Source organism: Muricoccus roseus (assembly GCF_900141905.1).
Classification (GTDB): domain Bacteria; phylum Pseudomonadota; class Alphaproteobacteria; order Acetobacterales; family Acetobacteraceae; genus Roseomonas; species Roseomonas rosea.
In genome coordinates this window covers 1-113,218 of record NZ_FQZF01000012.1, presented here as the reverse complement: position 1 = coordinate 113,218, position 113,218 = coordinate 1, and the positions used below count along the sequence as shown (strand labels likewise).

Below are 113,218 nucleotides of genomic sequence, written 5' to 3'. Positions count from 1 at the left end.
TGGTGCCGCTCGACATCCACTTCAACGACCGGGGCGTCGCAAAGCTCACCCTGGGCCTGGCCGAGGGCAAGACCAAGGGCGACAAGCGCCAGGCGATCGCGGAACGCGACTGGCAGCGCGACAAGGCGCGGGTGATGCGCGACCGGGGCTGATCCTCGGGCGCTTTGGGTTCTGATCTGCTGGTTTGTCCCGGGGAGAGGAAGAACGAATTCTTCCTCCAAAGGCAGGAAGAGCACCGGCCACCAGAGATCCCGCTGGGCAACGGTATCTACGGCAGTCAGACGGGGTTCCAAGGGCCTCAGGCCCTTGGCGGGTGGAGGGCGGAGCCCTCCGGACCGACCCTATCAGACCCCCGTTAGACCTGCGCGATAGTCAGCGCCAGCGGCGGCAGTCCCTCGATCTCACCCAGGTAGTGGGCGCCCTCCTGAGGGATGGCGGGCATGCCGCTTAGGCTGCCGAAGGTGAGCACCTCCCCCGCCGCGATGCCGCGTCGCTCGCGGGCGAGGCGGGCGATCCAGGCCTCGATCAGGGGGCGGATGGGTGTGGCGACATGGGGCCCCTCGCGGGTCGCAATCACGCCGCCGTTCTGGGTGAGGCGCACGGGGGGCGGCGCGTCCAGCAGGGCGAGGGTCCAGGGGGTCGCGGCCGTGCGGATGGCGGCGCCGTGGCTTGCGAGGCACTCGGCGATGCGGTCGAGCGGGCCGATCTGGGCGGACGCCGTGAAGCGCGGCTGCACCAGTTCGAACAGCGTTCCGATATGGGCCAGGGCGGGTAGGTCCTCCGGTCGCAGCCCCGCCACTGCCTCGGGCGCGACGGGCTGATGGAAGCGAATCGCCAGTTCCAGCTCGATGAAGCGCGCGGCGGGCATGGGGATGGCGCCCTCGACGGGGTCGAGGAGGATCCGCGAGGCCGGGATGGGCGCCGCGAAGATCACCTCGCCCTGCCGCCCGAGCTTCCATCCGCCGCAGGTCTCCCCCAGGGCGGCGAGGGTGGCGTTCTGCATCGCCTCGGCCTCGGCAAGGGAGGCGGGGCGGAGCGCCTCGGGCAGGCCGTCGAGCGCGGCGCCCGTGCGGGCCCCGGTGAGAAGCGCGGCGGCGGCCTCGATCTTGTCCAATGCAGTGCTCCAGGAAGGACGGAGGCGCAGGAGGCCCTCGATCCGTCCTGCCGGCAAGCCCCCGCCTACTCGGCCGGGGCCGGGGCGGGAACCGGCCGGTCGCGCCAGCGCAGCCGGTCGAGGGCGAGGTACACGACCGGCGTGGTATAGAGCGTGAGCACCTGCGAGACGACCAGCCCGCCGATGATGGCAATGCCGAGCGGCGCGCGCAGCTCCGACCCCGTGCCGCTTCCAAGGGCCAGCGGCACGGCGCCGAGCAGGGCGGCGAGGGTGGTCATCAGGATGGGGCGGAAGCGCTCGCGGCAGGCGGCGAGGATGGCTTCCTCGCTGCTGCTCCCCTCGGTGCGCTCATGCTCGAGGGCGAAATCCACCATCATGATCGCGTTCTTCTTCACGATGCCGAGCAGCAGGATGACGCCGATCAGCGCCACCACGGTCAGCGGCGTGTTCGTCGCGAGCAGCGCGAGCAGCGCGCCCAGGCCGGCGGTCGGGAGCGTGGAGATGATGGTGATGGGATGGATGAAGCTCTCATAGAGCACGCCGAGCGTGACATAGATGGCGAGGAAGGCCCCAAGGATGAGCAGCGGCATGTCCCGCGTGAAGGACTGCGCCGCTGCCGCGTTGCCGCCGAACTGGGCGCGGATGGTGGTGGGGAGGCGGACCTCCCGCTGCACCTGCTCGATACGCTCCTGGATTTCGGCGACTACCAGCCCCTCATCGGGGTTGAAGGAGATGGCGGCGGCGGGGAAGCCGCCCTGATGGGTGACGGCCAGCGGGGCGGAGGCCGGAAGGACGCGCGCAACAGCGGAGAGCGGCACCTGCACGTCGCCGGCGCCCGGCAGGAAGATGCGCGACAGGTCCGGCGGGCCCTGCTGAAGGGCGGGGTCCACCTCCAGCACCACCCGGTACTGGTTGCGGGAGCGGTAGATGGTGGAGACCTGGCGCTGGGAGAAGGCGTTGTTCAGCGTCGCGTTGATCTCGCTCTGCTGCACGCCGAGCCGTGCCGCGGCGGCCCGGTCCACCTCCACCCGCGTGACGAGGCCGGCGCGGTCCTGGTCGCTGGTGACGTCGTTGATGCCGGGCACGGCGCGCAGCGCCTGGACCATGGTCTGGGTCCATTCCCGCAGCTCTTCAATGTCGTTGCCGAGCAGCACGTAGGAGAAGCGCCCGCTGTCCTGCCGGCCGCCGATGCGGATGTCCTCGTTGCCCCACAGATTGACAGACGCGCCGGGGATGCGGCCCAGCGGAGCCCGCAACCGGGCGACCACCTGTTCGGCCGTCATGCCGCGTTCCTCGCGCGGCTTGAGAGTCACGAAGATGCTGCCGCGGTTGGAGGAGCCCTGGCCGCCATTGCTGCCGACTGTGGCGGCCACGGTCTCCACCGCCGGGTCCGCGGCGATGATCTCGACCGCGCGGCGCTGGAGCGCCTCCATGGTAGCGAAGGAGGTATCCGGCGCCGCCTGGGTGACGCCTTGCAGGAGGCCGGTATCCTGCGTCGGCAGGAAGCCCTTGGGGACGATGACGTAGAGCCAGACGGTGAGCGCCATCAGCCCGAAGGTCGCCAGCAGCATCAGCCAGCGGAAGCGCAGCAGGATGGCGAGGCTGCGGACATAGCCGCGCGAGGTGGCCGAGAGCGCGCCCTCGAAGCCACGCGCCAGCCGGCCGGGCGGCTTCTCCGGGCCGCCGCGTTCCATCCAGCCGGCCATCATCGGGGTGAGGGTGAGGGACACCACACCGGAGATGCCGACCGCGACCGCCAGGGTGACGGAGAACTCCCGGAAAATCCGGCCGATGATGCCGCCCATGGCGAGGAGCGGGATGAAGACCGCGATGAGGGAAATTGTGATGGAGAGGACGGTGAAGCCGATCTCCCTGGCGCCCACCAGCGCCGCTTCGATGGGCGGCAGCCCACGCTCCCTGTGGCGCGCCATGTTCTCGATCATCACGATGGCATCGTCCACGACGAAGCCGACGCAGATCGTCAGCGCCATGAGGGAGAGGTTGTTGAAGGAGTAGCCGATCCACCACATCACCGCGACGGTGCCGAGCAAGGAGAGCGGCACGGCCGCGCTGGCCGCGAGGATCGGCGCCCAGCGCCGGAGGAAGACGGCCACCACGGCCACGACGAGCGCGATGGTGATGATGAGGGTGAAGCGCACCTCCTCGACCGAGGCGCGGATGGTGACGGAGCGGTCGCTCACCACCTCCAGCTTCACGCCGGCGGGCACCCAGGCCTCCACCTGCGGGATCATTGCGCGGATGCCGTCCAGCACGTCGATGACATTCGCATCGGCCTGCTTGCGGACCATCAGCAGGATGGCGGGCTTGCCGTTGAAGCGGCCGGCCTGGCGGCGGCTGCGGGTCCCGTCCTCGACCTTGGCGATATCGGCGAGCCGGACGATGGCACCGCCCTGCGCCTTCACCACGATCTCGCGATACGCATCCGCACGGTCGATCCGGTCGTTGGTGCGGATTGCGGCGGATTGCTGGGCCCCCTCGATATAGCCAGTGGCCTGGGTGACGTTCGACCGGGTGATGGCGAGCCGGACGTCCTCCATGGAGATGCCGGCGGCGGCCGCGGCGGAGGGGTCGACCGCGACGCGGACGGCGGGCTGGTCGCCGCCGCTCACCTCCACCTGGGCGACGCCCGGCACCTGCGCCAGGCGCTGCGCCACCAGGCTGTCCGCGGCGTCATAGACGGCGGGCCCTGACAGGGTGTCGGAGGTCATGGCCAGGATCATGATCGGCGCGTCGGCCGGGTTGATCTTGCGGATGGTGGGCGGGTTAGGCAGGCCGGAGGGCAGGTCCTGCCGCGCGCCGTTCACCGCCGCCTGCACGTCCTGCGCCGCCTCGCGCTGCGTGCGGGCGAGGTCGAACTGGATGATGATCCGCGTGCTGCCGAGGGAGGAGAAGGAGGTCATCTCCGTCACCCCGGGGATGGTGCCGAGGCGGCGTTCCAGCGGGGCGGCCACGGTGCTCGCCATGGTCTCCGGGCTCGCCCCGGGCTGGCTGGCCGAGACCACGATCGTGGGGATGTCCACCCGCGGCATGGAGGCGACGGGCAGGCGGAACAGGGCCACCAGCCCGACCAGTGCGATGCCGACCGCAAGGAGGGCGGTGGCGATGGGACGCGCGATGAAAGGCGCCGAGATGTTCACGGGCGCCCCGTCATTCGGCGGGCGCGGCCACGGCCCGCCGGGGCTGCAGCTTCGCCCGCACCCATTCGAGGGCGAGATAGACCGAGGGCGTGGTGAAGAGGGTGACGAATTGCGAGAGGATCAGCCCGCCGACGATGGAGACGCCGAGCGGCAGGCGAAGCTCCGAGCCGGCGCCCTGGCCGAGCACCAGGGGCAGGGCGCCGAGGAGTGCCGCGAGGGTGGTCATGGTGATGGGGCGGAAGCGCAGGATTGCGGCTTCCACGATCGCCTCATGGGGCGGCATTCCACGCTCGCGCTGCGCCTCCAGGGCGAAGTCGATCATCATGATCGCGTTCTTCTTCACGATGCCCATGAGCAGCAGGATGCCGATGATGCCGACGACCGAGAGGTCGAGGCCGAACAGCTCCAGCGCGAGCAGCGCGCCGATCCCGGCGGAGGGCAGGGTGGAGAGGATGGTCAGGGGATGGACCAGGCTCTCATAGAGAACGCCGAGGGTGATGTAGATGACGACCACCGCCGCGAGGATCAGCCAGGGCTGGCTGCGGAGCGAGGCGCTGAACTCCGCAGCATCGCCGGCGAAGCGGCCGGTGATGGTGGAGGGAACGCCCAGGCGCTGCATCACGCCCTGAATGGCCTCCACCGCATGGCCGAGGGAGACACCCTCCGGCAGGTTGAAGGAATAGGTGACCGCCGGAAACTGGTTCTCCCGCGTCACCTGCAGGGGGCCGCTGCCGCGGCCGATCCGCGCGATCTCAGAAAGGGGCACCACCGCGGCCGTGCCGTCCGTGCTGCCGGCGACGCGCAGGAGGCCGAGCTTGGTCGGGTCCGCCAGGAAGTCCTCGCTCGCCTCCAGAATCACGCGGTACTGGTTGTTCTGGGCATAGATGGTCGAGATCTGGCGCTGGCCGAAGGCGTCGTAGAGCGCGTCGTCGATGGCCTGCATGGTCACGCCCAGGCGGCCGGCGCGGGCGCGGTCCACCTCCACCGTGATCCGCAGCCCTTCCTGCTGCTGGTCGCTGGAGAGGTCGATCAGCTCCGGCAGACTCCGGAGCGCCTCCAGGATGCGCGGTGACCAGGCCGCCAGCTCCGCGGCATCGGCGTTGACGATGGTGTACTGGTACTGGGTGGTGCTGGCGCGCGCGCCGATCTGGATGTCCTGCACGGCCTGGGGGTAGGAGACGATGCCCGCGATGCCGGCGAGGCGGGGCGTGAGGCGGGCGATCACCTCCTGCGCCGTCTCCGAACGGTCCTCGCGCGGGCGCAGCACCGCCGTCACCCGCCCGCCATTCAGCGTGGCGTTCACCGTGCCGGCGCCGACGACGGAGGTGACGGCCTCCACGGCCGGGTCGGCGCGCACCAGCTCGGCCACCTGCCGCTGCAGTTCGGACATGCGGGCGAAGGAGACGTCGCCCGGCGCCTCGGTGGCGATCTGGATGAGGCCGGTGTCCTGGGCGGGTAGGAAGCCCTTGGGGATGACGACATAGAGCCAGGCCGTCAGCGCCACCGTGCCGAGGGCCACCAGGAGGGTGAGTGCCTGGACGCGCAGCGTCACCTCCAGCGCGCGGCGGTAGCCCCGGAGAAGGGCATCGAACACCCGGTCCGAGGCGCGGGCGATGCGGCCCTTGGTGGCCGGAGCCGGGCGCAGCAGCAGGGCGCACATCATGGGGGTGAGGGTGAGCGAGACCACCATGGAGACGAGCACGGTGGCCGTGAGCGTCTGGGCGAATTCCCGGAACAGCCGCCCGACCACGCCCTCCATGAAGAGGAGGGGGATGAAGACCGCGATGAGGGAGACCGTGAGGGAGACGATGGTGAAGGCGATGCCCCGCGCGCCCTCATAGGCCGCGGCGAGCGGCTCCATCCCGTCCTCGATAAGCCGGACGATGTTCTCGATCATGACGATGGCATCGTCCACGACGAAGCCGGTCGCGATCACCAGCGCCATGAGCGAGAGGTTGTCGAGCGAGAAGCCCATCCAGTCCATCACGGCAAAGGTTCCGATGATGGAGAGGGGCAGCGAGACGGCGGGGACGATGGTCGCCCGGCCGGAATGGAGGAAGAGCCAGATCACCGCCACCACCAGCACGGTGGAGAGGACCAGGGTGAGCTCCACCTCATGCACCGAGGCGCGGATCGTCTCGGTCCGGTCCGAGACCACGGACATCTGGATGCCCGCCGGCAGCCCGCGTTCGAGGTTCGGCAGCTGGGCGCGGATGCGGGTGACGGTGTCCACGATATTGGCGCCGGGCTGGCGCTGCACGTCGAGCACGACGGCGGGGCGGCCGTTCAGCCAGGCGGCGTTCAGGTCGTTCTCCAGCCCCTCGGTCGCCTGTCCGAGGTCGCGCAGCCGGATGGGTGCCTCATTGCGATAGGCCACGATGATCTCGGCGAATTCGGCGGGAGCGCCGATCTGGTCATTGGCCATGATGGTGGAGGCCTGGCGCGCGCCGTCCAGCGAGCCTTTGGGCGTATTTGCGTTGGCGGCCGTCACGGCCGTGCGCACATCGGCCATGGAGAGGCCATAAGCCGCGAGCCGCGCGGGATCGATGCGGATGCGCACGGCCGGGCGCATGTTGCCCTGCACGGTCACGCGCCCGACGCCCGCGGATTGCGCCAGCTTCTGCGCCAGGAGCGTATCCGCCGTGTCCGAGAGTCGTGCGATGGGTAGGGTGTCGGAGGTGAGGGCCAGGGTGATGATCGGCGGGTCCGCCGGGTTCACCTTCGCATAGGTGGGCGGGTAGGGGAGGGTCGAGGGGAGGGTGCCACGCGCCGCGTCCAGCGCCGACTGCACATCCTGTGCCGCCTCGTCGATGTTCTTATCGAGCGCGAATTGCAGCGCGATCCGGCTGGTTCCCGGGCCGGAGCTGGAGGTCATCACGCTGATGCCCGCGATTTGGCCGAGCTGCCGCTCCAGCGGCGCCGTAACCAGCAGGGCCACCGTGTCCGGAGAGGCGCCGGGGAGCTGGGTGGAGACCTCGATCGTCGGGAACTCGACCTCCGGAAGGGAGGAGACGGGCAGCTTCCAATAGCCCCAGAGCCCCAGCAGCAGCACGGCAATGGAGAGCAGCGTGGTCGCCACCGGCCGCGAGATGAAGGGGGCGGAGATGTTCAATTCGGCGTCTCCCGCGCATCGGCGGTGCGTCGCGGCCCGGCCCCCTGTGGCCGCGCCGGCGCATTCTCATCGGCCACGGCCACCCGCGTTCCGGCGCTCAGGCGCAGGCCGCCGGAGGTGACCACGCGTTCACCCGGCTGGATCCCGGCCTGCACGACGGCATCGGTCAGCGTCATCTGGCCGATGGTGACGGGGCGCTGCTCCACCGTGCGGTCCTCGCGCACCACGAAGGCGTAGCTCCCCTCGGGGCCGCGCTGGATGGAGACCAGCGGCACGACCGTCGCCTGGGGCAGCACCTCGATCCGCAGGCGGAGGTTCACGAAGGCGCCGGGCCAGAGCACGCGGTCCTCGTTCGCGAAGGTGGCCTTGGCCTTGATGGTGCCGGTGGTGGGGTCCACCGCATTGTCCACCGTCAGCAGCGTGCCGCGCGCCACGGGCGCGTTCCCCGGGCCCGGCAGCGTCTCCACCGGTACCGGGCCGCCGGCGAGGGCCCGCATCAGCCGGGGTAGCTCCTGCTGCGGCAGGGTGAAGGTGACGCCGATGGGGGCCATCTGCGTCACAGTGACGATGCCGTTCGTGTCGGAGCTGCGGACAATGTTGCCCGGGTCCACCTGGCGGATGCCGACGCGCCCGGCGAGAGGCGAGCGGATGGTGGCGAAGCCAAGCTGCGTGCGCGCCTGCTCGATGGCCGCCTCGTCCTGCCGCACCTGGGCTTCCAGCATGGCCACCTGGGCGCGCTGCGTGTCCACCTGCTGCTGCGTCACGCCCGCGCCGCGGGCGAGGCTCTGGTAGCGCTGCAGGTCCACCCGGGCATTGGCGAGCTGCGCCTGGTCATAGGCCCGCTTCGCCTCGGCCTGCTGGAGCGCGGCACGGGTGTTGCGGTCATCGACTCGCGCCAGCACGTCGCCTTCCGCCACCTCCTGGCCCTCGCGGAAGTTCACCTCCATGAGCTGCCCGTCCAGCTGTGTGCGGACGACCACGCTTTCGAGCGGCACTACCGTGCCGAGCGCGTCCACGGTCAGGGCCAGGTCGCGCCGCACGGCTTCCGCCACCGTGACCGGGACGGGAACGCCGCCGGCCCCTCCGGGCCGGCGGGGACGGGCGCCACCCGGCGCACCCTGGCGCGGTGCGCCCGGTCCCTGGGGCGCTGCCTGCCCCTGAGGGCCCTGGGCCTGCATCTGGTCGCGGGCCGTCGTGGGATCCTGCACCCCCTGCCGCTGCTGCCACCACCACCAGCCCGCGCCGCCGGCGCCGGCCAGCAGCACCAGGGTGAGCAGCCAAGCCGAACCTCGCCTCATCGGGCGACCTCCGAAACGACCGTCGGGGCCCCGGCGCCCCAGCCGCCGCCCAGCGCCCTGAACAGCCCTACCGAGGCCTGGAAGCGGCTCAGCCGGGCGTTGGAGAGATTGCGCCGGGCGCTGAACAGCGTCGTCTGGGTGTTGAGCAAGGTAATCAGGTTGATGATCCCGCCACGCAGCTGTGCCTCGGCGATATTGTAGGCGCGGGCGGCGCGGCTTTCGGCTTCCCGCAGCAGCCTTTCCTGCTCGGTGGTTTCGCGCAGCGCCGCCAGGGCGCTCTCCACATCCGAAAGAGCGGAGAGAATAGCCTGGCGGTAGGCCACCAGCAGTTCCTCCTGCTGGGCGCGGGCGAGTTCCACCTGGCCGCGCAGGGCGCCCCCGTCGAAGACTGTTTGCGCGAGGCTGGCGACGAGCGAGTAGAACTGCGCCTCCGGCCGCAGCAGCGTGCCGAGGAGGAGGGACTGGAACCCGCCCTGGGCCGAGAGGTTAAGCGAGGGAAACAGCGCCGCGCGGGCGGCGACGACATTCGCCCGGGCCGCGGCGAGGTCGGCCTCGGCCGAAAGCACGTCCGGCCGCCGCGCCAGCAACTCCGAGGGGAGGCCGGGCGCGGGGGAGGGGACATCCAGCCCCTCGAAGCCCTCGGCCACGACCTCGAGTTGCGAGGGCGCGAGGCCGACGAGGACCGCGAGGGCGGCGAGGTTCTCGGACACGGTCTGCCGCAGGGGCGGCACGGCCGCCTGCTGCTGGGCCACCACCGTCTCCTGCTGTGCCAGGTCCAGGCCGGTCGCCGTCCCGGCCGCCACCTGCTGGCGGATGACGGTCAGCACCCGCTCCGCAGCCTGGAGGTTCTGCTGCTGGATCCGCAGTGCCTCCCGCGCCTCCAGGATGGTGAAATAAGTGTTGGCGACCGAGGCCTCAGCGGTGATGAGCGCCGTACCGAGGTCGAACCGGCGCGCGACCGCGGTCAGCCGGGCCGATTCGGCCGTGCTGCGGTTGCGGCCCCAGAAATCGACCTCGTAGGAGGCGGCGAGGTCCGCCGAATACTGGGTGACCGCCCGGTTGCCCGCGCCGCTGCGGCTGCGCTGGGCGCTGCCCCCGGCGGTCACCAGCGGCAGCAGGGCGGAGCCGGCGATCCGCGTGGAGGCATCGGCCTGGCGCACGCGCGCGGCGGCGGCGGCAAGGTCGAGGTTCTCGCTCGCCATGCGACGCATCAGCCGCTCCAGCTCCACCGAGCCATAGCCGCGCCACCAATTCGGGTCGGGCCAGCGGACCGGAGTGCCAGACTCGGTCTCCCGGAACCGGTTCGGCCCGGCCTCGACCGCCGGGAGGGCATCGGGCAGCAGGGAGCAGCCCGGAAGGCTTCCGATCAGGGCGGCCAGCATGAGCCTGTTCGTGCCCCGGCGCGTGGTGACGGCGGGGTTGGTCATCGAAGTCGCATCTCGCACCCTGGTCATCTTAGGTGGCTTCGCATCCGCGCCCCATGGGCTGTTACCCTTCGCCACCTGCTGTTCCCGGACCGCCATAGGGCCCCTCCACGGCGAGAAGATGGCCCCTCCGCCCGGCCAGACCAGGGCGGCGCGGCCGAACCGCGCCCCGCAACAAGCCGGGCGGAAGGAAGCCGTTGCATCCGGCGCGGCTTGCGCGCACCTCTGCGGCATGACCGACCCGACGAACCCCGGCCCCCAGGGCATGAAGGAGAAGCTTGTCCGGACGAAGGAGCGCTGGGCGGAGGAGGGGCGCCTCCTCACCGGCAACTCGGCGGACCCGCAGCGCGACCGCCTTCCCCCCGGCCAGCGCCTTGTGACGGATTGGCCCGTGCTCGACCTCGGCATCCAGCCCGCCGTCTCCGAGACGGCCGCGCGGCTGGACATCGACGGCCTGGTCGAGGCCCCGGTCTCCCTCTCCTGGGCGGAGCTGATGGCGCTGCCGCAGGAGGAGCGCCGGAACGACATCCACTGCGTCACCCAGTGGTCCCGCTACGACAATGACTGGCGCGGCCTTTCCGTCACCGACCTCCTGGCCCGCGCCCGGCCCCGGCCCGAGGCGCGCTTCGTGACCATGGAATCGCATGACGGCTACACGACCAACCTCCCGCTGGCGGATCTGGACCGTCCCGAGAACCTGCTGGCCACCCATTGGGAGGGGAAGCCGCTGACGCGGCAGCATGGCGGCCCACTGCGGCTGGTCGTGCCGCATCTCTACTTCTGGAAGAGCCCGAAATGGATCCGGCGCATCACCCTGATCGCCCAGGACCGTCCGGGCTTCTGGGAGGTGCGCGGCTACCATGACCGCGGCGATCCCTGGATGGAGGAGCGCTACTCGGCTTGAGGCCATGGGCGACATCCTGGTCGCGATCGGCGCCAACCTGCCGGGGGCGGATGGCACGGCGCCCCTGGCCAGCTGCCGGGCCGCGGCGGCGGCGCTGGACGGGCTATGCGGCCTTTCGCTGGTTGCCACCTCCTCCTGGTGGGAGACGGCTCCGGACCCTCCGCAGCCGAGCAGCCCCTGGTATGTGAACGGGGTGGCGCGGCTGCGAGGAGAGGCCGACCCGGCCGCGCTCCTCGCCGCGCTCCAGTCCATCGAGAATGCCGCCGGGCGGGTGCGGCCCTATCCGAATGCGCCGCGGACCCTGGATCTCGACATCATCGCCATGGGCGGCTTGGTCCGGGCGGCGCCGGACCCCATCCTGCCTCACCCCAGGGCCCATCTGCGCCGTTTCGTGCTGGAACCCCTGCGGGAGGTCTGGCCGGGCTGGACCCATCCGGCGAGCGGGCTTACCGTCGAGGCATTGCTGGGTCGCCTTCCGCCCGCCCCCATGCGGGCGGCCGGGACGGCTTGACCCCACGGGATGGCCTGGCGGGCTTGTGTTTCCGGTCATCCCTCTCTATCTGACCCGTTCGCCCGCACACAATTTCGGAGTCCGGTATGGCCCGCGTCACGGTCGAGGACTGCATCCTCCAGGTTCCCAACCGCTTCGACCTCGTCCTGCTCGCAGCGCAGCGCGCCCGCGCGATCTCGCGCGGGGATGAGCTGACGGTGGATCGGGACAACGACAAGAACCCCGTCATCGCGCTGCGCGAGATCGCCGAGCAGACCGTCGAGCTGGAGGGGCTGAAGGAGGACATCGTGAAGTCCCTCCTGCGCGCTCCGGAGCCGGAGCCGGTCGAGGAGGAGGTGATCGACCTGATCGCCACCGACGAGAACATCTTCGGCGTGATGGACGTGAACGAGGAGACCGCGGCCGAGGCCGGCATGCAGGTCGAGGACATGTCCGGCGACGACCTCGAGGCCGCGATCGCGGCCGAACTCGGCGGCCGCCGCTGACCGCGAAACGCATCATTCGATGACCGACGGCACCGGGAACCCACGAACCCCCGGTGCCGTGCCGGGTGCCCCCCGGGCACCTGAGGGCGTCGCCACGGGCGCGCCCGACACCCTGGATTCTCCGCTGGCCGCGGCCCCGACCGCCGAAGGCTCGGGCGGCGACCTCGTGGGCGATGCCGGCCTTGGCTCGGATCCCGGCAAGGCGCTGGCCGAACTGGTCACGGGTTACGACCCCCGCGCCGATGGCGCGATGATCGAGCGGGCCTACCGAACCGCCGAGCACGCCCATCGCAACCAGCGCCGCGACAACGGCGACCCCTATATCGGCCACCCCGTCGCGGTGGCGCAGATCCTGGCCGGCTACCGGCTGGATGCCGCCACCATCGCCACGGCCCTGCTGCACGACACGGTGGAGGATACCGGCCTTACCCTGGCCGATCTCTCCCGCGACTTCGGCCCCGACATCGCCCGGCTGGTGGATGGCGTCACGAAGCTGACGCGGCTGGAAATCCAGTCCGAACGGACAAAGCAGGCCGAGAACTTCCGCAAGCTGGTGCTGGCCATGAGCGAGGACATCCGTGTCCTTCTCGTGAAGCTGGCGGACCGCACCCACAACATGCGGACCCTCCATTTCGTGCCCCAGCAGGCCCGGCGCATGCGCACGGCCCGGGAGACGATGGAGATCTATGCGCCGCTCGCCGAGCGCATCGGCATGCAGGCGGTGAAGGATGAGCTGGAGGATCGCGCCTTCCGCGAGCTCCAGCCCGATGCCTCCCAGACCATCAATGCCCGCCTCGCCTTCCTCCGGGGCCAGGGCGCGGACCTGATCGCCGAGATCGCCGAGGACCTGCGCCGCCGCCTGCGCGATTCCGAAGTGCCCGTGATCGAGATCCAGGGGCGCGAGAAATCCGCCTATGGCATCTGGCTGAAGATGCATTCGAAGAAGGTGGAGTTCGAGCAGCTCTCGGACATCATGGCCTTCCGCGTCATCACCGACGACAAGGCGAACTGCTACGCGGCGCTCGGCGCCATCCACTCGGCCTATCGGGTCGTTCCCGGGCGCTTCAAGGACTACATCTCTACCCCCAAGCCGAATGGCTACCAGTCCCTCCACACGGGGGTGACGGTGCCGGAGCGGCGCAACGCCAAGATCGAGGTGCAGATCCGGACGCCGGAGATGCATGAGGTGGCTGAGTTCGGCGTCGCCGCGCACTGGATCTACAAGCAGGGGCCGGATGGCGTCGTGAACGCTTCCCGGGACCGCAAGCGCTACCCCTGGGTCAAGGACCTGCTGGAAATCCTGGAGAATGCCGGGGAGGCGCAGGACTTCCTGGAGAACACGAAGCTCGCCCTGCACCAGGACCAGGTCTTCTGCTTCACCCCCAAGGGCGACCTGATCGCGCTGCCGCGCGGCGCGACGCCGGTGGACTTCGCCTATCACGTCCATTCCCAGATCGGCGACAGCTGCGTCGGCGCGAAGATCAACGGCCGTATCGTGCCGTTGCGCCACCAGCTGGAGAATGGCGACCAGGTCGAGATCATCACCGCCCGCGGCGGCACGCCCAACCCGGCCTGGGAACGCTTCGTCGTCACCGGCAAGGCGCGGGCCCGCATCCGTCGCACGGTGCTGGCCCGCCAGCGCGAGGAGAGCCGCGAGAACGGCCGCCAGGCCATCGCCCGCGCCTTCCGCCAGGAAGGGCTCGACTTCTCGGAGAAGATCGCGGAGCCCGCGGTCAAGGCGCTCAAGCAGCCGGGCTTCGAGGAACTCTGCATCGCCGTCGGCTCGGGCAACATCACGGCACGGGACGTTCTGCATGCGGCCGTGCCGGAGCTGCGCGGGCCGCCGCGTCCGGCTGTCAGCCCGCTGGAGGCCCTGGCGCTCACCCGCGCCCGCGGGAAGCCCGGCGCGACCGTGCCCCACCGGGTCACCAAGGGCCGGGAGGTCGCGCATGGCATCACCGGCCTCGTCTCCGGCATGGAGGTGAACTTCGCCGGCTGCTGCCACCCCGTACCGGGCGACCGGATCGTCGGCATCGTCTCCACCGGCCGCGGCGTGACCATCCACAAGCAGGGCTGCCACACGCTGGATGCCTTCGCGGGCACGCCCGAGCGCTTCATCGACGTGGACTGGGACTCGGCGCCCGGCGCGGCGGGCGAGCATGTGGCGCGGCTCGCCGTCGTCACCTCCAACGAGAGCACGGCCATCGCCGGCATGACCACGGCGATCGCCAAGCAGGAGGCGCGCATCCAGTCGCTGCGCTTCCTGCATCGTGCGCCGGACTTCGCGGAGTTGAACGTGGATCTTGAGGTGAAGGACCTGCGCCACCTGTCCAGCGTCATCGCGGCGCTTCGGGCGCTGCCGGGCATCGAGCAGGTGGAGCGGGCCAAGTCGTGATTCTCGGTCTCGGCAATGACATGGTGGATATCCGCCGGATCGAGCGGACCATCGCCCGCCATGGGGACCGCTTCCTCTCGCGCATCTTCACCGAGGCGGAGCGCGCGAAGGCGGAGCGCCGGGGCGAGCGCACGCGCGTCGCCACCTATGCCAAGCGCTTCGCGGCGAAGGAGGCGGCCTCGAAGGCGCTCGGCACGGGGTTCCGTGCCGGCGTGTTCTGGAGGGATCTGGGCGTGGTGAACCTCCCCTCCGGCCAGCCCACCCTGCGGATGACCGGCGGCGCGGCCGAGCGGCTTGCCGCCATACTGCCGCCGGGCCATGCCGCCCAGGTCAGCCTGACGATGACCGACGAGTATCCCTATGCCGAGGCGGTGGTGATCATCTCGGCCGTGCCCTTGCATGGCCACGCCGTGCCCCTGCATGGCCAGGTCGTGCCGACCGGCGGCCCGCCCTCGGAGTCACCGCCGGGCCGCCTTCCTTGACAGCCCGTCCCATCTGGCGCACCCAGCGCCAAGCGGCGGCCCGACCCGTGCCCCCTCGTCGGGCTTCCGGGGGCGTTCGGCCGGCCGGGTGAAGGCCGCGAGCAAGCACACGATGAGCAAGAAGACCTCCGGCGGCTGGCTGGAGAGCCTGAAGACGATCCTTTACGCGGGCCTGATTGCCGTCGGCATCCGCACTGTCGCCTTCGAGCCCTTCAACATCCCTTCGGGCAGCATGATCCCCACCCTGCTGGTGGGCGATTACCTGTTCGTCTCGAAGTATTCCTACGGCTATTCCAGGGCCTCGCTGCCCTTCAGCCCCAACCTGTTCAGCGGCCGTATCCTGGGCAGCCTGCCGGCGCGCGGCGACGTTGCGGTGTTCAAGCTGCCGCGGGACGGCACCACCGACTACATCAAGCGCATCATCGGCCTGCCGGGCGACCGTATCCAGGTCCGCCAGGGCATCCTGCGCGTGAACGGCCAGTCTGTGACCCGCACGGCGGCCGGGCCCTATACGGTGGAGGGCGACGGGCCGCGCATGACGGTCCGCCTCTACCGCGAGACCTTGCCGCCCAGCGCCAACGCCCCCGCACGGACGCATGACATCTTGGAGGCCTCGGATGACGGCCCCTATGACAACACCCAGGAATTCGTCGTGCCGGCCGACCATGTCTTCGCCATGGGCGACAACCGCGACAACTCGCTCGACAGCCGCGCCACCAGCTATGTCGGCTTCATCCCGGTGGAGAACCTCGTCGGCCGCGCCGAATTCCTCTTCTTCTCCTGGGATGGCTCGGCGCGCTGGTGGGAGGTCTGGGCCTGGCCCTTCGCCGTCCGCTGGTCCCGCATCTTCTCGGCGGTCCGGTGATGAAGGGGCGCCGCCCGTGAAGCCGCCCGTCGCTGCCCTGGCCGGACGACTGGGTCACAGCTTCCGTGACCCGGCCCTGCTTGAGCAGGCGCTCACCCACCGCTCCGCCGCAGACCCCAAGCGTCGCCAGCTCGATTCCAACGAGCGGCTGGAATTCCTGGGTGACCGCGTGCTGGCGCTCTGCATGGCCGAGTGGCTCGCCGAGCGGTTCCCGCAGGAGCGGGAAGGCGAGCTGGGCAAGCGCCTAGCCGTGCTGGTGGCCGCGGACACGCTGGCGAAGGTGGGCGATTCCATCGGCCTGCCCGCCGCCCTGCGCATCCCCCCCGCCGAGGGCCGCACGGGTTTGCGCCAGCGCGCCAATGTCGTCGCGGATGCGACGGAGGCGCTGATCGGCGCCCTCTACCTCGATGCCGGGCTAGAGGCGGCGCGCGACTTCGTCCGCCGCGAATGGACCCAGGCGCTGGAGGCCGATGCCACGCCGCCGATGTCGGCCAAGAGCCGGCTGCAGGAATACCTGCTCGGCCGCGGCCAGGGCCTTCCCGAATACGTGCTGGTGAGCACCGAGGGCCCGTCCCACGCGCCGCTCTTCACCGTTTCGGCCCGCGCCTGCGGCCGTGCCGCCGAGGCGAGCGGCGACAACAAGCGCGCGGCCGAGCAACTGGCAGCCGAAGCCCTGCTGACGGAACTCTCACGTGGCTGAGGACACCGACGACATGCCGCCGGCCTCGCCCGAGCTGCCGCCGGAGCCGGAGGGCCCGACGCGCGCCGGCCTCGCCGCCGTGCTGGGCGCCCCGAATGCGGGCAAGTCCACCCTGGTGAACCGGCTCGCCGGGGCGAAGGTCTCCATCGTCTCGAACAAGCCGCAGACCACGCGCTTCCGCATCCGCGCCATCATCACCGAGGGCCGGTCGCAGGTGGTGCTGACCGACACGCCCGGGATTTTCGCGCCCCGGCGGCGGCTGGACCGCGCCATGGTCGCGGCCGCCTGGGGCGGGGCGCAGGATGCGGACCTGGCCATGCTGGTGGTCGATGCCCGCGCCGGCATCACCGACCCGCTGCGCGCCATCATCCGCAAGCTGGCCAAGGGCGCGCCGCCGCTCTGGCTGGTGCTGAACAAGACCGACCTGTTCGACACCAAGCGCCTGCTGCCGCTGACCGCGGAGCTGACCGCGCTGCTGGATTTCGCCGAGACCTTCATGATCTCGGCCGAGACGGGCGACGGGGTGGACCGGCTCCGCACCCGGCTCTGCGAGGCCATGCCGGAAGGCCCCTGGCTCTTCCCGGAGGACGAGCTGTCGGACGTGACGGACCGGATGCTGGCCGCCGAGATCGTGCGCGAGCAGATCCTGCGCCAGACCCATGAGGAGGTGCCCCACCACGCGACGGTGGAGACCGAATCCTGGCAGGAGCGGAAGGATGGCTCCGTTCGCATCGACTGCACCATCTATGTCGGCCGCGCCTCGCAGAAGGCGATCCTGATCGGCGACAAGGGGTCCCGTATCCGCGAGATCGGCCAGCGGGCCCGGGCGGAGCTGACGAAGCTGCTGGAGCGGCCGGTGCACCTCTTCCTCAACGTGAAGGACCGGCCCGGCTGGGATGAGGAGCGCGGACGCCTGCGCGCGCTCGGCCTGGAAGACCTGGAGTAGGCGTCGGGAATAGCCTCGGGGAGTAGCCGTCGGCCCGGGGGCGCCCCATCATCGCGGCATGGAATGGACCGCCCCCGCCATCGTGCTGGAGTCGCGCCCCCTGGGTGAGGGGGGTGCCATCGTCACCCTGCTCACCGAGGAGCATGGGCGCCATGCCGGGCTGGTGAAGGGAGGAGCCTCCCGCAGCCAAGCCGCGACCTGGCTGCCCGGCAACCTCGTGGAAGTGCGCTGGATGGCGCGGCTGGCGGACCAGCTCGGCGCACTGAGCGGAGAACTGGTCCATCCGGCCGCCGCCCTTGCGATGGAGGACCCCATGGCGCTGGCGCTGCTCTCCTCAGCCTGCGCCGTCGCGGCGGAGGCGCTGCCGGAGCGGGAGGCCCATCCGGCCGTCTTTCGCGGGCTGCTGCCCGTGATCGCGCATCTCCAGCGCGGCGCGGAGGAGGTGATCCCGGACTACATCCATTGGGAGCTGCTGCTGCTGGCCGAGCTGGGCTACGGGCTCGATCTCTCGCGTTGCGCGATGACCGGCGACACCGCCGATCTCACCCATGTGTCGCCGAAATCCGGCCGCGCGGTCCGTGCGGACATCGCGGCGCCCTATGGGGACCGCATGCTGCGCCTGCCGCCATTCCTGCGAAAGCCGAGCCTGCCCAGCGGCCCGCGTGACTGGTCCGATGCGCTGCGCCTGACCGGCCACTTCCTGTCGCGGGACGCCTTCGGCGCCCGGCACCGCCCCTTGCCCGCCGCGCGGGAGGCCCTGGCGGACCGGGTGGCCGCCCTCCTGCCGCTGACTGGCTCCGGAGCGGGCGGGAACGGCGAGCCGCCCCCGCCCGCCTGATCAGGGCGCCGGCCGGACGAGAACCAGGTTGAACGCGCCCGCGCCGCTCAGCAGCTTCGCCCGCAGGAAGGCCGGGCGTGGCGAGGCAGGGATATTGAGGCGGGAGGCAAAGCCCTCCGCATCGTCATTCTCCGCCAGCACCTCGCCGGACTCGTCGAGGAGCGCGATCTCCGTATCCGTATCCCGGCCGAGGGCGAAGGTCATGGCCAGGGACTCCCGGCCATCATGCGGCAGGGCGAAATAGGCCTCCTGTCCCGCCGAGAGCTGGACGCGGACGGCTTCCCCGAGGATCAGCGAGGGGCGGCGTCTGGCCTCCTCCAGATCGGCGGCGGGCGCGCCGCCCTGGGCGGGGGCGGCGCTGCCCTGCACGACGAGATCGAACTCGCCCCGGGCCCCGTTCAGCAGGGTTGCCCGCACAAAGGCGGCGGGGCGCCCCCCATCGGCCGTGCGGATGCGGGAGGCGAGGCCGCCGCCGCCGTCATCGTCCTCGGTGATCATCTCGCCCTGCGCATCCAGCAGGGCGAGCACCGTATCAGCCTCGTCCTGGAGGTTGCGGGTGGCGATGGTGAGGGGCTGGCCCTCCGGAAGGGCGAAGATCGCCTGCCGGCCACGTCCCAGCGCGATATGCACGTTCTGCCCCGGCGCGAGCGGGCCGCGCGCGCGCGCCTCTTCGAGGTTGGTGGGGTAGTCCGGCGTGGGGGCGGGGGCCTCGCGCTCCAGCATCACCTCGAAGCTGCCGGTGCCGCCGCTGATGAGGCTGGCGCGCAGCGTCACCGGCCCGGTGGTCCCGGCGATGGAGAGGATGGAGGCGAGGCCCTGCCCGCCATCGTCATTCTCCGCCAGCACACGCCCCTCGGCATCCAGCAGCGCCAGGACCGTGTCCGTGCTCTGGGAGAGGTCCCGGGTAAGCGCGATCACGTCCGTGCGGTCCTCCGGCAGGGCGAAGAAGGCCTGCTGGCTCCGCCGCAGCCGCACGCGGACGGGCTGGCCGAGGGCGAGTGGCGGGCGCTGGGCGGCTTCCGCCTGAGTGGTGGCGAAATCCGGCGGCGGCATCGGCTGCTCGCGGGTGAGCACCAGCTCGAAGCGCCCGGGCGAACTGTCCAGCGTCCCGGCGCGCACCACCCGGACGCCGTCGCCCGGCTGAACCTCGATGCGGGAGGCGAGGTTCTCGCTGCCTCCGTCGTCATCCTCCGTCACCACCGCGCCGGCCTCGTCCAGCGCGGCGAGGACGGTGTCCGTGTTCCGGCCCAGGCGGCGCGTGACGACCGACCAGGCCTCGCCCGCCTCGGGCGCCACGCGGAAGAAGGCCTGCTGCCCCCGGCGGAGCGTCACCTGCACCGGGCGATCGGGCTGCAGCGGCGGGGTGCGGGCCGCGTCGGCCGCGCTGAGCGCGAAGGCCGGGGCGGGGGGCTGGGGAGGGCGCGGCGCGCTTCCGCCGCCACCGCCGCTGGGCGGGGCCGGGCTCTTCGCCTGGCCGCCCTGCACGGGAAGCAGGAGCTGCTGGGGCGCCTCGACAGGGGTGAGCGCCAGGGCGGGGAGCGCAGCCGCCATGGCCATGCCCAGGACCAGCGCTGGCCGGGCCGCGAGGATGCGGCGGTGGGGCGTCCCTCCAGGTTGCGACATGCGGCGTCCTCCTCTTGAGCGGGCTCCCCCCTAGACCCGGGGGACGCGGGCCGTCCATCAACAGAGCCGTGCCCTGGCGCCGGGGCGTCCGGCCTGCTAGAACGGAAAGACCTGAACGAACGCAGAACACGGGTCCGCCCAACATGCCCGACGACGTGAAGACATTGCCGAACCCGGGCCCCGAAGGCGGCCGGATCCACGAGACGCCGCTGGCCGGTGCCCTGTCGGAGCGGTACCTGGCCTATGCCATGTCCACCATCATGGCGCGCTCGCTGCCGGATGTGCGGGACGGGCTGAAGCCGGTGCATCGCCGGCTGCTCTGGGCCATGCAGCAGCTCAAGCTGGACCCGGCCGGCGGCTTCAAGAAATGCGCGCGCGTCGTCGGCGACGTGATCGGCAAGTATCACCCGCATGGCGATGCCAGCGTCTATGAGGCGCTGGTGCGGCTCGCCCAGGACTTCGCGGCGCGCTACCCGCTGGTCGAGGGCCAGGGCAATTTCGGCAATATCGACGGCGATAACGCCGCGGCCATGCGCTACACCGAGGCGAAGCTCACGGAGGTCGCCAAGGCGCTGCTGGAGGGCATCGACGAGGATGCCGTCGATTTCCGCCCGACCTATGACGGCGAGGAGCAGGAGCCGGTCGTCCTGCCGGCCGCCTTCCCGAACCTTCTGGCCAATGGCGCGAACGGCATCGCGGTGGGCATGGCCACCTCCATCCCGCCGCATAACGCGGGCGAGGTGTGCGGCGCCGCGCTGGAGCTGATCCGCAACCCCGAGGCGACCACCGCGCAGCTCCTCCTGCACATGCCGGGCCCGGACTTCCCGACCGGCGGCGTGATGGTGGAGCCCGCCGACAGCATCCTCCAGGCCTATGAGACCGGGCGCGGCGGCTTCCGCCTGCGCGCGCGCTGGGACATGGAGAAGCTGAAGAACGGCACCTGGCAGGTGGTGGTCACCGAAATCCCTTACCAGGTCCAGAAGTCCCGCCTGATCGAGCAGATCGCGGAGCTGCTGGAGGCGAAGAAGCTGCCGCTGCTGGCGGATGTGCGCGACGAGAGCACGGACAAGGTGCGGATGGTGCTGGAGCCGAAGACCCGCACCATCGAGCCCGCCATGCTGATGGAGAGCCTCTTCCGCGCGACGCCGCTGGAGAGCCGCATCCCGCTGAACATGAACGTGCTGGATGCCGAGCGCACCCCGCGCGTGATGGGTCTGCGCGAGGTGCTGCGCGCCTGGCTGGACCACCGGCAGGTCGTGCTGGTGCGCCGGTCCTCCCATCGGCTGGCTGCCATCGAGCGGCGGCTGGAGATCCTGGACGGCTATCTCATCGTCTACCTCAACCTCGATGAGGTGATCCGCATCGTGCGGGAGGAGGACCATCCGAAGGAGGTCCTGATGCGGACCTTCGAGCTGACGGATATCCAGGCCGAGGCCGTCCTCAACATGCGCCTGCGCGCCCTGCGCAAGCTGGAGGAGATGGAGATCCGGCGTGAGCACACGAAGCTCACCAAGGAACTGAAGGGGCTGCAGAAGCTGCTCTCCAGCGACAAGGCCCAGTGGGCCAAGATCGCCGAGGAGATCGAGGCGGCACGCGACAAGTTCGGCTCGGGCGCGCTGGGCGACCGGCGGACGGTGCAGAGGGAGGCCGTGGCGGTCGCCTTCGACGAGGCGCAGTTCGTCGAGCGCGAGCCGATCACCGTCATCCTCTCCGAGAAGGGATGGCTGCGCGCGCAGAAGGGCCATATCGAGGACACGGCCGGCCTCCGCTTCAAGGAGGGCGACAGCCTGGCCCTGCTGCTGCACGCGGAGACGACCGACCGGATCGGCTTCCTTGCCTCGAACGGGCGCGCCTACACGATCAAGGCCGATGTCATCCCGCGCGGCCGCGGCGATGGGCAGCCAGTGCGGCTGATGGTCGAGCTGGGGAATGAGGACAACATCCTCTCCGCCTTCGTCTGGAAGGAAGGGATGCGGTTCCTGCTCGCCTCCCGCAGCGGGCGTGGCTTCGTCGCGAAGAGCGAGGACCTGCTGGCCGAGAAGCGCACGGGAAAGCAGGTTCTGGTGGTGGACGCGCCGGACATGCTCGCCGTCTGCGCCCCGGTCGAGGGAGACACGGTCGCGGTCGTCGGGGAGAACCGCAAGCTCCTCGTCTTCCCGCTGGAGCAGGTGCCGGAGATGACGCGCGGCCGCGGCGTGGCGCTCCAGGGATACCGCGATGGCGGGCTTTCGGACGTGAAGGTCTTCGATGCGCGTCGGGACGGCCTGACCTGGCGCATCGGCGACCGCACGCGGACCGAGACCGCGCTTGCCCCCTGGCGCGGCAACCGTGGCGGGGCAGGGAAGATGCCGCCGAACGGCTTCCCCAAGTCCAACCGCTTCGACGGCTGAGGGCGGAGCCGGCCCAACCCTGGGAGCCCCGGCCCCTTGGAGCCGTGGGCCGGCTTCTAGCCCACGCTCTCCGGCACGATGGCCGTCATCGGCGGCACGGCGTCGCGCAGGGGGTGCCAGGCGCCGTTCGTCAGGATCTCGCTGGGCTTGAAGCCGGCCTTGTAGGCCATCTTGGCGCTCTGCGGGACCCAGTAGCCGAGATAAACATAGGGCAGGCCCAGCGCCCGCGCCCGTTCCACCAGATGCAGGATGGCGAGCGTGCCGAGCGAGCGGCCCGCATGCTCCGGCTCGAAGAAGGAATAGACGGCGGAGAGGCCGTCCTTCAGCCAATCCGTCAGGCAGGCGCCGACCAGCCGGTCCGGCGCCTCGCGGAACTCGATCAGCATGGTGGTGATCGGCGTGTCCTCGACCATGGCGCGGTAGTCGTAGAAGCCCATGGCGGCCATGTCGCCGTCCCGGTGGCGGGCGCGCTGGTAGCGCTGGAACAGCGCGAACTGCTCGGCGGTGGCGCGTGCCGGCACCTCCTGCGCCACCACCCCGGCATTGGCGCGCTGGACGCGGCGATGGGTCCGCCCGGGGGCGAAGTCGTCCACCACGATCCGGATGGGAATGCAGGACTGGCAGCCCGGGCAGACCGGCGCATAGGCGATGTTGTGGCTGCGGCGGAAGCCGGCGCGGGAGAGGCGGTCATGCAGCGCTTCGCCTTCCGGGCCGGACAGCTCGGTCACCACCTTCCGCTCCGTCCGCCCGGCCAGGTAGGGGCAGGGCAGGGGGGCGGTGGTGTAGAAGAACTGCGGTCGGCGTTGGGCACGGTGCAGCATGAGGGCTCCAGTTTCGGCTGAACGGGCCCCGCCGTCCATGCCTGTATCGCCGCATCGACGCGATCGGCTCCCCCGGGTGGCAGAATGCCTCACGGATCGAGCCGCAGTCTGGCCCGCGCGGGCGCGATGGCGGGCAACGCTTCGGCCTGGCCGGCGGCCCAGCCGGCAGTCCTGTCCCCCCAATGGCGGGAGAAGGGATTGCCCGACTGTCCCGTGGCGATCGCGGCCAGCACGCCGTCCGGCGAGGACAGATCCATCACGATCCGCAGCCCGGGGCCGTGGATATGGGTGAAGTCCCGGCCCATTCCACCCCGGTTCACCGTCTGTCCGTCACCGGGCGTCGGGGCCTCGATGCGGATCAGGTCGCGCAGCAGGGGCACGAAACGGAGCAGCGGGTGCTCCAGCCGCACGCGATGGGCATCCCCCCAACGCCAGCGATGGGGATCCGGGCCGAAGCGCGGCGAGAGCGACGCGACGGCCGCCTCTAGCGCCCGCATGGACATCGCCTCGCAGCCATCGGCCCCGCACCACGCGGCGCCCTCAGGCCGGGTGAGGAGGGCCAGGAATTCGGGGCCGGCCGTCCATGAGCCCTCGGGCACCCCTCCCGCCGCCATGGCGAGCCGTCCCAGTTCGCGCATCCAGGCGTTGAAGACGAGGGGCTGCGGCAGCTCGGGGCCCATCCGCCCGTCCCAGCCTGGCAGCAGGTCGCGCGCGGCCCCGGCCATTCCCTCCGGCCGTGGAGGGGCGAGCAGCAGCGGCAGCATCTCGCGCGCCAGCAGGCTCACCGCATCCGCCTGCATGGCGGCGAAGTCGCCGGGCGCGTGCCGCGGGCGCTGGCGCAGCAGGTCCCCGATCCTTCGAAAGCGCCAGTCGCCGAACCAGTCGCGGCCGAGGAACACGTTGCTGCCCGCCGGCTGCACGCGGTTGTTGGCATTGGCGATCACCCCGCCCGGCGGCGCGACCACATGCGGCATCTCCTCGAAGGGCACCCAGCCCGTCCAGTCATGCGAGCCGTCCCAGCCGGGGGCGGGCAGGGTGCCGTCGCCGGCGGCGCGGCGCGGCGTGCGGCCGGTCAGGAACATGGCGATCCCGCCCGCCGCATCGGCCACCATGAGGTTCTGCGCGGGGCTCGCGATCAGCGCGGCCGCCGCGCGGGCCTCGGCGACGGACCGGGCGCGGTTCAGCGCGAGCAGGCCGGCGGCCTGCGTATCGGCCGGGGCGAGGCTCGCCATGGCGACGGCCAGCACCTGCTCGCCCGGCGGCTCCTCGTCGAGGTCGGAGATCACCGGGCCGTGCCGCGTCTCCCGCACCCGCAGCACCTCCTCCGGGCGGCCGCGCACCGCGATACGCTCCTCCCGCGTGGTGAAGGGGCGGGGGCCGTCCGGCGTCTGGTAGGCATCCGGCCCGGCGAGGCGTTCGACGAAGACGTCCTGCGTATCCGAATGAGTGGTGGTGAAGCCCCAGCCCAGGCTTTCGTTCCGCCCGATGACGATCATCGGAACACCCGGCGCCGTGGCCCCGGCGAGGAAGCGCCCGCCGGGCAGCTCGACCCGGGCGAGATACCAGAGCACGGGGGCCTGCAGCCCGAGATGCGGATCGGAGGCGAGGAGAGCCCCGCCGGTCACTGAGCGCGGGGGCGCCACGGCCCAGGCGTTGGAGGCGGAATTCGGCAGCGGTGCGTCCTCGCCCCAGCGCGGCACCGCCTTCAGCAGGGAAGCCAGCCTCGCCGGCTGCGGCAGGGCAGCGAGGTCGGCGCGGCCGAGGCTCTCATCGGCGGGCCAGAGCTGCTCCATGCGCTCGGCCGAGAGAATCCCCGCCAGCCGTGCCCGCTCCGTCTCCGTCCGCCAGTTGCCCGAGAGCCAGAGCCCCATCACCTTGCCCCAGAGCAGGCTGTCGGCTGGGCGCCAGGGCTCCGGCTCGCCCAGCGCGATGAATTCCGGCGCGACGAAGCGGCCGCGCGCGCGGGCCCAGGCATTCACCCCGTCGGCATAGGCCTGGAGCATGTCCCGCGCCTCGGCGGGCAGCGCGGCGAGGTCGGCTTCGGCCCGCTGGCGCAGCCCGAGGGTGCGCATGAAACGGTCCAGCCGCAGGGTGGAGGCGCCGGCGATCTCGCTCAGCCGCCCGGCGCCGCCCCGCCGTGTCATCTCCATCTGGAACATCCGGTCCCGGGCATGCAGCACGCCCAGGGCCATGGCGGCGTCCCGCTCGCTGGCCGCGCGGATGCGTGGGATGCCGCGGTCGTCGAAGCCGATCTCGACCGGGCCCGAGACGCCGGAGAGGCGCAGCGCCTCCGCCTCGCCCGGGAGGGTCCACCAGATGGCGCCAGCCGCGGCGGCAAGGAGAAGGAGCGGCAGCGCGACGAGGATCAGGAGCGTGCGGCGGAGCCAGCGCCCGAGGTGACGCCCCGGGTGACGCCCCTGATGGCGAATGACGGGGCGGACGCGCCGGGGAGGGGAGGCCATGGGCCCCATATGAACCCGACCCGCCGCGCCCGTCCAAGCGCTGCTCCGTGAAGTCTCACGCGCCGCGCGCCACGCGCCCCCGGCCCGCCGGTGGACCCGGCGCGCGAAGCGCCCAGCGGTGGTTCAGGCTGGCGCGGCGGCCGCCAGCGCGTCCCCTAGGGCCGCCATGGAATAGGGCTTCCGCAGCAGCGGCAGCCCCGCCTCCGCCACCCGGGCGGGGGCGCCGCCATAGCCGCTGGTCAGCAGCACCGGCAGGTCGGGATGCGCCTGGCGCAGCGCATGGGCCAGGTCCAGCCCGTCCATCCCGCCGGGCATCAGCACGTCGGTGAAAACCAGATCGATCTCGATTCCGGACTCCAGCTTCGCCAGCGCGTCGGTCGGGCCTGTTGCTCGGAAAGCCGCGTGGCCGAGATGGCGCATCATGTCGAGGACCAGCCCGGCCACCGCCTCGTCGTCCTCCACCACCAGCACCCGGAGGGGGCGCGCTTCGGCCGGCGCCGCATGAGGCGGGGGCTGGGCCTCGGCGGCCGGCGCGGTGGCGGCGCGCGGCAGGAGCAGTGTGACGCAGGTGCCGTGGCCCGTCCGGCTCGCCAGGCGCGCCGCTCCGCCGCTCTGCCGGGCAAAGCCATAGACCTGTGCGAGGCCGAGCCCCGTGCCGCTGCCGGGCTTGGTGGAGAAGAAGGGTTCGAAGGCGCGGGCCAGCACATCCTCCGGCATGCCCATGCCGGTATCCCGCACCTCGATCCGGAGGAAGTCGCCGCGCAGCGCGTCCGGGTCTTCCGGATCATCCAGCCGGGCGTTCCGCACGGCGATGCGCAGCTCGCCCCCTCGCGGCATGGCATCCTGCGCGTTCAGCCCGAGATTGGTGAGCGCGAGCTCCATCTCCGAAGGGTCGGCGAGCACCGGCCAGACATCCTCCGGCGCGTCCACCGTCACCGCGATGTCGGCCCTGAGGGAGCGGGAGAGGAGGGCGCCGAGATCGGCCAGCCAGGGGCCGGTGGCGATCGGCTCGGGCCGAAGCGCCTGGCGGCGGGCGAAGGTCAGCAGCCGCCGCGTCAGGTCCGCCCCGCGGCTCGCCGCCTGGGTGATGCTGCCGATCAGCTTCTCCCGCCGCGCCGGGTCCTCGGTGCGGGCGAGGAGAGAGGTGCCGGCGGTGACGACGGCGAGAAGGTTGTTGAAGTCATGCGCGACGCCGCCGGTCAGCTGCCCCAGCGCCTCCAGCTTCAGGGTCTGCGTCACGCGCGCCTGCGTGGCCTCGCGCGCCGCCACCTCGCGCTCGACCTCCCGCCGCAAGTTCTCGTTCGCATCCCGCAGGGCCTGCTCGGCCCGCTTGCGCGCGGTGATGTCGATGCAGAGGCCGGTCAGCCGCCAGGGACGGCCTTCCGGGTCGCGCTGCATCCGGCCGCGGCAGGAGAGCCAAAGGGTGCCGCGCTGCGGATGGCGCACGCGGTACTCCACGTCGAACTCGGGCCGGTGCAGATCCAGCACTGCGCGGATCGCGCGCTCCGCCGCCGACCGGTCGTCCGGCAGGACCGAGGCGAGCCAGGCCTCGTAGGAAGCCGGCGCGTCCGGACAGATGCCCAGCAGCTCGCGATACTCGTCCGACCAGACCACGGCATGGCGCGCGATCTCCCAGTCCCAGGAGCCGGCGCCGGCATAGCGATGGGCGAGGCGCACCCGTTCCTCGCTGTCGCGCAGCGCGGCGTCGATCGCGGCCAGCTCGGCGCGCCGCTCCGCCATCTCGCGCCCAAGCGCCGCATTGGCCTCCTCCAGCTCGGTGGTGAGGGACCAGAGATCCTCGAAGGCGGCGCCGAGGACAGGGTCATCCTCGTCGAGAGCTGTCCGGCGCGCCGAGACGAGGGCGCGCCAGGCCATGAGCTGCCGCTCGGAGGCTTGCAGCCGATCGGCGAGACGACCCGATTCCGCGCGCGCCTCGGCGAGGGCCGTGCGGAGGGATTCCACCTCCGCGCCGCTTTTCGCCACAGGCCTCACGCGGAGACGTCCCACTGGTGCGCGCCCCTCCACTGCCTCTCCCGACCGGTTGACCTATGTTACAACGATCCAGGAAGGGGCGGGTTCGGTCGCGCGCTTCACAGAAGCTGCTGCGACAAGGATGACGCTTCCGTCAGCAGAAGGGGCAGGAAGCGCGCGGCCATCTCGCCAGAGGCGTGCAGAGCCACCGGCGCGCCCAGGTTGAGCGCGGCGACGACGCGGCCGTCATAGCGGCGCAGCGGCACGGCCAGGGAGCGGAAACCCAGTTCCATCTCCTCCTCCACAAGGGCGTGCCCTTCCGCGCGGGCCAGGAGGATCGCCTCGCGAAGCCGGGCCGGATCGGTTTCCGTGCGCGGCGTGACGGCTTTCGCGTCGAGCGTGGCGAGAAGCGAGTACAGGGCTGGGTCGGGCAGGGCGGCAAGCAGGACGCGCCCCAGCGCCGTGCAATACGCGGGCAGGCGCGCGCCGATCATGGTGTTCACCGGCACGAGCCGGGAGGGCTGGCCATAGGCGACGAAGACAGCCTCCGCGCCGTCCAGCATCGCGACCGAGCAGTTTGCCCCGGTGGCCGCGGCGATCCGCTCGCAGCAGGGTTGCAGCAGGGCCGAGACGCCATTCGCGCCCAGATAGCCCGACGCCAGGCGAAGCACCCGGGGGGTGAGGCGGAACAGCCGCCCATCGGCTTCGACCAGTCCGAGATGCGCGAGGGTGAGGAGGGCCCTGCGGGCGGTCGCGCGCGGAAGGTCCACCGCCCGTGCCGCCTCGGCCAAGGTCATCTGCCGCCGCTCAGGCCCGAAGGCCGAGAGAATCGCGATGCCGCGTGCCAGGGCCTCGGAATGATCTGGGCCGAGTGCCGCCTCCTCGCGCCGTCGCGCGGCATCCGCACGAAGTCTCGGCATCCTTGCTCCTCTCTTCCGGCGCGCCGTGATGCATCGTTGCGCCGCTCGGAAAGAGGGTTCTACAATCGCACTAACGTTCGGTCATTGAACATTCGCGGGAGTCATCGGCCATGATGAGTGCGGAACAGAACCGGCGGCTCACACAGGTCGGGCCGGGAACACCGGGCGGCGCGCTGCTGCGCCGCTACTGGCAGCCGGTGGCATTGCTGGACGAGCTGGACAGCGCCCGCCCCGTGCGCCCGGTGCGCGCGCTGGGGCAGGATTTCGTCCTGTTCCGCGACGAGGCCGGCACGATCGGCCTGATCGACCGGGACTGCCCGCATCGCGGCGTCGATCTCGCCTATGGCCGGCTGGAGGATGGCGGGCTGCGCTGCCCTTTCCATGGCTGGCTCTTCGCGGCCGATGGGCGCTGCCTGGAAACCCCGGCGGAGCCCGAGGGCAGCACCCTGTGCCAGCGCATCCGCACGCGCTCCTACCCCGTGCAGGTCCGCTCGGGCATCGTCTTCGCCTATCTGGGGGAGGGCGAGGCGCCCGCGCTGCCGGCCTTCGACTGCTTCGTCGCTCCTGGGACGCACACCTTCGCCTTCAAGGGGCTGATCGAGTGCAACTGGCTGCAGGCACTGGAGGTGGGGATCGACCCGGCGCATGCCTCCTTCCTGCACCGGTTCTTCGAGGATGGCGATTCGAAGGAGGCCTATGGCAAGCAGTTCCGGGGTGCTTCCGACGGCTCCGACCTGCCGATGACCTATGTTCTGCGCGAGTTCCCGCGCCCGCAGATCGAGGTGGAGAACACCGATTACGGCCTGCGCCTGACCGCGCTGCGCCGGATCAGCGACCAGACGACGCATGTGCGCGTGACCAACCTGTATTTCCCGCAGGCCTTCGTCATCCCGATGAGCGCGGAGATGACCATCACGCAGTGGCACATGCCGGTGGATGACGAGCGCTGCTACTGGATCGCGGTCTTCACCAGCTTCGCGGGCCCGGTGGACCACGCGACCATGCGCGCCCAGCGGCTGGAGACCTACGCGCTTCCGGACTATCTGCCGCGCCGCAACGCCCGCAACGAATACGGCTACGACCCCGCCGAGCAGGCGAGCCAGACCTATACGGGCATGGGCCACGACATCAACACGCATGACCAATGGGCGGTGGAGAGTCAGGGCCGGATCCAGGACCGCACCCGCGAGCACCTGGCTTCCACGGACAAGGCGATCGCCGCCAACCGGCGCCTGCTGATGCGCGCCATGGCCGCCGTGGAGGAGGGACGACCGCCGCTCATGGCGCTGGATGCCTCTCAGGCCGCTTCCATGACCGGCCCGGCCACGATCGACGGCATGGCGCCGACCGAGGGTTGGGAGGCGCATTGGAAGGCGGCCGTCGCCCGGCGCCGCGCCGCCGCGCCCTGGTCCGCCCCCGCTCTCGCCGCCGAGTGATCGCCGCGGGATGAGCTTCGTCGAACGGCACGGGCTGCGGGACGCCGCGGCCCGGGAACGCGCGGCCGAGGTGCTGCGCCGGATCGAGGCGGAGGGGATCGGCGTCCTCCGGCTGTCCTATCCCGACCAGCACGGCATCCTGCGCGGCAAGACGGTGGTCGCGGCCGATGCCGCGCGCGCGCTGCGCGACGGCATCGCCATGACCACGACGATGCTGCTGAAGGACAGCGCCCATCGCACGGCCTGGCCGGTCTTCACGGCCGGGGCGGGGATGGGCATGAAGGAGATGCAGGGGGCCGCGGACTTCCTCCTTCTGCCGGATCCCGACAGCTTCCGCGTGCTGCCCTGGGCGCCGCATACGGGCTGGCTGCTCTGCGAGGCCTATTTCGCGGATGGGCGGCCTGTGCCGCTCTCCCCCCGCCAGCAGTTGCGGCGGGCGCTGGACCGGGCCGCCGGCATGGGCTTCGGCTACACCACCGGCATCGAGCTGGAATTCCACCTCTTCCGCCTGCTGGACCCGAAGCTGGCGCCGGAGGATGCGGGCCAGCCCGGCACGCCGCCCGAGGTCGCGCTGCTGACCCAGGGCTACAACTACCTCACGGAAAGCCGCTACGACGCGCTCGACCCCGTGCTCGAGATCCTGCGCAATGCGGTCGAGGCATTGGACCTGCCGCTGCGCTCCATGGAGGTGGAGTACGGGCCGAGCCAGGTCGAGTTCACCTTCGATGCGCAGGACGCGATGGCCTCGGCCGATACGGCGATCCTGTTCCGCTCGGCGGTGAAGCAGGTGGCGCGGCGGCATGGCTATCACGCCACCTTCATGTGCCGCCCGCGCATCCCGAACGTGATGTCCTCGGGCTGGCACCTGCACCAGTCGCTGACCGAGGCAGGGACGGGGCGCAACGTCTTCATGGGGGAGAGGGGCGCGCTGCTCTCGGGGACGGCGCTGCACTTCCTCGGCGGGCTGCTGCACCATGCGCGCGCCGCCGCCGCCTTCTCCACCCCCACCATCAACGGCTACCGCCGCTACCGGCCGCTCTCCCTGGCGCCGGACCGGGCGGTCTGGGGCATCGACAACCGGGGCGTGATGGTCCGCGCCCTCGGCCAGCCGGGCGACCGCGCGACGCGGCTGGAGAACCGGGTCGGCGAGCCCGCCGCCAATCCGTATCTCTACATGGCCTCCCAACTGCATTTCGGCCTGGACGGCATCGCGCGGGAACTGGACCCCGGCCCGCCAGCCGACACGCCCTATGAGACCGAGGCCGCGCCGCTGCCGCGCAGCCTGGCTGAGGCGCTGGACGCGCTGGACAGGAACGGCACGGCGCGCGAGGCTTTCGGGGAAGGCTTCATCGACTGGCTCCTGCGAATCAAGCGCGCCGAGATCGCCCGCTTCGAGGCGGAGGTCTCGGAATGGGAGCAGCGGGAGTATTTCGAGCTCTTCTGATGCGCGGCTGACGCGCCGGGGAAGCGGAACAAGGGGGCGGGGATGGCGATCCTGGAACTGGAGGCGGTGGAGAAGTCCTTCCCCGCGCGGGGTGGCCCGCCCACCCTGGCGATGGACCGCCTCTCCCTCTCCGTCCGGGATGGGGAGTTCCTTTCCATCCTCGGGCCCTCCGGCTGCGGGAAGTCGACCCTGCTTCAGATCGCGGCCGGGCTCATGGCGCCCTCGGCCGGACAGGTGCGCGTCGCCGGCCGCCCCGTTACTGGGCCACCGCCGGAAGCGGTCTATGTGTTCCAGCAATATGGCCGATCGCTGTTGCCCTGGCGCAGCGTGCGCGACAACGTGGCCTTCGCCGTGGAGCATCGCCCGGGCATGTCGCGCGGCCGTGCGAGAGAGGCCGCGGATGTGCAGCTCGCCTCGGTCGGGCTGACGGGCTTCGGGGACCATTTCCCCTGGCAGCTTTCGGGCGGGATGCAGCAGCGCGTGGCGCTGGCCCGCGCATTGGCCGCGGAGCCGAAGATCCTGCTGATGGACGAGCCCTTCAGCGCGGTGGATGCGCTGACGCGCCTCGACCTGCACCGGCTGATGCTGGAGCTGTGGGAGAAGCGCGGCCTGACGGTGGTTCTGGTGACGCATGACGTGGAGGAGGCGGTGGCGCTTTCCGACCGCGTCGCGTTGCTCACGAAGCGTCCCTCCACCATCGCCCGCGTGGTCGAGACGGGGCTGCCCCGCCCGCGCGACGCCGTGGAGGTGCGCGAGACGGCGCGCTTCCTCGAATTGCGGCATGAATTGTTGGACGCCCTACTGACCCGTGGCGGCCATGCGGCCTGAGAGGCTCCTGGGCCTGCTTCCCGGCCTCGGCTTCCTGGCGGTGCTGCTGGCCGCGCTGGAATGGGCGGTGAATGAGGGGCTGATCCGGCGCGCCCTGATGCCGCCGCCCTCTGCCATCTGGGAGGTGCTGTCGGACCTGATCGCCTCCGGCGAGGTGCTCGGGCCGCTGCTGGCCACGCTGCGCCTCGTCTTCATCGGCTTCGCCATCGGCTCGGCGCTGGGGATCGCGCTCGGCATCGCCATGGGCTGGTGGGGCGCGGCCTACCGGCTGCTGGAGCCGCTGGTGGAACTGCTGCGCCCCATTCCCAAGGCCGCCCTGGTGCCGCCGCTGATGCTGTTCCTCGGCATCGGCGACACGATGAAGATCACCTCCGTCTCGCTCGCCGTCACCTTTCCCGTGCTGGTGAACACGCTGCAGGGCGTACGCGGGGTGGACCGGGTCCTGCTGGATTCCGCGCGCACCCATGGCTGGGGCACGGCGCGCGTGCTGCGCCTCGTGGTGCTGCCCGCCGCGCTGCCCTTCATCCTGGCGGGGATGAAGACGAGCCTCGGCCTCGCGCTCATCATCACCGTGCTGTCGGAGATGCTGACGGGGCAGGGGGGGCTGGGCTTCCTCATCCTGGACATGCAGCGCAGCTTCCTGATCCGCCAGATGTATGCCTGGCTCGTGATCCTCGCCCTGGTGGGGCTGGGGCTGAACGCGTTTTTCGCCTGGGCGGAGGCCAGGGCCCTGCACTGGCAGAACCGAAGCTGACCAAGCAAGAAAGAGAGGAAACAACCATGACCGAGATTTCCCGGCGCGCCGCCATTGGCGCCACGCTCGCCCTTCCGCTCGCGGCGCCGTCGCTGCGGGCCCAGGCGCTGACCAAGCTGCGGGTCAGCGTCATCCCGGTGCTCGACGTCGCGCCGCTACATGCCGCCATCCGGCATGGCTACTTCGCCGCGGAGGGCATCGAGATCGACACCTCCACCACGGCCGGCGGCGCGACCGGCCTGCCCGGCGTGGTGGCGGGGCAGTTCCGCATGGCCTTCACCAACACGGTTTCCGCTCTGCTGGGCGTTCGCGAGGGGCTCGATTTCCGCTTTGTCGCCCCCGCCGTCCGCTCACAGCCGAACCCGCCGGACAGCATGGCCATTCTCGTCCGCAAGGGCTCGGGCATCACCAACGGCAAGCAGCTGGAGGGCAAGCGCGTGGCTTCCAACACGCGCAACAACATCGTCTGGCTGCGCGGCATGGCCTGGATCGACAAGACCGGCGGCGAATGGCGCAAGGTGAACGCGGTGGAGGTGCCCTTCCCGCAGATGGCCGATGCGCTGGCGGGCGGGCAGATCGATGCCGGCTTGTTCAGCGAACCCTTCGTGACCGCCGCCCTGCAGGCCCATGGCGACAAGCTGGAGCGCATCGGCTGGTTCATCCATGAGACCGCGCCGGCTTCCTCCGTCGCGCAATACGTCGCCATGAAGGAGGATGCGGAGCGCAACGCCGAGGTGTTCGAGCGCTTCGCCCGCGGCCTGGCCAAGGGCACGGATTGGGTGAACGAGCGGCTGGGCAAGCCGGAGCTGCTGGAGCTGATCTCTGGATTCTCCCGCGTTCCCGTGGAGCGGCTGCGCGATTGCGCCTTCACCGTCTATGTGAAGGAGGTCACCGAGGCGGAGATCGCGGAGGTGATCGCCACCATGACGAAGTTCGGCCTGGGCGGGCGCTTCCCCGAGCCGTCCCAGCTGATCTTCCGCACGGCGAAGGCCTGAGGTGATCGGGCGCTCGCGGTTTCCGCGCGTCCTGCGAGGCCCGGCGATTGCATGCGCCGCCTCGCCAGGACCGACCTGCTGAAGGAGACCGCGAGCATGATCCGCCTCACCCGCCGCACCGCGATCGTCGCCACCCTCACCGCGCCTCTCGCCGCGCCTGCCTTGCGGGCCCAGTCGCTGACGAGGATGCGGGTCAGCGTCATCCCCGTGCTCGACGTGGCGCCGCTGCACGCCGCGATCGCGCAGGGCTATTTCCGCGCGGAGGGCATCGAGATCGACACCTCCACCACCGCCGGCGGCGCGACCGGCCTGCCGGGGCTGGTGGCCGGGCAGTTCCGCGCGGTGTTCTCGAACGGCGTCTCGACCATGCTCGGCATCCGGGAAGGGCTGGAATTCCGCTTCATCTCCGGCGCCTCCCGCGGCACGCAGCAGGCGCCGGACATCCTGGCGGTGCTGACGCGCAAGGGCAGCGGCATCCGCACGGGCAAGGAGCTGGAGGGCAAGCGCCTGGCCAGCAACACGCGCAACAACATCGTCTGGCTGCGCGGCATGGCCTGGGTGGAGAAGACCGGCGGCGACTGGAGAAAGGTGACCACGGTGGAGGTTCCCTTTCCCCAGATGGCGGATGCGCTGGCCGGCGGGCAGGTGGATGCCTGCATCTCCTCCGAGCCCTTCGTGACCGCCGCGCTGGAAAGCCATGGCGACCGCATCGAGCGCATCGGCTGGCCGATCAGCGAGACGGCGCCCGGCGGGACCAACGCCCATTACGTCGGCATCGCGCCCGACCTGGAGCGCAACGGCGAGGTGTTCGACCGCTTCGCGCGCGGCCTGCACAAGGGCGTGGACTGGGTGAACGAGCGCCTGGGCAGGCCGGAGCTGCTGGAACTCATCTCCGGATTCTCCCGCGTGCCGCTGGAGCGGATGCGCAGCGTCGCGCTTCCCGCCTATCCCAAGGGCGTGACCCCCGCCGAGATCGACGACCTCGTCGCCACCATGCAGCGCTACGGGCTCACCGGCCGCTATCCGGCGAGCGCGGGGCTGATCCATCGAACAGCGCAGGTGTGATGCGTCGCTTCACCTCCGGCTTCTGGCTCATCCTGGCCCTGCTCGCGCTGTGGGAGGTTTCCGCGCGGGCGGGTTGGGTGGACAGCCCGAACTGGCCGCCCCTGACGCATGTGCTCGCCGCGCTGCTGCGCGACACGGCCTCCGGCGAGATCCCCATGCTCGTCGGTTCGACGCTGGCGCGGATGTTCGCCGGCCTCGCGGGGGGGACGGTCGCGGGGGTGGCGATGGGGCTGCTCTTCGGGGCCAGCCCCCTGGCCGCGCGGGTGCTCGGCCCGACGGTGGAGCTGGTTCGCCCGATCCCCATCCCCGCCATCATCCCGCCGCTCGTCCTGTTCCTCGGCCTCGACAATGGGATGAAGATCAGCATCGCCGCCATCACGGCCTTCTTCCCCGTGCTCACCAACACGGCCCAGGGGCTGCGCGCGGTAGAGGCGGACCAGCTGGCGATGGCCCGCACCTTCGGCGTGCCGGCCTGGCGGCGGCTGTTCCTCGTCACCCTGCCGGCCATCCTGCCCTATGTGCTGGCGGGGCTGCGCGTCGCCCTCGCGCTGGCACTCGTGACGACGGTCGTCGCGGAGATGATCGCGGGCGAGCAGGGCGTCGGGCATTACCTCGTGCTGATGCAGTTCGCCGGGCGCGCCGAGGAGATGTACGCCGCCGTGCTGGTGCTGGCCGCGCTGGGCTACGCGCTGAACCGCGGCTTCCTCTGGCTGGAGCGCCGGCTGATCGGCTGGTTCTTCGCCACGGGCCGCGATGGCTGAGCAGCCCGCGCGGGCTGCCCCGGGCGATTCGGCCAAGGCTGTGACCCGCTGGGCAGAGGTCGCGGTGCTGGTCGGCGCGGGCGTCACCGCTTCCCTGCAGCTCGGCAAGGTGGCGCCGGCGCTCCTCGCCATCGCGGCAGATCTCCAGGTCGGGCTGTCCGGGGCCGCCGGGTTGCTCTCGGTCTTCGCCCTGATGGGGGCGGTGTTCGGCCTCGCGGCCGGGCTCGTGGCGGCGCGGCTGGGGATGCGGCGGGCCTTGCTGGCGGGCCTCTGGGCGCTCGGGGCCGCTGGGCTGGCGGCCGCCTTCGCGCCGGGGCCGGCCTTGCTCTATGCCTGCCGCGTGGTCGAGGGAGCGGGATTCCTCGCCGTCGTCGTCTCCGCCCCGACCCTGGTGGCGGCCCGCGCCGCCCCGGCGGACCGCGCTCTGGCCATGAGCTGGTGGAGCATCTTCATGCCCAGCGGCATCGCCCTGGGCATGCTGGCCGCGCCTGTGGTCGAGGGGTTTGGCTGGCGCATGGCCTGGGCGGTCATGTCGCTGCTGCCGCCCTTTGCCGCCCTCCTGGCCGGGGCGCTGCTGCCGCGCTCGGCGGGCCAGCCCGTGGGCGCGCAGGACGGGCTGCGGCGACGACTCGCCGCGCTGTGGCGGGCGCGCCTGCCCGTGCTGCTGGCGGGCGCCTTCTCCTGCTACGCCGTCATCTACTTCGGCATCGCGGGCTTCCTGCCGGCGCGGCTGGTGGAGGGATTCGCCCTGGCACTGCCCCTCGCGGGCCTCGCCGGGGCAGCGGCGGCCATCGTCAATATCGGCGGCAACCTGCTGGCGGGCCGGCTGATCCGGCGGGGATGGCGGGCTTCCCTGCTCGTGCTTTCCGCGGGGATGGCGATGGCCCTGCTCTCGGCCGGCACCTTCGCGCTGCCCTTCTCGCTCGGCCTAACCCTGGCGGCGGCGCTGCTGGCCTCGGGGATCGGCGGAATGATCCCGGCCTCGCTCTTCACCCTGGTGCCCCGCAGCGTGCCGGAGCCGTCCCTGACCGGACCGGCGCTCGGCCTGGTGGTCCAGTGCAACAATATCGGCTCGCTCCTGGCGCCGATGGCGGTGGCGGCAGCGGCGCGGCAGGGCTGGGGCTTCGCGGCGCTGCCCCTGCTTGCCGCCGGGCTGGCGCTGGTGCTGCTGGCCCGGCCTCTCCGGCGGCTGGGCTAGCTGCCGCCCCCGCTCAGCGGCCGGTGAAGTGGGACGGACGCTTCTCGAGCCAGGCGGCGCGCCCCTCCCGCAGATCCTCGGAGTCCCGGACGCGGCGCGCCGTGGCCGCGATCGCCTCCAGATCGGCATCGCCCCGGGCAATGTCGTTCAGGGCCCGCTTCATGCCCTGCACGGCGAGCGGGGCATTGGACGCCAGGGTCGCGGCCAGCTCGGCCACGCGCCCCTCAAGCGCCTCGGGCGCGACCAGCTCGGTCAGGAAGCCGATCCGCAGCATCTCCTCCGCGTCCAGCTTCCCGGCCGTCAGGAACAGCCGCTTGGCCGAGTTCAGGCCAAGCCGACTGACATAGCGCTGCATCCCGCTGGGATAGTAGTGCAGTCCCAGCCGCGCGGCGGGCATGAACATGGCCATGCCCGTGACGCCGATCCGGAAATCGCAGGCGAGCGCCAGGTCGGTGGAGCCGCCATAGACGCCCCCATTCATCGCGCAGATCGTCGGCACGGCGAGACGCTCCAGCCGGTCCGCCAGCCGGCCGAAGGAGGATTCATCCTGCGGCCCGCCGGAGCCGATCTCGCCGATATGGAAGCCCGAGCTGAAGGAGCGCCCGCCCGCGGTCAGCACGGCGACCCGCACCGACGGCTCGGCCGCGATGCTGTCGAGCAGCCCGTCGAGCGCGACCAGATCGGCTGGTTCGATCCGGTTGTGCACGGCCGGGCGGTTGAGGCGGATGGTGGCGACCGCGCCCTCGATCGCGAGGGTCGGGATCCCGGGCGCGGCCTGCATCACCTCCGCTCCTTCAGGCCATGTTCACCATGATGGTCTTCTTATGGGTGAAGTGCTCCAGCATCGCCTCCAGCGAAGCCTCCTTGCCCAGGCCGGAGGACTTCACGCCGCCATAGGAGAGGTTCGCCTGCACGACGAGGTTCTGGTTGATCTGCACCAGCCCGGCCTCGAGCTTATGCGCCAGCGTCAGGCCAACCTTCAGGTTGTTGGTCCACAGGCTCGCGGCCAGCCCGTATTCGCTGTCATTCGCCTCTTCCAGCACCGCCTCGGCGTCGTCGAAGGGGAAGATGCAGGTCACGGGGCCGAAGATCTCCTCGCGCACCAGCCGGCTCTCCTTGCCGAGGCCGGTGAAGATATGCGGCTGGATGAACAGCCCCTTCTTCAGCGCGGGGTCGGAGGGCATGGCGGAGCAGGCGCGCCCGGTTGCGCCGGCGGTCGCCTTGCCCTCGTCGATGAAGGTCTTCACCTTCTCGAACTGCCCGTCCGAGATGATGGTGCCGATATCGGTCTTCTCGTCCAGCGGGTCGCCCATGACCATCTTGTCGACCTTCTCCGCCATGGCATCGACGAAGCGCTGGAAGATCGGCCGCTCGACATAGATGCGGCTGGCTGCCGTGCAGCTCTGCCCCTGGCGGGTGAAGCGCATGGAGGTGAGGGCGCCGGCGAGCGTCTTGTCGAAGTCGCAATCGGCGAAGACGATCATGGGCGACTTGCCGCCGAGTTCCAGCGTCACCGGGATCAGCTTCTCGGCCGCCGTCCGGTAGACGATCTTCCCGGTCTCGACGGAGCCGGTGAAGGTCACCTTCCGCACCTTCGGATGCGAGACCAGCGGCGCCCCGCATTCCGGGCCGAAGCCCGAGACCATGTTGAAGACGCCGGCCGGCAGCACGCGGTTCATCAACTCGCAGATGCGGAGCACCGCGAGCGGCGCCTCCTCCGCGCTCTTCACCACCACGGAATTGCCGGCCACCAGGGCGGGGGCGACCTTCAGCGCCATCAGCAGCATGGGCACGTTCCAGGGGATGATGGCGCCCACCACCCCCAACGGCTCGCGCACCGTCACGGACAGGACATCGGGGGCGAAGGGGACGGTCTCGCCCTTCAGCTCGCCGCCGAGCCCACCGAAGAATTCGAGGATGTCGGCGACGGTGTTCGCCTCCACCCGGCTCTCGGTGCGCAGCGCCTTGCCGGTCTCGAGCGCGATCAGCCGCCCGAGCTCCTCCACATGGGTGCGCATCAGGGCGGCGCATTGCGCCACCAGCGCGCCGCGCTTGCGGGCCGGGGTCTTGGCCCATTCCTTCTGGGCGCGGGCCGCGTCCTCGACGGCCGCCTCGACATCGGCGGCGTCACCCTCGGCGGCGCGGGCCACCTCCTCGCCCGTCGCGGGGTTCACCACGGCGAAGCTCTTGCCGGACCGCGCCGGAACGTAGCGGCCGCCGATGAAGTGATGCCCCGACAGCGCCTTGGCCAGGACGAAGGGATCGGTGGTCGGCGCCTCGGGGGTGGGGTGGGGGCGGTCGAGCATGGGCGTTTCCTCATCCGTGCCGGCAAGGGGCGGGGGCAGGGGGCGGGGAGGGTGCCTCCGCTGGCCGGGAGCCGCAAGCATCTGGCCCCCGCTTCCTGTCGGAAGCGTGCCTTGCCCGGACGGGGCGGGGGAGCCAATCTGCCCATCCCGGCGCCCGAATGGGCGTCAGAGCCATCCCGGCGCGCATTGGCGCCGGAACCCACCTGGCGCCCGGCAGCGCCCAACGGAGGACCGGATGTCCGAGGCTGCGACGACGATTGAGCGCGTTCCTGGCGAGCAGGAGCCGCGGGAGCCCGCCCCCGCCGCCGCCCGTTCCTGGATCGAACGCCTTTGGTCCTCCATCGCCGATCGCGGGCGCCTCTTCGCCTCGGTTCCCAACGACTCCGTCCCGCCGCTGGAACGCGCCAAGAGCCTCACCGAGGCCCTGCTCACCGAACGCGGCGAGGCCTCCGGTGCGGCCGTGGCGCGGGAGGTCATGGGTGCCCTGCGGGACCTGGCGCCCGCCGACCGGGCGGCCTTTCACCTGTTCCTCGCCACGGGGTTCGATGCGAATCCCGAGCCGCTGCGCGAGGCCGCCGAGGCCTATCTGGCCGATCCCTCGCCGAAGAACGCCACCCGCCTCGCCCGCTGCGCGGAGCCGCCCCGCCAGGAGCTGCTGCGGCGCATGAACATGTCCCCGGGCGGCACCGCCGCGCTGGTCGAGCTGCGGCGGCAGCTGCTGCACGAGCTGCGCGAGGAGCCGGCGCTGAAGCCGCTGGAATCCGACCTCCACCACCTCTTCGTCTCCTGGTTCAATCGCGGCTTCCTGCAGCTCCGTCGCATCGACTGGCAGACCCCGGCGGCCGTGCTCGAGAAGATCATCCGCTACGAGGCGGTGCATGAGATCGCGGGCTGGCACGACCTGCGCCGGCGCCTCGCCGCCGACCGGCGCTGCTACGGCTTCTTCCACCCGGCCCTGCCGAACGAGCCGCTGATCTTCGTCGAGGTCGCGCTGGTGCAGGGCCTCGCGGAGTCGATCCAGCCGCTGCTGGACACGGAGCACGAGGCGGGCGCCGAGACCCGCGCGGCGGAGGCCGACACGGCGATCTTCTACTCCATCTCCAACTGCCAGGACGGGCTGCGCGGCATCTCCTTCGGCAACTTCCTCATCAAGCAGGTGGTGGAGGACCTGAAGGCGGAGCTGCCGCAGCTCACCCGCTTCTCCACCCTCTCCCCCATCCCGGGCTTCCGGCGCTGGCTGGAGAAGCGGATGGCGGAGGGCGGTGCCGATGCCGAGCTGGCCATTCCCGTCTCCGAGGAAGGGTGGTGGCAGGACCCGGCCCGGGCGGAGGCGCTGCGCGCCCCCCTGCTGCGGCTCTGCGCCGAGTATCTCACCAGCCCCGGGGACCGGATGGACCCGGTGGCGCGATTCCATCTTGGCAACGGTGCCCGGCTGGAACGGATCAACTGGCTGGGCAATACCGCGCCCCGCGGCATGCAGGAATCCTACGGACTGATGGTGAACTACCTCTACGACCGCGACGAGATCGAGCGGAACCACGAGGCCTTCGCCCGTGGTGGCACGGTGGTGCGCTCCGGCGCGGTGGACGCGCTGCTGGCTCCGGCCAAGGCTGCCCCGGCGAAGAAGGCGCGCAGCAGCGCGAAGGCCTCCTGAGCATGCAGGGATCCTTCGCCCCGGGGGCGCTGAACGGCCTGAAGGTGCTGGACCTCACCCGCGTCCTCGCTGGCCCCACCTGCACGCAGATGCTCGGCGACCTCGGCGCCGAGGTGATCAAGATCGAGCGGCCCGGCGCGGGCGACGACACGCGCGGCTTCGCCCCGCCCTATGTGCCGAAGACGACGGAGAGCGCTTATTTCGTCGGCGTGAACCGGAACAAGAAGTCGGTCACGCTGGACATCGCCAAGCCCGAGGGACAGGCGATCGTCCACCGGCTGCTGGCCGAATGCGACATCCTCGTCGAGAATTTCAAGGTCGGCGCCCTCGCCAAATACGGGCTGGGCTGGGACGAGCTGAAGGACAAGTACCCCCGGCTGATCTACTGCTCCATCACCGGCTTCGGGCAGACCGGCCCCTACGCGCCGCGCCCCGGTTATGACGCGCTGATCCAGGCGATGGGCGGCGTCATGTCGCTGACAGGCGAGATCGACGGCGAGCCGCAGAAGGTTGGCGTTCCCGTCGCGGACCTGTTCGCGGGCCTGTACGGCTGCATCGGCGTGCTGGCGGCGGTGAACCATCGCAACGCGACGGGGCAGGGGCAGCGCATCGATATCGGCATGCTCGACACGCATGTCGCCTGGCTGGCGAACCAGGGCATGAACTACCTCGCAACCGGCGAAAATCCGCCGCGCCTGGGCAACCAGCATCCGAACATCGTCCCCTATCAGGTCTTCCCGAGCCAGGACGGCTACATCGTCCTCTCCGTCGGCAACGACCCGACCTTCGAGCGCTTCTGCAGGCTGGTCGGCCGCGAGGAGCTGCTGCGGGACGAGCGTTTCGCGACGAATGCGAAGCGGGTGGAGAACCGCCAACTCGTCACCGACACGCTCACCCCGGTCATGCGCACGCGCAGCACGAAGGAATGGGTTGCGGCACTCGAGGCGGCGAAGATCGGCTGCGGGCCGATCAACACGCTGAAGGACGTGTTCGAGGACCCGCATGTGAGGGCGCGCGAGGTGATCGTGGAGATGGAGCATGCGAGCGGCGAGACCGTGCAGGTCATCGCCAATCCCGTGCGCCTTTCGGCGACGCCGCCGAGTTATCGCAGCGCGGCCCCTGTCCTCGGCCAGCATACCGAGGAAGTGCTGGGACGCCTCGGCCTGAGCGCCGAGGAAGTGGCCAGGCTGCGCGAGAGCGGCATTGCCTGAGCGTTCGTTAGTCGAGCGTCCCCGGCCCGGTGCCTTCCGTTGCCGTGTCGGCCCCTTCCAGGCCAGCCTTCGCTGGGTGGAATGGGGGCCGGCGGATGGCATGCCGGTGGTCTGCGTCCATGGGCTGACGCGCAACGGCCGGGATTTCGACGCCCTGGCCCTGCGCCTCGCCGCGCGGGGCCGGCGCGTCATCTGCCCGGATGTCTTCGGGCGCGGCTTCAGCGACTGGCTGCCGGACGGCAAGCTCTATGCCGTCCCCACCTATGCACTCGCCTTCCAGCAGTTCGTGGCGCAGCTCCCCAAGCCGTATGACTGGGTCGGCACCTCCATGGGCGGGCTCATCGGCATGGGGGTGGGCGCCATGCCGGGTGTCGCACCGCGACGCATGGTGCTGAACGATATCGGCCCCTTCCTGCCCGGCCGTGCCCTGCAGCGCATCGCCGCCTATCTTTCCCTCCGGCATGATTTCGCGACGACCGAAGAGGTGGAGACGCATCTCCGCCTGGTTCACGCGGGCTTTGGCGACCTGCCGGACGCGGCCTGGCGCCACATGGCCGAAACCAGCGCGCGGCGCACCCCGGAAGGCCGCCTGACCCTGCACTACGATCCGGCGATCGCCGAACCGATGATGAGCACCGCCATCACCGACATCGACCTCTGGCCGGTCTGGGAGACGCTGCGCCAGCCCATTCTCGTGCTGCGCGGTGCGGAAAGCGATCTGTTGGACGAAACGACCGCGGCGGCCATGGCGGCCCGCCCCGGGACGCGGCTCGTCACCATTACCGGCTGCGGCCATGCGCCGGGCCTGATCGACCCCGCCCAGACTGCCGCCCTCGCGGATTTCCTCGGGCCCGAGCATCCGGCAACCGCCACGGGGGCGTGACGTTCCAGCCGGCAGCGCCCGACCGGCGCGGTTGGAGATGCCCGTCATGACCCCCGTTTCGCGCCGCAGCGCGCTCATGCTACCCCTCGGCCTCGCCGCCCTGACCACGGCCTGCGCGCAGCAGGACCCCCGCATGGCAATGCCCGCCGATCCGTCGGGTCGCGCCGATCCGGAGCAGCGCGCGCTTCTCGAGACCCTGGCCCGCCTGAACCCGCGCCCGATCGAGGCGCTTAGCGCCGCCGAGGCGCGCCGCCAGCCCTCCTATTCCGATGCGGTGAAGGCGCGCGCGCTGGAACTGGCGAACACCAACCCGGGCCGCGTGATCGGCAGCCAGGAAGACATCACCATCAGCACGCTGCCGACGCCGCTGCGTGCGCGGCTGTACCGCCCCATTCCCGCGCATAACCGTCCGCTGCCGCTGATCGTCTACTTCCATGGCGGCGGCTGGGTGATCTCGGATATCGACACCTACGACGCGTCGGCGCGCGCCATCTGCCGGCTCAGCGAGGCGATGGTCCTTTCCGTGCACTACCGCCAGGGCCCGGAGTTCCGCTTCCCCACCGCGCATGACGACGCCAACGTTGCCTATGCCTGGGCCGTGCGGAACGCCGCCTCCCTCGGCGCCGACGCCACCCGCGTCGCCCTGGCCGGCGAGAGCGCGGGCGGCAACCTCGCCCTCAACGCCGCCACCTACGCGCGCGACAACCGCGTGCCGGCGCCGATCGCCATCGCGGCCATCTATCCCGTGGCGGGCGTCGATCTCGACACACCGTCCTATCGCGAGTTCGCGAACGCGAAGCCGCTGAACAGGCCGATGATCGAGTGGTTCGTGCGGAACTACACCCGCGGCCCGCAGGACCTGCAGGACCCCCGGCTGGACCTGATCGGCAAGGCCAACCTGGCGGGGCTGCCGCCCGTGGTGCTGGTGAATGCCGAGATCGACCCGCTGGCCAGCGACGGCACGCGGCTGGCCGACAAGCTGCGCGCCAATGGCGTGGTGGTGCAGCACACCGTCTATCCCGGCGTCACCCACGAGTTCTTCGGCGCGGATGCGGTGCTCTCCAAGGCGCGCCAGGCGCAGGAATTCGTGGGCGCCGAGATGCGCCGGTTCTTCGAGGCGCCCGTGCCGGTTCCGCCTTCCGCCCCGCGCGGCCGCGTTCCGATGCGCCGCCCGGCCATGTGAGACGGCGGTTCCGAGTGGCCGCTTCCGGCATGTTGCCGGGGAGCTCTCGTTCTCGTCTGCCGGTCTATCCCGGGGAGAGGAAGAAGGAATTCTTCCTTTCCCGGACCCCTCACCATCATCTTCTTTTCCGAGTTTGGAATCGCTCGACTGACGGTGCGCCTGAGGTCTGCGACCTCAAGCGACTGCAAACGCAGGAAGGGCACCCTCAACAGGAGACCCCTTCGATCATCGTATCCACGGCAGTCAGACGGGGTTCCAAGGGCCTCAGGCCCTTGGCGGGCGAGGGCGGAGCCCTCCGCCTGCATTCCTTCGTTCAGCCAGCGCGCATCCGGCGCGCCGCGTCCACAGCGAAATAGGTCAGCACGCCATCCGCGCCCGCGCGGCGGAAGGCCATGAGGCTTTCCAGCATCGCGCGCTCGCGGTCGATCCAGCCGTTCCGCGCCGCGGCCTCGATCATCGCGTATTCGCCGCTCACCTGATAGGCGAAGGTGGGCACGCGGAATTCGTCCTTCACGCGCCGGATGATGTCGAGATAGGGCATCCCCGGCTTGACCATCACCATGTCGGCGCCCTCGGCCAGGTCCGCCGCCACCTCGCGGATCGCCTCGTCGGAATTGGCGGGGTTCATCTGATAGGTCTTCTTGTCGCCCTTCAGTGCGCTGCCCGAGCCCACAGCGTCGCGGAACGGGCCGTAGAAGGCGGAGGCGTATTTGGCGGAGTAGGACATGATCCGCGTGTGGATCAGCCCCTTCGCATCCAGCGCCGCGCGGATGGCGCCCACGCGCCCATCCATCATGTCCGAGGGGGCGATGATGCCGATGCCGGCCTCGGCCTGCACCACGGCCTGCGCGACCAGCACCTCCAGCGATTCGTCGTTGTGCACGTAGCCGTCGCGGATCACGCCGTCATGGCCGTGGTCGGTATAGGGGTCGAGCGCGACATCGCCGACGAGCGCGAGCTGGGGGAAGTCGCGCGTCAGCTGCCGTGCCGCGCGGCACATCAGGTTCTCGGGGTTCTTCGCCTCGGTGCCCTCGGCGTTCTTCTTCTCCGCCGGCGTCGCGGGGAAAAGGGCGATGGCCGGGATGCCCAGCTCCGCCGCGGGGCCGACATGCTCGGAAAGGCGGTCGAGCGAGACCCGCCGGACGCCCGGCATGGAGGCCACCTCCTGGTTCTGCCCTTCGCCCTCCACCAGGAAGATCGGCCAGATCAGGTCGTCCACCGAAAGCCGGTTCTCGGCGACCAGGCGGCGGGTGGCGTCGTCCAGGCGGTTGCGGCGGGGGCGGGAGATCGGGAAGGGCGGGTGGCTCATGCGGGGGTTTTCGCGCCAATGCGTGGGCCCGCCAAGCCGAAACCGGGGCGGGGGAGGGACGCTGCACCGGAATGAAGCGCCTTGCCCCGCTCGCCCTGCTCGCCGCCGCCCCCGTCATGACGGCCGAGCCTGTCAGCATCCCTGGGCCCGGCGGGCAGCCCTTGCGGGGGCTTCTGGTTCGCCCGGCATCCGGGCTTCCCGGCATTCCCGTGGTGGCCCTGCATGGTTGCGGCGGGCTGGGCGGGCCGGGGATGCCGCTATCGCTGCCTGCGCGGGAGGCCGATTGGGCAGCGAGGCTCGCGGCCCTGGGCCATCCCGTCCTCTTCCCCGACAGCTTCGGCAGCCGCGGCGTCACCCAGGTCTGCTCCGGCGGGGAGAAGGGGATCCTGCCGGAGACGGTCAGGCGCGCCGATGCCCATGCCGCCGCGGCATGGGCATCGGGCCAGGGCTGGGCGGCACCCGGCGGCGCCTTTCTCATTGGTTGGTCCCATGGCGGCAGCACGGCCCTGGCGGCGGCCGGCGCGCCCGTGCCGCCCGGCGTCCTGCGCGGGGCGATCGCCCTCTATCCCGGCTGCGCTCGTCCGGGCCGGGAGCCACCGCCCTGGCGGCCGGCGACGCCGGTGCTGATGCTGCTGGGCGGCGCCGATGACTGGACCCCGCCGGGTCCCTGCCGCCTCGCCGCCGAGCGCACCCGGCCGGCGCCGGTCGAGCTGGTGGAGTATCCGGGCGCGGTGCATGGCTTTGACCAGCCAGGCATGCCGGTTCGCGTGCTTTCCGGCCTGGACATGACGGCGCGCGGCGATGGCACGGCCCGGATGGGCACCGACCCCGCCGCCCGCGTCGACGCGCTGCGGCGGGTGCCAGCCTTCCTCGCTGCCCGCGGAGCGGCGCATGGCGGACCCGCCCCCAAGGAGTAGCGGCGCCGTTCCAACCCAGGCCCCACCCGTGGTAGACGGCCGCGATGACCGCCCCGCTTACCATTGCCGTCGGCGCTGACCATGCCGGTCTCGCCCTCAAGGCCACCCTCCGCCAGGCGCTGGAGGAAGCCGGCCATTCCGTCCTCGACATGGGCACGCATGGCCCGGAGAGCGTCGACTATCCCGATTTCGGCCATGCGGTGGCCGAGGCCGTGAACGCCGGCCGCGCACGCTTCGGCCTGCTCGTCTGCGGCACGGGAATCGGCATCTCCATCGCGGCCAACCGCCTTCCGGGCATCCGTTGCGCCCTGGTGCATGACGTGACAGGCGCGCGCCTTTCGCGCGAGCACAATGATGCCAATGTGATCGCCTTCGGCGCCCGCATGACGGGGCCGGAGCCGGCGCTCGAGGCCCTCGAGGCCTTCCTCGCCACCCCCTATGCCGGCGGCCGCCATGACCGCCGGGTCCTGAAGCTCTCTCCGGACTGGACCCGCACGCCGTGAACGAAAGCTCCCCCGCCGCCAGCGCCGACCGCTTCTTTAACGCCCCGCTCTCGGAGATCGACCCCGAGATCGCCGAGGTCCTCTCCCGCGAGCTGGTGCGACAGCAGGACGGGATCGAGCTGATCGCCTCGGAGAACATCGTCTCCCGCGCCGTGCTGGAGGCCCAGGGCTCCGTCCTGACGAACAAGTACGCCGAGGGCCTGCCGGGCAAGCGCTACTATGGCGGCTGCGAGGTGGTGGACATCGCCGAGAACCTGGCGATCGAGCGCGCCAAGAAGCTTTTCGGCTGCGGCTTCGCGAATGTTCAGCCCCATTCCGGCGCCCAGGCGAATGCGGCGGTTTTCTTCGCCCTGCTACAGCCCGGCGACACCTTCATGGGCCTGGATCTCGCGGCCGGCGGGCACCTCTCCCACGGCTCGCCCGTGAACCTGTCGGGCAAGTGGTTCAAGGTCGCCCCCTACACGGTCCGGCGCGAGGACCAGCGGATCGACATGGACGAGGTCGCGCGCATCGCCCGCGAGTCCCGCCCCAAGCTCATCCTGGCCGGCGGCTCCGCCTATGCCCGCGAGTGGGACTTCCCGCGCTTCCGCGAGATTGCGGACGAGGTGGGCGCCATCTTCATGGTGGATATCGCCCATTTCGCCGGGCTCGTGGCCGGCGGCGCCCATGCCTCGCCCTTCCCCCATGCCCATGTGGTGACCACCACCACCCACAAGACCCTGCGCGGCCCCCGTGGCGGCATGATCCTCACGGATGACGAGGCGCTGGCGAAGAAGCTGAACTCGGCCGTCTTCCCGGGCACCCAGGGCGGGCCGCTCATGCATGTCATCGCCGCCAAGGCCGTGGCCTTCGCCGAGGCGCTGCGCCCCGAGTTCCGCGCCTATGCCCGCGCCGTGGTGGACAACGCCAAGGCCCTGGCCGCCGAGCTGAAGTCCCAGGGGTTCGGCCTCGTCACCGGTGGCACGGACAACCACCTCGTGCTGGTGGACCTGCGCCCGAAGAACCTGACGGGCAAGGCGGCCGAGGCCGCGCTGGGCCGGGCGCATCTGACGGCGAACAAGAACGCCATCCCCTTCGACCCCGAGAAGCCCTTCGTCACCTCCGGCGTCCGCCTGGGCTCCCCCGCCGCCACCTCCCGCGGCTTCGGGACGGCGGAGTTCACCGAGGTCGGGCGGCTGATCGGCCAGGTGCTGGACGGGCTGTCCCGCTCGAACTCGCCCGAGGGCAACGCGGCGGCCGAGAAGGCGGCGGGCGAGGCGGTTCACGCCCTCTGCGCCCGCTTCCCCATCTACCGAAGCTAGGATAGCCCCGCCGGATGCGCTGCCCCTTCTGCCAGTCCGAGGACACGCAGGTGAAGGACAGTCGTCCGGCCGAGGACGGCGCGGCCATCCGCCGCCGCCGCTCCTGCAATGCCTGCGGCGCCCGCTTCACCACCTTCGAGCGGGTGCAGTTGCGCGAGCTGACGGTGGTGAAGAGCGACGGCCGCCGTGTCGCCTTTGACCGTGAGAAGCTGGCCCGCTCCATCCGCGTCGCGCTGCGCAAGCGGCCCGTGGACGAGGAGAAGGTGGAGCGCATCGTCACCGGCATCCAGCGCCGGCTGGAGTCGGAGGGGGCGGAGGAGCTGACCTCCAAGGCCATCGGCCAGCGCGTGATGGAGGTGCTGCGGGAACTGGACCCCGTGGCCTATGTGCGCTTCGCCAGCGTCTACCAGAACTTCCGCGATGCGAAGGACTTCAACGCCTTCCTCGGCTCGCTGGACAACGGCTGACACCGCGAGCAAACCCCCTCCCGTGTCGGATCAAGAGCATATGCGCGCGGCTCTCGCGCTCGCCGCGCGGGGCCTGGGGAGCACCTGGCCGAACCCTTCCGTGGGCTGCGTCATCGTCCGGGACGGGCGGGTGGTCGGGCGCGGGCATACCCGCCCGGGCGGCCGCCCCCATGCGGAAACCGAGGCCCTGCGCGCCGCCGCCGGCCAGACCCGCGGCGCCACGGCCTATGTCACCCTCGAGCCCTGCTGCCATTGGGGCCGCACGCCGCCCTGCACGGATGCGCTGATCGCGGCCGGCGTCGCCCGCGTGGTGGTCGCGCTGCGCGATCCCGATCCGCGCGTCGATGGCGTCGGCCTGCAGCGCCTGCGCGATGCCGGGATCGCGGTGGAGGTCGGGCTGCTCGAGGAGGAGGCGCGGCGGGTGAATGCCGGCTTCGTCAAGCGCCTGGCGCGTGGCCTCCCCATGGTGACGCTCAAGCTCGCCACCACCCTGGACGGCCGCATCGCCACCCGGACCGGCGAAAGCCAGTGGATCACCGGCCCCGAGGCCCGGCGCATGGCGCATGCCCTGCGCGGCTGCCACGACGCGGTGATGGCCGGCAGCGGGACCCTCCTGGCCGATGACCCGGAGCTGACCTGCCGCCTTCCCGGCTATGCCGCCCTTCCCACTGTCCGGGTGATCGCCGATGCGCGGCTCCGCACCCCGCCGGGGGGCCGCCTGTTCAGCAGCGAGGCCCCGGCGTGGATCGCCACCCGGCCCGGCCACGATCCGGCGGCCCGGGCCGCGCTGGAGGGGCGCGGCGCGTCCTTCATCGAGGTGCCGCCCGCGCAGGGCGGCGGCCTGGAGCCCGAGGCGCTGCTGCGGGCCCTGGCGGCGCGGGGGATCACCCGGCTGATGGTGGAGGGCGGGGCCGTGCTCGCGGCCTCGCTGCTCCGGGCCGGGCTGGTGGACCGGCTGGCCTGGTTCGTCGCCCCCTCGCTGATCGGCGGGGACGGGCGTTCCGGCCTGGAATCCCTTGGAGTGGGCGGGCTGGACAGCATGCTCCGGCTGCGGATCACGGGCCGCCGCCTGGCCGGCGAATGCTGGCTGGTGGAGGCCGACCTTCTTCCTGGGCCCACTCCGTCGTCCCGCGCGCCGGGCTGATCCGCGCCGTTTCCCCCTTGTCACAGGGCGCCCCGCGCGCCATCCCCTGCACCGCAACGCCCACCAGACGGAACCATCTCCCGTGTTCACCGGCATCGTCACCGCGATCGGCACGATCCGCCGCCTGACCCCCATCGGGGCCGGGCAGGACATGCGCGTGGCCATCGCCACCCCGCCGGGCTGGTTGGAAGGGGTCGCCATCGGCGCCTCCATCTGCTGCTCCGGCTGCTGCCTGACCGTGGTGGCGCAGGAGGGCGATGTCTTCGAAGTGGAGATCTCCGCCGAAACCCTGTCCCGCACCACGCTGGGCCAGTGGCGGGAGGGGAGCCGGATCAACCTGGAACGCTCGCTCCGGATGGGCGACGAGATGGGCGGCCATGTGGTTTCCGGCCATGTGGACGGGGTGGCCGAGGTGCTCTCGATCACCCCCGAGAACGGTTCCCACCGCTGGGCCTTCCAGCTGCCACCGGGCCTCGCCCGCTTCGTGGCGGAGAAGGGCAGCATCACCATCGACGGTGTTTCCCTCACCGTGAACGCGGTGGAGGGCGCCACCTTCGGGGTGAACCTGATCCCCCACACCACCGAGGTGACCGCGCTGGGTGGCCTGGCCCCCGGGGCGCGGGTGAATATCGAGATCGACATGCTGGCGCGCTACGTCGCCCGCCTTCGGGAGTTCAACGCGTGAGCACCGAAACCCGCATCACCAGCTACGCGGACTTCATCAGCCCGACGGAGGAGCTGCTGGAGGAGGCCCGGCGCGGCCGCATGTTCATCCTGGTGGATGACGAGGACCGGGAGAACGAGGGCGACCTCGTCATCCCCGCCCAGTTCGCGACACCGGACGCCGTGAACTTCATGGCCCGCCATGCCCGCGGCCTGATCTGCCTCGCCATGACGCGCCAGCGGGTGGAGCAGCTTGGCCTGCCGCTGATGGCGCAGAGCAACGGAACACGGCACCAGACCGCCTTCACCGTCTCCATCGAGGCACGGGACGGCGTGACCACCGGCATCTCCGCCGCCGACCGCGCCCGCACCGTGGCGGTCGCCATCAACCCCGAGATGGGGCGCGAGCATATCGTCACCCCAGGTCATGTCTTCCCGCTGGTGGCGCGGGAGGGCGGCACCCTGGTGCGGGCCGGCCACACCGAGGCGGCGGTGGACTTCGCGCGGCTTGCGGGCCTCAACCCCTCCGGCGTGATCTGCGAGATCATGAACGAGGACGGCTCCATGGCCCGGATGCCGGACCTGGTCTCCTTCGCCCAGCATCACGGCCTCAAGCTCGGCACCATCGCCGACCTGATCGCCCATCGCCGCCGGACGGAGCGGCTGGTGCGCCGGGTCGAGGAAGGCATGCTGGAGGACGCGCCGGGCGGCCCCTGGCGCGTGGTGATCTATGCCAACACGCTGGAATACGGGGAGCATGTGGCGCTGGTGAAGGGCGACCTCTCCCGCCCCGGGCCCATCCCCGTGCGCGTGCATGCCGTGAACCTGCTCTCCGACATCACCGGCCGCCATGGTCCGAAGGACCTGCACCAGGCGATGGAGGAAATCGAGCGCCAGGGCCGCGGCGTTGTGGTCCTGATTCGCGACGTGAAGCCGAGCGCCCTGTCCGAGCGCGTCCGCGCCGGGCGCGAGAAGATGGCGCCGGAGCTGCGCGACTACGGCATCGGCGCCCAGATCCTATCCGACCTCGGCGTGCGGGAGATGATCCTGCTGTCCAACCATCCCCGCCCCGTGGTCGGCCTCGAAGGCTACGGCCTGACCATCACCGATATCCGCCCGATCGGAGACGCCCCTTGAGCACTGCCGACGCCCCCCTCCGCGCCGCCCCGGAGCTGACCGGCCCGCCGCCTCGCGTCCTGGTCATCCAGGCGCCCTATTACGCGGATGTGGTGGGCGGCATGGTGGATGGCGCGCTCGCGGTCCTCGCCGGGATCGGCGGGGAGTCGGAGGTGGTGGACGTTGCCGGCGCCTTCGAGCTTCCGGCCGCGCTGCGCATGGCGATCCGCACGCAGAAGTATGACGGCTATCTCGTCTTCGGCTGCGTTGTGAAGGGCGAAACGGACCACTACGACCACATCTGCCGGGAGGCCTGCCGGGGCGTGATGGACATCTCCGTCGAGACCGCCGCGCCCATCGGCTTCGGCCTTCTCACCGTCCACAGTATCCAGCAGGCCATCGCCCGCTCCTCGCCCGACCGCCACAACAAGGGCGTCGAGGCGGCCAATGCCATGATCGGCCAGATTGCTCTGGCCCGACGCTTCGCGGAGACCACCGGATGAGCCAGGCCCCGAAGCGCAACCCGCGTCCGAATGCCGGGCGCCCCCGGACCGGCGCCCGCGTGGCCGCCGTCCAGGCGCTGTTCCAGTCCGAGGCGGGCGGGGAGAGCGCGGAAACGGTGATCGACCAGTTCGTGCGCCACCGGATCGGGACGCTGGGGAGCGATGCGGGCTTCGAGGATGGTCGCGTTCCCCAGGCCGACGTGCCCCTGTTCAGCAAGATCGTGCGTGCCGCCGCCAAGGATGCGGAGACGATCGACGCGGCGATTTCCGGACATCTTTCGGGCACCTGGACGCTGGACCGGCTGGACCCCGTGCTGCGGGCCCTGCTGCGCGCCGCCGCCACCGAGTTCTGGGGCAGCGCGGATACCCCGGCCCGGGTGGTGATCAACGAGTACATGGACATCGCCCATGGCTTCTTCGACGGCGAGGAGCCGCGCTTCGCCAATGGCGTTCTCGACGCCCTGGCGCGGCAGATGCGCGGGGACGAGTTCCAGCCCAAGCCCTGAACCCGGGAGCCGCGCCGGTGAGCCTGCCCCCGGAATTTGCCCTCGTCGCCCGCCATTTCCGCGGGCTGGCGGGGGAGGGGGCGCTTGGCCTCTCCGATGATGCGGCCCTACTGTCGCCGCCCGCCGGGCGGGAACTGGTCCTGGCCGCCGATGCTATGGTCGAGGGCGTCCACTACCTGCCGGATGACCCGCCGGAGACGATCGGCCGCAAGCTGCTGCGGGTGAACTTGTCCGACCTCGCCGCCATGGGGGCGGAGCCGCTCGCCTATCTCATGACCACGGCCCTGCCGCGCGGCACCCCGCCGGCCTGGCTGGAGGGCTTCGCCGCCGGCCTCGCCGCCGACCAGCGCGAATTCGGCCTGCATGTGCTGGGCGGCGACACGGTCTCCACCCCGGGCCCGGCCTGCCTTTCCCTGACCATCATCGGCACGGTGCCGCCCGGCACGGCGCTGCGCCGTGGGGGCGCCCGTCCGGGCGACGATCTCTGGGTATCCGGCACCATCGGGGACGGGGCGCTGGGGCTTGCCGTGCTGCAGGGCCGGGTCCCGGCCGATGCCGACGGGCACCTGGCCCGCCGCTACCGCCTCCCCGAGCCGCGGCTGGGGCTGGGGCGCGCCCTGCGGGGCCTCGCCCATGCCGCCATGGATGTCTCGGACGGGCTGGCCCAGGACCTCGGCCATCTGTGCCGCGCCGCTGGCCTCGGCGCCGTGCTGGAACTCGCCCGCGTCCCGCTTTCCCCGGCCGCCGCCGCACGGGTGGCAGAGGAGCCGGGCTGGCTGCCTCGCCTCGCCACCGGGGGAGATGATTACGAGCTGCTTTTCGCGGCCAGCTCCGCCGATTCCGCCCGCATCGAGGCCGCCGCCCGCGCGGCGGGCACATCGGCCACGCGGATCGGGCAGTTCACGGAGGGCCCGCCAGAGGTCAGGGTGCTCGGGCCGGACGAGGGGGCGATGACCCTCCCGCAGGGGGGATGGAGTCACTTCTGATGTCAGCGACCACGGCGGATCTGGCCACCGATACCGCGATGCGCCGCAACGTCCGGCTGCTCTTCTTCTGCCAGGCGCTGATGAACTCGGCCGTGGTCGGGCAGGCCACCATGGGGGCGCTGATCGGCTACAGCCTGGCCGAGAACAAGTCCCTCGCCACCCTGCCGATGGCGCTGCAGATGCTCGCCACCATGGGGGCCTCCATCCCAGCGGGCTTCGTCTTCGCCCGGCTGGGGCGCCGGCCGGGCTTCCTTCTCGGGGCCATGGGCAGCTTCCTCGGCAGCCTTACCTTCGCCTATGGCGTCTGGCAGGGCAGCTTCCTCATCTACTGCCTCGGCGCCATCCCGGCCGGGCTCGGCTTCGGGATTGCCCAGCACTACCGCTTCGCGGCCGCCGAGCTGGCCACCCCGGCCTATCGGCCCCGTGCCATCGCGCTGGTGATGGCCGGCGGCGTGATGGCCGCGGCACTCGGGCCGGAATTGGTGAAGCACAGCAAGGACCTGCTGCCGCCCTTCCTCTTCCTCGGCACCTATCTGTTCCTGGCGCTGATGCCGCTGATCTGCATGGCGCTGCTCTCGATCGCCGTGCTGCCGCCGGCGCCGCCCCGGGCCGCGGTGAACACGCCGGTGATGGAGATCGTCGCCCGTCCGGCCTTCCTGACCGCCGCGCTGACGGCCGCCGTGGCCTATGGCGTGATGAACCTGCTGATGACCTCGACGCCGCTGGAGATGATGCTCTGCGGCTTCGGCGTCTCGGCCAGCGCCACGGTCATCCAGGCCCATGCGGTGTCCATGTTCGCCCCGGGCTTCTTCACCGGGCGGCTGATCGCCCGCTTCGGGGCGCGGCCCGTGATCCTGGCCGGGGTCCTGCTGAACGCCGCCTGCGTGGGGCTGGCCCTTCTGGGGAAGGAGTTCATGCACTTCACCGTCGCGCTGGTGGCGCTGGGGCTGGGCTGGAACTTCATGTTCACTGGCGCGACGACGCTGCTGGCCGAGGCGCATAGCGCCGCCGAGCGGGTGCGCGCCCAAACGGCCAACGACTTCATCGTCTTCGGCACGGTGGCCTGCACCGCCTTCGGCTCTGGCCTGCTGCATGCCACCAGTGGATGGTACATGCTGAACCTCATGGTCCTGCCAGCCCTGGTCTTCGCGCTCTGGCGGGTGACCCGGCCGCCCGCGCCGGCGGCCTGAGGAGGGGAGCGCAACAAAAAGGCCCGGGACTCTGTCCCGGGCCTTTTTGTTGAGATCCGCGCAGGGATCAGGGGGAGGGCGCGGCGACGCCCGGGGTGGCTGCCTGCGTCGGGGTGGGGCCGAAGCGGCCAATATTGCCGAACAGGGCCTGGAGGACCGAGCGCTCGTTGCCCGGCACGGGCGTGGTGCGGTCCACCATGGCCACGTTCCGCATGTCGGCCTCGCCCTTCTGCTCAATGCCCTCCACCACGCCCCGGTCGTTGAAGCGGACCACCACGACGCGCTGGTTGTCCACGCCCGGCAGCTGGCCCGGGCGCGTATGGGTGGTGGCGCTGATATAGTACCACTCGCGCTGGTCGAAGGTGGCGGTGGCGCTGGGCGAGCCGAGCAGCGCGGAGACATCCGCGCGGCTGGATACGCCGGGGGTGAGCTCCTTTAAGAGCTCGGGGTCGGCCCGGTTCCCACGCGGTTCCTCGGGCGCGCCGAACAGGGCGCAGCCTCCGAGGGGTACGGAGAGCAGGGTCACGGCCACCAGCGCGGCGCGCCAGCGGGCCGCCGGGCGGGAAGCGAGTGGATTGACGGGTGCGGTCATGGGGGCCATCTCGCGAGTTCGATTGCCACCGCCCCGCCGCCCGGTCAACAGAGTGCCGCGGCCGGATGGAGCCACGCCCGCCAGCCTTGCCCCTGGCGTGAAATGGAACAGGGAGCCCATGGCCCTTTTCGGCCTTCTCCGCCGCCGCACGCATGAGCGGGCCGGCTTTGCCCTCTACACCGCCGCGGTGCAGGCGGCCCGCGACCCCGGCCTGTTCGGGGAGGACGGCGTGCCGGACACGCTGGAGGGCCGTTTCGACCTGATCGCCCTCCATGCGGCGCTGCTGGTGCGCCGCCTGCACCGGGACCCGGACCCGCGGGGCCCCGCCCTGGCCCAGGCCGTGTTCGACGCCATGTTCGCCGACATGGACATCAACCTGCGCGAGATGGGCGTGGGCGACATGTCCATCGGCAAGCGCGTGCGGGTCATGTGGGAGGCCTTCCACGGCCGGGCGCTGGCCTATGAGGCGGCGCTGGAGGCCGGGGACGAGGCGGCGCTCGAGGCGGCGCTGGCGCGCAACGTGTGGGGCGGCGAGCCGCCAGCGGGGGCGGCCCGCCGCCTGGCCGGCCATGCCATGGCGCTGAACGCCGCCCTGGCGGGCCAGCCCTTCGAGGGCTTCGTCGCCGGGCAGGCCGATTTCCGTGCAACCCCTGTCGGAGCCGGCGCATGAAGCGTGAGTTCAGCCGCAGCATCCGCCCGGCCATCATCGGGACGGAAGGGCGGAAGGAGTATCTCGAGGCCAGGCCGGAGGAGCGTGCCGCCCTGGCCGCCCGGCTGGGCCTGCTGGGCCTGGACGCGCTCTCGGCCGAGCTGGAGCTCGCTCCGGCGCCTGGGGGCGCTCTGCGCGCCCGGGGGCGCCTGCGGGCGAAGCTGGTGCAGCCCTGCGTCGTCACCCTGGATCCCGTGCCCCAGGAGGTGGACGAGCCTCTGGACTGGCGGATCCTTCCCCCGGGGGAGGAACCCGGCGAGGAAATGGACGAGGGGCCTGACGAGATCGAGTCCGAGCCCGACGGCACGGTGGATCTGGGGGAGGCTCTGGCCCAGAGCCTTTCCCTCGCGCTCGACCCTTATCCCCGGGCGCCTGACGCCCAACTTCCCGAGGAAGCGAAGGACGAGGCGTCCTCGCCCTTCGCCGCCCTGCGCGTGCTGAAGGGCAGCCCCCCGGCCTAGCCAGGCGCCGTAACCCTTGCTCCGCCCGGTCACGGGTGGTAAGGCGCGCGCCTCCCGAGAATCCCGTCCGTTCGCGTGACGCGTTGCATATAGAAAGGCCCGGCACCGATGGCCGTTCCGAAGAAGAAGGTTTCGCCCTCCCGCCGCGGCATGCGCCGTAGCCATGAGGCGCTGTCGCGCGAGGCGCATGCCGAGTGCCCGAACTGCGGCGAGCTGCGCCGCCCGCACAACATCTGCGTCTCCTGCGGCTTCTATGACGGCCGCGAGGTCGTGGCGGCCGGCAAGCCGCTGAAGGCCGCCGTTCGCGCCTGATCGCGCTGTCCTCGCCCGTCCATAGCTGAGGAGCGCCGGAATTGGCCGCATCCGGGGCCGCCGGGTCTATGTCTGCTGGGCCGGCGGAGCGCTTCGCGCTCGCGGTGGATGCCATGGGGGGCGACCACGCCCCCGATGCCGTTCTGGACGGGCTGGAGCAGGCCGCGGAGCGTCACAAGGGCGCCCGCTTCCTGCTGGTGGGGGATGAGGCGCGCCTAAAGGCGGGCCTCGCCACCCGCCCGCGCGCGGCCGCGCTCTGCACCATCCGCCACACGCCCGACTACATCCCCGGTGACATGAAGCCGACGGCCGCGCTGCGCGTCCGCCGCGCGTCCATGCGGCTGGCGATCGATGCGGTGGCGGCCGGCGAGGCCGAGGGCGTGGTTTCGGCCGGGAATACGGGCGCGCTGATGGCGCTCGCCAAGATCGTGCTCCGCACCATGCCCGAGATCGACCGCCCGGCCCTGGCTGCCATCGGTCCCTCGGCGCGGGGCGATGTGGTGCTGCTCGATCTCGGCGCGAACATCTCCTACGAGGCGCGCAACCTCGTGGAATTCGCGGTGATGGGCGATGCCTTCGCCCGCGCCGTGCTCGGCCTGACCGCGCCCACCATCGGGCTGCTCAATGTCGGCTCCGAGGAGCTGAAGGGCGACGAGCGCATCCGCCAAGCGGCCGAGATCCTGCGCGACAGCCATGTGGGCGCGCATTTCCATGGCTTCGTGGAAGGGCACGACATCACCGCCGGAACGGTGGACGTGGTCGTGACCGACGGCTTCACGGGCAATGTCGCGCTGAAGACGGGGGAGGGGGCGCTGAAACTCGTCGGCAGCCTTCTGCGCCAAGTCTTCAACTCCTCCATCCCCGCGCGGCTCGGCTATCTTCTCGCGCGGCCCGCGCTGGACCGACTGCGGCAATGGATGGACCCGCGGCGCTACAACGGCGCCGTGCTGATCGGATTGAACGGTGTGGTGGTGAAGAGCCATGGCGGGACCGACGCCCTTGGCTTCGCCCATGCCGTTGACGTGGCGATGGACATGGTGACGCACGGCTTCAACGATCGCATCCGCACCGGCGTCGCCCTGCTGGGCCAGAGGTCGGCCCCGCAGCAGGCCGTGGCCGGCTGATGGTCCGCTCCGTCATCGCCGGCACGGGCGGCTACCTGCCCGCGCGCAGCCTCACCAATGATGAGCTCGCCGCCGAGTTCAACCTGGACACATCCGACGCCTGGATCAGCGAGCGGACGGGCATCCGCCGCCGCCACATTGCGGCGCCCGGCGAATCGACCGCCGACATGGCCGCCGCCGCCGCGCGTGAGGCGCTGGCCCAGGCCGGGGCAGATGCTTCCGAGGTGGATGCCATCATCCTGGCCACGGCGACGCCCGATTCGGCCTTCCCCTCCACCGCCACCCGCGTGCAGGAGAAGCTGGGGATCCATAAGGGCTTCTCCTTCGACATCTCCGCCGCCTGCACCGGCTTCGTCTATGCGCTCGGCGTGGCCGACGCGATGATCCGCGCCGGGCAGTGCCGCAGCGCGCTGGTCATCGGCGCCGAGGCCTTCACCCGAATCCTGGACTGGACCGATCGCGGCACCTGCGTGCTGTTCGGGGACGGCGCCGGCGCCGTGCTCCTGCGCGCGACCGAGGAGGAAGGGCCAGCCTCCCGCGCGATCCTCTCCACGCACCTGCACTCCGATGGCCGCCACGGCGACATCCTTCAGGTCGAGGGCGGGCTCGTCCGCATGGCGGGGCGGGAGGTCTTCCGGCACGCCGTCTCGAAGCTCGCCTCGGCCGTGGACGAGGCGCTGGCCGCCAACGGGCTCGACAAGTCCGATGTGCAATGGCTGGTTCCGCACCAGGCGAATCTGCGGATCATCGACGCCATGGGCCGAAAGCTCGGCCTTCCGTCGGAGCGCGTGGTGGTGACGGTGGACCGTCACGCCAACACCTCCGCCGCTTCCATCCCGCTGGCCCTGGCGGAGGCGCGGCGCGACGGCCGCATCCAGCCCGGCGACCTGGTGCTGATGGAAGCCATCGGTGGTGGCCTGACCTGGGGCGCGGCGCTCGCGCGCTTCTAGGGCCACTCCAGCCCGCCTGAGGACCTGCCACTAGGCGGGTGGACGCGGCCCGGCTTGTGCCCGGAGCCGCGCGTGCGTGTTCCGCCCGCTGCGACTCACCACGACATTTCGGCAACACTGCGTGCGGGAGTCCACACTCGGCCCGCCGAGTCGATTGACGCCACCCCGTCCCCGGCGGTCCAATCCCCCCATCGGCGAGAGGGGGCATGGCCGCGTGAACACCATCACCCGCGCTCAGTTGGCTGAGGCGATCTACATGCAGGTCGGCCTCTCCCGGAACGAGAGTGCGGCCCTGCTGGAGGATGTGCTGAACCGCATCTCCTCCACGCTCGAAAGCGGGGAGGCGGTGAAGCTCTCGGCCTTCGGCACCTTCTCCGTGCGGCAGAAGGCCCAGCGGATCGGGCGCAACCCCAAGACGGGCGTGGAGGTGCCGATCACCCCGCGCCGCGTCCTCTCCTTCCGCGCCAGCCAGGTGCTGAAGGCCCGGATCAACGGCGAGACGCCGCCCCGGTCCGAGGACTAGCGAGGACTGAGCAGGAGCGCGATGACCGGCATGAGCGTGCTTGGCGACATCACACCCACTCCGCCCGAGGCCCTGTCCGAGGGCGGTGGCCCGGAGGCGGCGACTCGCCGCAAGTCCCCGAACGCCTTCCGCACCATCAGCGAGGTGGCTGAGGACCTGCACATCCCGCAGCACGTGCTGCGCTTCTGGGAGACGAAGTTCCCCCAGCTGAAGCCGCTGAAGCGGGGTGGTGGGCGCCGCTACTACCGGCCGGAGGACATCACCCTCCTCCGCCGCATCGGCGACCTGCTCTACACCCAGGGCTACACCATCAAGGGCGTCCAGCGCCTGCTGCGCGAGGGCGGGCTGGAAGGTGTGGAGGCCGCGAGCGAGGCCGACGAGGCGCCGATGCCCGAGCTGCCGCCCGAGGGCTCCGAACTCCGGGCCTGCCTGGACGAGCTGGACCTGATCGCCGCGGCCCTCAAGGCTCTCTCGGCGCCGCGCTGAAGGGAAGGGCGGAAAAGCCGCCCTTGCGGGGTTGAGGCCCCGGCAGGCCGGTGCTAGACCCCGCCGCGTCGGAGCGTAGCGCAGCCTGGTAGCGCATCAGTCTGGGGGACTGGGGGTCGTGGGTTCGAATCCCGCCGCTCCGACCATTCATCTCACGATGCCTGTCCTGCCCCGTGTCTCCCGGTTTGAAGGGTGGATCGGTGGCCGCATCGTCGCAGTCCGGTAAGGTCGGGCTTGGTATCATCGGCTTCGGCATCATGGGGGAGCGGCTGCTCCGTGCGGCGCTCGACGCGCCGGAACCCGCTGTCCAGCTGATAGGCGTCTGGGATCCCGCACCCGAAGCCGCTGCGCGGCTGGCGTCCGTCGCGCCGGGGCTGCCCATGCTTCCCAGCGCCGATGCGGTGATCGAGGGTTGCGATTGCCTCTACGTGGCCACCCCGCCCGCTGCCCATCTCTCCCTGGCTGATGCGGCGCTGGCCAGCCGCCGGGCCCTGCTGCTGGAAAAGCCCCTTTCCCATGACGTGGAGGCCGCGCGGCGCTTCGTGGCCCGTGCCGAGGCGGAGGGCGCGCGGGCTGGGGTGAACTTCCCGATGGCCTCCTCGCCGGCCGTCGCCCAGCTTCGGGCCTGGATGGAGGGCGGGGCGGTCGGCCAGCCAGAGGCACTCGAGATCAAGGTCGCCTTCGCCACCTGGCCGCGCTCCTGGCAGCGCGATGCCGCGCCCTGGCTCTCCCGCCGGGCGGAGGGAGGCTTCACCCGCGAGGTGGTGTCGCACTTCCTCTTCCTGACCCGCCGGCTGCTCGGCCCCCTCGCGCTGAAGGGCGCGCAGGCCAGCTTCCCGCCGGGGGACGGATCGGAAACGGCCATCGAAGCCCGGCTGACCGCGGGCGGCGTGCCGGTGACGCTGCACGGCGGGGTGGGCACCACGGAGCGCGACGACACCAATGGCTGGACGCTGCGCGGCACGGCGGGGGCGATCCGCCTGCGCGACTGGTCCATCGCCGAGCGCCAGGGCGAGGCGGGCTGGGCGACCGCGCCGGACGCGCTGCCGAACGAGCGCATGCGGCCCCTGGTCCTCCGTGGCCAGCTGGAGAAGGTGGCCGCGATGACGCGGGGCGAGCCCCACGGCCTAGCGACGCTGCGCGAGGCGCTGGAGGTGCAGGAGGTGGTCGAGGCGATCCTCGCCGCGGGCTGATCCGCGCCGGGGAGAAGGACGGGCCGATTCTCCCGCAGGACCGCCCCGGCCCCGAAGATCCTTCCTTGCAAGCCGCTCGTTCCGCAATCCGCTTGCGCGGCCCCGGTCATCCCGGCATGGTTCCCTGACAGCCGCGAAGACGGCGTTCAGGGAAATGGGGCGGTCCGGGTGCAGGAATTCATCCTGGAGACAGAAGGTCTGACCAAGGAGTTCCGCGGCTTCGTCGCGGTCTCGGGTGTGGACCTGCGAATCAGGCGCGGCACGATCCACGGGCTGATCGGCCCGAACGGGGCGGGCAAGACGACCTGCTTCAACCTGCTGACGAAGTTCATGCAGCCCTCTCGCGGGACGATCCGCTATGACGGGCGCGACATCACCGCCATGAAGCCGGCCGAGGTCGCCCGGCTCGGGCTGGTGCGGTCCTTCCAGATCTCGGCGGTGTTCCCCCATCTCTCCGTGCTGGAGAACGTGCGGGTGGCGTTGCAGCGGCAGCGCGGCGGCAGCTACGACTTCTGGCGGAGCGACACGGTGCTGCGCCGCTACGACGAGCGGGCGATGGAGCTGCTCGCCGATGTGGGACTGACCGCCTATGCGGGCGCCCCGGCCGGCACGCTCCCCTATGGCCGTAAGCGCGCGCTGGAGATCGCGACCACCCTGGCCCTCGAGCCGACTCTCATGCTGCTCGACGAGCCCACGGCCGGCATGACGCATGAGGATGTGGACCGGATCGTCGCCCTGGTGCGCCGCGTAGCGCAGGGGCGCACGGTGTTGATGGTCGAGCACAACCTGAAGGTGGTTGAGGGGCTCTGCGATGCCATCACCGTGCTGACCCGCGGCAAGGTGCTGGCCGAGGGGCCCTATGCCGAGGTGTCGCGCAACCCGGCGGTGGTGGCCGCCTATCTCGGCAGCGATCCCGGGGTTTCCGGCGCGGCGGAGGTGGCCCATGCCTGACGCGTTGCCGCCGGTGCTGCCCGACGCCATCACGGATGTGATGCTCGCCATCCGGGACCTCCATGCCTGGTATGGCGAGAGCCATGTGCTGCATGGCGTGAACCTGGATATCCGCCGGGGCGAGGTGGTCACGCTGCTCGGCCGCAACGGTGCGGGCAAGACGAGCACGCTGCGCGCCATCATGGGGCTGACGGGCCGGCGCACGGGGTCGGTGGTTTTCGAGGGGCGCGAGACGATCCGGATGAGCCCGGATGCGATCGGGCGCGCGGGCATCGGTTACTGTCCGGAGGAGCGCGGGATCTTCGCGAGCCTCGACGTGACCGAGAACCTGATGCTGCCGCCGAAGGTGCGCGAAGGTGGGCTGGATATCCCGACGATCCATGCCCTCTTCCCCAATCTGAAGGAGCGGGCGCGCAGCCAGGGCACGAAGCTCTCGGGCGGGGAGCAGCAGATGCTGGCCATCGCCCGCATCCTGCGCACCGGCGCGCCGTTGCTGCTGCTGGACGAGCCGACCGAGGGGCTGGCCCCCGTCATCGTGCAGCAGATCGGCGCCATGATCCGCGAGATCAAGCAGCGCGGCTACACCGTGCTGCTGGTGGAGCAGAACTTCCGCTTCGCCCAGACCGTGGCCGACCGCCATTACGTGATGGAGCATGGCCGCGTAGTGGACAGCGTGATGAATCACGAGATGGCCGGCAGCATGGAACGGCTGCACGCCTATCTCGGTGTCTAGCGGCGGGCGGGGAACCCGCCGCGCCGGATGAAGAACGAAGAACTGGGAGACAAACAGGAATGACCATCGACCGCCGCAGCTTGCTCGGGGGCGCCGCAGCCCTTCCGGCCCTGGGCATGATGCCCTGGGGCAGCGCCCGCGCGCAGGCGAACAACGTGCTGAAGCTCGGTGTGCTCACCGACATGTCCGGCACCTATCGTGACGGCTGCGGCCCGGGTTCCGTCGCCGCCGTGCGCCAGGCCGTGCAGGACAGCGGCGTGGCCGGCCGCAACATCCAGGTGGAGGTGCTGCAGGGCGACCACCAGAACAAGCCCGACGTCGCCTCCACCATCGCGCGCCAGTGGATCGACCGCGACGGCGTCGATGTCATTATCGATGTCGCGACCTCCTCCTGCGCCCTAGCCGTGCATGGCGTGGTGAAGGAGAAGAACAAGATCATGCTGAATTCCACGGGCGCCACGGCCGACCTCACCGGCCCGGCCTGCCACGGGAACACGATCCACTGGACCTACGACACCTGGATGCTCGCCAATTCCACGGGCGGCGCCATGGTGAAGGCGGGCGGCGACACCTGGTTCTTCATCACCGCGGATTATGCCTTCGGCCATGCGCTCGAGCGCGACACCGGGGATCTGGTGCGGAAGCAGGGCGGGCGGGTACTCGGCTCCGTGCGCCATCCGTTCCCGGGCACGACCGACTTCTCCTCCTTCCTGCTGCAGGCGCAGCAATCGCGCGCCAAGGTGGTCGGCCTCGCCAATGCGGGCGTTGATACGATCAACAGCGTGAAGCAGGCCGCGGAGTTCGGGCTGACGCGCCGGCAGAAGCTGGCCGTGCTGCTGATGATCGTCAGCGACGTGCACAGCCTTGGCCTCAACACCGCCCAGGGGCTGGTGCTTTCCGAGACCTATTATTGGGACCTGAACGACCGCACGCGGAACCTGGCCAACAAGCTGAAGGGCCCGCTGAACGGTGCCATGCCGACCATGTGGCAGGCGGGCTGCTACTCCGCAGCGCTGCACTATCTTAAGGCCGCGGCCGATATGGGCGTCGCCCAAGCCAAGGCGAGCGGGCTGGAGACGGTGACGCGCATGAAGGCCATGCCGACGGATGACGACGCCTTCGGCCCGGGCTCGATTCGCCAGGACGGCCGCAAGCTGCATCCGTCCTACCTCTTCGAGGTGAAGGCGCCGGGCGAGAGCAAGGGCCCGTGGGATTACTATAAGCTCGTCCGCACTGTGCCGGCGGAGGAGGCCTTCCGCCCGATGGCCGAGGGCAGCTGCTCCCTCGTCCGCACCTGAACCGAAACCCGGGGAAGCCGCCCAGCGCGGCTTCCCTGGCTAGCACGGGTGATCCGCCTTGCTCGAGGAACTTCTCTTTCAGCTTGAGATGTCGGCGCCGCAGATCGTGCTGGGGCTGGTGAACGGCGCCTTCTACGCGCTGCTGTCGCTGGGCCTTGCCGTGATCTTCGGCATGCTGAACGTCATCAACTTCGCCCATGGCGCCCAGTTCATGATGGGCGCCTTCGTCGCCTGGATGCTGCTGAACTGGGCCGGCATCCCCTATTGGGGCGCGCTCATCCTCTCGCCGTTGATCGTGGGCGTCTTCGGCGTGATCCTCGAACGAACGATGATCTCCCGGCTGTACAAGCTCGACCACCTCTACGGCCTGTTGCTGACCTTCGGCCTGGCGCTGATCATCGAGGGGCTGTTCCGCAACCAGTTCGGCTCCTCCGGCCTGCCCTATGCCCCGCCGGCCGCGCTGACCGGCGCGCCGCTCGACCTCGGCTTCATGATGCTGCCGAAGTACCGCGTCTGGGTCGTGGTCGCCGCCTTCGCGGTCTGCATCGCCACCTGGCTGGTCATCGAGAAGACGCGGCTCGGCGCCTATCTCCGCGCCGCGACGGAGAATGCGCCGCTCGTCCAGGCCTTCGGCGTGAACGTGCCGCGCATGGTCACCCTGACCTATGCGGCGGGCGTGGGGCTGGCCGCGCTGGCCGGGGTGCTGGCGGCGCCCATCTATTCGGTCAATCCGGGCATGGGGTCGAACTTCATCATCACCGTCTTCGCCGTCGTGGTGATCGGCGGGATGGGCTCCATCCTCGGCTCGGTCATCACCGGCTTCGGCCTCGGCCTCGTCGAGGGCCTGACCAGGGTGATCTATCCCGAGGCCTCAGCCACCGTGATCTTCGTCATCATGGCGATCGTGCTGCTCGCACGCCCCGCCGGCCTGTTCGGAAGGGCCTGACCCATGGCGTCCGCCACGACACTCTCGCCCCATGCCGCCCCCGGCGCCTCAGAGGGCGGCACGCCCGCCGCGCTGCCGCCCTCGGCCCAGGGATTCTTCGGCTTCACCCGGGCGCAGGGGATCGCGCTCCTGGTGCTGATCGCGGCGCTGATCGCCTGCCCCTTCTTCCTCTACCCGCAATTCCTGATGAAGCTGCTCTGCTTCGCCCTCTTCGCCTGCGCCTTCAACCTTCTCATCGGCTATGTCGGCCTGCTCTCCTTCGGGCATGCGGCCTATTTCGGCATGGGCAGCTACATCGCGGCGCATGCGGCCAAGGTCTGGGGGCTGACGCCGGAGCTCTCCATCCTGCTCGGCGGCGTCGCCGGGGCGGCTTTCGGCCTCGTCTTCGGCTGGATCGCCATCCGGCGGGCGGGCATCTACTTCGCCATGATCACCCTTGCCCTCGCGCAGATGGTCTACTTCTTCTGTCTCCAGGCGCCCTTCACCCATGGCGAGGACGGCATTCAGTCCATCCCGCGCGGCATGCTCTTCGGCGTGATCGACCTACGGGCGGACATGAACATGTACTGGTTCGTCGCCGCCCTGTTCCTCGTCGGCTTCCTGCTGATCCACCGGATCATCCATTCCCCCTTCGGCCAGGTGCTGACCGCCATTCGGGAGAACGAGCCCCGGGCCACCTCGCTCGGGTACCGGACGGATGACTACAAGCTGGTGGCCTTCGTCCTGTCCGCCGGCATCGCCGGCATCGCCGGGGGGGCCAAGGCGATCACGGTCGGCATCGCCACCCTGACGGATGTTCACTGGTCCATGTCGGGCGAGGTGGTGCTGATGACCCTGCTCGGCGGGCTGGGCACTCTCTTCGGGCCCGTGATCGGGGCCGGGGCCGTGGTCAGCATGCAAACCTACCTCGCGCCCTTCGGGGCCTGGGTGACCATCATCCAGGGGGTGATCTTCGTTCTCTGCGTCCTCGCCTTCCGCGCGGGCATCGTCGGCGAGATCGCCCGCATGCTTCGTGTGAAACTCTAGGCCCGGGGCGCTTGAAGAGGGGGCGGGGCGGGGCGATCTTTCGGCCTGCGATGAACCCCGCTCCTCTCCCAGCCCCCGTCCGGCGAATCGCTGGCCTCGCGCTCCTCGCGGCCAGTGTCGGCTTCACGGGCATACTCTCCTTCATCCATGTCCTGGTGAGGCTCTTCGATTGAGCCCGACCCAAGGCCCGTATCGGGGCTTCGACAGGCTGCCGCGCTGGTGGACCGGCCTGCGGGGCGTGCCTATCGCCCTTTTCGCCCTTCCCTTCGTGCCGGCTTTCTTCCTCTCCCTCGCCAGCGGGCAGGGAAGGCTGATCGGCGGCTGCATTGCCGGGATCGCCGGGGTGGCCAGCGCCATGACCCATCTGGCCCGTGCCCGGCGCGGCGATGCCCGCAGGGCTGGGGTGGTGCTGGGCGTGGGCACGGGGCTGGCGGCCGGCTTCGCCGGCGGGACAGGGGCATGGGGCGCCGTGGTGCTCGGCTTCATGGCCTGGGGCGGCGCGCGCCTGCTCTATGAGGGGGTGACGGAGATGGCACCGCCACCCCCGCCGCCGCCTCCGCGTCCGCCCGATGGGCTGGACCCGCTGCGCGCCCGGATCTCCGCCCTGCAGACCGGGGACCGCCTCCTCCTGCCGGCGGTGGAGGCCATGCGCGGCCTCCTGCATGAGCTGACGCTGCGCCCGGATGCCGCGGGCCAGGCCCGGCGCGTGCTGGTCGTCGGCGTGGACGGGCTGGAGCGGATCAGCCAGCGCCTCGCCCAGGGCGCCACGCCGCCGGAGACGCTGCCGGTTCTCGTGGACGACCTGGCGCGGGCCGCCCGCCAGTCCGCCGAGGATCTGCGCGGCGCGGAGACCGAGGCATTGGCGATCCAGGTGAAGGTCCTGCAGGACCGCCTGCACCAGGAGGGCATCGCATGAGCGACAAGGCGCTGGAGGCCGCGCCGGAGCGCGTGGCGGAGCTGGCTAAGCGGATCGACCTGAACGACCCCATCAGCATCACCCGTTTCGGGCAGGAGGCGCAGGGACGGGCCACGGCGGCGGCGGACGCCATGCTCGGCGCCGCGCGCAACGACGCGGTGGGGGAGGCCGGCGATTCGCTGTCGCGCCTGCTCACCACGCTCCGGGGCTTCGACGTGACGAAGCTGGACGCGAAGCCAGGGCTGATCACCCGCCTGTTCAGCCGGGCGGGGGCGGAGACCGCCGCCATCCTGCAGCGCTACGAGGGCGTGCGCAGCCAGGTGGAGGCGATTGGCGACAAGCTGGACGCGCACCGCACCAGGCTGATGGAGGATGTGGAGCGGCTGGAGCGGCTCTATGACGGGACGCTCGCCTGGTTCCACGCCCTGGCGGACCATATCGCGGCCGGCGAGGCCGTTCTCGCCCGGACGGACAAGGAGGCCATCCCGGCGGCCGAGTGGGAGGCCGAGGTGGGCCGCGATCCGCTCGCGCCACAGCGCCTGCGCGACCTGCGCGCCGCGCGGGAGGAGCTGGACCGCCGCGTCCACGACTTGCGCCTGACGCGGCAGATCGCGATGCAGGCGCTGCCCTCCATCCGGCTGATCCAGGAGAACGACAAGGCGCTGGCCGGGCGGATCCATTCCGTGCTGGCCAACACCGTGCCGCTCTGGCGCACCCAGCTGGCCCAGGCACTGGCCCTGCAGCGGATGCGCGAGGCCGGGCACGCGGTGCGGGCGGCGACCGACCTGACGAACGAGCTGCTGACCGCCAATGCCGAAGGCCTTCGGCGCGCCAATGTGGAGGTGCGGACGGAGATCGAGCGCGGCGTGGTGGATCTGGACGCCGTGCAGAAGGCGAACGCGGCGCTGGTCGCAACGATCGAGGATTCGCTGCGCATCGCGCAGGAAGGCCGCGAGCGGCGCGTCGCCGCCACCAAGGCGTTGGGCGAGGCAGAGGCGGAAATCCGCCGCGCCCTGGTCTCCGCCCGCGCGCCCGCGCCGAAGAAGCCCTGATCCGGCGCCCGGGTGGGCGCCGGGTTCCCGGCCTCAGCGCCGGGCCGAGGCCTGGGCGACGTAGTTGTCGAAGGGCAGTTCCGCGACGCGGTGCCAGATCCGCATGTCGTCGCGGTGCTTCGACCAGCTTTCATGCACCTTCGCGAAGTCGGGATTCCTCGCGACCAGCTCCTTCTCGATGTCGAGCCAGGTGCGCAGGCAGGTGTCCAGCATGTCGCGCGAGAAGGGGGTGAGCTTCGCGCCCTGGGCGACGAGGCGGCGCAGGCTGTCCGGGTTGCGGATGTCGTAGCGCGCGACCATCCAGTGCGTCGCCTCGGCGCAGCCGGCGCGGATGGCGGCCTGGTAGGACTTCGGCAGCGCGTTCCATTGGTCGAGGTTGACGTAAAAGTAGGTGGAGGCACCGCCCTCCCACCAGGCGGGGTAATGATAGAAGGGAGCGACGCGGACGAAGCCGAGCTTCTCGTCGTCATAGGGGCCGAGCCATTCGGCGGCGTCGATCGTGCCGCGCTCCAGCCCGGGATAGAGGTCGGCCGCGCCGAGCTGCTGCGGCACGCCGCCAAGACGGGAGAGCACCTGCCCCGCGAGGCCGCCGATGCGCATCTTCAGCCCGTTCAGGTCGGAAGCCGGGCCCATGGCCTTGCGGAACCAGCCGCCCATCTGCGCGCCGGTGGCGCCCAGGGGCATGCCGTAGACGTTGAACTTGCGGTGCACCTCGTTCATCAACTCGATGCCGCCGCCTTCATACATCCACGCATTCTGCTGGCGGGTGTTCAGGCCGAAGGGCAGGCCGGTGGCGAAGCCGAAGGCCTCGTTCTTGCCGGTGTAGAGGAAGCTGGTGGTGTGGCAGCACTCGACGCTTCCGGTCTGCACGGCGTCCAGCGCCTGGAGCGGTGGCGCGATCTCGCCGGCGGCGAAGACGCGGATCTGGAAGCGGTCATCCGTCAGCTCGGACACCACGCGGGCGAAGACCTCGCCGGCGCCATAGATGCAGTCCAGCGACTTCGGATAGGAGGAGGTGAGGCGCCAGCGCAGCGTGGGCTGGGCGGTCTGGGCGATGGCGGGGGCGGCGATGGTGGCGGCACCGGCGGCCAGCGTCGCGGCCCCCCCGGCGCGGCCCAGAAGGGCGCGGCGATCCATGACGTTCTCTCCCAACAGCGATGGCGGCAGTAACGCGATCGCGTCGGCGGCGCCAGGGGGATGTGCGCTTGACCCGGCCCCGACACGGGTGTGCGATTGACCTCCAAGCAAAGGGGAGGGGTGGGATGCGCGCCTGGGCGGTGGTGGAGACGGGGGCGCCGTTGCAGGCGCTGGACATGCCGACGCCGGAGCCGCGGGGCGCCGAGGTGCTCATCGAGGTGACGCATTGCGGCGTCTGCCATTCCGACCTGCATATCTGGGAAGGCGGCTACGACCTGGGCAGCCGCGGCAAGCTCTCCCTGAAGGATCGTGGCGTCGTGCTGCCGCTGGCCATGGGGCATGAGATCGCCGGCCGGGTCGCCGCGATGGGGCCCGAGGCCAGCGGCGTCGCCATCGGCGAGGCGAAGGTGGTCTTCCCCTGGATCGGCTGCGGCCGGTGCGAACGCTGTGCCGCAGGGGATGACAACATGTGCGCGAATGCGGCGCGCACCCTCGGCATCTACCGGAACGGCGGCTACGCGACCCATGTGCTGGTGCCGGACGCGAAGTACCTGGTCCCGGTGGACGGGGTGGAGCCCGCGGTGGCTGCCACCTATGCCTGCTCCGGGATCACGGTGCATTCGGCAATCAGGAAGCTGGGTGCCATTCCGCCGGACCGGCCGGTGGTGCTGGTGGGGGCCGGCGGGCTCGGATTGAACGCCATCCATATGCTGCGTGCCCTGGGGCACCGGAGGATCGTCTCGGTCGATGTCTCGGCCGCGAAGCTGGAAGCGGCCAAGGCGGCCGGGGCAACGGACACGGTGCTCGCGGAGGGCGATGTGACGGCGGCGATCGTCGCCGCCTGCGGCGGGCCGGCGCTCGCGGTGATCGACCTGGTGAATGGTGCCGCCACGGCGCGCTTCGCCTTCGATGCGCTCGGCAAGGGCGGGGTGCTGGTCCAGGTCGGGCTGTTCGGCGGCGAGATGACGATCCCCCTGCCGCTCATGGCCATCCGTGCCCTGACCATCCAGGGATCCTATGTGGGCTCGCTGGACGACCTTAAATCCGTCATGGCGCTGGCCAAGGCCGGCAAGCTGGCGGCGCTGCCGGTTAGTACCGAGCCCATGAACCAGGCGAATGCCGTGCTGGAGCGGCTGCGGGACGGCAAGGTGACGGGCCGCGTGGTGTTGCGGGCCGAAGCGGCCTGAAGGAGGCCGGTCCCTCAGCCCGGCAGGCGGGAGAGGCGGACGGGAAGGCCGCGCGCGAGGGAGTTGCTGACGGTGGAGCTCTCCTCGGCGCGGCGGACCAGCGCGTCGAGGTCCGCCTCCGCCTCCTCGGCCCGGAGGGAGACGCGCAGCTCGGCGGCGGTGGCGAGCAGGGGAGAGCCCTCGAGCTGCAGGATCACCTCGACCGAGATCGAGGCGAGCCGCACGCCCATCTCATGGGCGACATAGTGCAGGTCGTTGCAGAAGCAGCCGCCGATGGCCAGGCCGAGCAACTGCCCGCCATTGAACCCCAGCCCCTGTCCGCCGGCCCTTCCCTCCGGCCGGTCCACCACGACGCTATGGGCGCCGGCCCAGCCGAGTGCGACCTCGGTCCCGGGGATGCTTTGCAGCCGGATACTCATGACGGTCATGCCGGCCTCCGGGAACGGGCCGGGGCAGCCTGCATCAAGGCGCGTCCGATGGTCGAGGACGGAGTGCGGGGCTGGGACGGGCGCATGCGAAAACGCCCGCGGGACGAGATGTCCCCGGGCGTCGCCGGTCAGTCTCCTTGCGGGCGCGAGGCGCCCGCCGGGATTACTTGATCTTGGCCTCGCGGAAGACGACGTGCTTGCGGGCGACGGGGTCGTACTTCTTCTTCTCCATCTTGCCGGTGGCATTCCGCGTGTTCTTCTTGGTCACGTAGAAATAGCCGGTGTCGGCGGAGGAGACGAGGCGGATCTGGATGGTGTTGGACTTGGCCATGGCTCTACTCGGGACTCGATTCCACAGGGGCGGGTGCCGGCCAGGGCCGGGTCGCGAAGGGGCCGCAACCTAGCCGCCACGGCGCCCGCGTCAAGCATTTATCCCAGCATGGGCCGGAGTCAGCGGGCCAGGGCGGCCTGATAGAGCTCCGGCGAGTCCAGCACCGCCCGCGCTACCGCGTAGTCGGCATCGCGCCCCTCGGCCGGGGGGCAGGCACTGCGCAGGGCGGCGACCTCGCTGGTGGGCACGGGCGCACGCGCCGCGCGGGCGCGGGCGAGGGGGATGGCCATGGGGCTGTCCGGCGTGCCGAGGGTGGCGAGGTTCCGGGCCGTCTCCTCCGCCCCGCGGCTCGTGCAGAGGGCGGGCAGCACGCCGAGCATCTGGAGGGGCCAGCCGCGCGGGGCAAGGATGCGGGACCAGGAGAGGGCCAGCTCGCCGCCATTGGGCAGGGGAACGAGCACCTGGATGAGCCCCTTGCCCATGGTGGCGCTGCCGACGACCACGCCCCGGCCGAGATCCCCGATCGCGGCGGCCACGACCTCGGCCGCCGAGGCCGTGCGGCCGTCCACGAGGACGATCAGGGGCCGGCCAGCGGCGAGGTCGGGCCCGGCGGCCGTGAAGCGGCGTCGCGAATCGGGGTGGCGGCCCTCGGTTGTCACCATCGTGCCGGCGGGGATGAAGGTATCCGCCACGCGGATGGCCTGCTGAAGCAGCCCGCCGCGGTTGCCCCTGAGGTCGAGGACCACACCCAGCGGCGCATCGGCCGAGGTGGTTTCCCGCAAGGCGCGGTCGAGCTGCTCCGGCGTGGCCGCCGAGAAATGGGGCAGGTTCAGCCAGAGGATGCCGTCCCGGACCCGGGCCGAGACGGAAAGGGTCGGGGCGGCGCTGCGGGTGAGGAGGACCTCGAGCCGGCGCCGGCCCCGGCGGATGGAGAGGAGCACGCTGCTGCCCGGAGGCCCTTCGAGGATGGAATGAGCCTCGTCCAGCTGCTCGGCCGAGAGGGCGATGCCGTCAGCCTCCACCACAATGTCCCCTGGGCGGAGCCCGGCCCGGTCGGCCGCGCTGCCGGGGGTGACGGCGCCGATGGCCACCTGGCGGCGCGACGCATTGGCGAGGGTAAGGCCGAGATCGTTCGTGCCGAGCCGACGATCGCGGCCCTGCCGCGCCTCGTCCGGCGTCATGTAGCGGCTATAGGGGTCGAGGTGGTTGAACACCTCCTCGAAGCCGGCCTGGAGCATGGCCTGCCGGCCGGCGCGGCGGAGGGCGGGGGACTGGCGTTCCGCCTCGGTGAGCAGGGCGGCCACGGCATCGGCCGCGGCGGCCGGCGTGTCGCCGGCCAGCCGGTCGGCGGCCAGGTTCTCGGAGAAGCCCAGCACCAGGGCGGGGCCCCGGCGCGTGGCCGAAAGATAGGGGTCGATCGCCTCCAGCCCGCGCAGGGCCCAGAGGGCGACGAGGGCGGGCTCGGTCGGCTCCAGGTGGCGCTCGGCGATGGCGGAGAAGGCGACGCGCAGGGTGGGGGCGAAGTCCTGCGACGGCTGAGCATGGGCCGACAGGGGGGCGGCCAGGGAGGCGAACAGCGAGGCCCCGAACAGGGCGACCGAAAGAATCGTGCCGGGGAGGGCGGCGCGGAGCCGCCGGGTGGTGGAGCGGCGGGAGGTCAGCGTGGCCGCTTCGCCCCCGAAGCGGGGCCGCCATGCTGGCCGGGCCTCGGCTTTCGGTCGGTGATCTTCTGGCGCCCACGAGGCGGCGTGCCCCCGCGCGGAGTCGTCGCGCGCGGATCGCCCATCATCAGCTGGAAGGTGAGGCTGCCCGTTCGCGGCACCGCCTCGGCCAGTCGCACCTCGACCTCCTGGCCGAGCGTGAAACTCAATCCCGTGCGGCGGCCGATCAGGCGCATCGCCGCGTCCTCGTGGAACCATTGGTCGTCCGGAAGGGCAGTCATCGGAACGATTCCGCTGGCGCCGTTCTCCTCTACTGTCACGAAGAGCCCGAAGCGTGTCACGCCCGAAACGCGCGCGGAGAAATGCGCGCCGACACGGTCTGCCATGAAAGCGGCGAGGTAGCGCTCCACCGCGTCGCGTTCCGCCAGGGCGGCGCGGCGTTCGGTCTTGGTGATCTGCTCGCCCACATCCGGCATGGCGGCGGCCTCGGCTTCCGTCAGCCCGTCCTCGCCCAGCTTAAGGCCGCGGATCAGCGCGCGGTGGACCAGCAGGTCGGCATAGCGCCGGATCGGGCTGGTGAAATGGGCATAGCGCGGCAGGGCGAGGCCGAAATGGCCGATATTCTCCGGGTTGTACTCGGCCTGGGACTGGCCGCGCAGGATGGTCTCGCTCACCAGGCGGGATTCGGGCGCGTCCTTCATCTTTTCGAGGACGCGCGCGAAGTCGCGGGGTTTCACGAGGTTCGAGGGCGGCAGGGTGAGGCCGAGGCTGGAGAGAAAGCCGCGCAGCGCCTCCATCTTCTCGTCAGAGGGCCGGTCATGGATGCGGTACATGCAGGGCATGTGCAGCCGCTCCAGCTCCTCGGCTGCGCAGACATTGGCGGCCACCATGAACTCCTCGATCAGCCGATGGCTGTCGAGGCGTGGGCGGGGGGCGACCGAGAGCACCTTCCCACCGGCATCCAGCACGACGCGGCGCTCCTGCAGGTCCAGGTCCAGCGTGCCGCGGCGCAGCCGGGCGGCGGCCAGGGCATCGAAGGCGCCATAGAGGCGGGCGACATGGCCCTTCTCCAGCCCGGCATCCTCCCCGGCATCCCGCGCGGCCTGGACCTTCTCATAGGTCAGGCGGGCGGCCGAGCGCATGAGGCCGCGGCCGAAGCGGTGGCCGGTCTTGTTGCCCTCCCGGTCGAAGCGCATCTCGACATGGAGGCAGCCGCGATCCTCACCCGGCTTGAGGCTGCACAGCCCGTTGGAGAGCGCCTCGGGCAGCATCGGCACGACATGGTCGGGGAAGTAGACCGAGTTGCCGCGCAGCCGCGCCTCGCGGTCCAGCGGCGCCTCGGGCCGGACGTAATGGGCGACATCGGCGATGGCGACGATGACGCGCCAGCCATCGCCATCGCCATCGGGCTCGGCGAAGACCGCGTCGTCGAAATCGCGCGCATCCTCGCCATCGATGGTGACGAGAGGGACGGCGCGCAGGTCCTCGCGCGTGCCGAGGGGCACCGGCTGCGCGCGCTCGGCCGCCCGCACCACTTCCTCGGGGAAGCTGTCGGGGATGTTGTGGGCGGCGATGCAAAGGCGCGAGATGGCGCGGGCATCATCCATCCGGCCCAGCCGCTCGACCACGCGGGCGGGCTTGGGGCCCATGAAGCGCTCGCGCGAGCCGCCGGGGATGGGCTCGGCCTGCACCAGCTCGCCTTCCTCGGCGCCGCCCTCCTGGCCGGGCGGGATGACCCAGCTGGCGCGGGAGCGGCGGTCCACCGGCTCGACCAGCCCGTTCGCGTAGATGCCGAGGATGCGCGAGGGCGAGCCGCTGCCGATGCGCTTGAAGGTGCGGCCTTCATATTTGCCTGGCCCGATCCGGGTGATGCGGGCGAGCACCCGGTCCCCTGGCGCGAGGGCGGGCTGGCCCGGGCGCTCCGGGCGCATATAGACCACCGGGCGGTCAGTCCCATCCCAGGCGATCGGGCGGGCCATGGGCTCGCCGTCCGGGTCCGTGCCGAACACCTCCAACGCGGCCATGTCGGGCAGGTTAGCCGAATGGCGGACGGTGCGGCGCCCGACCGGGGCGAGGCTGCCCTCCTCCTTCAGCGCGGCCATGAGAGCGCGCAGCGCGGGGCGCTGCTCCGTCGAGAGGCCGAAATGGCGGGAGATCTCGGTCTTGCCGACCGCCCCGGTGGCGCTGCGCAGGAAGGCGCGCAGCTCCTCCCGGCTGGGCAGCGGATTGGGCTCCGCGCCTGCCTCGCGCCGGCGGGGCGGCGGGCGCGTTGCCAAATCAGACCGACCGCTTGCGGGCGGCGGGCTTTGCGGCGGCCTTCGCCGCCGGCTTCTTCGCCGGCTTCTTCGCGGGGGCCTTGGCCGCGGTGGCCGGCTTGGCGGCCCGGGCCGGGGCCTTCTTCGCCGCCGCCTCCGAGCTGGCAGCCTTCTTCGCCGGCGCCTTCCGGCCGGCGGCGCCCTTCTTCGGCGGCAGCACCTTGCCCTTCTCGGCCAGCAGCGCGACCGCCTGGTCGAGGGTGAAATCCTCCATCTGCACGCCGCGCGGCAGGGAGGCCACCGTGTTCCCGTGCTGGGCGAAGGGGCCGAAGCGGCCGCGCTTCACCTCCACCGGGGCTCCATCCTCCGGATGGTTGCCCAGGGTGATGCCGCGGGGCTTGGCATTGGCCAGCAACTCCATCGCCCGGTTCATGCCGAGGGAGAGGATGTCGTCCCCGGGCTGCAGGCTCTGGGAGAGGGCGCCCATCTTCAGATAGGGGCCGAAGCGGCCGAGATTGGCCGTGATCTCCTCGCCCGTTTCGGGATGTAGGCCGACGACGCGCGGCATGTTCAGCAGGGCCAGGGCCCGCTCCAACGTCAGCGTGTCGGGGTCCATCCCCCGTGGCAGGGAGGCGCGGCGTGGCTTGGTCGGCTTGCCCTTCTCATCCGTGCCGGGCTCCCCGAGCTGGACATAGAGGCCATAGGGGCCACGGCGGACGGAGACGTCCTGGCTCGTGGCCGGATCCGTGCCGAGGCTGCGCGGCCCGTCATTGGCGGCATCCTCGCCCTCCGCGCCGGGCACCGCCAGCGGGCGGGTGTAGCGGCATTCCGGGTAGTTGGAGCAGCCGATGAAGGCGCCGGTGCGGCCCAGGCGCAGGCCCAGCCGCCCCTTCTGGCAGTTCGGGCAGAGCCGCGGATCCGTCCCGCCCTCGTTCGGCGGGAAGAAGTGCGGGCCGAGATCCTCGTCCAGCGCGTCGATGACGTCGCTGATCTTCAGTTCTTTCGTGGCGTCCACGGCGGCGCGGAACTGGTCCCAGAACTCGTGCATCACCTGGCGCCAGTCGGCCCGGCCGCCGGAGATGTCGTCGAGCTTCTCCTCCATGGCGGCGGTGAAGCCGGTGTCCACGTAGCGCTCGAAGAAGGAGATGAGGAAGGCGGTGACGAGGCGCCCGCGGTCCTCCGGCACGAAGCGCCGCTGCTCCAGGCGGACATATTCCCGGTCCTGCAGGGTCTGCAGGATGGAGGCGTAGGTGGAGGGGCGGCCGATGCCGAGCTCCTCCATCTTCTTCACCAGGCTCGCCTCGGTGTAGCGGGGCGGGGGCTGGGTGAAGTGCTGGCTCGCCATCACCTCGCCGCGCTTCGGGGCGTCGCCCTCGCGCATCGGGGGCAGGGTCTTGTTCTCGTCATCGGCCGCGAGACGCGCGTCGTCGATATCCTCGCGGTAGAGCTTGAGGTAGCCGTCGAAGGCGATGACCTGGCCGGTGGCGCGCAGCCGGGCCTTGCCGGCGGCGTCGTCGAGGTCCACCGCCGTCTGGTCCATCTCGGCCGACTGCATCTGGGAGGCGACGGCGCGCTTCCAGACGAGGTCATAGAGGCGCCGCTGATCCGGGTTGAGGTAGCGGGCCACCTGCTGCGGCGTGCGGGTCACGTCCGTCGGGCGGACCGCCTCATGCGCCTCCTGGGCGTTCTTGGCCTTGGATGTGTATTCGCGGGGGGCGGCGGGCAGGTAGTCCGGGCCGAAGGCGGACTTCACATGGTCGCGGATGCCCATGATGGCTTCGCGGGCCATGGTGACGCCGTCGGTCCGCATATAGGTGATGAGGCCGACCGTCTCACCGCCGATATCCACGCCCTCATAGAGCTGCTGGGCCAGGCGCATCGTGGCCTGGGCGCCGAAGCCGAGCTTGCGGGAGGCCTCCTGCTGCAGGGTGGAGGTGGTGAACGGCGGCGGCGGATTGCGCTTGGTCCGCTTCTTCTCGACGGCGGAGACGGTGAACCGCCCGCCCTCGACCAGGGACTTGGCGTGGTGGGCCGCGGCCTCGTTCGGGAGGTCGAACTGGTCGAGCTTCCGGCCCTCGAGATGCGTCAGGCGCGCGGTGAAGGGGGCGCCGGCGGGGGTGTGGAAGCCCGCCTCGATGGTCCAGTACTCGCGCGGCTTGAAGGCCTCGATCTCGGCTTCCCGATCCGTGATCAGGCGCAGCGCGACCGACTGCACGCGCCCGGCCGAGCGGGAGCCGGGCAGCTTGCGCCAGAGCACCGGGGAGAGGGTGAAGCCGACGAGGTAGTCGAGCGCGCGGCGGGCCAGATAGGCGTCGATCAGCGGGACATCGAGGTCGCGCGGGTGCTCGATCGCATGCTGGATGGCGCGCTTGGTGATCTCGTTGAACGTGATCCGGTGGACCTCAACGCCCCTGAGCGCGTGCCGCCCCTCCAGCATCTGGCGGACATGCCAGGAGATGGCCTCGCCCTCCCGGTCCGGGTCGGTCGCGAGGTAGAGGCGCTTGGAACGTCCGGCCTTGAGCGCCTGGGCGATCTCGCGGACCTGCTTCTCGCCCCGGTCCTCGGAGGACCAGTCCATGGCGAAGTCTTCCTCCGGGCGGACGGAGCCGTCCTTGGCGGGCAGGTCGCGGACATGGCCGAAGGAGGCCAGGACCTTGTAGCCATCGCCCAGGTACTTGTTGATGGTCTTCGCCTTGGCGGGCGATTCGACGACGACGACGTCCGTCATGCGGGGCTACGCGCCCTCCAATCCTTCTGCGCGCTGAGCGCCGGACCGCACGACACGGTTTCCGGGCAGCGCCTCGATCAGGCCCTCCAGCTCCAGTTCCAGGAGCGCGGCGCGGGCATTTGGCGGGGACAGGTGGCAGCGGCGAAGCACCTCGTCAACCGCGACGGGCGTGGGGCCGATCAGGGAGAGGAGGTCGGAAACCCCTGATGCGCCGGGCTCCGCGTGCGGCCGTGTGGGCACATCCGCCGGCGGGCGCGCGGGCACGCGCGAGGGGCGGGGGGCAAAGAGGGGCAGCGCCTCGGCCGTGGCGGGCAGGGTTTCCAGGATGTCTCCGGCGTGCTCGCAGAAGCGGGCGCCGTTCCGCAGGAGGTCGTTCGAGCCCTGGCAGCGCGGGTCCAGCGGGGAGCCGGGGACGGCATAGATCTCCCGCCCGGCCTCGGCGCCCAGGCGGGCCGTGATGAGGGTGCCGGAGCGGGGGGCCGCCTCCACCACCACCACGCCGAGGGAGAGCCCGGCCACAATTCGGTTCCGCTTCGGGAAATGCCGGGACAGGGGGGCGGTACCCAGAGGCGCTTCGGCCAGGAGCAGGCCCTCCGCCGCGATCCGCTCCTGCAGGTCCCGGTTTTCGGGCGGGTAGGTCACGTCCAGCCCGCCGGGGATGACGGCGATGGTCCGGCCGTGCCGGAGCGCCCCCTGATGGGCGGCGGCGTCGATGCCGCGGGCGAGGCCGGAGGTGACGGCAACGCCTGATTCCGCGAGGGCTTCGGCCATGTCCTCCGCGATCCGGCGGCCGGCGGCGGAGGCGTTGCGGGAGCCGACGATGGCCACCTGCCGCATGGCGAGCAGCGAGAGGTCGCCGATGGCCGCGAGCACCGGCGGGGCGTCCTCCAGCGCGGCGAGGAGGGGCGGGTAGCCGGGGGAGCCGATATGCAGCCAGGCGCCGCCCATGCCGAGAACGGCCTCGTGCTCCCGTTCCACCATCGCCGGATCGGCCGCGGTGAAGCGGCGCGCGGGGTCCGCCGGGAGGGCGCGGAGCGCAGCCGCCGCGCCGCCATGCTGGGCGGTGAGGCGGCGAAAATGCTGCGGGCCGATTCCCTCGGTGCGGGCCAGGCGAAGGCGGGCGAGGGAGTCGGCCGGCGTCACTACTTGCCCTGGCCGATCCGGGGCTCGGTGCCCGCGAGGAGGCGGGCGATGTTCTCGTGGTGGCGGAGGAACACATAGGCCACGATCAGCGCCACGGGCCAGAAGAGCGGCCAGCCTCCCCAGGCCCAGGCGACCAGGGCCGCCACCAGCATCCCCGTCAGGGCGCTGGCGGAGGAGATCCGGGAGATCTTCGCCATGGCGAGCCAGGTGAGGCCCGCCGCCACGAAGACCGGCCAGGCCAGGGCGAGGAAGACGCCCAGCGCCGTGGCCACGCCCTTGCCGCCCCGGAAGGCGAGCCAGGGCGGGTGGCAGTGGCCGAGCACGGCGGCCACCGCGGCGATACCGACGGTCTCCGGCCCGAACAGGGATGCGGCCAGCCAGACGGCCGCGGCACCCTTCAGGAAGTCCAGGGCGAGAGTCGCGGCGGCCAGCTTCTTGTTGCCGGTGCGCAGGACGTTGGTCGCGCCGATATTGCCGGAGCCGATGCTGCGGATGTCCCCCAGCCCGGCCGCCCGGGTCAGGAGCAGGCCGAAGGGAATCGAGCCGAGGAGCAGGCCGAGGATGGCGGCCCAGAGGTGGGCCAGGAGCATCGCGGCGTTCATCCGAAGACGCGCCGCCCGGCCTTCCAGGTGCCGACCACGCGCCCTTCCAGGGCGCGGCCGTCGAAGGGCGAGTTCTGGGCCTTGCCGGGCAGCTTCCCGGCCTCGACCTTCCAGCCGCGATCGGGGCTGAAGAGGACGAGGTCCGCCGGCGCGCCGGGGACGAGGCGGCCGGTTTCGAGTCCGAGGAGCTTCGCCGGGCCGGTCGTCAGCAGCTCAAGGCAGCGCAGCAGGGGCAGGTCCCCGGCATGGTAGCGGGCGAGGGTGACGCCCAGCAGGGTCGCCAGCCCCGCACCGCCGGCCTCGGCCTGGGCGAAGGGCACGCGCTTGTCGTCCGCGTCGCGCGGCTGGTGGTCGGAGGCGATGGCGTCGATGGTGCCATCCGCCAGCGCCGCCACCACGGCGCGGCGGTCCTCCTCCCGCCGCAGGGGCGGGGAGAGCTTGGCGTAGGTGCGGAAGTCGCCGATCGCCGTCTCGTTCAGGTCGAAATAGGGGGGCGCGGTGTCGCAGGTGACGCGCAGGCCCTCGGCCTTCGCGGCCCGGATCAGGTCGAGCGCGGCGCCGGTGGAGACATGGGCGAAATGCACATGGCCGCGGGTGAGGCGCGCCAGGGCGATGTCGCGCGCCACCATCATCGCCTCGGCCGCGGCCGGGGCGGCGGGCAGGCCCATGCGGGTCGCCATCTCGCCCTCGGTCACCGAGGCGTTGCGGGTGAGGGAGGGCTCCTCCGGGTGCTGGACCACGAAGCTGCCGAAGCCCCGCGCATAGGAGAGGGCCAGGCGCATGGCCCGGGCATCCGCGATGGCGTGGGTGCCGTCCGTGAAGGCGATGGCGCCGGCTTCGCGCAGCAGGCCGAACTCCGTCATCTCCTTGCCCGCGCATCCGCGGGTGGCGGCGCCATAGGGCAGGATGGTCAGGCTGCCGGTTGCCTCGCCCTTGCGCAGGATGAATTGCAGCAGGGCCGGGTCGTCCAAGGCGGGGTCGCTGTCCGGCAGGGCGCAGAGGGTGGTGATGCCGCCGGCCGCGGCGGCCTCGGCGGCCGATTCGATGGTTTCCCGGTGCTCATGGCCGGGCTCGCCGAGGGCGGCCCGCAGGTCGATGAGGCCCGGGGCCAGGATGGCGCCGCGGCCATCGACGGTCTCTGCGCCTTCGGGGGCCGTGACGTCGCCGCCGAGGGCGGCGATCCGTCCGTCGCGCACGAGGAGCGCGCCGGGCGCGTCGAGGCCGCTCGCCGCGTCGAGCAGCCGGACATGGGAGATCAGGAGGTCTGGCATCGGAACGGCGTTATAGGCGGGGGCGCGCCTGGGGGCCACGGGGTCCCGCCCGGTGGCCGGCCCGTCTCAGCTCTGGGGGATGCCCTTCGCCTCCACAAAGGCACGCCAGCCGCCATAGGCGGTGATCTCCTCCATCCCCTCCACCCGCCAGGGCTCAATCAGCACGCCGAGCGGGGCGGTGCCGTCCGAGAGGGGGACACGGCCGACGCAGAGGCCGGGCGCTTCCTCCTCCACCACCTGCGGGAAGGTGGTGCGGGGGATGGCGTAGAGCTCGGCGGCGATGGCGCTGCCCTGGGCGACGCGGATCATCCCGGGATGGCGGTCCCCGATGGACCAGAGGCGGTAGAGGGGCGCGGTGGTGACGTCGCGTAGGAAGAGGGCGCCGGCCGCGATCATCCGCCCATGGGCGCGCATGCCGCGCATGAGCCCGCCATTCACGACGAGCCCGACATGGCCTTCCGGGATGTCCGGCGCTTCGGTCGGGCGAGGGAAGGTGATGCCCATCAGTCCGTGGTGATCCCGGCTTCGCGCACGACGCGGCCGTTCCGCTCGAATTCGCGCGTCAGCATGGCCTGGAAGGCGTCGCGCGTCATGGGGCGGGGCTCCACGCCGAGCTGAGCGAGCCGGGCGATGGAGTCCGGCTCGGCCAGCAGCGTGGTGATGGCGCCATGCATGCGGTCCACGATCGGGGTGGGCACCTCGCTCCGGGCCACCACGCCGAACCAGGTGTTGGAGACCACGCCGGGTAGGCCGAGTTCCTCGAAGGTGGGAACATCCGGGAGGACAGGGCTGCGCGCAGAATCGGAGAGGGCGACGGCGCGGAGCCGCCCCTCGCGGATCAGCGGCAGGGCCTCGGGCAGGTTGGAGAAGGCGAGGGCGACGGTGCCCGCCATGACATCGGCCAGGGCCGGGGCGCCGCCGCGATAGGGGACGTGCTGCAGGTCGATGCCGGCCGCGAGCTTCAGGCTTTCCGCCCCCAGATGCTGGGAGGTGCCGTTGCCGATCGACGCATAGGAGAGGCGGCCCGGTGCGTCCTTCGCCGCCGCGACGATGGCCGGCAGCTCCTTCGCCGGCAGCCCGGGGAAGGCGACGAGGACATGCGGGTTGAAGCCGATGGAGGAGACGGCCTGGAAGTCCTTCCGCGCATCGAAGGGCGGGTTGCGCGCGAGGGTGGCATTGATGGTGAAGCTGTTGGCCACGTTGAGGAAGGTGTAGCCGTCGGCCGGCGCCTTGGCCGCCGCATCGGTGCCGATGAGGGTGCCGGCGCCCGGGCGGTTGTCGATCACCACGGGCTGGCCGATCGCCTCGGCGATGCGGGGCTGGAGAAGGCGCATCAGCACGTCGCTGCCGCCGCCCGGCGGAAAGGCGACGATGAAGCGGACGGGGCGGCTGGGCCAGGCCCCCTGCGCGCGGGCGATAGCGGGGAGGAGGAAGGGCGCGGCAAGGAGGGCGCGTCGGCTGGGCACGGGTTCCGCTCCGTCAGGGACGGGTGCGGATTCAGCAAGGGGCGTGCCAGGACGGTGCGGGGGCGGAACCTTCCGCCCCGCGGGTCAGGTGTTACGGCGCTGGTTCTGCGAGAGGATGTCGAGCACCGCCATGCGGACGGCCACGCCCATCTCCACCTGCTCGCCGATCACGCTGCGGGCGGGGTCGTCGGCTACGGCGCTGTCGATCTCGACGCCGCGGTTCATGGGGCCGGGATGCATGACGATGGCGTCCGGCTTGGCGTGGCGGAGCTTCGCGGCATCGAGGCCGTAGAAGCGGAAGAACTCGCGGGCGGAGGGAACGAGGCCGCCCTGCATGCGCTCCTTCTGCAGGCGCAGCATCATCACGACATCGGCGTCCTTCAGCCCCGCCTTCATGTCGTGGAAGACCTGCACGCCCAGGGCTTCGGCCTCGGCCGGGATGAGGGTGGGCGGGCCGACGACGCGGACGCGGCAGTTCATGGCGAGCAACAGGTGGATGTTGCTGCGGGCCACCCGGCTGTGCAGCACGTCGCCGCAGATGGCGACGGTGAGGTTCTCCAGAGTGCCCTTGCGGCGGCGGATGGTCAGGGCATCCAGCAGCGCCTGGGTGGGGTGCTCATGCGTGCCGTCGCCCGCGTTGATCACGGCCGCCTCCACCTTCTGGGAGAGCAGGGCCGGGGCGCCGGATTGCGCGTGCCGAACCACCAGCAGGTCGGTCTTCATCGCATTGAGCGTGGAGGCCGTGTCCAGCAGCGTCTCGCCCTTGTTCACGGAGGAGGTGCTGACGGACATGTTGATGACATCGGCGCCGAGGCGCTTTCCGGCCAGCTCGAAGCTTGTCCGGGTGCGGGTGCTGTCCTCGAAGAAGAGGTTGATGAGGGTGCGGCCGCGCAGCACGTCCCGCCCGGTTTTGCCGCCGCGGTTGAGCAGGGCATAGGACTCGGCGAGGTCCAGGAGCTCGGCGATATAGGGGGGCTCAAGGCCCTGCAGCGCGAGGAGATGCCGGTGCGGGTAGAGGGGCATGGGGCCTCTTGGCTGCCTGGAGGACGCGCGCGGGGCGGATCGGCGCTGTGTAGGGGAGGCGGGGTTGCGGGGGAAGGCTTGGGGCTGGCGGGCGATGCGGGAGGCCGATCTGCCGGTCGTCTCAGCCATCGCGGCACAGGTGCATCCGGGTCATCCCGAGTCGGACCCGGTCTTCGCCGAGCGGCTACGGCTGGCGCCGGCGTCCTGCCTGGTGCTGGAGCGAGGGGGGGAGGCGGAGGGCTATGCGCTCGCCCATCCTTGGCTGCGGGCGCGCCCGGTTCCGCTGGACACGCTGCTGGGTGCGCTGCCCGGCCGGCCGGAGGTGCTCTACCTGCACGACCTGGCCCTTCTCCCGGCCGCACGCCGCAGCGGGGCGGGAGGGGAAGCGGTGCGCCGCCTAGCGGGATCGTTGCCCGGCCTGCCGCTGGCGCTGGTGGCGATCGGCGGGACGGAAGGGTTCTGGCGGGCCCAGGGCTTCGCGCCGGTGTATGACCTGGCGCTGGAGGCGGTTCTGCGGGGCTATGACCCCGGCGCCCGCTACATGGAGCGCGCGCCGGATCAGAGGGGCCCGGACCGGGTCGCGTCGAGCGCGGATTGGAGCATGTAGGCCGCCGCGGCCGCGTCCACCGCCTTCGCGCGCTTCGCGCGGGTGAGGTCCGCCTCGATCATCATCCGGTTCACGGCGGAGGAGGAGAGGCGCTCGTCCCAGAGGGCCACGGGCAGGCCGGTCGCGTCGGACACGGCCATGGCCCAGTCCTTGGCAGCCTGGGCGGCGGGGCCGAAGGAGCCGTCCAGCCCCAGGGGCAGGCCACAGACCAGCCCGCCGGCGCCCTCCTTCTCCGCGATGCGGCGGATCTCGGCGGCGGTGGGGGCGAGCTTGCCCCGCGGGAGGGCGGCATAGGGGCTGGCGAGCATCAGCAGCACGTCCGACAGGGCGATTCCGATGGTCTTGCTGCCCGGATCCAGCCCAATGAGGCGGGCATGGCGGGGAAGGGCGGCGCGCAGGGCCGGCAGGGGGGTGACGGGCATGGTCGCTCAGGGCCTGGCGGTGGAGGCGGCGGAGGGCGCGACATAGAGGCGTTGCCCGGCATAGGAGAGCCAGAGTCGGAGCTGGCCCAGCACGTCCTGCCCCAGGGCGAGGTCGGCCGGCAGGCTGGGCGGCAGGGGCGCGATGACGATGGGGAGCCGGATGTGCCCCGCCCGTCCGAGCTGGATCAGGGCGCCCTCATGGACATGGAAGTCGGCCGTGGCCGCGCCGGTGCCGTAGATGGTTCCGGCGGCCGGCGCCCGCAGGGCGGCGGCGGGGATGCCGAAATCGGCGATGCGGTCCCGCCGCAGGACCGTTCGGGCGGCGCCGGTGTCGAGCAGCGCCCGTGCCGGGCGGCCGTTGAGGTTGAGGGTGAGAACGACCAGCCCCTCGGGCGTCATCTCCACCGGAAGCGCCGTCGCGCCGGGCCACGGAGGTGGGGCGGCCAGGCAGGCGGGGCTGTCATGCAGCGCGACGCGACCGGCGGGGAGGTCCAGTTCCAGGGCGGCGTGGCGCAGGAGGTCCGCCCCCACGATGCCGGCGATCCCGTCGGTCTCCTCGCCGCCCGGCGCCACGGGAAGGGAGAGGTTCTGGAACACCCGGCGGCCGAGCTGGAAATGCCGGAGCAAGGCATTGGGAAGCCGCGAGGTTCCACCGACGCCGGTGATGGGCGTGGCGCGAGCGGGGTCCATCGGAAGGCCAAGAGCGGCCGCCGTGCCCGGGCGGAGGAGGGTGAGGTTCGAGCCGGTGTCCAGCACAAAGGGCAGGGCCGCGCCATTCGCCTGGGCGAGCACGACCGGCCGGAGGCCGGCCTGCGGCCCGAGCAGGGCCAGGGATGCCGGAGCGCCGCGTGCCGCGAGCACCAGGCGGTCCCCCTGCTCCGGCGGGCAGGCGGCGCAGGAGGCCAGGAGGATGGCGGCCAGCAGCGGGATGGAGGAGGGGCGAAGGGTCATGCGCCCCCCTTGTAGCGGATCTTCGGCCGGAGGGCGGAGCGGGGGGCCTGGCCCTTGACTTCGGGGGGGCGGAGGGCTTCCTGCCCCCTTCGGCCCCAGCCAGGGATGTTTACCCCACCATGTCGCTCGACCTGAAGACCGTGAGGCGCGTCGCGTCCCTCGCCCGGCTCCATCTGGAGGAGGGAGAGGACCAGCGCCTCCAAGCCGAGCTGAACGGGATCCTCGGCTGGATCGAGCAGTTGCAGGCTGTGGACACCACGGGTGTGGAGCCGCTTTCCGGCGCCGGCGGCACGGCCATGCCGATGCGCGAGGATGTGGTGACCGATGGCGGGCAGGCGGAGGCGGTGCTCGCCAACGCGCCCGACCGCGCGGGTGCCTTCTTCGCCGTTCCGAAGGTTGTTGAGTGATGAACCCGACCGATTTCACCATCCGCGGCGCGCTCGAGGCGCTCGCCGAGGGGATTGTCACCTCCGAGGCGCTGACGGCGGCGCATCTGGAGGCCATCGAGGCGCTGAATCCGCGCCTGAACGCCTTCATCACCGTCACCGCGGAGAAGGCGCTGGAGGCCGCGCGTGCCTCCGACAAGCGGCGGGCCGGTGGCGTGGCGGGGAAGCTCGAAGGCATTCCTCTGGCGATCAAGGACCTGTTCTGCACCGCCGGCACCCGGACCACGGCGGCCAGCCGGATCCTGGGCGAGTTCGTGCCGCCCTATGAGAGCACCGTGACCGCCAACCTGCTGCGGGACGGCGCGGTCTTCCTGGGCAAGGTGAATCTTGACGAGTTCGCCATGGGCTCGTCCAACGCGACCTCGGCCTTCGGCGAGGTGGAGAACCCGTGGAAGCGCGGGAATGACGATGGCACGAGGCTGGTGCCCGGCGGCTCGTCCGGTGGCTCCGCCGCCGCGGTGGCGGCACGGCTCGCCATGGGCGCGACGGCGACGGATACGGGCGGCTCCATCCGCCAGCCGGCCGCCTTCTGCGGCATCGCGGGGATCAAGCCGACCTATGGGCGCTGCTCGCGCTGGGGCGTGGTGGCCTTCGCCTCCTCGCTCGACACGCCGGGGCCGGTGGCGCGCAGCGTGGAGGATTGCGCGATCCTCCTGGAGAGCATGTCCGGCCATGATCCGAAGGACAGCACCTCCGCCAACCAGCCCGTGCCGGATTTCGCCGCGGCCTGCGCGCGTGGCGTGAAGGGGCTGCGGATCGGCGTGCCGCGGGAGTACCGGCTGGAGGGCATGCCCGAGGAGATCGAGGCGCTCTGGCAGCAGGGGCTGGACTGGCTGCGCGCGGAGGGGGCGGAGATCGTCGACATCTCCCTGCCGCACACGAAGTATGCGCTGCCGACCTACTACATCGTCGCGCCCGCCGAGGCGTCCTCCAACCTCGCGCGCTATGACGGCGTCCGCTACGGCATCCGCCGTGACGGCGAGGACCTGAAGGACCTGTACGAGCGCACCCGCGCCGCCGGCTTCGGCGACGAGGTGAAGCGGCGCATCATGATCGGCACCTATGTGCTGAGCGCCGGCTATTACGACGCCTATTACGTGAAGGCGCAGCAGGTGCGGGCGCTGATCAAGCGCGACTTCGACCAGGCCTTCGCGAAGGTTGATGCCATCGTGACGCCCGCGACCCCCTCCGCCGCCTTCGCGGCCGGGGAGAAGCAGGACGACCCAGTGGCGATGTACCTGAACGACGTGTTCACCGTGACCGCCAATCTGGCCGGCATCCCGGGCATGACCGTTCCCGCGGGCTATGACCGGCAGAGCCTGCCGCTGGGCCTGCAGGTGCTGGGCAAGGCCTTCGACGAGGAGACGGTGTTCGCGGTCAGCTCGGTGATCGAGCGCGCCGCTGGGTTGACGAAGCTGCCGCAGGTGAGGGCCTTCGCATGAGCTATACGATCGAGGGCGAGACCGGCCCGTGGGAGTTGGTGATCGGGCTTGAGGTGCATGCCCAGGTGACCAGCAACGCCAAGCTGTTCAGCGGCGCGGCGACGGAGTTCGGCGCGGAGCCGAACAGCCAGGTGAGCTTCGTGGATGCGGGATTCCCCGGCATGCTGCCGGTGATCAACCGGGAATGCGTGGCCCAGGCCGTGCGCACAGGGCTGGGGCTGAATGCCCAGGTGAACCCCTGGTCGCGCTTCGACCGGAAGAACTACTTCTACGCGGACCTGCCGCAGGGCTATCAGATCAGCCAGTACCAGTTCCCGATCGTCGGCACGGGCCAGATCACCATCGAGCTGGCAGATGGCAGCACGCGGGAGATCGGCATCACGCGGCTGCATCTGGAGCAGGATGCGGGCAAGTCGCTGCACGACCAGCATCCCAGCAAGTCCTATATCGACCTGAACCGGTCGGGCGTGGCGCTGATGGAGATCGTCTCGGAGCCTGACATGCGCTCGCCCGAGGAAGCCGGGGCCTATCTCACGAAGCTGCGCCAGATCCTGCGCTATCTCGGCACCTGCGACGGGAACATGGAGCAGGGCTCGCTGCGTGCCGATGTGAACGTCTCGGTCCGCAAGGCGGGCGAGGGCTTCCGCACGCGCTGCGAGGTGAAGAACGTCAACTCCATCCGCTTCGTCATGCAGGCGGTGGAGGCCGAGGCGCGGCGGCAGATCGAGGTGTGGGAATCGGGCGGCACGGTCGACCAGGAAACGCGCCTGTTCGACACGACGCGCGGCGTCACCCGCTCCATGCGCTCCAAGGAGGATGCGCATGACTACCGCTACTTCCCCGATCCGGACCTGCCGCCGCTGGTGGTCGATCCCTCCTGGATCGAGGAGCTGAAGGCGGGCCTGCCGGAGCTGCCGGATGCGCGGCGCACGCGCTACGTGAACGAGTTCGGCCTTTCGGCCTATGACGCCTCGGTGCTCGTGGCCGAGAAGGAGACGGCGGCCTTCTACGAGGAGGTGGCGGCCGGCCGCGACCCGAAGGTGGCCGCGAACTGGGTGATGGGCGACTTCTTCGCCATGCTGAACCGCATGGGGAAGGGGATCGAGGACAGCCCGGTGACCGCGCAGCATCTCGGCGCGCTGCTGGACCTGATCGCGGACAAGACCCTCTCGGGCAAGATGGCCAAGGAGGTGCTGGAGGCGATGGGCGAGACGGGCAAGCCGCCCGGCACCATCGTGGAGGAGCGGGGGCTGCGGCAGGTGACGGATACCGGCGCCATCGAGGCGGCGGTGGATGCCATCCTGGCGGCGAACCCCGACAAGATCGCCCAGTACCGGGAGAAGCCGACGCTGTTCGGCTGGTTCGTCGGCCAGGTGATGAAGGCGATGAAGGGGCAGGGGAACCCGGCCCTGGTGAATGAGGTGCTGAAGGCGAAGCTGGGGGGCTGAGGCCCCTCAGCCCTGCGGGTTGCCGCTCGGCTCGTCCTCGGTCGGCAATTCGCAGTGGTTGTGGATGTCGGTGGCGGCGGTGGCGGCATGGCCCATCGCCACCACGATCTGGTTGAGGCCGCGCACGACGTCGCCGGCCGCGTAGAGGCCGGGCACGGTGGTCCGGCAGTGGTCGTTGACGATCAGGGCACCGCTCTCGTCATGCTCCGCGCCGAGGCTGAGGGCGAGGTCGGAGCGGGTCTTCAGGCCGAGGGCGGAGTAGAGCGTGTCGAAGCGGTGTTCCTGCCCGCCCGCGCGGATGGCGCTGATGCGCTCCCCCTCGACCTCCAGAGCCTCGATGGGCGCGGTGATGACCCTCACGCCATGCTCCCCCGCGCGCGCCTCATCCTCCGGCGAAAGGGCCTCGCCCAGGGTCAGCAGCGAGACGTCGCGGGTGTAGCTGCGGGCCACGAAGATCGCCTCTCCCAGCCCGCGGGCGCCATGGCCGAAGACCCCGACCTTCTGCCCGCGCGCCTCATAGCCGTCGCAGATGGGGCAGTAGCGGATGAGGCCGCGCTGCACGGCATCGGGCAGGTTCGGCAGGTTCGGCTCGATATCGACGCTGCCGGTCGCGAGGAGGACACGGCGGGCGCGGACCTGCCGGATGGGGCTGTCGCCTTCCAGGATGGCCACGAAATGGCCGGGCTGCCGCTGCAGGCCCGAGACGATGGCCCGCACGGGCGAGACGCCGTACTGGGCGAGGTTGTCCCTTTGCCGCGCCAGGATTTCCGGCCCGCCGATGCCCTCGGCGAAGAGGGGGAAGTTATGGGTGGTGGGAATCCAGGCGGCCCGGCTCGCCCCGCCATCCACCAGGGCGATCTGGCGGTTGAATCGGGCGAGATAGAGGGCCGCCGTCAGCCCGGCCGGGCCGGCGCCGATGATGAGGCTGTCAAGGACGCCGTCTTCCGCCATGAACCCCTCCGCGCCCAGCTAGACGCGCGAGAGGGGGGCATGTTTCACCGGGGGGAAGAATTCCCCGGGTTCAGCGGCCGAGGGAGGTGATGATGTCCCGGTTATAGGCGCGGATCATGCCGGGGATGAGGAAGGCATCCACCAGCAGCCAGAGCCCGATGAAGCCGAGGCCGAGATAGCCGATGGCAATGGCCGTGAGCGCCCAGGAGATGAGGCTGACCGCGAGCATGAACAGCCCGCTGCCGATCCGCCCGGCATAGAAGCGGTGGGCCGCGAACCAGCCGAGGAAGAACCAGAGGATATAGGCGACGACCACCGAGCGCTTGTTGGCGTCGTAATGCATCATCGCGGCGGCGTCGCTCATGCCGGGGACGGGGCCGGGATTGGGGCCGAAGCCGGACATCGCTGGGTCGAATCCTTCTCTTTAGTGGCTGAGCCTGCCCCGGAATACGGGAGGGGGCCAGCCCGGGTTCAGCGTCGCGTCACCCGCATGGGCATGCCGCGCGTCGGGCGGAGGGTGATGCGCATCTGCAGGCCGGGGTCGAAGCCCGGCTCCGGCCGCAACCGCAGGGCGGGAAGGAGGCTGGCGAGGATGGCGGTGGCCTCCTCCTGCGCGAAACCCATGCCGATGCAGATGCGCGGCCCGGCGCCGAAGGGCAGCCAGGCGTAGCGGTGGCGCCCGCGCGCGGCGTCCGGCGCGAAGCGGGCGGGGTCGAAGCGGTGCGGGTCGGGCCAGTGCTCCGGCAGGCGGTGGGTGGCGTAGACCGGGATGATGACGGTGGTGCCCGGGGCGGCGCGCTGCCCGCCGATCTCGACGGGGCGGGTGGCGGCGCGCGCGACGATCGGAGCCGGAGGGTAGAGGCGCATCACCTCCTGCACCGCCTGGCGGGTGCGGGGGAGGGCGGCCAGGTCCTCCGGCCGGAGGGGGGCGCCCCCCGTGACGGCGGTGATCTCGGAGACCAGCCTTTCCTCCTCCTCCTCGTGTCGGGCGAGGAGGTAGAAGGCCCAGGTGAGGGCGAGGGCGGTCGTCTCATGGCCGGCCGTGATGAAGGTGAGAAGGTTGTCCGCGATGTCGCGGTCCTCCATCGCCTGTCCGGTCTCGGGGTCACGCGCGGCGAGCAGCAGGGCGATGAGGTCCTCCCGCTCGGAGCCGAGGCGGCGGCGTTCGGAGACGAGGCGGAGCAGCTCGTCCCGCAGGTAGTCACGGGCGCGCGCGGCGCGGCGCTGGCCGGGATAGGGCGTCCATGCGGGCGCATTCACCATGGCGAGCGCGATCGACCAGCCCGTGCTCTCCAGATAGTCCGTGATGCCCTTCTCGACGCGCGCGACATCGATGGCGGCGTGGCCGGAGAGCATGGTGTCCACGATGATGTCGAAGGTCGTCCGCATCATCTCGTGGCCGAGCTCGAGGGTGGTGCCGCTGGGCAGGGCCAGCCAGCGGTCCCGCGTGCGGGCCGCGGCATCCAGCATGGGGCCGAGGAGGGACTTCACCCGGTCCGGCCGGAAGATGGGGGCCACGGCACGGCGCTGCCACCGCCAGCGTTCTCCGTCGGCGGTGAGGATGGCATCGCCCAGGGCGGGCGCCAGGGCCCTGCGCATCGCCTCGGACTTCGCGAAGGACTCCGCCTCGGTCAGCAGCACCTGCCCGATGAGTTCCGGCGCGGTCACGAAGAGGCGTTCGCGCCCGAGCACGGTGCGGCGGGTGACCGGCTGTTCGAAGGCCTCCCGCGGGAGGGCCTCCAGCGGGTTGCGGATGACGGCGCGCAGGAGAGCCAGGCTGCCAAGCGGGGCTTCGGGGGGAAAGTGGCGCGCGAGGTCGGGCTGGTGGGTATCCGGCATGGCTGCGGCGATATCGGGATGCGGGGCAGGGGGTTCCAGGGCTTGGCCGTGGGGTGGCTTTTCCTCGGCTCCGGCCGGGGCGATGCTCCGGGCCGAGGAGAACCCGATGATCACCCTGCACAGCTGGAATACCCCCAACGGACGCAAGATCAGCGTGGCCCTGGAGGAGATGGGCCTGCCCTATACGGTGAAGACCGTGAATATCGGAGCGGATGAGCAGTTCCGGCCGGAGTTCCTGGCCATCAGCCCGAACAACCGGATCCCGGCGATCGTCGATGACGAAGGGCCGGGCGGGCAGCCCATCAGCGTCTTCGAATCGGGGGCTATCCTTCTCTATCTCGGGGAGAAGACGGGCAAGTTCCTGCCGCGGGACCTGCGGGCGCGCGTGCCCGTGCTGGAATGGCTGATGTGGCAGATGGGCGGCTTCGGCCCCATGCCGGGGCAGGTGCACCACTTCCTCATGCAGCCGGAGGGGCCGGCCCGGGATTATGGGGTGGCGCGCTACGGGAAGGAGACGAAGCGGCTCTACGGCGTGCTGGAGAAGCGGCTGGCCGGGCGGGACTTCGTGGCGACCGAGGGAGAACCGAGCGTCGCCGACTTCGCCATTCTCGGCTGGGCATGGCGCCATGAGCGGCACCTCGTGCCCTTCGACGACCTGCCTAACGTGGCGGCCTGGTATGCGCGGATGATGGCGCGCCCGGCGGTGAAGCGGGGCTTCGAGGTGCCGCTCTCCTGAATCGGGAAGGGGTGGTTTGACGCGGGGGCGAGGGGCCGCTAGAAGCGGCCTCTCAAACGCCGTGAGACTTTCCACTCCTGCGGAGGGGTGGCCGAGTGGCCGAAGGCGGCGGTTTGCTAAACCGTTATAGGATGTCAAGTCCTATCGTGGGTTCGAATCCCATCCCCTCCGCCATTTCAACAGTTTGGGCGAGCAATCCACAGGGCCGGCATCGCGGTCCTTCAGCGACCGTGCCGCTGTCATCTTGCTCTTGCCTCGCAGCGGCAACGGCGGCGTTCCGACGATCCGGATCGGCCATGCCGAATGCATCGACGCTGATGACCCCGCGATCGCCGAGGACCCGCGCCGCGCCTTCCCCCTGACCAGCCCCCATGGGGAGATCCGGCCTGCGGCATGGATGAGTTCGGCTGCGCCGCTCCCAAAGGCATCGATCAGCTAAGCTTCAACCCCTTGCACGGCCCCGGCATCTCCGCCCTCTCTTGGCAGCGCCGCCAGATGCCTTCGCAACAGGGCCGCCGTCTCGGGGCGGCGATCGAGGCAGCGGGAGACCGGCCCGACCACGAGGATCGATAGCCGCCTTGGCTGGCCGGGGATGGGAAGTGCGACGCCCGCCAGGTCCGGGGTGTACTCGGCGTGGCTCTGGTGGAAGCCGCGCTCCGCCGCCTCGGCGATGGCCGCCTCCACGGCAGCGGGTGTGGTGGGGGTGGTCGCCGAATACACCTCGAATTCAATCCGCCGATAGAGCTTCTGGCGCTCCGCAGGCGTGGCCTGCGCCATGAGAGCCCGCCCGGCCGAGCTGGCGTGAAGGGGCACTCGATCCCCGGCCTGGGCGAAGTAACGCACGGGCTGCCGAGACTGTTCGACGCAGAGGAAAATGGCGTCGGTGCCCGCGGCGGTCGCGATCAGCGTCGTCTCGCCGCTTTCCCGGGCGACGACATGCACCAGCCGCTGCAGCTCCGGCGGAAGGGGATCCGCGCCCGCCACCACCTCGGCCAGCGAGAGCCAGCGAGGGCTGGGATAGTAGCCGCTGCGCCCCGCCCGTTCGTAGAGATACCCCTTCGTGGCGAGCGTACCCACAAGGTTGAAGGTGCTCGACCTCGGCCAGCCCAGATCGTCCGCGATTTCCGCCGGCGTCGCGGGGCGAAGGCGGCGCGCGAAGTATTCCAGGATCTCCAGCGCGTTCGCGGCCTGTCTCACATACATGGTGCTGCGCGCCTCGTTTGCCCCGGGGAGGTTGGACCAACACTGCCGCCGGGTGACCCAAATTCAAGCTGTGCCACGCGCTGCGCCATGGGACCGCGCGGGCGGACAGCGGTGGATAGTTATTGACCGAAATTCCTATATCGGTAACCTGAATTCAAGAGTGAGAATTTGGCGGCGGAGGCCACCCACCTCTTCGGCAGGTGACCCCTGCCGCGCCGGGCGACATCCCGGGTGCCGAGGCCGGGTACGGCGCGACCGGTCGAGGGAAGGGAAACGGCCATGCGGCTGAACGGCAAGCTGGCGGTCATCACGGCGGCCGCCTCGGGAATGGGGCGGGCGGGGGTGGAGTGCTTCGTGCGCGAGGGCGCGCGCGTCGCCGCGGTGGACATCAACGCGGACGCCCTCGCTGTTCTCGTGCGTGAACTCGGGCCGAACGGCGAGGTGGTGCCGGTGCAAGCCGACCTCTCCACCGAGGAGGGTGCCCGCGGCAGCATCAACCGGGCCGCGGAGGCGCTTGGAGGCATCGACATCCTCTGGGCGCATGCCGGCATTCCCGGCCCTGCCTCGGTCGAGAACCTGGACCTGAAGCAGTACGAGCTGGCGATGACGCTCAACGTCACCTCCGCCGTGCTGGCGGCGGGCGAGGTGGCGAAGCACATGCGGCGGCGCGGCGGGGGATCCCTCATCTTCACCTCATCCGTTTCGGGACTTGTGGGATCGATGATGAGCCCGGTCTACTCCACGGCGAAGTTCGCGGTGGTGGGCCTGGGGAAGTCGCTCGCCCTGAACCTCGCACCGGACCGGATCCGGGTGAACGTGCTCTGCCCCGGCCTGACCGAGACGCCGATGATGAACGGCTTCATCGGCCGCAGCGGCGATCCGGCGGAACTGGCCGCGAACGGCCAGAAATACCTGACCGCCATCCCGCTCGGCCGCTTCGGCCATGCCGAGGACGTGGCCCTGGCCGCGCTCTGGCTTGCCTCCGACGAAGCCACATACGTGACGGGCGTCGCCCTGCCCGTGGACGGCGGATACACCTGCCGCTGACCCCATGATGACGCATGGTGCCCCGGCTGGACCGCCCAGGGCACCATGCGCCGTGAAGGGTGGGGATCATCGCCTCCGCTCCTCCCGGCATCTTCTTGCTACGGTCCCGACAACAAGAACCATGCGTGGAGGAGACAGAGAGATGACGACGAGACAGCCGGAGATCGGCAGGCGGCTCGCCCTTGGGGCAGGGGCGGTGCTGCTCGCGGGAGGCGGCGCGACACGGGCGCGTGCCCAGCAGGCCCCGACCATCCGCATCGGATTCCTGACGGATCTCTCCGGGCCGTACAAGGACATCACCGGGGAGACAGGCGCGATCTGCGCGCGCCAGGCGATCGCCGATTTCGGAGCGGCCGAGAAGGGGATCAATGTGGAGGTGCTGCTGTCCGACCACCAGCACCGCCCGGATGTCGGCGTCGGCATCATGCGGGAATGGTTCGACCGCGGCGACGTGGACATGATCCTGGACGTCGGCAGCTCCGCGATCGCGCTCGCAGCGGGCGGTCTCGTGACGGAGCGGAACAAGGTGCACCTGAACACCGGCGCCGCCTCCTCGGACCTCACGGGCCGGTCGTGCAACGCCAACACGATCCACTGGCCCTATGATACCTGGTCGAACGCCAACTCCACTGCGCGCTCCCTCCTGACCTCCGGCGGGAACCGGTGGTTCTTCGTCACCGCGGACTACGCCTTCGGCAAATCGATGCAGGCCGACGCCACGCGGATCGTGGAGGCGGGCGGCGGGCAGGTCGTGGGCGCGGCGGTTCATCCCTTCCCCGGCACGACCGACTTCTCCTCCTACCTCGTCCAGGCTCGCGCCCGGCGCGCCAATGTGGTGGCCTTCGCCAATGCCGGGGCGGACACGCTGAACTGCGTGAAGCAGGCGGCGGAGTTCGGGCTGGCGCGCGCCGGCATCCGCCCGGCGGCGCTCGTGGCCTTCATCCAGGACATCAAGGCGCTCGGCCTGGAAACGGCCCAGGGCCTCACGATTAGCGAGAGCTTCTACTGGGACCTGAACGACCGCACCCGCGCGTTCACGGAGCGCCTGAAGCCGCGCCTCACCAACGGCAACATGCCGAACATGGACCACGCGGCCGCCTATTCCGCGACACTGCATTACCTGAAGGCGGTGGCGGAGCTCGGCGTCGCCAGGGCGAAGGCGGATGGGCGGGAGGTGGTCGCGGCCATGAAGCGCATGCCCACGGAGGATGACTGCTTCGGCCGGGGAAGCGTCCGCGCCGACGGGCGCAAGATCCATCCGATGTATCTGTGGGAGGCGAAGAAGCCCGCGGAGAGCACCGGCCCGTGGGACCTCCTCAAGCTCGTCGGCACGACGCCGGCCGAGCAGGCTTTCCGGCCGCTGACGGAGGGTGGCTGCGCGCTGGTGACCAACTAGCGCGGGGAGGTGGGGTGCGCCGGGGCCTCCCCCGACGCGACCTCCCGCAGGAGCCACTCGATGAACGCCTGCGCCGCCGGCCGGGCCGTGCCGCCGGGGCGGATGAGCCAGTAATGGTCCCCGGCCGGGATGGCGTCCGGTGCCAGGCGGCGCAGCGCGCGGCGGCGCAGCTCGCGCTCGACGAAAGCGGGGGAGCAGATGACGGCTCCCATGCCCTCCATCGCTGCCTGTATGGCGAGGGTGGTGCTCTCGAAGACCAGCGGCGGCGCGCCGGGCTCCAGCCCATGGGCGGCATGCCATTGGGCCCAGTCATTCGGCCGTATCCGGCTGGCCAGGAGGCGCATGGCGGAAAGGGGCTGCGCCCGCGCGAGGGCGGGGGCGGCGAAGGGAGCGAGCAGAACGGCCTGTAGCCGGATTGCGCCGGGGGCCGGGGGGTGGTCCGCCTGAGCGGTCCGGACGGCGACATCGGCCGGCGCGTTCGCGATGGCCCAGGCGTCCGTGGAGGTGGAGACCTCCACTTCCAACCCCGGATTCTCGGCGCGGAAGCGCGGTATGCGGGGAATCAGCCAGCGCAGTGCCCAGGTGGTATAGGCCAGGACGCGAACCGGGCGCGCTTGGCCGGGCAGAGCCGCCGTGGCCGCGCGGATGCGTGCGAAGGCCTCGGAGAGGGCCTCGGCATAGGCGGCGCCGGCCTCGGTGGGGCGGACGTGGTTGGCGCTCCGGCGCAGCAGCGGCTCCGCCAGCCGCGCCTCCAACTCGCGCAGGCGCTTGCTGATGGCGGGCTGGGTCACGTTCAGCCGGGCCGCCGCGGCGCTCAGGCTGCCCGTCTCGGCCACCAGCACGAAGGCGCGCAGGGAGGCGAGGGGAGGCAGGTCGTCGGCCATGAGGCAGCATAACCCTGGGTTGGGGCAGGGCAAGTATTCTTCCCTGGCCGCAGCGCCGGCGCCGACCCATCCTTCCCCTCCCCTGGGACATCCGGGGCCGCCGGTGCACCAGCCGGCGAGGAGGATCCGGGGCCATCCCGGACCAGGAGGAAACGCCCATGCGCCGCCGCGCGACCCTGATGCTCCCCGCCCTGACTCTGCCTGCTCTGGCCCTGCCGGCCCTCATCGGCCCAGCCCGGGCGCAGGAGCGTTACCCCAATCGCCCGATCCGCCTGATCATTCCCTTCGCCACGGGCGGCAGCAACGACGTGGTGGGTCGGCTCGTGGCGGAGGGGATGGGACAGCGCCTGGGGCAAACCTTCGTGGTCGAGAACCGTGGCGGCGCGGGTGGGCTGATCGGCAACGACCTGGTCGCGAAGTCCAGGCCGGAAGGATACGACCTGCTGCTCGCCGGCAGCGGAAGCTTCCTCATCAGCAGCCTGGTTCAGCCGCGCGTGCCCTATGACGTGCTGGCGGATTTCACCCCCGTCGGCTTCATCGGGCAGGCGCCCAATGTCATCTCCATCAATCCCTCCGTCCCCGCGCACACGCTGGCGGAATTGCAGGACGTGGCGCGGCGGGCGAGGCCGCCGCTCACCTACGGCTCCCCGGGCGTCGGGACGACGGGCCACGTGCTGCCGGCCATGATTGCACTGACCCTCGGCATCGAGATGGAGCACGTGCCTTATCGCGGCACGGGCCCGGCACTGACCGACGTGCTCGCCGGGCGGCTGAGCATGATCACCAATGCGCTCGCGCCGCTGAAGCCGCATATCGAATCCGGCGCGCTGCGGGCGATCGCGATCGCGGCGGCGAAGCGTTCACCGGTGATGCCGAACCTTCCCACGACGGGGGAGCAGGGCTTTCCGCAGATCCTCTCCTCCACCTGGTACGGCATCGTCGGGCCGAAGGACATGCCGGCCGAACGGGTCGCGCGGCTGCATGCGGCGCTGAACGCCACCCTGGCTGACCCTGAGACGAGCCGCCGCCTGCTGGACGAGGGCGTGGAGGTGGAGGCGAGTGAGACGCCGGCCGCCTACGGGCGGTTCCTTTCGGAGGATCGCGGGCGCTGGGCCGAGGTGGTCCGCCGCGCGCAGATCAGGGTGGAGTAGCCGCGATGCTGCGCCGCGTCGCGGTGCTGGACGACTTCGGCGGCGCCGCCGCCGGCGCGGCCGACTGGTCCGGCCTGCCCGTCACCTTCTTCACCGACCATGTGGCCGACGAGGCAGGGCTGGCGCAACGCCTGGCGGGTTTCGACGCCGTGGTGCTGATCCGGGAGCGCACGCCTTTCCCCGCCTCGCTCATCGCACGCCTGCCGGATCTGCGGCTGGTCGTGACGACGGGGGCGAAGAACAGGACGCTGGACCTGGAGGCCTGCGCCGAGCGAGGCATCGCCGCCTGCGGCACGCATTCCCTGGAGACGCCCACGGTGGAGATGACCTGGGCGCTGATCCTCTCCCTCGCGCGGCGTGTGCCCTTCGAGGATGCGGCCCTGCGGGCAGGAGCATGGCAGACCGGGCCGGGGCGGAGCCTGCATGGCGCAACGCTCGGCGTGGTGGGCCTTGGCAAGCTCGGCCGGCAGGTGGCGGCCCTGGGCCGCGCCTTCGGCATGGAGGTGATCGCCTGGAGTGCCAACCTGACGGAGGAGGCGGCGGCCGCGGCAGGCGCCCGCCTCGTCGGGAAGGACAGGCTGTTCCGCTCCGCCGATATCGTCACGCTGCACCTCGTGCTGAGTGACCGGTCCCGCAACACGGTGGGGGCGGGGGAGCTGGCGGCGATGAAGCCTGGCGCGCTGCTGGTGAACACGGCCCGGGCGGGGCTGGTGGACCAGGCCGCGCTGATCGCCGCGCTGGAATCCGGCCATCTCGGCGGTGCCGCGCTCGATGTCCACGACACCGAACCGCTGCCACCGGCCCATCCGCTGCTCGCGGCGCCGCGCACCATCCTGACGCCGCATCTCGGCTACGTCACCGCCGAGAACTACCGCCGCTACTTCGAAGGCGCGACGGCGGCGCTGCGCGCGTTCAGCGCCGGCCGGCCGCTGCCATACCCGCTGCTCCCCCAACCGCAAGCCGCCTGAGGCCCCTGTGAAGACCTACGACGCCATCACCCTGACCACCGACGGCCCCGTGGCGACCATGACGCTGAACCGCCCGCAGGTGCGGAACGCCATCGACGACGCCATGCGTTATGAAATGCTGGATGCCCTCGACCATGTCGCGAAGGAGGAGGGCATCCGCGCCCTCGTCATCACCGGCGCGGGCAAGGGATTCTGCTCGGGCGGCGATATCAGCGCCATGCAGCAGCGGCTGAGCGCGCCGCATGGCGCAGTGGGCATCAATGGCTGGCGGCGCCAGCACCGCACGCATCACATGATCTCCGCCCTGCACACCCTGCCCAAGCCGACCATCGCCGCGGTGAACGGCGCGGCCACCGGCCTCGGTTGCGACCTGGCCCTCTGCTGCGACTTCGTCATTGCGGCGGATACGGCGGCGCTCGCGATGACCTACGTGCTGCGCGGGCTCATCCCGGACGGCGGCGGCATGTACTTCCTGCCGCGCCGCGTCGGCCTCTCCCGCGCGAAGGAGCTGATCTTCACCGGGCGCACGGTGCAGCCGGACGAGGCACTGCGGATCGGCATGATCGACCGCGTCGTCCCGGCCGAGAGCCTGCTGGCGGAGGCCCAGGGCTGGGCGGGCGAGCTCTCGCGATCCGCGCCGGGCGCGGTGGCGCTGAGCAAGACCATCCTGGACCAGAGCTTCGAGCTGACGGCGGAGCAGGTCTTCGCCATGGGCAGCCAAGCCCAGGGCATCTGCTACGCCTCCCAGGACCACCTGGATTCCGTGAGGGCCTTCATGGCGCGCAGCGCCAAGCGGAAGGAGGCCTCGTCTTGAACGCCATCGCGCGTCTTCTCTCCCCCCGCAGCGTCGCGGTGGTCGGCGCTTCCGCCGATGCCACCAAGATGACGGGCCGGCCGGTGGGCTATCTGCGCAAGCACGGCTTCACCGGGGAGATCTACCCGGTCAACCCGCGCGTCAGCGAGATCGGCGGGCTGACCTGCTACCCCGATATCGCCTCCCTCCCTCGGGCGCCGGACGCGGCCATCGTGCTGCTGGGGCCGGACCGCGCCGAGGCGGCGGTGCGGGATCTGGCTGCGCGGGGCACGGCGGCGGCCATCGTGCTGGCCAGCGGCTATGGCGAGGCGGATGCCGAGGGCGCGCGGCGGCAGCAGGCGCTGAAGACGGCTGCGGGTTCCATGCGGCTGCTCGGGCCCAACACCATCGGGCTGGTGAACCTGACGGACCGCATCACCCTCTCCGCCACCGGCGCGCTGGAAATGGGCAACCTGCGGGCGGGCTCCATCTCCGTCGTGTCGCAGAGCGGGGGCATCCTCGGCTCTCTCCTCTCGCGCGCGACGGATCGCGGCATCGGCTTTGCCAAGCTGGCCTCCACCGGCAACGAGGCCGACCTGGACAGCACGGATCTGATCGAGCACCTGCTCGACGATGAGGCGACGCGCGTCATCGCCGTCTACATGGAGGGCCTGCGGCGGCCCGAGGTCTTCCGGCAAGTGGCGTTGCGCGCAGCGGCGATCGGGAAGCCGATCGTCATCTTCAAGGTGGGCCGGTCGGAATCCGGGGCCCGTTCCGCCAGCTCCCATACCGGTGCGATGGCCGGGTCGGACCGCGTCTATGACGCGCTGTTCCGGCAATGCGGCGTGATCCGCGCCGAGACCTTCGCGGACCTGCTGGATATTCCGGCGGCACTGGCCACGGGGCGCCGGGCCGTGGGGAGGCGCGTGGCGATCCTCACCTCCACCGGCGGGGCGGGCACGCTGGTCGCGGATAGCCTCGGCCTTGCCGGCTTCGCCGTGCCGGTGCCGGATGACGCGACGGCGCAGCGGATCGGCACGCTCACCGGGGAGCCGGCCTCGGCCGCTCGCAACCCGGTGGACGTGACCCTGGCGGGGCTGCGCTCCGACATCCTTCGCGGCACCCTGGACGCCTTGCAGGAGAGCCCTTCCTATGACGCGACGGTGGTGATCGTCGGTTCCTCCTCCCTGGCGCAGCCAAGCCTGGTGGCCGATGCGGTGGTCGAGTGCCAGGCACGCAGCGAGAAGCCCATCCTTTGCTATGTCAGCCCGCATGCGCCGGAGGTGACGAGGCTCCTGAACGGCCAGGGTATCCCCGCATTCACGGCGCCGGAGAGCTGCGCCGCGGCCCTGGCGGCCCTGCAGCCCCGCCCGGCGCCCGCCGCCGCGGTGCCGGAGACCGCGCTCGTCGATCCGAATATCGCCGCCCTGCCGCCGGGGCCGCTGAACGAGGCCGAGAGCAAGGCGCTCTTCGCCCGCTTCGGCCTGCCGGCCGCGCGGGAGGTGGTGGTGCAGGATGCCGCCGGGACCGAGGCCGCGGCTCGGGGGCTGGGCGAGCGCGTGGTGCTGAAGGTGCTGTCGCGCGCGCTTCTTCATAAGAGCGATCTCGGCGGGGTGGCGGTCGGGCTTTCCGCCGAGGCGCTGCCGGCGGCTGCCACCGTGATGCTGGAGCGCCTGAGGGCCGCTGGCGCTCCGCCGCCCGAGGGCTTCCTGGTTCAGGAGATGGTGCGTGGCGGAGTGGAGATGATCCTGGGCTTCCACCGAGACGCCCAGCTCGGCCCGGTGCTGCTGCTGGGAATGGGCGGGGTGACAGCGGAGCTGCTGCAGGACACGGCGCTGCGCCTGCTGCCCATCACGCGGCCCGATGCGGAGGGGCTGGTGGCGGAGCTGCGGACGGGCGCGCTGCTCAGGGGCTACCGCGGCGGGCCGCCCGCGGATGTGCCGGCCCTGGTCGATGCCATCCTCGCCTTCGCCGCCATGGCGGGTGCTGCCGGCGAGCGACTGCTGGAGGCGGAGATCAATCCGCTTTTCGTTCTGCCGGAGGGGCAAGGGGTGCTCGCGGCCGACGGGTTGGCGGTACTGGGCTGAGGGCGCCGGTTTGCGGTGCCACGGCGCCGCCGCCCTGAACGGCCGCCTGCGCCTCAGGGCGGGAGGTCCGCCGCGGATTGCCGGACGAGGAAGCGGGCCCCGTTGAGAGCGCGCCGGCCCCCGGAGCCGGAAGCAGGGCCGAACCGGCTGCGGGCCACCCGGTCTTTCCTGCCAGGCCGGGCCGCACTATGGCTGGCGCCCTTCTGGCCCAGGGAGATCCCATGACTGAGCACCGACCCGCCGCCAGCAGCCTTGCGTTCCTTCCACTGGACCGCCTGGACGACGCGGTGCTCGACCTGTCCGCGAGGATGGAGAGGCTGGGCACGGTCGCCGCGGAGCAGGCCAGGCGAGCCGATGCCATGGAGACGAGGGCGGCGGCGCTTGAGCGCGAGCTCGCCATCTCGGAGGCGAAGCTTGCGGTGGAGATGATGCATTCCGCGGGGCTGGCGGCGCAGGCGTCCCACCTGATGGCGCTCGCCATGGAGGCTGAGCTTCTGCCCCCTCCGGAGCTGACCGGAGAGGCGGATGGGGGCGGCGCGAAGGGCAGGCTGGCGCAGGTCTATGCCGAGGCCTTCGATGCCAGGGGTGCCGAGCTGGGCATCGAGGATCCGGCCCGGTTCCGGGAGGCATGAGGGCAGGGGCGAGCAGGGGGTAAGGCCCCGGCCGCCGCGGCACGAAGGGCTGGTCCGTGCGGGGAAGCTCCCGCATTCCCGGCATGCCCGTGGCGGTTGACGGTCGGTCATCGGATGTGTTCTCGGGCGGCTCCTCCCGCTGCCGGCGCGCCGAGCCGATCCCAGGCAAAGAGTACCCATGATCCGTCTCGATTCGATCAGCAAGCAGAGCGGCCAGCAGCTTCTCTTCATCGATGCCTCGGCGACCCTGCAGCGCGGCGAGAAGACAGGGCTGGTCGGCCCCAATGGCGCCGGCAAGACCACCCTGTTCCGCATGATCACCGGGCGGGAGCTGCCGGATGAGGGCCAGGTGCTGGTGGACCGCGGCGTCAGCATCGGCTTCTTCAGCCAGGACGTGGGGGAGATGTCCGGCCGCAGCCCCGTGGCGGAGGTGATGGACGGCGCCGGCGACGTCAGCACCGTGGCGGCCGAGCTGGCTTCGCTGGAAGCCGCCATGGCGGATCCGGAGCGGGCCGATGAGCTCGACGGCATCATCGAGCGCTTCGGCGAGGTGCAGGGGCGGTTCGAGGAGTTGGGCGGCTACGCCCTGGAAGGCCGTGCACGGGAGGTGCTGGCAGGCCTCGGCTTCAGCCAGGAGATGATGGAGGGCGACGTCGGAAAGCTGTCCGGCGGCTGGAAGATGCGCGTGGCGCTGGCGCGCATCCTGCTGATGCGCCCCGACGTGATGCTGCTGGACGAGCCCAGCAACCACCTGGACCTGGAGAGCCTGATCTGGCTGGAACAATTCCTGAAGGGCTATGACGGCGCGCTGCTGATGACCTCGCACGACCGCGAGTTCATGAATCGGATCATCAACAAGGTGGTGGAGATCGACGGCGGGACCCTGAACTCCTATTCCGGCAACTACGAATTCTACGAGCAGCAGCGCGCCATGAACGAGCGGCAGCAGCAGGCGCAGTTCGAGCGCCAGCAGGCCATGCTCGCGAAGGAGATCAAGTTCATCGAGCGCTTCAAGGCGCGTGCATCCCACGCCGCGCAGGTGCAGAGCCGGGTGAAGAAGCTGGAGAAGATCGACCGCGTCGAGCCACCGAAGCGTCGTCAGACCGTGGTGTTCGAGTTCGGTCAGGCGCCGCGCTCAGGCGACGACGTGGTGAACCTGAAGGGCGTGCACAAGCGCTACGGCAGCAAGGTGATCTACGAGGGCCTGGACTTCCTGGTGCGCCGCAAGGAACGCTGCTGCGTGCTGGGCACCAACGGCGCCGGGAAGTCCACGCTGCTGAAGCTGGTGGCAGGCGCGACCGTGCCGGATGAGGGCACGGTTTCGCTCGGCGGCAGCGTGAAGATGGGCTACTTCGCCCAGCATGCCATGGAGCTGCTGGACGGCGATCGCACCGTGTTCCAGGCGCTGGAAGACGCCTTTCCGCAGGCGGCGCAGGGCTCGCTCCGGGCGCTGGCCGGCTGCTTCGGCTTCTCCGGCGGCGAGGTGGACAAGAAGTGCCGCGTGCTCTCGGGCGGGGAAAAGGCGCGCCTGGTCATGGCGCGCATGCTCTACGATCCGCCGAACCTCCTGGTGTTGGACGAGCCGACCAACCACCTGGACATCGCGACCAAGGAGATGCTGATCGGCGCCCTGTCGGGATATGAGGGCACCATGCTCTTTGTGTCGCACGACCGCCACTTCCTGGCCGCGCTGTCCAACCGGGTGCTCGAGCTCACGCCCGAGGGAATCCACCAATATGGCGGCGGCTACACGGAATACGTGGCGCGCACCGGGCAGGAGGCACCCGGCCTGCACAGCTGATCGGGTCAGGTCCCGTCGTTCCACCGGGCTCTGCGCGGCTCCGGGCGGGTCGTTTCGAAGCGCCAGATGCCTTCCGCTGTTCCATGGCGCTGGACCTGGCCACGGCGGCGCAGGTGAGAGAGGTGGGCGAGAGCCTCCGACAGGGCGAAGGCGAGCTGCCGTCCTTCAAAGGTCCTGTCGAAAAGAACCGGCAGGGCTTCCGATGCGGTGAGACCCGAACCCAGGCTGCCCGCGAGCCGTGTCAGGGCGGTCTCGTGGTGCTGCCGCAGTGTCGCGATACGGCCGCGCAGGTCGCGGAAAGGCTCCCCGTGGGACGGGAGCACATGCGTCCCGGCTGGCATGCGCGAGAAGCTCTCAAGGGCGGCGATGAAAGTGCCGAGGGGGTCCGCATCGGGTTCGGTGGGCTGAAGCCCGATATGCGGCGAGATCCGCGGCAGGATGTGGTCCGTCGAGATCAGGATTCCTCCGGCCTCGTCGTGCAGGCAGGCCATTTCCGGCGAATGGCCGGCCCCGATCCGCACCCGCCATTGGCGGCCGCGTGTCTGGAGGAGGTCCCCCTCGGCGAGGGGTTCGTAGGTGCGGGGCAGCGGGGCGACGGTTCTGCGATAGGCGAAGCCCTCCTGCCGCAGCCAGGCCAGATGCTGCGGGCCCGCGCCGGCGCGACGCTGGAAGTCGATGAACAGCTCCGCCAGCGCCGCCTCGTCCTCCGTCAGCAGAAGGCGCGTCCTCTGCCATTCGCTGCGCGGCATGAGGAGCGGCACGCCCCATTCAGCGCAGATCCACCCGGCCAGCCCCACATGGTCCGGGTGGAAATGCGTGACCAGAACGCGCGTGAGGGGACGGCCGCCGAGCGAGTCCGCGAAGATCCCGCGCCACAGCGCGCGGGTGGCCGCGTCGCCCGCGCCGGTATCGACCAGCAGCCAGCCCTCTCCATCCGCAATGAGCCAGCAGTTCACATGCGATGGCGGTCCCGGCAGCGGCATGCAGGCCCGCAACAGCCCCGGCGCCACCGTCGCCAGCGTGCCGGGCGCCGGCCGGACGGGCCCGGGTTGGCTCACGCGTTCACGCCGGCATAGGCCTCGCGAAGCCGACGCTTGAACACCTTCCCCATGCTGTCCCGCGGCATGTCATCCACCAGCCAGATGCGCCTCGGGACCTTGTAGCCGGCCAGATGTTCCCTCAGGTGCTCCCGCAGCTGCTGTGCGGAGGCTGCGGCGCCTTTGTGCGGCTGTACCGCCGCGACCAGGGCCTCGCCGTATTCGGCATCCGGCACGCCGAAGACGGCGCAGTCCAGCACGCCGGGATGGGTGATGAGCGCGGCCTCGATCTCGGCGGGATAGATGTTCACGCCGCCGGAGATGACCATGTCCCGCTTGCGTTCGGTGATGAAGAGGAAGCCCTCCTCGTTCAGGTAGCCGACATCGCCGTTGGTGACATGCCCGTCCCGCTCCACCTGGGCGCGCTCCTCGGGCATGTTGTGGTAGGTGAAGGGAAGCGCGTTCGGCCCGGAATCGACGTAGATCTCGCCGACCTCGCCCGGCGGCAGAACGCGGCCGTCCTCGTCGAGGATGCGGATGGAGGTGCCGGGCAGGGCGCGCCCGACCGTGCCGGGGAACCGCAGCCATTCCTCCGAGCGGGAGGCGGCGATGAGGCTGGCTTCCGTGGAGCCGTAGGTTTCGGAGAGGATCGGACCCCACCACTCGATCATGCCGCGCTTCACCTTCGGCGCGCAGGCGGAGCCACCATGGGTGACGCCTTCGAGCGAGGAGACGTCGTAACGGGCGCGCACCGGCTCGGGCAGCTTCAGCAGCCGCACCAGCATGATCGGCACCAGGGCAAGGTGGGTCAGCCGGTGCTCCTCGATCGCCCGGAGCAGACCCTCGGCGTCGAAACGCGGCATGACCACGATCAGCTCGGCCTGGGCGAGTGCCACGCGTGCGCTGGAGGCCGGGCCGGCATGGTAGAGCGGGCCGACCACTGCGGTTCGCATCCCCTGCCGCGCGCCCCCCACGAGGTTGCGGATGCGCCGTGCGGAATCGTGCTGCTCCGGTGTTCCGGGAAGCCGGCGCACCCCCTTGGCCCGTCCAGTGGTGCCGGAGGTGTAGAGCATCATGCCCAGGGAGGGCGGTGTCGGTGCGGTCCGGGGCGGGTGCGCATCGCGCCAGCCCGGCCAGTCCAGCACACCGGGCGGAACGGCGGGAGCTGCGCCGATCCCGTAGGCTTCCAGGACCTCGGGCGGCGTCGGCGCGACGATCACCGTCACATCACCCGGCACCGAGGCGGCGATCGAGGGTAGGAGGTCGGCATGCACGATCAGCACGCGGGCCCCGCTATCCGTCAGCACATGCGCGGCCTCGTCCGTGCGGAAATGCCAGTTGATCGCCACCAGCGCCGCGCCGAGCCGATCCGCGGCCAGGATGACCTCGAGATAAGCGGGCTCGTTCCGCATCATCACGGCGATCCGGTCGCCCGGCACGACGCCCAGCGCCGCCAGCCCCGAAGCCGCGCGGACCGCGCCGTCGCGCAGCGCCTCTCCGCGGATGGCGGCGGCGCCGAAGATGATCGTCTGGCTCATGCGTCCACGGGGTCCATCGCGCCGAGGCGGCTGAGACGACGGCCGGCCGCCACGGCCTCCGCCATCAGCGTGTCGATGATCGTCTCCATCGGTTCCACCGCCCCGGTGAAGGCGGCGGCGGGGCCGCAGGACAGCATCCCGCGCTCCACCTCGCCGTTCCGGTAGGCGTGGTCGCGTGACTTCGTGCCCCCCACGAGGTCGGCGAACTCCTCGTAGCTGCGGGCGCCCGCCGCCTCCCGCCGCAGCACCTCCCGCGCGGCCTCGTTTTCCAGCACGCGCCAGGCACCCATGGGATGGGTGCCGGAGAAGGTCAGGACGGAGGAATCGTGCTCGGCTGCGACGATCCGGGCCTTGTAGGCCGGGTGTGCCCAGACCTCCTCGGCCGCCAGCAGGCGGGAGCCGAGCAGCACGCCCTCCGCGCCAGCGGCCAGGGCGGCCAGGACCCCGTCCCCGCTCCCGATCCCGCCGCCGATCACCAGTGGGACGCGCAGGCTTCGCGCGGCCATGGGCGCGACGACGAAGGAGGAGAGTTCCGCATTGCCGGGATGGCCGCCCGCCTCCCGCCCGATGATGGTGATGGCGTCCGCTCCCGCGCGTTCCGCGTTCAGCGCGTGGCGGAGCAGGGGGCATTTGTGGATGGCCAAGCCGCCGGCCTCGTGGATCCGGTGGATCAGGTCCCCTGGCGCGCGCCCCACCGTCTCGAAGTGGCGGACGCCGGCGCGGAGGGAGAGGTCCAGCCACTCGTCGAGGTGGAGGTTGTGGTTCTCCACCCGTGAGACGTTGAGGTTCACGCCAAAGGGCAGGCCGTCGCACAGCTCGCGGCAGCGCACCAGCTCCCGCGCGAAGGCGCCGGGCCCGGGGAAGGAGCGGGGCGTGAGGAAGGCCATGCCCCCCGCCCGCACCACGGCGGCGACGTAGCTCGCGTCCGAGAGCCACATCAGCCCGCCCGCGAGGATGGGGTGGCGGATGCCGAACAGTTCCGTGATGCGCGTGCGGAAGACGGGGGGATGCATGGCGCTGCTCCTCAGGGCATCGCGTAGCCGCCGCTCGCGCCGATATGCTGGCCGGTGACGAAGGCCGCGCGGTCGGAGGCGAGGAAGGCCACGACCCCGCTGACATCCTCCGGCCGGGAGAGGCGGCCGAGGCCCTTGGCGGAGGGATAGGCGTTCAGCATCTTCGCCAGGCGCTCGTTGTTCTCCGGCGTGGCATCGGCGCTCGTCGCCTGGCCGGGCGCGATGCCCTCGTGCGAGACGGCCCCGAGCACGACGACATTGACGGTGACGCGGTCCCGGCCATGCTCCTTCGCCAGCGCCTTGGTCAGGCCTATGATCGCGGCCTTGGCGCCGGAATAGGCGGCCAGCCGCGCCTCGCCGATGCGGCCGGCCTCGGAGGCGATGGAGATCACTCGGCCCCATTTCTGCGCGACCATGTCGGGCAGGACGGCGCGGCAGCAATACATCGTGCCGAAGACGTTCAGCTCCACCGTCTGGTGCATCTCGCGGTCCGGCGTATCGACGAAGAGCGGCGGCATCCCGCCCTTGGCGCGGCGCTCGGGCGTGACGCCCGCGTTGTTCACGAGGATGGCGATGGGCCCTAAGGCCTCGCGGCCCTTCGCGACGAGCGCGTTCACGGATTCCACCTGGGTGATATCCCCCGGCGAGGCCACGGCCTCGCCGCCGGCATCGCGGATCTCCTGCGCCACCGCCTCCGCCCGCTCGGGGAAGAGATCGTTGACGATCACCTTCGCGCCCTCCGCGGCCAGTTCCTTGCAGATGGCGCGGCCGACGCCCTGGCCGCCGCCCGTGACCAGCGCGACCTTGCCCTTCAGGTTCAGTTCCATGACGTTCCCTCAGCGCCCGACATAGACGGGCTTGCGTTTCTCGACGAAGGCGCGGAAGCCCTCGCGGCGGTCTTCGCTGTCGGTCAGCATGCCGGCGGCGTAGCGCTCGAACTCGAAGCCGGCCTCAAGCCCGCCCTGCATCCCCGCATTCACCGCGCGCTTCGCGAAGGCCACCGCGAGCGGCGGCATCTCGGCAATCCTGCGGGCCGTCTCCATGGCGGCCCCGAGCACGTCGGCCTCCACCACCTTGCTCACGAGCCCGATGGCCAGTGCCTTCTCCGCCGTCATGTGCTCGGCGGTGAACATCAGCTCCTTGGCCATGCTCGCCCCGACGACCCGCGGCAGGGTCTGCGTGCCGCCGGCGCCGGGGATGGCCCCCAGGCGTACCTCCGGCAGGCCCAGCTTCGCATGGGCGGCGGCGTAGCGGATGTCGGCGGTCAGGGCCAACTCCATCCCGCCGCCGAGCGCCACGCCGTTGATGGCGGCGATCAGCGGGCGCTCGAACTCCATCATGCCGCGGATCAGCTGGTGCGTGGCCTTCTGGGCCATGAAGTACTCCGGCCCGCTGCGGCGCAGCTCCGCCCGCTCCTTGATGTCGGCGCCGGCGCAGAAGGCGCGGTCCCCCGCGCCGGTGAGGATGACGCAGCGCAGGCCCGCATCCTCCTTGGCCAGCCTGAAGAAAGCGGTGGCCAGGTCCTCCTTCATCGTGCCGCCGATGGCGTTCATCCGGTCCGGCCGGTTCAGGGTCACGACGGCGACGCCATCCGCTGATTCGTAGATCAGCGTTCCCATTTCCTCGCGCATCCGCCTCTCCCTCAATCCCGCTGCAGCACGTGGCCGACGGCCACGGAGCCCAGCCCGATCATGTGTGCCAATGCCGTGCGCGCGCCGGGGTGCTGCCGACCCTCCGCCTCGCCGCGCAGCTGTCGGACGATCTCCGCGACCTGCCCCGCGCCGGTGGGCCCGATCGGGTGGCCCATGCCGAGCAGCCCGCCCGAGGGATTCACCGCGCAGCCCCCGCCGCCGATGTCCCACTTGCCCTCGCGGAGTTGCGCCGCGCCTTCGCCGAGAGGGCAGAGGCCGAGCGCCTCCGCATAGACGATCTCCTCGATGGTGAAGGCGTCGTGGAGCTCGATGATGTCGATCTCCTCCATGCCCACCCCCGCCGCCGCCAGCGCGGAGAGGCCGGAGCGTTGCACCATCTCGACGAGGCTCCAGCCCTCATCCGCCACCGCGTGCTCGGAGGAGGAGACGGAGGACAGCACGCGGATCGCCCGGCCGCGGTCGAGCCCGTGCCTTCGGATGGCCTCCTCGCTCGCCACGATCACCGCCGCCGCGCCCTCGCCGCGCGGGGTGCATTGCAATGAGGTGAGGTCACCGGCCACGGGGTTGGAGTTCAGCACCTGCTCCAGCGTGCGCGGCTTGCGGAACTGGGCGTAGGGGTTGCGCGCCGCGTTGCCGTGGTTCTTCACGGCCACCCGGGCCATGTCCTCCCGCGTCAGCCCGTAGCGGTCGCGCCAGGCGCGCGCCATGAGGGCGAATTTCACGGCCGGGATTTCGGCGGCCGGCGTAAGGCGGGGGATGCCGTCCTTATGCGCCGCGCGCTGCGCCGTGCCGAACTTGTCGACGCCGAGCGCCAGCGCGATCTCGTGCTGGCCGCTGGCGACCATCAGGCAGGCGCTGCGGAAGGCGGAGGAGCCGGAGGCGGAGGCGTTCTCGATCTGCATCACCTCCAGCCCCGTGGAGCCGATATGGCGCAGCATCACGCGCCCTGCGGCCATGCCGATGGCGCCGGTGCCGATGGCGGCGAAGGTCACGTCCGGCCAGGACAGCCCGGCATCCCCGAGCGCCTGGCGCAAGGCGGTCAGGCCGAGGGTGACGTAGGGCGTCTCGGTCGGGAACTGGTAGGGGTGCATCCCGATGCCGACGACGCGCACGGGGCGCATGGAGGCCAGGCCGCTCATGCCGCCACCCGGAAGCGGCAGGCGAGCACCGGCCCGCCTTCCCGCTCCTCCGGCACCAGCACGGCCCGCACCTTCGTGCCGGGGGCGGGCTCCTCCGTGCCCTCGAGGATGCCGTCCAGCACGATGCCCTCCTCCAGCCGCAGGCGGGCGACGAGCAGCGGCACCTTCATGCCCGGGGAGAGCGGCTGGTGCACGGTGACGCAGAGCAGGACCTCGCCCCGCCCGCTCAGCTCCACGGCGTCGGCCGCCTCGGCCGGCGTGCCGCTCCCGCCGATGCCGTAGGGCGTGCGGGGGAAGGCGAGGGCGCCCGTGGCGGGGTCGCGCAGTGCCAGCAGCACGGCGCCGTCGTTGGCGCCCGAGGGGGCGTAGAGGGATGGGTCGAGGAGTTCCAACTCGTCTACTCCAGTCGGATGCCGGCGCGGCGGATCACCTCCGCCGCGCGCTGCCGCTCGGCGGCCAGATGGGCGGCGAAGTCCTGCGGCCCGGCCCAGTAGGCTTGGCTGCCGAGGTCCTTCATCCGCGACGTGAAGACGGGCCCCTGCACCGCGCCCCGCAGCGCGGCGGAGAGCCGCGCGACGACGGGGGCGGGGAGGCCGGCGGGGCCGACCATGCCGAGCCAGGTCGTGATCACCACCCCGGGCACGATGTCCTTCAGCAGCGGGACCTCCGGCATCTCCTGGAAGGGCTCGCTGCCGGTCTGGGCGAGCGCACGCAGGACGCCGTTGCGAAGGTGCGGCGTGGTGGTGGAGACGCTGTCGATCATGAAGTCCACGGCGCCGGCCACCAGGTCGGTAATGGCGGGGCCGCTGCCGCGATAGGGGATATGGGTGATCTCCAGCCCGCCATACGCCTTCAGCATCTCGCCCGCGATGTGCATGGAGCTGCCGACGCCGGCCGAGGCGTAGTTCATCCTCCCCGGCCTGGCCCGCGCCGCGTCGATCAGCGAGCGCGCGTCGCGGTAGGGGGAGCTCGCGGGCACGACCAGGACGAGCGGGCCGCTGGTGGCCTGCGCGAGCGCGGTCACGTCCCGCGCGGCATCGAAGTTGAACCTGGGGTCCAGCAGCGGGTTGACGACAAGCTGCCCGGGGCTGGCCAGCATCAGCGTGTACCCGTCCCGCTCCGAGTGGACGAGCAGGTCGGTCGCGACATTGCCGCCGCCACCCGAGCGGTTCTCGACGACGATGGGCTGACCCAGGGCCTCGGCCAGAAGCGGCTGCAGCAGGCGTGCCGCGATGTCGGTGGCCCCGCCCGGCGCGAAGCCCACAAGCAGCTTGACGGGCCGCGTGGGGTAGGCCTGTGCCTGGGATGGGCGCGGCACGAAGGGGGCCAGCGCCGCGGCGGCCAGCAGGTGGCGTCGGATGGGCCTCATTGCGGGCGAACCCCCGCCAGCTCCACCCCGCGCGCGGCGCGGGCGCGCTCCTCGGCGAAGAAGGCCTTGAACGCCTCCGGCCCGAGATAGGCGGGGCCATTCCCGACCGCACGGAGGCGCGCCGCCGTCTCCGGCTCCTCAAGCGTTGCGCGCGTGGCATCGTCCAGCCGGCGGACGAGCGGGTCCGGCAGGGCGGCCGGCGCGGCGATCGCGGTCCAGCTCTGCACCACCACCTCAGGGTAGCGGTCGGAGAGCCGGGGGAGGTCGGGATAGACAAGATCCGGCAGGGATCCACCATTGGCGATGACCCGGAGCTGGCCGGATTGCACCTGCGGCAGCAGCGTGCCGCGGCTGTCGAAGAGGAAGTCGACTTCGCCGGAGGCGAGGGCGTTGATGGCCGCCGCGCTGCCGCGATACGGCACATGGGTCGCCTTCGCGCCGATGGCGTTGAGGAACACCTCCGCGCCCACATGCATGGCGAAGCCGATGCCGGGGGAGCCGTAGTTCGAGGCGTCGCCCTTGCGCTTCAGATGCGCGATCAGCCCATCCACATCCGTCACCCCGATCGAGCTGGGGACGGCGAGGAGGAAGCCGCCCGCGGTGATGCGGGACACCAGGCGGATGTCGCGCACCGGATCGAAGGGGAGGTCCCGGTAGAGATAGGGGTTGAGCGTCAGGATGCCGCCGGAGATGACCATGATCGTCTGGCCGTCGGGCGCGGAGCGGGCGAGGAACTCCGCGGCGATGTTGCCGCCGGCCCCGGGGCGGTTGTCCACCACCACGGGCTGGCCCAGCCGCTGCGCGAGGCCGGGCTGCACGATGCGCGCGATCAGGTCGGTGATGCTGCCGGGGGAGGAACCGCAGACGGCGCGGACCGGCTGCCCCTGGGCGGCAGCCTGCCGCGCGGCCAGGAGCGGGGGCGCGAGGGTCAGGGCGGCCATGACGGCGCGCCGCGGGATGGACATGGACGATCCTCCGTGAATCCGCCGCGTTGCCCGCCGCTGGACCTTGAAAACCGAGTGAGTGACCGAATGGTACTTGAAGTGACTTCAGAGTCAACTCTGATGACGCACCCTAACAGGTTGCTGAAGAAGTCGGCCCTCGACGCGATTTGAGGAACATGATTCACCTCCGCAGGGCAACCGCGGGGTTGATGATGCGGGGGACGGACGAGACGAGCGGGTCGCTGTTCAGCTACGTCGATCTTGAGGCGCGCATCCCGGCGCGGCATCCCCTGCGCAAGATCCGGCAGGTGGTGAACGAGGCGCTGGCCAGCCTGGATGCCGATTTCGAGGTGCTTTACACCGACTTCGGCCGCCCCTCGATTGCGCCCGAGCGGCTGATCCGAGCGAGCCTGATCCAGATCCTGTTCTCGGTCCGCTCCGAGCGGCAGCTGATGGAGCAGATGCAGTATAACCTG

The 113,218-nt window shown here is 71.1% G+C and carries 106 protein-coding genes and 2 tRNA genes (1 of these 108 cut by a window edge); 66 read left to right on the top strand and 42 right to left on the bottom strand.

Going from position 1 to position 113,218, the window contains the following annotated elements:
- On the top strand, window positions 1-152 hold the 3' portion of the coding sequence (gene smpB / locus BUB97_RS11890) for an SsrA-binding protein SmpB (RefSeq protein WP_073134948.1). It extends 334 nt beyond the left edge of the window; 152 of the gene's 486 nt are visible here — the last part of the coding sequence; its start codon lies beyond the left edge, outside the window; it ends in the stop codon at window positions 150-152.
- 203 nt (window positions 153-355) lie between these two features.
- Here the strand turns inward: smpB and BUB97_RS11885 are convergent, their stop codons facing one another.
- From BUB97_RS11885 to BUB97_RS11865, 5 genes are all read right to left on the bottom strand, one after another.
- On the bottom strand, window positions 356-1,114 hold the full coding sequence (locus BUB97_RS11885) for a hypothetical protein (RefSeq protein ID WP_073134946.1): 759 nt from the start codon (window positions 1,112-1,114) through the stop codon (window positions 356-358).
- Window positions 1,115-1,179: 65 nt separating this feature from the next.
- Window positions 1,180-4,272, bottom strand: a complete 3,093-nt coding sequence (locus BUB97_RS11880; RefSeq protein WP_073134944.1) for an efflux RND transporter permease subunit — start codon at window positions 4,270-4,272, stop codon at window positions 1,180-1,182.
- Between the two features lie 10 nt (window positions 4,273-4,282).
- Window positions 4,283-7,384, bottom strand: coding sequence for an efflux RND transporter permease subunit (locus BUB97_RS11875; protein ID WP_073134942.1), 3,102 nt, complete (start codon window positions 7,382-7,384; stop codon window positions 4,283-4,285).
- Window positions 7,381-8,682: an efflux RND transporter periplasmic adaptor subunit gene (locus BUB97_RS11870; RefSeq protein WP_073134941.1), complete on the bottom strand. Its 1,302-nt coding sequence runs from the start codon at window positions 8,680-8,682 to the stop codon at window positions 7,381-7,383. The genes BUB97_RS11875 and BUB97_RS11870 overlap by 4 nt, the downstream gene beginning before the upstream one ends.
- On the bottom strand, window positions 8,679-10,109 hold the full coding sequence (locus BUB97_RS11865; protein ID WP_073134940.1) for an efflux transporter outer membrane subunit: 1,431 nt from the start codon (window positions 10,107-10,109) through the stop codon (window positions 8,679-8,681). The genes BUB97_RS11870 and BUB97_RS11865 overlap by 4 nt, the downstream gene beginning before the upstream one ends.
- 229 nt (window positions 10,110-10,338) lie before the next feature.
- Between BUB97_RS11865 and BUB97_RS11860 the strand changes: the two genes are divergently transcribed.
- From BUB97_RS11860 to recO, 9 genes are all read left to right on the top strand, one after another.
- Entirely contained in the window at window positions 10,339-11,010 is a 672-nt protein-coding gene (locus tag BUB97_RS11860; RefSeq protein ID WP_073134939.1) for a sulfite oxidase-like oxidoreductase, read from the top strand.
- A gap of 4 nt (window positions 11,011-11,014) precedes the next feature.
- Complete coding sequence (gene folK / locus BUB97_RS11855; protein WP_073134937.1) at window positions 11,015-11,521, top strand: 2-amino-4-hydroxy-6-hydroxymethyldihydropteridine diphosphokinase; 507 nt, start codon at window positions 11,015-11,017, stop codon at window positions 11,519-11,521.
- Window positions 11,522-11,607: 86 nt separating this feature from the next.
- On the top strand, window positions 11,608-12,006 hold the full coding sequence (gene rpoZ, locus BUB97_RS11850; protein WP_073134935.1) for a DNA-directed RNA polymerase subunit omega: 399 nt from the start codon (window positions 11,608-11,610) through the stop codon (window positions 12,004-12,006).
- 19 nt (window positions 12,007-12,025) lie between these two features.
- Entirely contained in the window at window positions 12,026-14,401 is a 2,376-nt protein-coding gene (locus BUB97_RS11845) for a RelA/SpoT family protein (RefSeq protein WP_073134934.1), read from the top strand.
- Window positions 14,398-14,883, top strand: coding sequence for a holo-ACP synthase (gene acpS, locus BUB97_RS11840; protein ID WP_086062133.1), 486 nt, complete (start codon window positions 14,398-14,400; stop codon window positions 14,881-14,883). The genes BUB97_RS11845 and acpS overlap by 4 nt, the downstream gene beginning before the upstream one ends.
- Before the next feature lie 112 nt (window positions 14,884-14,995).
- On the top strand, window positions 14,996-15,748 hold the full coding sequence (lepB, locus tag BUB97_RS11835; protein ID WP_073134933.1) for a signal peptidase I: 753 nt from the start codon (window positions 14,996-14,998) through the stop codon (window positions 15,746-15,748).
- A gap of 16 nt (window positions 15,749-15,764) precedes the next feature.
- Complete coding sequence (rnc, locus tag BUB97_RS11830) at window positions 15,765-16,448, top strand: ribonuclease III (protein ID WP_073134931.1); 684 nt, start codon at window positions 15,765-15,767, stop codon at window positions 16,446-16,448.
- Window positions 16,449-16,461: 13 nt separating this feature from the next.
- A complete protein-coding gene (era, locus tag BUB97_RS11825) occupies window positions 16,462-17,394 on the top strand; it encodes a GTPase Era (protein ID WP_073135039.1) in 933 nt (310 codons plus the stop codon).
- 58 nt (window positions 17,395-17,452) lie between these two features.
- Complete coding sequence (gene recO, locus BUB97_RS11820) at window positions 17,453-18,232, top strand: DNA repair protein RecO (RefSeq protein WP_073134929.1); 780 nt, start codon at window positions 17,453-17,455, stop codon at window positions 18,230-18,232.
- Here the strand turns inward: recO and BUB97_RS11815 are convergent, their stop codons facing one another.
- A complete protein-coding gene (locus BUB97_RS11815) occupies window positions 18,233-19,855 on the bottom strand; it encodes a hypothetical protein (RefSeq protein WP_073134927.1) in 1,623 nt (540 codons plus the stop codon). It lies immediately after the preceding gene.
- 143 nt (window positions 19,856-19,998) lie between these two features.
- Here BUB97_RS11815 and parC point away from each other — a divergent pair, with 143 nt between their 5' ends.
- Window positions 19,999-22,245: a DNA topoisomerase IV subunit A gene (gene parC / locus BUB97_RS11810; protein ID WP_073134926.1), complete on the top strand. Its 2,247-nt coding sequence runs from the start codon at window positions 19,999-20,001 to the stop codon at window positions 22,243-22,245.
- Window positions 22,246-22,301: 56 nt separating this feature from the next.
- Here parC and BUB97_RS11805 read toward each other — a convergent pair whose 3' ends face one another.
- The 4 genes from BUB97_RS11805 to BUB97_RS11790 form a co-directional block, all read right to left on the bottom strand.
- Window positions 22,302-23,066: an arginyltransferase gene (locus tag BUB97_RS11805; protein ID WP_073134924.1), complete on the bottom strand. Its 765-nt coding sequence runs from the start codon at window positions 23,064-23,066 to the stop codon at window positions 22,302-22,304.
- Window positions 23,067-23,155: 89 nt separating this feature from the next.
- Complete coding sequence (locus BUB97_RS11800) at window positions 23,156-25,528, bottom strand: penicillin acylase family protein (RefSeq protein WP_073135037.1); 2,373 nt, start codon at window positions 25,526-25,528, stop codon at window positions 23,156-23,158.
- Window positions 25,529-25,651: 123 nt separating this feature from the next.
- A complete protein-coding gene (locus tag BUB97_RS11795) occupies window positions 25,652-27,520 on the bottom strand; it encodes an ATP-binding protein (RefSeq protein ID WP_139281334.1) in 1,869 nt (622 codons plus the stop codon).
- A gap of 98 nt (window positions 27,521-27,618) precedes the next feature.
- Window positions 27,619-28,419: an IclR family transcriptional regulator domain-containing protein gene (locus BUB97_RS11790; RefSeq protein WP_073134923.1), complete on the bottom strand. Its 801-nt coding sequence runs from the start codon at window positions 28,417-28,419 to the stop codon at window positions 27,619-27,621.
- Window positions 28,420-28,529: 110 nt separating this feature from the next.
- Between BUB97_RS11790 and BUB97_RS11785 the strand changes: the two genes are divergently transcribed.
- From BUB97_RS11785 to BUB97_RS11750, 8 genes are read left to right on the top strand one after another with little or no spacing between them, the layout of a single operon-like run.
- Window positions 28,530-29,855, top strand: a complete 1,326-nt coding sequence (locus BUB97_RS11785) for an aromatic ring-hydroxylating dioxygenase subunit alpha (protein WP_073134922.1) — start codon at window positions 28,530-28,532, stop codon at window positions 29,853-29,855.
- 10 nt (window positions 29,856-29,865) lie between these two features.
- Window positions 29,866-31,299: a glutamine synthetase family protein gene (locus BUB97_RS11780; RefSeq protein WP_073134921.1), complete on the top strand. Its 1,434-nt coding sequence runs from the start codon at window positions 29,866-29,868 to the stop codon at window positions 31,297-31,299.
- A 42-nt stretch (window positions 31,300-31,341) separates the two neighbouring features.
- Window positions 31,342-32,127: an ABC transporter ATP-binding protein gene (locus BUB97_RS11775; RefSeq protein WP_217659646.1), complete on the top strand. Its 786-nt coding sequence runs from the start codon at window positions 31,342-31,344 to the stop codon at window positions 32,125-32,127.
- Complete coding sequence (locus tag BUB97_RS11770; protein WP_139281333.1) at window positions 32,117-32,881, top strand: ABC transporter permease; 765 nt, start codon at window positions 32,117-32,119, stop codon at window positions 32,879-32,881. The genes BUB97_RS11775 and BUB97_RS11770 overlap by 11 nt, the downstream gene beginning before the upstream one ends.
- 26 nt (window positions 32,882-32,907) lie before the next feature.
- On the top strand, window positions 32,908-33,876 hold the full coding sequence (locus BUB97_RS11765; protein ID WP_073134917.1) for an ABC transporter substrate-binding protein: 969 nt from the start codon (window positions 32,908-32,910) through the stop codon (window positions 33,874-33,876).
- A 51-nt stretch (window positions 33,877-33,927) separates the two neighbouring features.
- A complete protein-coding gene (locus BUB97_RS11760; RefSeq protein WP_073134916.1) occupies window positions 33,928-34,941 on the top strand; it encodes an ABC transporter substrate-binding protein in 1,014 nt (337 codons plus the stop codon).
- Window positions 34,941-35,702 (top strand): ABC transporter permease, encoded by a 762-nt coding sequence (locus BUB97_RS11755; RefSeq protein ID WP_073134915.1) that lies wholly within the window; start codon window positions 34,941-34,943, stop codon window positions 35,700-35,702. The genes BUB97_RS11760 and BUB97_RS11755 overlap by 1 nt, the downstream gene beginning before the upstream one ends.
- A complete protein-coding gene (locus BUB97_RS11750; RefSeq protein ID WP_073134914.1) occupies window positions 35,695-36,900 on the top strand; it encodes an MFS transporter in 1,206 nt (401 codons plus the stop codon). The genes BUB97_RS11755 and BUB97_RS11750 overlap by 8 nt, the downstream gene beginning before the upstream one ends.
- Before the next feature lie 13 nt (window positions 36,901-36,913).
- Here the strand turns inward: BUB97_RS11750 and BUB97_RS11745 are convergent, their stop codons facing one another.
- Window positions 36,914-37,681 carry an enoyl-CoA hydratase/isomerase family protein gene (locus tag BUB97_RS11745; RefSeq protein WP_073134912.1) on the bottom strand — a complete coding sequence of 256 codons (768 nt, stop codon included), beginning with the start codon at window positions 37,679-37,681 and terminating at the stop codon, window positions 36,914-36,916.
- A gap of 13 nt (window positions 37,682-37,694) precedes the next feature.
- On the bottom strand, window positions 37,695-39,206 hold the full coding sequence (locus BUB97_RS11740; protein WP_073134910.1) for an aldehyde dehydrogenase family protein: 1,512 nt from the start codon (window positions 39,204-39,206) through the stop codon (window positions 37,695-37,697).
- 235 nt (window positions 39,207-39,441) lie between these two features.
- On the opposite strand from BUB97_RS11740, the gene BUB97_RS11735 reads away from it, so the two are divergent.
- The 4 genes from BUB97_RS11735 to BUB97_RS11720 are packed head-to-tail and all read left to right on the top strand — an operon-like array spanning window position 39,442 to window position 44,137.
- Complete coding sequence (locus tag BUB97_RS11735; protein WP_086062130.1) at window positions 39,442-40,860, top strand: malonyl-CoA decarboxylase; 1,419 nt, start codon at window positions 39,442-39,444, stop codon at window positions 40,858-40,860.
- Window positions 40,861-40,862: 2 nt separating this feature from the next.
- Complete coding sequence (locus BUB97_RS11730) at window positions 40,863-42,071, top strand: CaiB/BaiF CoA transferase family protein (protein WP_073134909.1); 1,209 nt, start codon at window positions 40,863-40,865, stop codon at window positions 42,069-42,071.
- Window positions 42,064-42,954, top strand: a complete 891-nt coding sequence (locus BUB97_RS11725) for an alpha/beta fold hydrolase (protein ID WP_073134908.1) — start codon at window positions 42,064-42,066, stop codon at window positions 42,952-42,954. The genes BUB97_RS11730 and BUB97_RS11725 overlap by 8 nt, the downstream gene beginning before the upstream one ends.
- 46 nt (window positions 42,955-43,000) lie before the next feature.
- Window positions 43,001-44,137: an alpha/beta hydrolase gene (locus BUB97_RS11720; RefSeq protein ID WP_073134907.1), complete on the top strand. Its 1,137-nt coding sequence runs from the start codon at window positions 43,001-43,003 to the stop codon at window positions 44,135-44,137.
- A 313-nt stretch (window positions 44,138-44,450) separates the two neighbouring features.
- Here the strand turns inward: BUB97_RS11720 and hemB are convergent, their stop codons facing one another.
- Complete coding sequence (gene hemB / locus BUB97_RS11715) at window positions 44,451-45,446, bottom strand: porphobilinogen synthase (protein ID WP_073134905.1); 996 nt, start codon at window positions 45,444-45,446, stop codon at window positions 44,451-44,453.
- 71 nt (window positions 45,447-45,517) lie between these two features.
- Here hemB and BUB97_RS11710 point away from each other — a divergent pair, with 71 nt between their 5' ends.
- The 11 genes from BUB97_RS11710 to BUB97_RS11660 all read left to right on the top strand — a co-directional run bounded on the left by BUB97_RS11710 (window position 45,518) and on the right by BUB97_RS11660 (window position 54,742).
- Window positions 45,518-46,363, top strand: coding sequence for a dienelactone hydrolase family protein (locus BUB97_RS11710; protein WP_073134903.1), 846 nt, complete (start codon window positions 45,518-45,520; stop codon window positions 46,361-46,363).
- Window positions 46,364-46,407: 44 nt separating this feature from the next.
- Window positions 46,408-46,866, top strand: a complete 459-nt coding sequence (gene rpiB / locus BUB97_RS11705) for a ribose 5-phosphate isomerase B (RefSeq protein ID WP_073134902.1) — start codon at window positions 46,408-46,410, stop codon at window positions 46,864-46,866.
- Window positions 46,863-48,167, top strand: coding sequence for a serine hydroxymethyltransferase (gene glyA, locus BUB97_RS11700; RefSeq protein ID WP_073134901.1), 1,305 nt, complete (start codon window positions 46,863-46,865; stop codon window positions 48,165-48,167). The genes rpiB and glyA overlap by 4 nt, the downstream gene beginning before the upstream one ends.
- A 14-nt stretch (window positions 48,168-48,181) precedes the next feature.
- A complete protein-coding gene (gene nrdR / locus BUB97_RS11695) occupies window positions 48,182-48,634 on the top strand; it encodes a transcriptional regulator NrdR (protein ID WP_073134900.1) in 453 nt (150 codons plus the stop codon).
- Between the two features lie 40 nt (window positions 48,635-48,674).
- The gene (gene ribD / locus BUB97_RS11690) at window positions 48,675-49,778 is read left to right on the top strand and encodes a bifunctional diaminohydroxyphosphoribosylaminopyrimidine deaminase/5-amino-6-(5-phosphoribosylamino)uracil reductase RibD (RefSeq protein ID WP_073134898.1); all 1,104 of its coding nucleotides are present in this window, start codon (window positions 48,675-48,677) and stop codon (window positions 49,776-49,778) included.
- Between the two features lie 82 nt (window positions 49,779-49,860).
- A complete protein-coding gene (locus BUB97_RS11685; RefSeq protein WP_073134896.1) occupies window positions 49,861-50,463 on the top strand; it encodes a riboflavin synthase in 603 nt (200 codons plus the stop codon).
- Window positions 50,460-51,578: a 3,4-dihydroxy-2-butanone-4-phosphate synthase gene (gene ribB, locus BUB97_RS11680; RefSeq protein WP_086062127.1), complete on the top strand. Its 1,119-nt coding sequence runs from the start codon at window positions 50,460-50,462 to the stop codon at window positions 51,576-51,578. The genes BUB97_RS11685 and ribB overlap by 4 nt, the downstream gene beginning before the upstream one ends.
- Window positions 51,575-52,060, top strand: coding sequence for a 6,7-dimethyl-8-ribityllumazine synthase (gene ribH / locus BUB97_RS11675; RefSeq protein ID WP_073134895.1), 486 nt, complete (start codon window positions 51,575-51,577; stop codon window positions 52,058-52,060). The genes ribB and ribH overlap by 4 nt, the downstream gene beginning before the upstream one ends.
- The gene (nusB, locus tag BUB97_RS11670) at window positions 52,057-52,566 is read left to right on the top strand and encodes a transcription antitermination factor NusB (RefSeq protein WP_073134893.1); all 510 of its coding nucleotides are present in this window, start codon (window positions 52,057-52,059) and stop codon (window positions 52,564-52,566) included. The genes ribH and nusB overlap by 4 nt, the downstream gene beginning before the upstream one ends.
- A gap of 17 nt (window positions 52,567-52,583) precedes the next feature.
- A complete protein-coding gene (gene thiL, locus BUB97_RS11665) occupies window positions 52,584-53,552 on the top strand; it encodes a thiamine-phosphate kinase (RefSeq protein ID WP_175562620.1) in 969 nt (322 codons plus the stop codon).
- Window positions 53,552-54,742, top strand: a complete 1,191-nt coding sequence (locus BUB97_RS11660; protein ID WP_073134892.1) for an MFS transporter — start codon at window positions 53,552-53,554, stop codon at window positions 54,740-54,742. Before thiL ends, BUB97_RS11660 begins: the two co-directional genes overlap by 1 nt.
- A 67-nt stretch (window positions 54,743-54,809) precedes the next feature.
- Here the strand turns inward: BUB97_RS11660 and BUB97_RS11655 are convergent, their stop codons facing one another.
- The gene (locus BUB97_RS11655) at window positions 54,810-55,334 is read right to left on the bottom strand and encodes an outer membrane protein assembly factor BamE (protein WP_086062147.1); all 525 of its coding nucleotides are present in this window, start codon (window positions 55,332-55,334) and stop codon (window positions 54,810-54,812) included.
- A 118-nt stretch (window positions 55,335-55,452) separates the two neighbouring features.
- Between BUB97_RS11655 and BUB97_RS11650 the strand changes: the two genes are divergently transcribed.
- The 16 genes from BUB97_RS11650 (at window position 55,453) to BUB97_RS11575 (ending at window position 68,014) form a co-directional block, all read left to right on the top strand.
- Window positions 55,453-56,004 (top strand): ubiquinol-cytochrome C chaperone family protein, encoded by a 552-nt coding sequence (locus BUB97_RS11650; protein WP_073134889.1) that lies wholly within the window; start codon window positions 55,453-55,455, stop codon window positions 56,002-56,004.
- Window positions 56,001-56,504: a YceD family protein gene (locus tag BUB97_RS11645; protein ID WP_073134888.1), complete on the top strand. Its 504-nt coding sequence runs from the start codon at window positions 56,001-56,003 to the stop codon at window positions 56,502-56,504. The genes BUB97_RS11650 and BUB97_RS11645 overlap by 4 nt, the downstream gene beginning before the upstream one ends.
- 108 nt (window positions 56,505-56,612) lie before the next feature.
- Window positions 56,613-56,816 (top strand): 50S ribosomal protein L32, encoded by a 204-nt coding sequence (rpmF, locus tag BUB97_RS11640; protein ID WP_073134887.1) that lies wholly within the window; start codon window positions 56,613-56,615, stop codon window positions 56,814-56,816.
- A gap of 68 nt (window positions 56,817-56,884) precedes the next feature.
- Window positions 56,885-57,940, top strand: a complete 1,056-nt coding sequence (gene plsX / locus BUB97_RS11635; protein WP_073134885.1) for a phosphate acyltransferase PlsX — start codon at window positions 56,885-56,887, stop codon at window positions 57,938-57,940.
- Window positions 57,940-58,890 carry a beta-ketoacyl-ACP synthase III gene (locus tag BUB97_RS11630; RefSeq protein ID WP_073134884.1) on the top strand — a complete coding sequence of 317 codons (951 nt, stop codon included), beginning with the start codon at window positions 57,940-57,942 and terminating at the stop codon, window positions 58,888-58,890. Before plsX ends, BUB97_RS11630 begins: the two co-directional genes overlap by 1 nt.
- Before the next feature lie 214 nt (window positions 58,891-59,104).
- Window positions 59,105-59,413, top strand: coding sequence for an integration host factor subunit alpha (locus BUB97_RS11625; protein WP_073134882.1), 309 nt, complete (start codon window positions 59,105-59,107; stop codon window positions 59,411-59,413).
- Window positions 59,414-59,434: 21 nt separating this feature from the next.
- Window positions 59,435-59,899: a MerR family transcriptional regulator gene (locus BUB97_RS11620; protein ID WP_408906132.1), complete on the top strand. Its 465-nt coding sequence runs from the start codon at window positions 59,435-59,437 to the stop codon at window positions 59,897-59,899.
- 69 nt (window positions 59,900-59,968) lie between these two features.
- A tRNA-Pro gene (locus tag BUB97_RS11615) sits at window positions 59,969-60,045 on the top strand.
- A gap of 54 nt (window positions 60,046-60,099) precedes the next feature.
- Window positions 60,100-61,092 carry a Gfo/Idh/MocA family protein gene (locus BUB97_RS11610; RefSeq protein ID WP_245818279.1) on the top strand — a complete coding sequence of 331 codons (993 nt, stop codon included), beginning with the start codon at window positions 60,100-60,102 and terminating at the stop codon, window positions 61,090-61,092.
- Between the two features lie 168 nt (window positions 61,093-61,260).
- Window positions 61,261-62,043, top strand: coding sequence for an ABC transporter ATP-binding protein (locus BUB97_RS11605; protein ID WP_073134880.1), 783 nt, complete (start codon window positions 61,261-61,263; stop codon window positions 62,041-62,043).
- On the top strand, window positions 62,036-62,776 hold the full coding sequence (locus BUB97_RS11600; RefSeq protein ID WP_073134878.1) for an ABC transporter ATP-binding protein: 741 nt from the start codon (window positions 62,036-62,038) through the stop codon (window positions 62,774-62,776). Before BUB97_RS11605 ends, BUB97_RS11600 begins: the two co-directional genes overlap by 8 nt.
- Window positions 62,777-62,835: 59 nt before the next feature.
- Entirely contained in the window at window positions 62,836-64,074 is a 1,239-nt protein-coding gene (locus BUB97_RS11595) for an ABC transporter substrate-binding protein (RefSeq protein ID WP_073134877.1), read from the top strand.
- 58 nt (window positions 64,075-64,132) lie between these two features.
- Entirely contained in the window at window positions 64,133-65,020 is an 888-nt protein-coding gene (locus tag BUB97_RS11590) for a branched-chain amino acid ABC transporter permease (protein ID WP_456306333.1), read from the top strand.
- A 3-nt stretch (window positions 65,021-65,023) separates the two neighbouring features.
- On the top strand, window positions 65,024-66,046 hold the full coding sequence (locus tag BUB97_RS11585) for a branched-chain amino acid ABC transporter permease (protein ID WP_073134875.1): 1,023 nt from the start codon (window positions 65,024-65,026) through the stop codon (window positions 66,044-66,046).
- Between the two features lie 169 nt (window positions 66,047-66,215).
- The gene (locus tag BUB97_RS11580) at window positions 66,216-66,962 is read left to right on the top strand and encodes a hypothetical protein (protein ID WP_073134873.1); all 747 of its coding nucleotides are present in this window, start codon (window positions 66,216-66,218) and stop codon (window positions 66,960-66,962) included.
- Window positions 66,959-68,014: a toxic anion resistance protein gene (locus BUB97_RS11575; protein WP_073134872.1), complete on the top strand. Its 1,056-nt coding sequence runs from the start codon at window positions 66,959-66,961 to the stop codon at window positions 68,012-68,014. Before BUB97_RS11580 ends, BUB97_RS11575 begins: the two co-directional genes overlap by 4 nt.
- Window positions 68,015-68,047: 33 nt before the next feature.
- Here the strand turns inward: BUB97_RS11575 and BUB97_RS11570 are convergent, their stop codons facing one another.
- A complete protein-coding gene (locus tag BUB97_RS11570) occupies window positions 68,048-69,151 on the bottom strand; it encodes a TRAP transporter substrate-binding protein (RefSeq protein ID WP_073134870.1) in 1,104 nt (367 codons plus the stop codon).
- 125 nt (window positions 69,152-69,276) lie between these two features.
- Between BUB97_RS11570 and BUB97_RS11565 the strand changes: the two genes are divergently transcribed.
- On the top strand, window positions 69,277-70,338 hold the full coding sequence (locus tag BUB97_RS11565; protein WP_073134869.1) for an alcohol dehydrogenase: 1,062 nt from the start codon (window positions 69,277-69,279) through the stop codon (window positions 70,336-70,338).
- 14 nt (window positions 70,339-70,352) lie between these two features.
- Here BUB97_RS11565 and BUB97_RS11560 read toward each other — a convergent pair whose 3' ends face one another.
- From BUB97_RS11560 to BUB97_RS11510, 11 genes are all read right to left on the bottom strand, one after another.
- Complete coding sequence (locus BUB97_RS11560) at window positions 70,353-70,766, bottom strand: OsmC family protein (protein WP_073134868.1); 414 nt, start codon at window positions 70,764-70,766, stop codon at window positions 70,353-70,355.
- 163 nt (window positions 70,767-70,929) lie between these two features.
- Window positions 70,930-71,097: a 50S ribosomal protein L33 gene (rpmG, locus tag BUB97_RS11555; protein ID WP_073134866.1), complete on the bottom strand. Its 168-nt coding sequence runs from the start codon at window positions 71,095-71,097 to the stop codon at window positions 70,930-70,932.
- Between the two features lie 119 nt (window positions 71,098-71,216).
- Window positions 71,217-72,473, bottom strand: a complete 1,257-nt coding sequence (locus BUB97_RS11550) for a S41 family peptidase (RefSeq protein ID WP_086062126.1) — start codon at window positions 72,471-72,473, stop codon at window positions 71,217-71,219.
- 281 nt (window positions 72,474-72,754) lie between these two features.
- Window positions 72,755-75,034 carry a ribonuclease R gene (rnr, locus tag BUB97_RS11545; RefSeq protein WP_073134865.1) on the bottom strand — a complete coding sequence of 760 codons (2,280 nt, stop codon included), beginning with the start codon at window positions 75,032-75,034 and terminating at the stop codon, window positions 72,755-72,757.
- A 1-nt stretch (window position 75,035) separates the two neighbouring features.
- Entirely contained in the window at window positions 75,036-77,741 is a 2,706-nt protein-coding gene (topA, locus tag BUB97_RS11540; RefSeq protein WP_073134864.1) for a type I DNA topoisomerase, read from the bottom strand.
- 6 nt (window positions 77,742-77,747) lie between these two features.
- Complete coding sequence (gene dprA, locus BUB97_RS11535; RefSeq protein WP_073134863.1) at window positions 77,748-78,884, bottom strand: DNA-processing protein DprA; 1,137 nt, start codon at window positions 78,882-78,884, stop codon at window positions 77,748-77,750.
- Window positions 78,884-79,474 carry a glycerol-3-phosphate 1-O-acyltransferase PlsY gene (gene plsY / locus BUB97_RS11530; RefSeq protein ID WP_086062143.1) on the bottom strand — a complete coding sequence of 197 codons (591 nt, stop codon included), beginning with the start codon at window positions 79,472-79,474 and terminating at the stop codon, window positions 78,884-78,886. Before plsY ends, dprA begins: the two co-directional genes overlap by 1 nt.
- 8 nt (window positions 79,475-79,482) lie before the next feature.
- Complete coding sequence (locus BUB97_RS11525; protein WP_073134860.1) at window positions 79,483-80,757, bottom strand: dihydroorotase; 1,275 nt, start codon at window positions 80,755-80,757, stop codon at window positions 79,483-79,485.
- Between the two features lie 66 nt (window positions 80,758-80,823).
- Complete coding sequence (locus BUB97_RS11520) at window positions 80,824-81,261, bottom strand: allophanate hydrolase-related protein (RefSeq protein WP_086062125.1); 438 nt, start codon at window positions 81,259-81,261, stop codon at window positions 80,824-80,826.
- Window positions 81,261-82,223 carry a Bug family tripartite tricarboxylate transporter substrate binding protein gene (locus BUB97_RS11515; protein ID WP_073134858.1) on the bottom strand — a complete coding sequence of 321 codons (963 nt, stop codon included), beginning with the start codon at window positions 82,221-82,223 and terminating at the stop codon, window positions 81,261-81,263. The genes BUB97_RS11520 and BUB97_RS11515 overlap by 1 nt, the downstream gene beginning before the upstream one ends.
- Window positions 82,224-82,307: 84 nt before the next feature.
- Window positions 82,308-83,246 (bottom strand): aspartate carbamoyltransferase catalytic subunit, encoded by a 939-nt coding sequence (locus BUB97_RS11510; RefSeq protein WP_073134857.1) that lies wholly within the window; start codon window positions 83,244-83,246, stop codon window positions 82,308-82,310.
- Between the two features lie 64 nt (window positions 83,247-83,310).
- Here BUB97_RS11510 and BUB97_RS11505 point away from each other — a divergent pair, with 64 nt between their 5' ends.
- Entirely contained in the window at window positions 83,311-83,853 is a 543-nt protein-coding gene (locus BUB97_RS11505) for a GNAT family N-acetyltransferase (RefSeq protein ID WP_245818278.1), read from the top strand.
- Here BUB97_RS11505 and ruvX read toward each other — a convergent pair.
- Together ruvX and BUB97_RS11495 are read right to left on the bottom strand one after the other, a co-directional pair.
- Complete coding sequence (ruvX, locus tag BUB97_RS11500; RefSeq protein WP_073134855.1) at window positions 83,805-84,275, bottom strand: Holliday junction resolvase RuvX; 471 nt, start codon at window positions 84,273-84,275, stop codon at window positions 83,805-83,807. The two genes, BUB97_RS11505 and ruvX, sit on opposite strands and share 49 nt — an antisense overlap.
- Before the next feature lie 6 nt (window positions 84,276-84,281).
- On the bottom strand, window positions 84,282-85,226 hold the full coding sequence (locus BUB97_RS11495; RefSeq protein WP_073134853.1) for an aspartyl protease family protein: 945 nt from the start codon (window positions 85,224-85,226) through the stop codon (window positions 84,282-84,284).
- Between the two features lie 119 nt (window positions 85,227-85,345).
- Between BUB97_RS11495 and gatC the strand changes: the two genes are divergently transcribed.
- Genes gatC through gatB form a run of 3 tightly spaced genes read left to right on the top strand, consistent with a single transcriptional unit; the run spans window position 85,346 to window position 88,562 of the window.
- Window positions 85,346-85,633 carry an Asp-tRNA(Asn)/Glu-tRNA(Gln) amidotransferase subunit GatC gene (gene gatC, locus BUB97_RS11490; RefSeq protein ID WP_073134852.1) on the top strand — a complete coding sequence of 96 codons (288 nt, stop codon included), beginning with the start codon at window positions 85,346-85,348 and terminating at the stop codon, window positions 85,631-85,633.
- Window positions 85,633-87,114, top strand: a complete 1,482-nt coding sequence (gene gatA / locus BUB97_RS11485; protein WP_073134850.1) for an Asp-tRNA(Asn)/Glu-tRNA(Gln) amidotransferase subunit GatA — start codon at window positions 85,633-85,635, stop codon at window positions 87,112-87,114. Before gatC ends, gatA begins: the two co-directional genes overlap by 1 nt.
- Window positions 87,111-88,562, top strand: a complete 1,452-nt coding sequence (gene gatB / locus BUB97_RS11480) for an Asp-tRNA(Asn)/Glu-tRNA(Gln) amidotransferase subunit GatB (protein ID WP_073134848.1) — start codon at window positions 87,111-87,113, stop codon at window positions 88,560-88,562. The genes gatA and gatB overlap by 4 nt, the downstream gene beginning before the upstream one ends.
- 6 nt (window positions 88,563-88,568) lie before the next feature.
- Here the strand turns inward: gatB and BUB97_RS11475 are convergent, their stop codons facing one another.
- The 3 genes from BUB97_RS11475 to BUB97_RS11465 form a co-directional block, all read right to left on the bottom strand.
- The gene (locus BUB97_RS11475; protein ID WP_073134846.1) at window positions 88,569-89,513 is read right to left on the bottom strand and encodes an NAD(P)/FAD-dependent oxidoreductase; all 945 of its coding nucleotides are present in this window, start codon (window positions 89,511-89,513) and stop codon (window positions 88,569-88,571) included.
- A gap of 70 nt (window positions 89,514-89,583) precedes the next feature.
- The gene (locus tag BUB97_RS11470; protein ID WP_217659644.1) at window positions 89,584-89,916 is read right to left on the bottom strand and encodes a TM2 domain-containing protein; all 333 of its coding nucleotides are present in this window, start codon (window positions 89,914-89,916) and stop codon (window positions 89,584-89,586) included.
- A 68-nt stretch (window positions 89,917-89,984) separates the two neighbouring features.
- The gene (locus tag BUB97_RS11465) at window positions 89,985-91,352 is read right to left on the bottom strand and encodes a cytochrome P450 (protein WP_073134844.1); all 1,368 of its coding nucleotides are present in this window, start codon (window positions 91,350-91,352) and stop codon (window positions 89,985-89,987) included.
- Window positions 91,353-91,458: 106 nt separating this feature from the next.
- On the opposite strand from BUB97_RS11465, the gene BUB97_RS11460 reads away from it, so the two are divergent.
- Window positions 91,459-92,088, top strand: a complete 630-nt coding sequence (locus BUB97_RS11460; RefSeq protein ID WP_073134842.1) for a glutathione S-transferase family protein — start codon at window positions 91,459-91,461, stop codon at window positions 92,086-92,088.
- Between the two features lie 81 nt (window positions 92,089-92,169).
- Window positions 92,170-92,262: transfer RNA gene (locus BUB97_RS11455), tRNA-Ser, on the top strand.
- Window positions 92,263-92,523: 261 nt separating this feature from the next.
- Here BUB97_RS11455 and BUB97_RS11450 read toward each other — a convergent pair.
- Entirely contained in the window at window positions 92,524-93,291 is a 768-nt protein-coding gene (locus tag BUB97_RS11450; protein WP_073134840.1) for an IclR family transcriptional regulator, read from the bottom strand.
- A gap of 279 nt (window positions 93,292-93,570) precedes the next feature.
- Between BUB97_RS11450 and BUB97_RS11445 the strand changes: the two genes are divergently transcribed.
- Both BUB97_RS11445 and BUB97_RS11440 read left to right on the top strand, forming a co-directional pair.
- Window positions 93,571-94,338: an SDR family NAD(P)-dependent oxidoreductase gene (locus tag BUB97_RS11445; RefSeq protein ID WP_073134838.1), complete on the top strand. Its 768-nt coding sequence runs from the start codon at window positions 93,571-93,573 to the stop codon at window positions 94,336-94,338.
- Between the two features lie 142 nt (window positions 94,339-94,480).
- A complete protein-coding gene (locus BUB97_RS11440) occupies window positions 94,481-95,734 on the top strand; it encodes an ABC transporter substrate-binding protein (RefSeq protein WP_073134836.1) in 1,254 nt (417 codons plus the stop codon).
- Here BUB97_RS11440 and BUB97_RS11435 read toward each other — a convergent pair.
- The gene (locus tag BUB97_RS11435; protein WP_073134834.1) at window positions 95,731-96,618 is read right to left on the bottom strand and encodes a LysR substrate-binding domain-containing protein; all 888 of its coding nucleotides are present in this window, start codon (window positions 96,616-96,618) and stop codon (window positions 95,731-95,733) included. The two genes, BUB97_RS11440 and BUB97_RS11435, sit on opposite strands and share 4 nt — an antisense overlap.
- Window positions 96,619-96,776: 158 nt before the next feature.
- Here BUB97_RS11435 and BUB97_RS11430 point away from each other — a divergent pair, with 158 nt between their 5' ends.
- The 6 genes from BUB97_RS11430 (at window position 96,777) to BUB97_RS11405 (ending at window position 104,050) form a co-directional block, all read left to right on the top strand.
- On the top strand, window positions 96,777-97,769 hold the full coding sequence (locus BUB97_RS11430; RefSeq protein ID WP_073134832.1) for a Bug family tripartite tricarboxylate transporter substrate binding protein: 993 nt from the start codon (window positions 96,777-96,779) through the stop codon (window positions 97,767-97,769).
- Window positions 97,770-97,774: 5 nt separating this feature from the next.
- A complete protein-coding gene (locus BUB97_RS11425; RefSeq protein WP_073134830.1) occupies window positions 97,775-98,737 on the top strand; it encodes a D-2-hydroxyacid dehydrogenase family protein in 963 nt (320 codons plus the stop codon).
- A 7-nt stretch (window positions 98,738-98,744) separates the two neighbouring features.
- The gene (locus BUB97_RS11420) at window positions 98,745-99,551 is read left to right on the top strand and encodes an enoyl-CoA hydratase/isomerase family protein (RefSeq protein ID WP_245818277.1); all 807 of its coding nucleotides are present in this window, start codon (window positions 98,745-98,747) and stop codon (window positions 99,549-99,551) included.
- On the top strand, window positions 99,548-101,617 hold the full coding sequence (locus BUB97_RS11415) for an acetate--CoA ligase family protein (protein ID WP_073134828.1): 2,070 nt from the start codon (window positions 99,548-99,550) through the stop codon (window positions 101,615-101,617). The genes BUB97_RS11420 and BUB97_RS11415 overlap by 4 nt, the downstream gene beginning before the upstream one ends.
- A 221-nt stretch (window positions 101,618-101,838) precedes the next feature.
- Complete coding sequence (locus BUB97_RS11410) at window positions 101,839-102,249, top strand: hypothetical protein (protein WP_073134826.1); 411 nt, start codon at window positions 101,839-101,841, stop codon at window positions 102,247-102,249.
- 178 nt (window positions 102,250-102,427) lie between these two features.
- On the top strand, window positions 102,428-104,050 hold the full coding sequence (locus BUB97_RS11405) for an ABC-F family ATP-binding cassette domain-containing protein (RefSeq protein WP_073134824.1): 1,623 nt from the start codon (window positions 102,428-102,430) through the stop codon (window positions 104,048-104,050).
- Between the two features lie 5 nt (window positions 104,051-104,055).
- Here the strand turns inward: BUB97_RS11405 and BUB97_RS11400 are convergent, their stop codons facing one another.
- From BUB97_RS11400 to BUB97_RS11360, 9 genes are read right to left on the bottom strand one after another with little or no spacing between them, the layout of a single operon-like run.
- On the bottom strand, window positions 104,056-105,108 hold the full coding sequence (locus BUB97_RS11400) for an MBL fold metallo-hydrolase (protein ID WP_073134822.1): 1,053 nt from the start codon (window positions 105,106-105,108) through the stop codon (window positions 104,056-104,058).
- Window positions 105,105-106,625, bottom strand: a complete 1,521-nt coding sequence (locus BUB97_RS11395; RefSeq protein ID WP_073134820.1) for an AMP-binding protein — start codon at window positions 106,623-106,625, stop codon at window positions 105,105-105,107. The genes BUB97_RS11400 and BUB97_RS11395 overlap by 4 nt, the downstream gene beginning before the upstream one ends.
- Window positions 106,622-107,638: an NAD(P)H-dependent flavin oxidoreductase gene (locus BUB97_RS11390; RefSeq protein WP_073134817.1), complete on the bottom strand. Its 1,017-nt coding sequence runs from the start codon at window positions 107,636-107,638 to the stop codon at window positions 106,622-106,624. The genes BUB97_RS11395 and BUB97_RS11390 overlap by 4 nt, the downstream gene beginning before the upstream one ends.
- Before the next feature lie 11 nt (window positions 107,639-107,649).
- Window positions 107,650-108,465: an SDR family NAD(P)-dependent oxidoreductase gene (locus BUB97_RS11385; protein ID WP_073134814.1), complete on the bottom strand. Its 816-nt coding sequence runs from the start codon at window positions 108,463-108,465 to the stop codon at window positions 107,650-107,652.
- Between the two features lie 9 nt (window positions 108,466-108,474).
- Entirely contained in the window at window positions 108,475-109,269 is a 795-nt protein-coding gene (locus BUB97_RS11380; RefSeq protein WP_175562619.1) for an enoyl-CoA hydratase/isomerase family protein, read from the bottom strand.
- An 11-nt stretch (window positions 109,270-109,280) separates the two neighbouring features.
- Window positions 109,281-110,429 carry a thiolase family protein gene (locus tag BUB97_RS11375; RefSeq protein WP_073134812.1) on the bottom strand — a complete coding sequence of 383 codons (1,149 nt, stop codon included), beginning with the start codon at window positions 110,427-110,429 and terminating at the stop codon, window positions 109,281-109,283.
- Entirely contained in the window at window positions 110,426-110,821 is a 396-nt protein-coding gene (locus tag BUB97_RS11370; protein WP_073134810.1) for a Zn-ribbon domain-containing OB-fold protein, read from the bottom strand. Before BUB97_RS11370 ends, BUB97_RS11375 begins: the two co-directional genes overlap by 4 nt.
- Before the next feature lie 5 nt (window positions 110,822-110,826).
- Window positions 110,827-111,798, bottom strand: a complete 972-nt coding sequence (locus tag BUB97_RS11365; protein ID WP_073134808.1) for a Bug family tripartite tricarboxylate transporter substrate binding protein — start codon at window positions 111,796-111,798, stop codon at window positions 110,827-110,829.
- Entirely contained in the window at window positions 111,795-112,763 is a 969-nt protein-coding gene (locus BUB97_RS11360; protein WP_073134804.1) for a Bug family tripartite tricarboxylate transporter substrate binding protein, read from the bottom strand. Before BUB97_RS11360 ends, BUB97_RS11365 begins: the two co-directional genes overlap by 4 nt.
- A gap of 191 nt (window positions 112,764-112,954) precedes the next feature.
- On the opposite strand from BUB97_RS11360, the gene BUB97_RS11355 reads away from it, so the two are divergent.
- On the top strand, window positions 112,955-113,218 hold a 264-nt coding region (locus tag BUB97_RS11355; RefSeq protein WP_139281335.1), incomplete at its 3' end, for a transposase.

Coding starts and splice junctions, on each gene's coding strand:
- nusB (WP_073134893.1), top strand. CDS start 52,057: ATGAGCCAGGCCCCGAAGCGCAACCCGCGTCCGAATGCCGGGCGCCCC.
- BUB97_RS11865 (WP_073134940.1), bottom strand. CDS start 10,109: ATGACCAACCCCGCCGTCACCACGCGCCGGGGCACGAACAGGCTCATG.
- BUB97_RS11595 (WP_073134877.1), top strand. CDS start 62,836: ATGACCATCGACCGCCGCAGCTTGCTCGGGGGCGCCGCAGCCCTTCCG.
- BUB97_RS11440 (WP_073134836.1), top strand. CDS start 94,481: ATGACGACGAGACAGCCGGAGATCGGCAGGCGGCTCGCCCTTGGGGCA.
- gatA (WP_073134850.1), top strand. CDS start 85,633: ATGAACCCGACCGATTTCACCATCCGCGGCGCGCTCGAGGCGCTCGCC.
- BUB97_RS11585 (WP_073134875.1), top strand. CDS start 65,024: ATGGCGTCCGCCACGACACTCTCGCCCCATGCCGCCCCCGGCGCCTCA.
- BUB97_RS11575 (WP_073134872.1), top strand. CDS start 66,959: ATGAGCGACAAGGCGCTGGAGGCCGCGCCGGAGCGCGTGGCGGAGCTG.
- topA (WP_073134864.1), bottom strand. CDS start 77,741: ATGACGGACGTCGTCGTCGTCGAATCGCCCGCCAAGGCGAAGACCATC.
- BUB97_RS11450 (WP_073134840.1), bottom strand. CDS start 93,291: ATGTATGTGAGACAGGCCGCGAACGCGCTGGAGATCCTGGAATACTTC.
- BUB97_RS11385 (WP_073134814.1), bottom strand. CDS start 108,465: ATGGAACTGAACCTGAAGGGCAAGGTCGCGCTGGTCACGGGCGGCGGC.
- ruvX (WP_073134855.1), bottom strand. CDS start 84,275: ATGCCCGTCACCCCCCTGCCGGCCCTGCGCGCCGCCCTTCCCCGCCAT.
- BUB97_RS11645 (WP_073134888.1), top strand. CDS start 56,001: ATGAAGCGTGAGTTCAGCCGCAGCATCCGCCCGGCCATCATCGGGACG.
- parC (WP_073134926.1), top strand. CDS start 19,999: ATGCCCGACGACGTGAAGACATTGCCGAACCCGGGCCCCGAAGGCGGC.
- gatB (WP_073134848.1), top strand. CDS start 87,111: ATGAGCTATACGATCGAGGGCGAGACCGGCCCGTGGGAGTTGGTGATC.
- era (WP_073135039.1), top strand. CDS start 16,462: ATGCCGCCGGCCTCGCCCGAGCTGCCGCCGGAGCCGGAGGGCCCGACG.
- BUB97_RS11860 (WP_073134939.1), top strand. CDS start 10,339: ATGACCGACCCGACGAACCCCGGCCCCCAGGGCATGAAGGAGAAGCTT.
- BUB97_RS11520 (WP_086062125.1), bottom strand. CDS start 81,261: ATGGGCATCACCTTCCCTCGCCCGACCGAAGCGCCGGACATCCCGGAA.
- rpoZ (WP_073134935.1), top strand. CDS start 11,608: ATGGCCCGCGTCACGGTCGAGGACTGCATCCTCCAGGTTCCCAACCGC.
- hemB (WP_073134905.1), bottom strand. CDS start 45,446: ATGAGCCACCCGCCCTTCCCGATCTCCCGCCCCCGCCGCAACCGCCTG.
- BUB97_RS11740 (WP_073134910.1), bottom strand. CDS start 39,206: ATGCTCGACCGCCCCCACCCCACCCCCGAGGCGCCGACCACCGATCCC.
- BUB97_RS11660 (WP_073134892.1), top strand. CDS start 53,552: ATGTCAGCGACCACGGCGGATCTGGCCACCGATACCGCGATGCGCCGC.
- BUB97_RS11750 (WP_073134914.1), top strand. CDS start 35,695: ATGGCTGAGCAGCCCGCGCGGGCTGCCCCGGGCGATTCGGCCAAGGCT.
- BUB97_RS11365 (WP_073134808.1), bottom strand. CDS start 111,798: ATGAGGCCCATCCGACGCCACCTGCTGGCCGCCGCGGCGCTGGCCCCC.
- BUB97_RS11510 (WP_073134857.1), bottom strand. CDS start 83,246: ATGCCCCTCTACCCGCACCGGCATCTCCTCGCGCTGCAGGGCCTTGAG.
- BUB97_RS11470 (WP_217659644.1), bottom strand. CDS start 89,916: ATGTCCGGCTTCGGCCCCAATCCCGGCCCCGTCCCCGGCATGAGCGAC.
- rpmG (WP_073134866.1), bottom strand. CDS start 71,097: ATGGCCAAGTCCAACACCATCCAGATCCGCCTCGTCTCCTCCGCCGAC.
- BUB97_RS11405 (WP_073134824.1), top strand. CDS start 102,428: ATGATCCGTCTCGATTCGATCAGCAAGCAGAGCGGCCAGCAGCTTCTC.
- plsY (WP_086062143.1), bottom strand. CDS start 79,474: ATGCTCCTGGCCCACCTCTGGGCCGCCATCCTCGGCCTGCTCCTCGGC.
- BUB97_RS11445 (WP_073134838.1), top strand. CDS start 93,571: ATGCGGCTGAACGGCAAGCTGGCGGTCATCACGGCGGCCGCCTCGGGA.
- BUB97_RS11375 (WP_073134812.1), bottom strand. CDS start 110,429: ATGAGCGGCCTGGCCTCCATGCGCCCCGTGCGCGTCGTCGGCATCGGG.
- BUB97_RS11870 (WP_073134941.1), bottom strand. CDS start 8,682: ATGAGGCGAGGTTCGGCTTGGCTGCTCACCCTGGTGCTGCTGGCCGGC.
- BUB97_RS11805 (WP_073134924.1), bottom strand. CDS start 23,066: ATGCTGCACCGTGCCCAACGCCGACCGCAGTTCTTCTACACCACCGCC.
- BUB97_RS11620 (WP_408906132.1), top strand. CDS start 59,435: ATGACCGGCATGAGCGTGCTTGGCGACATCACACCCACTCCGCCCGAG.
- BUB97_RS11655 (WP_086062147.1), bottom strand. CDS start 55,334: ATGACCGCACCCGTCAATCCACTCGCTTCCCGCCCGGCGGCCCGCTGG.
- BUB97_RS11460 (WP_073134842.1), top strand. CDS start 91,459: ATGATCACCCTGCACAGCTGGAATACCCCCAACGGACGCAAGATCAGC.
- BUB97_RS11710 (WP_073134903.1), top strand. CDS start 45,518: ATGAAGCGCCTTGCCCCGCTCGCCCTGCTCGCCGCCGCCCCCGTCATG.
- gatC (WP_073134852.1), top strand. CDS start 85,346: ATGTCGCTCGACCTGAAGACCGTGAGGCGCGTCGCGTCCCTCGCCCGG.
- BUB97_RS11560 (WP_073134868.1), bottom strand. CDS start 70,766: ATGACCGTCATGAGTATCCGGCTGCAAAGCATCCCCGGGACCGAGGTC.
- BUB97_RS11780 (WP_073134921.1), top strand. CDS start 29,866: ATGAGCTTCGTCGAACGGCACGGGCTGCGGGACGCCGCGGCCCGGGAA.
- BUB97_RS11845 (WP_073134934.1), top strand. CDS start 12,026: ATGACCGACGGCACCGGGAACCCACGAACCCCCGGTGCCGTGCCGGGT.
- BUB97_RS11785 (WP_073134922.1), top strand. CDS start 28,530: ATGATGAGTGCGGAACAGAACCGGCGGCTCACACAGGTCGGGCCGGGA.
- BUB97_RS11475 (WP_073134846.1), bottom strand. CDS start 89,513: ATGGCGGAAGACGGCGTCCTTGACAGCCTCATCATCGGCGCCGGCCCG.
- nrdR (WP_073134900.1), top strand. CDS start 48,182: ATGCGCTGCCCCTTCTGCCAGTCCGAGGACACGCAGGTGAAGGACAGT.
- BUB97_RS11790 (WP_073134923.1), bottom strand. CDS start 28,419: ATGCCGAGACTTCGTGCGGATGCCGCGCGACGGCGCGAGGAGGCGGCA.
- BUB97_RS11395 (WP_073134820.1), bottom strand. CDS start 106,625: ATGAGCCAGACGATCATCTTCGGCGCCGCCGCCATCCGCGGAGAGGCG.
- BUB97_RS11745 (WP_073134912.1), bottom strand. CDS start 37,681: ATGCAGGCCGCGCCCGGGATCCCGACCCTCGCGATCGAGGGCGCGGTC.
- BUB97_RS11360 (WP_073134804.1), bottom strand. CDS start 112,763: ATGTCCATCCCGCGGCGCGCCGTCATGGCCGCCCTGACCCTCGCGCCC.
- BUB97_RS11425 (WP_073134830.1), top strand. CDS start 97,775: ATGCTGCGCCGCGTCGCGGTGCTGGACGACTTCGGCGGCGCCGCCGCC.
- BUB97_RS11430 (WP_073134832.1), top strand. CDS start 96,777: ATGCGCCGCCGCGCGACCCTGATGCTCCCCGCCCTGACTCTGCCTGCT.
- BUB97_RS11735 (WP_086062130.1), top strand. CDS start 39,442: ATGTCCGAGGCTGCGACGACGATTGAGCGCGTTCCTGGCGAGCAGGAG.
- rpiB (WP_073134902.1), top strand. CDS start 46,408: ATGACCGCCCCGCTTACCATTGCCGTCGGCGCTGACCATGCCGGTCTC.
- BUB97_RS11465 (WP_073134844.1), bottom strand. CDS start 91,352: ATGCCGGATACCCACCAGCCCGACCTCGCGCGCCACTTTCCCCCCGAA.
- rpmF (WP_073134887.1), top strand. CDS start 56,613: ATGGCCGTTCCGAAGAAGAAGGTTTCGCCCTCCCGCCGCGGCATGCGC.
- BUB97_RS11630 (WP_073134884.1), top strand. CDS start 57,940: ATGGTCCGCTCCGTCATCGCCGGCACGGGCGGCTACCTGCCCGCGCGC.
- plsX (WP_073134885.1), top strand. CDS start 56,885: ATGTCTGCTGGGCCGGCGGAGCGCTTCGCGCTCGCGGTGGATGCCATG.
- BUB97_RS11730 (WP_073134909.1), top strand. CDS start 40,863: ATGCAGGGATCCTTCGCCCCGGGGGCGCTGAACGGCCTGAAGGTGCTG.
- BUB97_RS11380 (WP_175562619.1), bottom strand. CDS start 109,269: ATGCGCGAGGAAATGGGAACGCTGATCTACGAATCAGCGGATGGCGTC.
- BUB97_RS11765 (WP_073134917.1), top strand. CDS start 32,908: ATGACCGAGATTTCCCGGCGCGCCGCCATTGGCGCCACGCTCGCCCTT.
- BUB97_RS11770 (WP_139281333.1), top strand. CDS start 32,117: ATGCGGCCTGAGAGGCTCCTGGGCCTGCTTCCCGGCCTCGGCTTCCTG.
- BUB97_RS11410 (WP_073134826.1), top strand. CDS start 101,839: ATGACTGAGCACCGACCCGCCGCCAGCAGCCTTGCGTTCCTTCCACTG.
- BUB97_RS11570 (WP_073134870.1), bottom strand. CDS start 69,151: ATGGATCGCCGCGCCCTTCTGGGCCGCGCCGGGGGGGCCGCGACGCTG.
- BUB97_RS11435 (WP_073134834.1), bottom strand. CDS start 96,618: ATGGCCGACGACCTGCCTCCCCTCGCCTCCCTGCGCGCCTTCGTGCTG.
- BUB97_RS11755 (WP_073134915.1), top strand. CDS start 34,941: ATGCGTCGCTTCACCTCCGGCTTCTGGCTCATCCTGGCCCTGCTCGCG.
- BUB97_RS11600 (WP_073134878.1), top strand. CDS start 62,036: ATGCCTGACGCGTTGCCGCCGGTGCTGCCCGACGCCATCACGGATGTG.
- BUB97_RS11720 (WP_073134907.1), top strand. CDS start 43,001: ATGACCCCCGTTTCGCGCCGCAGCGCGCTCATGCTACCCCTCGGCCTC.
- lepB (WP_073134933.1), top strand. CDS start 14,996: ATGAGCAAGAAGACCTCCGGCGGCTGGCTGGAGAGCCTGAAGACGATC.
- BUB97_RS11390 (WP_073134817.1), bottom strand. CDS start 107,638: ATGCATCCCCCCGTCTTCCGCACGCGCATCACGGAACTGTTCGGCATC.
- BUB97_RS11800 (WP_073135037.1), bottom strand. CDS start 25,528: ATGGCCTCCCCTCCCCGGCGCGTCCGCCCCGTCATTCGCCATCAGGGG.
- folK (WP_073134937.1), top strand. CDS start 11,015: ATGGGCGACATCCTGGTCGCGATCGGCGCCAACCTGCCGGGGGCGGAT.
- BUB97_RS11760 (WP_073134916.1), top strand. CDS start 33,928: ATGCGCCGCCTCGCCAGGACCGACCTGCTGAAGGAGACCGCGAGCATG.
- BUB97_RS11565 (WP_073134869.1), top strand. CDS start 69,277: ATGCGCGCCTGGGCGGTGGTGGAGACGGGGGCGCCGTTGCAGGCGCTG.
- recO (WP_073134929.1), top strand. CDS start 17,453: ATGGAATGGACCGCCCCCGCCATCGTGCTGGAGTCGCGCCCCCTGGGT.
- BUB97_RS11495 (WP_073134853.1), bottom strand. CDS start 85,226: ATGACCCTTCGCCCCTCCTCCATCCCGCTGCTGGCCGCCATCCTCCTG.
- ribD (WP_073134898.1), top strand. CDS start 48,675: ATGCGCGCGGCTCTCGCGCTCGCCGCGCGGGGCCTGGGGAGCACCTGG.
- BUB97_RS11650 (WP_073134889.1), top strand. CDS start 55,453: ATGGCCCTTTTCGGCCTTCTCCGCCGCCGCACGCATGAGCGGGCCGGC.
- BUB97_RS11775 (WP_217659646.1), top strand. CDS start 31,342: ATGGCGATCCTGGAACTGGAGGCGGTGGAGAAGTCCTTCCCCGCGCGG.
- BUB97_RS11525 (WP_073134860.1), bottom strand. CDS start 80,757: ATGCCAGACCTCCTGATCTCCCATGTCCGGCTGCTCGACGCGGCGAGC.
- BUB97_RS11815 (WP_073134927.1), bottom strand. CDS start 19,855: ATGTCGCAACCTGGAGGGACGCCCCACCGCCGCATCCTCGCGGCCCGG.